The 115,343-nt window shown below is 65.4% G+C and carries 100 protein-coding genes, 1 tRNA gene and 2 pseudogenes (1 of these 103 running past the window's edge); 60 read left to right on the plus strand and 43 right to left on the minus strand.

Translation table 11 applies throughout. The features are described from left to right. Positions 1–164 precede the first annotated feature (164 nt). Positions 165–293 (plus strand): hypothetical protein, encoded by a 129-nt coding sequence (locus ACQ7HM_RS11770; protein WP_434216470.1) that lies wholly within the window; start codon positions 165–167, stop codon positions 291–293. A gap of 10 nt (positions 294–303) precedes the next feature. Here ACQ7HM_RS11770 and ACQ7HM_RS11775 read toward each other — a convergent pair whose 3' ends face one another. From ACQ7HM_RS11775 to ACQ7HM_RS11790, 4 genes are all read right to left on the minus strand, one after another. Next, positions 304–1,203 (minus strand): intradiol ring-cleavage dioxygenase, encoded by a 900-nt coding sequence (locus tag ACQ7HM_RS11775; RefSeq protein ID WP_434216471.1) that lies wholly within the window; start codon positions 1,201–1,203, stop codon positions 304–306. Beyond that, positions 1,200–2,267: a maleylacetate reductase gene (locus ACQ7HM_RS11780; RefSeq protein ID WP_434216472.1), complete on the minus strand. Its 1,068-nt coding sequence runs from the start codon at positions 2,265–2,267 to the stop codon at positions 1,200–1,202. Before ACQ7HM_RS11780 ends, ACQ7HM_RS11775 begins: the two co-directional genes overlap by 4 nt. Then, complete coding sequence (locus ACQ7HM_RS11785) at positions 2,264–4,069, minus strand: FAD-dependent oxidoreductase (protein WP_434216940.1); 1,806 nt, start codon at positions 4,067–4,069, stop codon at positions 2,264–2,266. Before ACQ7HM_RS11785 ends, ACQ7HM_RS11780 begins: the two co-directional genes overlap by 4 nt. 129 nt (positions 4,070–4,198) lie before the next feature. Next, positions 4,199–5,146: an AraC family transcriptional regulator gene (locus ACQ7HM_RS11790; RefSeq protein WP_434216473.1), complete on the minus strand. Its 948-nt coding sequence runs from the start codon at positions 5,144–5,146 to the stop codon at positions 4,199–4,201. A 139-nt stretch (positions 5,147–5,285) separates the two neighbouring features. Between ACQ7HM_RS11790 and ACQ7HM_RS11795 the strand changes: the two genes are divergently transcribed. The 3 genes from ACQ7HM_RS11795 (at position 5,286) to ACQ7HM_RS11805 (ending at position 7,632) form a co-directional block, all read left to right on the plus strand. Further along, complete coding sequence (locus tag ACQ7HM_RS11795; protein WP_434216474.1) at positions 5,286–6,158, plus strand: alpha/beta fold hydrolase; 873 nt, start codon at positions 5,286–5,288, stop codon at positions 6,156–6,158. Between the two features lie 5 nt (positions 6,159–6,163). Next, positions 6,164–6,958, plus strand: a complete 795-nt coding sequence (locus ACQ7HM_RS11800; protein ID WP_434216475.1) for a strictosidine synthase — start codon at positions 6,164–6,166, stop codon at positions 6,956–6,958. Positions 6,959–7,029: 71 nt separating this feature from the next. Beyond that, positions 7,030–7,632 (plus strand): TetR/AcrR family transcriptional regulator, encoded by a 603-nt coding sequence (locus tag ACQ7HM_RS11805; protein ID WP_434216476.1) that lies wholly within the window; start codon positions 7,030–7,032, stop codon positions 7,630–7,632. A gap of 21 nt (positions 7,633–7,653) precedes the next feature. Here the strand turns inward: ACQ7HM_RS11805 and ACQ7HM_RS11810 are convergent, their stop codons facing one another. Beyond that, a complete protein-coding gene (locus ACQ7HM_RS11810) occupies positions 7,654–8,223 on the minus strand; it encodes a TetR/AcrR family transcriptional regulator (RefSeq protein WP_434216477.1) in 570 nt (189 codons plus the stop codon). 108 nt (positions 8,224–8,331) lie between these two features. On the opposite strand from ACQ7HM_RS11810, the gene ACQ7HM_RS11815 reads away from it, so the two are divergent. From ACQ7HM_RS11815 to ACQ7HM_RS11825, 3 genes are read left to right on the plus strand one after another with little or no spacing between them, the layout of a single operon-like run. Beyond that, positions 8,332–9,579, plus strand: a complete 1,248-nt coding sequence (locus ACQ7HM_RS11815) for an NADH:flavin oxidoreductase/NADH oxidase family protein (protein ID WP_434216478.1) — start codon at positions 8,332–8,334, stop codon at positions 9,577–9,579. Then, positions 9,576–10,466, plus strand: a complete 891-nt coding sequence (locus tag ACQ7HM_RS11820; protein WP_434216479.1) for an SDR family NAD(P)-dependent oxidoreductase — start codon at positions 9,576–9,578, stop codon at positions 10,464–10,466. Before ACQ7HM_RS11815 ends, ACQ7HM_RS11820 begins: the two co-directional genes overlap by 4 nt. Then, the gene (locus ACQ7HM_RS11825; protein WP_434216480.1) at positions 10,463–11,314 is read left to right on the plus strand and encodes an alpha/beta fold hydrolase; all 852 of its coding nucleotides are present in this window, start codon (positions 10,463–10,465) and stop codon (positions 11,312–11,314) included. The genes ACQ7HM_RS11820 and ACQ7HM_RS11825 overlap by 4 nt, the downstream gene beginning before the upstream one ends. A 62-nt stretch (positions 11,315–11,376) precedes the next feature. On the opposite strand, the gene ACQ7HM_RS11830 is transcribed toward ACQ7HM_RS11825, so the two are convergent. Both ACQ7HM_RS11830 and ACQ7HM_RS11835 read right to left on the minus strand, forming a co-directional pair. After that, positions 11,377–11,691: a hypothetical protein gene (locus tag ACQ7HM_RS11830; RefSeq protein WP_434216481.1), complete on the minus strand. Its 315-nt coding sequence runs from the start codon at positions 11,689–11,691 to the stop codon at positions 11,377–11,379. Then, on the minus strand, positions 11,688–12,080 hold the full coding sequence (locus tag ACQ7HM_RS11835) for a winged helix-turn-helix transcriptional regulator (RefSeq protein ID WP_434216482.1): 393 nt from the start codon (positions 12,078–12,080) through the stop codon (positions 11,688–11,690). The genes ACQ7HM_RS11830 and ACQ7HM_RS11835 overlap by 4 nt, the downstream gene beginning before the upstream one ends. A 73-nt stretch (positions 12,081–12,153) precedes the next feature. Between ACQ7HM_RS11835 and ACQ7HM_RS11840 the strand changes: the two genes are divergently transcribed. Further along, positions 12,154–12,564 carry a RidA family protein gene (locus tag ACQ7HM_RS11840; RefSeq protein WP_434216483.1) on the plus strand — a complete coding sequence of 137 codons (411 nt, stop codon included), beginning with the start codon at positions 12,154–12,156 and terminating at the stop codon, positions 12,562–12,564. A 38-nt stretch (positions 12,565–12,602) separates the two neighbouring features. Here ACQ7HM_RS11840 and ACQ7HM_RS11845 read toward each other — a convergent pair whose 3' ends face one another. Together ACQ7HM_RS11845 and ACQ7HM_RS11850 are read right to left on the minus strand one after the other, a co-directional pair. Then, complete coding sequence (locus ACQ7HM_RS11845) at positions 12,603–13,592, minus strand: NmrA family NAD(P)-binding protein (RefSeq protein ID WP_434216484.1); 990 nt, start codon at positions 13,590–13,592, stop codon at positions 12,603–12,605. 50 nt (positions 13,593–13,642) lie between these two features. After that, positions 13,643–14,440: an SDR family NAD(P)-dependent oxidoreductase gene (locus tag ACQ7HM_RS11850; RefSeq protein ID WP_434216485.1), complete on the minus strand. Its 798-nt coding sequence runs from the start codon at positions 14,438–14,440 to the stop codon at positions 13,643–13,645. 103 nt (positions 14,441–14,543) lie between these two features. Between ACQ7HM_RS11850 and ACQ7HM_RS11855 the strand changes: the two genes are divergently transcribed. Next, positions 14,544–15,287 (plus strand): TetR family transcriptional regulator, encoded by a 744-nt coding sequence (locus tag ACQ7HM_RS11855; protein ID WP_434216486.1) that lies wholly within the window; start codon positions 14,544–14,546, stop codon positions 15,285–15,287. Between the two features lie 251 nt (positions 15,288–15,538). On the opposite strand, the gene ACQ7HM_RS11860 is transcribed toward ACQ7HM_RS11855, so the two are convergent. Next, the gene (locus tag ACQ7HM_RS11860) at positions 15,539–16,105 is read right to left on the minus strand and encodes a TetR/AcrR family transcriptional regulator (protein WP_434216487.1); all 567 of its coding nucleotides are present in this window, start codon (positions 16,103–16,105) and stop codon (positions 15,539–15,541) included. A gap of 109 nt (positions 16,106–16,214) precedes the next feature. Here ACQ7HM_RS11860 and ACQ7HM_RS11865 point away from each other — a divergent pair, with 109 nt between their 5' ends. The 4 genes from ACQ7HM_RS11865 to ACQ7HM_RS11880 all read left to right on the plus strand — a co-directional run bounded on the left by ACQ7HM_RS11865 (position 16,215) and on the right by ACQ7HM_RS11880 (position 19,766). Beyond that, positions 16,215–17,936 (plus strand): phytoene desaturase family protein, encoded by a 1,722-nt coding sequence (locus ACQ7HM_RS11865; RefSeq protein WP_434216488.1) that lies wholly within the window; start codon positions 16,215–16,217, stop codon positions 17,934–17,936. Beyond that, on the plus strand, positions 17,933–18,904 hold the full coding sequence (locus ACQ7HM_RS11870) for an oxygenase MpaB family protein (RefSeq protein WP_434216489.1): 972 nt from the start codon (positions 17,933–17,935) through the stop codon (positions 18,902–18,904). The genes ACQ7HM_RS11865 and ACQ7HM_RS11870 overlap by 4 nt, the downstream gene beginning before the upstream one ends. Before the next feature lie 9 nt (positions 18,905–18,913). After that, positions 18,914–19,273 (plus strand): DUF2834 domain-containing protein, encoded by a 360-nt coding sequence (locus tag ACQ7HM_RS11875; protein WP_434216490.1) that lies wholly within the window; start codon positions 18,914–18,916, stop codon positions 19,271–19,273. A gap of 64 nt (positions 19,274–19,337) precedes the next feature. Next, complete coding sequence (locus ACQ7HM_RS11880) at positions 19,338–19,766, plus strand: tautomerase family protein (RefSeq protein WP_434216491.1); 429 nt, start codon at positions 19,338–19,340, stop codon at positions 19,764–19,766. 63 nt (positions 19,767–19,829) lie between these two features. Here ACQ7HM_RS11880 and ACQ7HM_RS11885 read toward each other — a convergent pair whose 3' ends face one another. Further along, complete coding sequence (locus ACQ7HM_RS11885; protein WP_434216492.1) at positions 19,830–22,046, minus strand: hypothetical protein; 2,217 nt, start codon at positions 22,044–22,046, stop codon at positions 19,830–19,832. A gap of 310 nt (positions 22,047–22,356) precedes the next feature. Here ACQ7HM_RS11885 and ACQ7HM_RS11890 point away from each other — a divergent pair, with 310 nt between their 5' ends. After that, a complete protein-coding gene (locus ACQ7HM_RS11890) occupies positions 22,357–22,734 on the plus strand; it encodes a hypothetical protein (RefSeq protein ID WP_434216493.1) in 378 nt (125 codons plus the stop codon). Positions 22,735–22,910: 176 nt separating this feature from the next. On the opposite strand, the gene ACQ7HM_RS11895 is transcribed toward ACQ7HM_RS11890, so the two are convergent. Next, the gene (locus ACQ7HM_RS11895) at positions 22,911–25,529 is read right to left on the minus strand and encodes a LuxR C-terminal-related transcriptional regulator (protein ID WP_434216494.1); all 2,619 of its coding nucleotides are present in this window, start codon (positions 25,527–25,529) and stop codon (positions 22,911–22,913) included. Positions 25,530–26,108: 579 nt separating this feature from the next. Here ACQ7HM_RS11895 and ACQ7HM_RS11900 point away from each other — a divergent pair. Further along, the gene (locus tag ACQ7HM_RS11900) at positions 26,109–30,167 is read left to right on the plus strand and encodes an Ig-like domain-containing protein (protein ID WP_434216495.1); all 4,059 of its coding nucleotides are present in this window, start codon (positions 26,109–26,111) and stop codon (positions 30,165–30,167) included. A 56-nt stretch (positions 30,168–30,223) separates the two neighbouring features. On the opposite strand, the gene ACQ7HM_RS11905 is transcribed toward ACQ7HM_RS11900, so the two are convergent. The 4 genes from ACQ7HM_RS11905 to ACQ7HM_RS11920 form a co-directional block, all read right to left on the minus strand. Next, complete coding sequence (locus tag ACQ7HM_RS11905) at positions 30,224–31,243, minus strand: LLM class flavin-dependent oxidoreductase (protein ID WP_434216941.1); 1,020 nt, start codon at positions 31,241–31,243, stop codon at positions 30,224–30,226. Between the two features lie 184 nt (positions 31,244–31,427). Continuing rightward, on the minus strand, positions 31,428–32,375 hold the full coding sequence (locus ACQ7HM_RS11910) for an NAD-dependent epimerase/dehydratase family protein (RefSeq protein ID WP_434216496.1): 948 nt from the start codon (positions 32,373–32,375) through the stop codon (positions 31,428–31,430). 70 nt (positions 32,376–32,445) lie between these two features. Further along, the gene (locus ACQ7HM_RS11915; protein WP_434216497.1) at positions 32,446–33,006 is read right to left on the minus strand and encodes a TetR/AcrR family transcriptional regulator; all 561 of its coding nucleotides are present in this window, start codon (positions 33,004–33,006) and stop codon (positions 32,446–32,448) included. Positions 33,007–33,348: 342 nt separating this feature from the next. Further along, entirely contained in the window at positions 33,349–33,972 is a 624-nt protein-coding gene (locus ACQ7HM_RS11920) for a hypothetical protein (protein WP_434216498.1), read from the minus strand. A gap of 52 nt (positions 33,973–34,024) precedes the next feature. Between ACQ7HM_RS11920 and ACQ7HM_RS11925 the strand changes: the two genes are divergently transcribed. Further along, positions 34,025–38,125, plus strand: coding sequence for a beta strand repeat-containing protein (locus ACQ7HM_RS11925; protein WP_434216499.1), 4,101 nt, complete (start codon positions 34,025–34,027; stop codon positions 38,123–38,125). A 205-nt stretch (positions 38,126–38,330) separates the two neighbouring features. Here ACQ7HM_RS11925 and ACQ7HM_RS11930 read toward each other — a convergent pair whose 3' ends face one another. Continuing rightward, positions 38,331–38,720, minus strand: coding sequence for a VOC family protein (locus ACQ7HM_RS11930; protein WP_434216942.1), 390 nt, complete (start codon positions 38,718–38,720; stop codon positions 38,331–38,333). A 515-nt stretch (positions 38,721–39,235) separates the two neighbouring features. Beyond that, complete coding sequence (locus ACQ7HM_RS11935) at positions 39,236–41,281, minus strand: hypothetical protein (protein ID WP_434216500.1); 2,046 nt, start codon at positions 41,279–41,281, stop codon at positions 39,236–39,238. Positions 41,282–42,024: 743 nt separating this feature from the next. On the opposite strand from ACQ7HM_RS11935, the gene ACQ7HM_RS11940 reads away from it, so the two are divergent. The 5 genes from ACQ7HM_RS11940 (at position 42,025) to ACQ7HM_RS11960 (ending at position 47,060) form a co-directional block, all read left to right on the plus strand. Beyond that, positions 42,025–42,720 carry a ParA family protein gene (locus ACQ7HM_RS11940; protein WP_434216501.1) on the plus strand — a complete coding sequence of 232 codons (696 nt, stop codon included), beginning with the start codon at positions 42,025–42,027 and terminating at the stop codon, positions 42,718–42,720. A 20-nt stretch (positions 42,721–42,740) separates the two neighbouring features. Beyond that, positions 42,741–43,598: a ParB/RepB/Spo0J family partition protein gene (locus ACQ7HM_RS11945; RefSeq protein ID WP_434216502.1), complete on the plus strand. Its 858-nt coding sequence runs from the start codon at positions 42,741–42,743 to the stop codon at positions 43,596–43,598. Positions 43,599–43,828: 230 nt separating this feature from the next. Continuing rightward, the gene (locus tag ACQ7HM_RS11950) at positions 43,829–44,251 is read left to right on the plus strand and encodes a hypothetical protein (protein ID WP_434216503.1); all 423 of its coding nucleotides are present in this window, start codon (positions 43,829–43,831) and stop codon (positions 44,249–44,251) included. Between the two features lie 12 nt (positions 44,252–44,263). Beyond that, entirely contained in the window at positions 44,264–45,310 is a 1,047-nt protein-coding gene (locus ACQ7HM_RS11955) for a hypothetical protein (RefSeq protein ID WP_434216504.1), read from the plus strand. A 484-nt stretch (positions 45,311–45,794) separates the two neighbouring features. Continuing rightward, entirely contained in the window at positions 45,795–47,060 is a 1,266-nt protein-coding gene (locus ACQ7HM_RS11960) for an IS110 family transposase (RefSeq protein WP_434216505.1), read from the plus strand. On the opposite strand, the gene ACQ7HM_RS11965 is transcribed toward ACQ7HM_RS11960, so the two are convergent. Next, positions 47,052–47,771: an SDR family NAD(P)-dependent oxidoreductase gene (locus ACQ7HM_RS11965; RefSeq protein ID WP_434216506.1), complete on the minus strand. Its 720-nt coding sequence runs from the start codon at positions 47,769–47,771 to the stop codon at positions 47,052–47,054. The two genes, ACQ7HM_RS11960 and ACQ7HM_RS11965, sit on opposite strands and share 9 nt — an antisense overlap. A gap of 60 nt (positions 47,772–47,831) precedes the next feature. On the opposite strand from ACQ7HM_RS11965, the gene ACQ7HM_RS11970 reads away from it, so the two are divergent. Together ACQ7HM_RS11970 and ACQ7HM_RS11975 are read left to right on the plus strand one after the other, a co-directional pair. Beyond that, the gene (locus ACQ7HM_RS11970) at positions 47,832–48,446 is read left to right on the plus strand and encodes a MarR family winged helix-turn-helix transcriptional regulator (protein ID WP_434216507.1); all 615 of its coding nucleotides are present in this window, start codon (positions 47,832–47,834) and stop codon (positions 48,444–48,446) included. Between the two features lie 45 nt (positions 48,447–48,491). After that, entirely contained in the window at positions 48,492–49,070 is a 579-nt protein-coding gene (locus ACQ7HM_RS11975) for a universal stress protein (RefSeq protein WP_434216508.1), read from the plus strand. 294 nt (positions 49,071–49,364) lie between these two features. On the opposite strand, the gene ACQ7HM_RS11980 is transcribed toward ACQ7HM_RS11975, so the two are convergent. From ACQ7HM_RS11980 to ACQ7HM_RS12005, 6 genes are all read right to left on the minus strand, one after another. Next, positions 49,365–49,631, minus strand: coding sequence for a metal-sensitive transcriptional regulator (locus ACQ7HM_RS11980; protein ID WP_045821406.1), 267 nt, complete (start codon positions 49,629–49,631; stop codon positions 49,365–49,367). Positions 49,632–49,706: 75 nt separating this feature from the next. Next, the gene (locus tag ACQ7HM_RS11985; protein WP_434216509.1) at positions 49,707–50,117 is read right to left on the minus strand and encodes a DUF302 domain-containing protein; all 411 of its coding nucleotides are present in this window, start codon (positions 50,115–50,117) and stop codon (positions 49,707–49,709) included. A gap of 41 nt (positions 50,118–50,158) precedes the next feature. After that, positions 50,159–52,321 carry an MMPL family transporter gene (locus ACQ7HM_RS11990; RefSeq protein ID WP_434216510.1) on the minus strand — a complete coding sequence of 721 codons (2,163 nt, stop codon included), beginning with the start codon at positions 52,319–52,321 and terminating at the stop codon, positions 50,159–50,161. A gap of 169 nt (positions 52,322–52,490) precedes the next feature. Further along, positions 52,491–53,120 carry a mycothiol-dependent nitroreductase Rv2466c family protein gene (locus ACQ7HM_RS11995; protein WP_434216511.1) on the minus strand — a complete coding sequence of 210 codons (630 nt, stop codon included), beginning with the start codon at positions 53,118–53,120 and terminating at the stop codon, positions 52,491–52,493. A 526-nt stretch (positions 53,121–53,646) separates the two neighbouring features. Further along, positions 53,647–56,706 carry an RND family transporter gene (locus tag ACQ7HM_RS12000; RefSeq protein ID WP_434216512.1) on the minus strand — a complete coding sequence of 1,020 codons (3,060 nt, stop codon included), beginning with the start codon at positions 56,704–56,706 and terminating at the stop codon, positions 53,647–53,649. 125 nt (positions 56,707–56,831) lie between these two features. Further along, positions 56,832–57,173, minus strand: a complete 342-nt coding sequence (locus ACQ7HM_RS12005) for a DUF4873 domain-containing protein (RefSeq protein WP_434216513.1) — start codon at positions 57,171–57,173, stop codon at positions 56,832–56,834. A 128-nt stretch (positions 57,174–57,301) separates the two neighbouring features. Here ACQ7HM_RS12005 and ACQ7HM_RS12010 point away from each other — a divergent pair, with 128 nt between their 5' ends. The 6 genes from ACQ7HM_RS12010 (at position 57,302) to ACQ7HM_RS12035 (ending at position 63,564) form a co-directional block, all read left to right on the plus strand. Next, entirely contained in the window at positions 57,302–58,270 is a 969-nt protein-coding gene (locus tag ACQ7HM_RS12010; protein ID WP_434216514.1) for an AurF N-oxygenase family protein, read from the plus strand. Between the two features lie 97 nt (positions 58,271–58,367). After that, the gene (locus ACQ7HM_RS12015; protein WP_434216515.1) at positions 58,368–59,885 is read left to right on the plus strand and encodes a flavin-containing monooxygenase; all 1,518 of its coding nucleotides are present in this window, start codon (positions 58,368–58,370) and stop codon (positions 59,883–59,885) included. 40 nt (positions 59,886–59,925) lie between these two features. Beyond that, the gene (locus ACQ7HM_RS12020; RefSeq protein WP_434216516.1) at positions 59,926–60,792 is read left to right on the plus strand and encodes an SDR family NAD(P)-dependent oxidoreductase; all 867 of its coding nucleotides are present in this window, start codon (positions 59,926–59,928) and stop codon (positions 60,790–60,792) included. Continuing rightward, positions 60,789–61,859, plus strand: a complete 1,071-nt coding sequence (locus ACQ7HM_RS12025; RefSeq protein ID WP_434216517.1) for a 2Fe-2S iron-sulfur cluster-binding protein — start codon at positions 60,789–60,791, stop codon at positions 61,857–61,859. Before ACQ7HM_RS12020 ends, ACQ7HM_RS12025 begins: the two co-directional genes overlap by 4 nt. After that, positions 61,849–62,763 (plus strand): alpha/beta fold hydrolase, encoded by a 915-nt coding sequence (locus ACQ7HM_RS12030; protein ID WP_434216518.1) that lies wholly within the window; start codon positions 61,849–61,851, stop codon positions 62,761–62,763. Before ACQ7HM_RS12025 ends, ACQ7HM_RS12030 begins: the two co-directional genes overlap by 11 nt. Positions 62,764–62,814: 51 nt before the next feature. Then, complete coding sequence (locus tag ACQ7HM_RS12035; protein ID WP_434216519.1) at positions 62,815–63,564, plus strand: TetR/AcrR family transcriptional regulator; 750 nt, start codon at positions 62,815–62,817, stop codon at positions 63,562–63,564. On the opposite strand, the pseudogene ACQ7HM_RS12040 reads toward ACQ7HM_RS12035, so the two are convergent. Then, positions 63,561–64,517: pseudogene (locus tag ACQ7HM_RS12040) on the minus strand (IS481 family transposase); the annotation flags it as partial. The gene ACQ7HM_RS12035 and the pseudogene ACQ7HM_RS12040 sit on opposite strands and share 4 nt — an antisense overlap. 660 nt (positions 64,518–65,177) lie before the next feature. Here ACQ7HM_RS12040 and ACQ7HM_RS12045 point away from each other — a divergent pair. From ACQ7HM_RS12045 to ACQ7HM_RS12095, 11 genes are all read left to right on the plus strand, one after another. Further along, positions 65,178–65,912, plus strand: coding sequence for an MlaE family ABC transporter permease (locus tag ACQ7HM_RS12045; protein WP_434216943.1), 735 nt, complete (start codon positions 65,178–65,180; stop codon positions 65,910–65,912). Between the two features lie 9 nt (positions 65,913–65,921). Further along, entirely contained in the window at positions 65,922–66,788 is an 867-nt protein-coding gene (locus tag ACQ7HM_RS12050; protein ID WP_434216520.1) for an ABC transporter permease, read from the plus strand. Positions 66,789–66,797: 9 nt separating this feature from the next. After that, positions 66,798–67,832: an MlaD family protein gene (locus ACQ7HM_RS12055; RefSeq protein WP_434216521.1), complete on the plus strand. Its 1,035-nt coding sequence runs from the start codon at positions 66,798–66,800 to the stop codon at positions 67,830–67,832. Next, positions 67,829–68,833: an MlaD family protein gene (locus tag ACQ7HM_RS12060; RefSeq protein WP_434216522.1), complete on the plus strand. Its 1,005-nt coding sequence runs from the start codon at positions 67,829–67,831 to the stop codon at positions 68,831–68,833. The genes ACQ7HM_RS12055 and ACQ7HM_RS12060 overlap by 4 nt, the downstream gene beginning before the upstream one ends. 77 nt (positions 68,834–68,910) lie before the next feature. Further along, positions 68,911–69,828: an MlaD family protein gene (locus tag ACQ7HM_RS12065; RefSeq protein ID WP_434216944.1), complete on the plus strand. Its 918-nt coding sequence runs from the start codon at positions 68,911–68,913 to the stop codon at positions 69,826–69,828. A 32-nt stretch (positions 69,829–69,860) separates the two neighbouring features. After that, positions 69,861–70,886: an MlaD family protein gene (locus ACQ7HM_RS12070; RefSeq protein ID WP_434216523.1), complete on the plus strand. Its 1,026-nt coding sequence runs from the start codon at positions 69,861–69,863 to the stop codon at positions 70,884–70,886. A gap of 32 nt (positions 70,887–70,918) precedes the next feature. Next, positions 70,919–71,923, plus strand: a complete 1,005-nt coding sequence (locus ACQ7HM_RS12075) for an MlaD family protein (protein WP_434216524.1) — start codon at positions 70,919–70,921, stop codon at positions 71,921–71,923. Further along, complete coding sequence (locus ACQ7HM_RS12080) at positions 71,920–72,876, plus strand: MlaD family protein (protein ID WP_434216525.1); 957 nt, start codon at positions 71,920–71,922, stop codon at positions 72,874–72,876. The genes ACQ7HM_RS12075 and ACQ7HM_RS12080 overlap by 4 nt, the downstream gene beginning before the upstream one ends. 46 nt (positions 72,877–72,922) lie before the next feature. Then, positions 72,923–73,612, plus strand: coding sequence for a hypothetical protein (locus ACQ7HM_RS12085; RefSeq protein ID WP_434216526.1), 690 nt, complete (start codon positions 72,923–72,925; stop codon positions 73,610–73,612). 28 nt (positions 73,613–73,640) lie between these two features. Further along, a complete protein-coding gene (locus tag ACQ7HM_RS12090; RefSeq protein ID WP_434216527.1) occupies positions 73,641–75,293 on the plus strand; it encodes a long-chain fatty acid--CoA ligase in 1,653 nt (550 codons plus the stop codon). Positions 75,294–76,119: 826 nt separating this feature from the next. Continuing rightward, positions 76,120–77,211, plus strand: coding sequence for a cytochrome P450 (locus tag ACQ7HM_RS12095; protein WP_434216528.1), 1,092 nt, complete (start codon positions 76,120–76,122; stop codon positions 77,209–77,211). Between the two features lie 354 nt (positions 77,212–77,565). Here the strand turns inward: ACQ7HM_RS12095 and ACQ7HM_RS12100 are convergent, their stop codons facing one another. The 4 genes from ACQ7HM_RS12100 to ACQ7HM_RS12115 all read right to left on the minus strand — a co-directional run bounded on the left by ACQ7HM_RS12100 (position 77,566) and on the right by ACQ7HM_RS12115 (position 83,036). Further along, on the minus strand, positions 77,566–80,559 hold the full coding sequence (locus ACQ7HM_RS12100) for an RND family transporter (protein ID WP_434216529.1): 2,994 nt from the start codon (positions 80,557–80,559) through the stop codon (positions 77,566–77,568). A gap of 125 nt (positions 80,560–80,684) precedes the next feature. Further along, entirely contained in the window at positions 80,685–81,308 is a 624-nt protein-coding gene (locus tag ACQ7HM_RS12105; RefSeq protein ID WP_434216530.1) for a TetR/AcrR family transcriptional regulator, read from the minus strand. A 205-nt stretch (positions 81,309–81,513) separates the two neighbouring features. Next, the gene (locus ACQ7HM_RS12110; protein ID WP_434216531.1) at positions 81,514–82,737 is read right to left on the minus strand and encodes a cytochrome P450; all 1,224 of its coding nucleotides are present in this window, start codon (positions 82,735–82,737) and stop codon (positions 81,514–81,516) included. Continuing rightward, positions 82,734–83,036, minus strand: a complete 303-nt coding sequence (locus ACQ7HM_RS12115) for a PaaI family thioesterase (protein ID WP_434216532.1) — start codon at positions 83,034–83,036, stop codon at positions 82,734–82,736. Before ACQ7HM_RS12115 ends, ACQ7HM_RS12110 begins: the two co-directional genes overlap by 4 nt. A gap of 458 nt (positions 83,037–83,494) precedes the next feature. Here ACQ7HM_RS12115 and ACQ7HM_RS12120 point away from each other — a divergent pair, with 458 nt between their 5' ends. Further along, positions 83,495–84,091, plus strand: coding sequence for a TetR family transcriptional regulator (locus ACQ7HM_RS12120; protein WP_434216945.1), 597 nt, complete (start codon positions 83,495–83,497; stop codon positions 84,089–84,091). 113 nt (positions 84,092–84,204) lie between these two features. On the opposite strand, the gene ACQ7HM_RS12125 is transcribed toward ACQ7HM_RS12120, so the two are convergent. Continuing rightward, positions 84,205–85,212, minus strand: a complete 1,008-nt coding sequence (locus ACQ7HM_RS12125) for a helix-turn-helix domain-containing protein (RefSeq protein WP_434216533.1) — start codon at positions 85,210–85,212, stop codon at positions 84,205–84,207. 121 nt (positions 85,213–85,333) lie between these two features. On the opposite strand from ACQ7HM_RS12125, the gene ACQ7HM_RS12130 reads away from it, so the two are divergent. From ACQ7HM_RS12130 to ACQ7HM_RS12165, 8 genes and pseudogenes are all read left to right on the plus strand, one after another. Continuing rightward, entirely contained in the window at positions 85,334–85,654 is a 321-nt protein-coding gene (locus ACQ7HM_RS12130; protein WP_434216534.1) for a 2Fe-2S iron-sulfur cluster-binding protein, read from the plus strand. Between the two features lie 21 nt (positions 85,655–85,675). Continuing rightward, positions 85,676–87,064, plus strand: coding sequence for a cytochrome P450 (locus tag ACQ7HM_RS12135; RefSeq protein ID WP_434216535.1), 1,389 nt, complete (start codon positions 85,676–85,678; stop codon positions 87,062–87,064). Beyond that, positions 87,061–88,263, plus strand: a complete 1,203-nt coding sequence (locus ACQ7HM_RS12140) for an NAD(P)/FAD-dependent oxidoreductase (protein WP_434216536.1) — start codon at positions 87,061–87,063, stop codon at positions 88,261–88,263. The genes ACQ7HM_RS12135 and ACQ7HM_RS12140 overlap by 4 nt, the downstream gene beginning before the upstream one ends. Positions 88,264–88,332: 69 nt before the next feature. Further along, positions 88,333–89,400 carry a BtrH N-terminal domain-containing protein gene (locus tag ACQ7HM_RS12145; protein WP_434216537.1) on the plus strand — a complete coding sequence of 356 codons (1,068 nt, stop codon included), beginning with the start codon at positions 88,333–88,335 and terminating at the stop codon, positions 89,398–89,400. Between the two features lie 304 nt (positions 89,401–89,704). Next, positions 89,705–91,387, plus strand: a complete 1,683-nt coding sequence (locus ACQ7HM_RS12150; RefSeq protein ID WP_434216538.1) for an MFS transporter — start codon at positions 89,705–89,707, stop codon at positions 91,385–91,387. After that, positions 91,384–92,274: an alpha/beta fold hydrolase gene (locus ACQ7HM_RS12155; RefSeq protein WP_434216539.1), complete on the plus strand. Its 891-nt coding sequence runs from the start codon at positions 91,384–91,386 to the stop codon at positions 92,272–92,274. The genes ACQ7HM_RS12150 and ACQ7HM_RS12155 overlap by 4 nt, the downstream gene beginning before the upstream one ends. 380 nt (positions 92,275–92,654) lie before the next feature. Continuing rightward, positions 92,655–92,828 (plus strand): annotated as a pseudogene (locus ACQ7HM_RS12160) (FAD-binding protein); the annotation flags it as partial. 694 nt (positions 92,829–93,522) lie between these two features. Beyond that, entirely contained in the window at positions 93,523–94,362 is an 840-nt protein-coding gene (locus ACQ7HM_RS12165; RefSeq protein WP_434216540.1) for a class I SAM-dependent methyltransferase, read from the plus strand. A gap of 565 nt (positions 94,363–94,927) precedes the next feature. Here ACQ7HM_RS12165 and ACQ7HM_RS12170 read toward each other — a convergent pair. Then, positions 94,928–95,461, minus strand: coding sequence for a helix-turn-helix domain-containing protein (locus ACQ7HM_RS12170; RefSeq protein WP_434216541.1), 534 nt, complete (start codon positions 95,459–95,461; stop codon positions 94,928–94,930). Between the two features lie 111 nt (positions 95,462–95,572). On the opposite strand from ACQ7HM_RS12170, the gene ACQ7HM_RS12175 reads away from it, so the two are divergent. The 3 genes from ACQ7HM_RS12175 (at position 95,573) to ACQ7HM_RS12185 (ending at position 99,066) form a co-directional block, all read left to right on the plus strand. Next, on the plus strand, positions 95,573–95,776 hold the full coding sequence (locus tag ACQ7HM_RS12175; RefSeq protein ID WP_434216542.1) for a helix-turn-helix transcriptional regulator: 204 nt from the start codon (positions 95,573–95,575) through the stop codon (positions 95,774–95,776). Positions 95,777–96,274: 498 nt separating this feature from the next. Continuing rightward, positions 96,275–97,825: an AAA family ATPase gene (locus ACQ7HM_RS12180; protein ID WP_434216543.1), complete on the plus strand. Its 1,551-nt coding sequence runs from the start codon at positions 96,275–96,277 to the stop codon at positions 97,823–97,825. Continuing rightward, the gene (locus tag ACQ7HM_RS12185; RefSeq protein ID WP_434216544.1) at positions 97,822–99,066 is read left to right on the plus strand and encodes a tyrosine-type recombinase/integrase; all 1,245 of its coding nucleotides are present in this window, start codon (positions 97,822–97,824) and stop codon (positions 99,064–99,066) included. Before ACQ7HM_RS12180 ends, ACQ7HM_RS12185 begins: the two co-directional genes overlap by 4 nt. Positions 99,067–99,149: 83 nt before the next feature. Here the strand turns inward: ACQ7HM_RS12185 and ACQ7HM_RS12190 are convergent. Further along, positions 99,150–99,223: transfer RNA gene (locus ACQ7HM_RS12190), tRNA-Pro, on the minus strand. Between the two features lie 64 nt (positions 99,224–99,287). Continuing rightward, on the minus strand, positions 99,288–100,286 hold the full coding sequence (locus ACQ7HM_RS12195) for a metallophosphoesterase (RefSeq protein WP_434216545.1): 999 nt from the start codon (positions 100,284–100,286) through the stop codon (positions 99,288–99,290). A gap of 82 nt (positions 100,287–100,368) precedes the next feature. On the opposite strand from ACQ7HM_RS12195, the gene ACQ7HM_RS12200 reads away from it, so the two are divergent. After that, entirely contained in the window at positions 100,369–100,842 is a 474-nt protein-coding gene (locus ACQ7HM_RS12200) for a GatB/YqeY domain-containing protein (protein ID WP_434216546.1), read from the plus strand. A 15-nt stretch (positions 100,843–100,857) separates the two neighbouring features. On the opposite strand, the gene ACQ7HM_RS12205 is transcribed toward ACQ7HM_RS12200, so the two are convergent. Then, the gene (locus ACQ7HM_RS12205) at positions 100,858–103,344 is read right to left on the minus strand and encodes a penicillin-binding protein (RefSeq protein ID WP_434216547.1); all 2,487 of its coding nucleotides are present in this window, start codon (positions 103,342–103,344) and stop codon (positions 100,858–100,860) included. 217 nt (positions 103,345–103,561) lie between these two features. Here ACQ7HM_RS12205 and ACQ7HM_RS12210 point away from each other — a divergent pair, with 217 nt between their 5' ends. Continuing rightward, entirely contained in the window at positions 103,562–103,876 is a 315-nt protein-coding gene (locus ACQ7HM_RS12210) for a WhiB family transcriptional regulator (protein ID WP_434216548.1), read from the plus strand. Positions 103,877–103,900: 24 nt separating this feature from the next. On the opposite strand, the gene ACQ7HM_RS12215 is transcribed toward ACQ7HM_RS12210, so the two are convergent. Beyond that, positions 103,901–105,013 carry an ArsA family ATPase gene (locus ACQ7HM_RS12215; protein ID WP_434216549.1) on the minus strand — a complete coding sequence of 371 codons (1,113 nt, stop codon included), beginning with the start codon at positions 105,011–105,013 and terminating at the stop codon, positions 103,901–103,903. Then, on the minus strand, positions 105,013–106,068 hold the full coding sequence (locus tag ACQ7HM_RS12220) for an ArsA family ATPase (RefSeq protein ID WP_434216550.1): 1,056 nt from the start codon (positions 106,066–106,068) through the stop codon (positions 105,013–105,015). Before ACQ7HM_RS12220 ends, ACQ7HM_RS12215 begins: the two co-directional genes overlap by 1 nt. A 44-nt stretch (positions 106,069–106,112) precedes the next feature. Between ACQ7HM_RS12220 and ACQ7HM_RS12225 the strand changes: the two genes are divergently transcribed. Together ACQ7HM_RS12225 and ACQ7HM_RS12230 are read left to right on the plus strand one after the other, a co-directional pair. Continuing rightward, entirely contained in the window at positions 106,113–106,277 is a 165-nt protein-coding gene (locus ACQ7HM_RS12225; protein ID WP_188486393.1) for a hypothetical protein, read from the plus strand. 5 nt (positions 106,278–106,282) lie between these two features. Beyond that, positions 106,283–106,777, plus strand: coding sequence for a RidA family protein (locus ACQ7HM_RS12230; protein WP_434216551.1), 495 nt, complete (start codon positions 106,283–106,285; stop codon positions 106,775–106,777). 78 nt (positions 106,778–106,855) lie between these two features. On the opposite strand, the gene ACQ7HM_RS12235 is transcribed toward ACQ7HM_RS12230, so the two are convergent. Next, positions 106,856–107,710 (minus strand): MBL fold metallo-hydrolase, encoded by an 855-nt coding sequence (locus tag ACQ7HM_RS12235; protein WP_434216552.1) that lies wholly within the window; start codon positions 107,708–107,710, stop codon positions 106,856–106,858. 165 nt (positions 107,711–107,875) lie between these two features. On the opposite strand from ACQ7HM_RS12235, the gene ACQ7HM_RS12240 reads away from it, so the two are divergent. Then, entirely contained in the window at positions 107,876–108,184 is a 309-nt protein-coding gene (locus tag ACQ7HM_RS12240; RefSeq protein ID WP_434216553.1) for a hypothetical protein, read from the plus strand. 195 nt (positions 108,185–108,379) lie between these two features. Further along, positions 108,380–109,318 carry a quinone oxidoreductase family protein gene (locus tag ACQ7HM_RS12245; protein WP_434216554.1) on the plus strand — a complete coding sequence of 313 codons (939 nt, stop codon included), beginning with the start codon at positions 108,380–108,382 and terminating at the stop codon, positions 109,316–109,318. A 9-nt stretch (positions 109,319–109,327) separates the two neighbouring features. On the opposite strand, the gene ACQ7HM_RS12250 is transcribed toward ACQ7HM_RS12245, so the two are convergent. The 3 genes from ACQ7HM_RS12250 to ACQ7HM_RS12260 are packed head-to-tail and all read right to left on the minus strand — an operon-like array spanning position 109,328 to position 112,494. After that, complete coding sequence (locus ACQ7HM_RS12250; protein WP_434216555.1) at positions 109,328–110,188, minus strand: Gfo/Idh/MocA family protein; 861 nt, start codon at positions 110,186–110,188, stop codon at positions 109,328–109,330. A gap of 10 nt (positions 110,189–110,198) precedes the next feature. Further along, entirely contained in the window at positions 110,199–110,990 is a 792-nt protein-coding gene (gene hypB, locus ACQ7HM_RS12255; protein ID WP_434216556.1) for a hydrogenase nickel incorporation protein HypB, read from the minus strand. 13 nt (positions 110,991–111,003) lie between these two features. Continuing rightward, the gene (locus tag ACQ7HM_RS12260) at positions 111,004–112,494 is read right to left on the minus strand and encodes an amidase (protein WP_434216557.1); all 1,491 of its coding nucleotides are present in this window, start codon (positions 112,492–112,494) and stop codon (positions 111,004–111,006) included. 106 nt (positions 112,495–112,600) lie between these two features. On the opposite strand from ACQ7HM_RS12260, the gene ACQ7HM_RS12265 reads away from it, so the two are divergent. Beyond that, positions 112,601–113,218 carry a cold-shock protein gene (locus ACQ7HM_RS12265; RefSeq protein WP_434216558.1) on the plus strand — a complete coding sequence of 206 codons (618 nt, stop codon included), beginning with the start codon at positions 112,601–112,603 and terminating at the stop codon, positions 113,216–113,218. A gap of 66 nt (positions 113,219–113,284) precedes the next feature. Here the strand turns inward: ACQ7HM_RS12265 and ACQ7HM_RS12270 are convergent, their stop codons facing one another. Together ACQ7HM_RS12270 and ACQ7HM_RS12275 are read right to left on the minus strand one after the other, a co-directional pair. Further along, positions 113,285–113,959 (minus strand): Crp/Fnr family transcriptional regulator, encoded by a 675-nt coding sequence (locus ACQ7HM_RS12270; protein ID WP_045821488.1) that lies wholly within the window; start codon positions 113,957–113,959, stop codon positions 113,285–113,287. 187 nt (positions 113,960–114,146) lie between these two features. Continuing rightward, positions 114,147–114,407, minus strand: a complete 261-nt coding sequence (locus tag ACQ7HM_RS12275; RefSeq protein ID WP_434216559.1) for a hypothetical protein — start codon at positions 114,405–114,407, stop codon at positions 114,147–114,149. A 304-nt stretch (positions 114,408–114,711) separates the two neighbouring features. On the opposite strand from ACQ7HM_RS12275, the gene nth reads away from it, so the two are divergent. Then, positions 114,712–115,343 carry the 5' portion of an endonuclease III gene (gene nth, locus ACQ7HM_RS12280; RefSeq protein ID WP_055787605.1) on the plus strand. Its footprint extends 49 nt past the window's final position, so 632 of the gene's 681 nt are visible here — the first part of the coding sequence; its start codon is at positions 114,712–114,714; the stop codon falls past the right edge of the window.

Below are 115,343 nucleotides of genomic sequence, written 5' to 3' on the forward strand. Positions count from 1 at the left end.
CGGCTGACGTCGAGACCGGTCGGATCGGTGCCGCGTTCCCCCAAGTCTCCTGCGTTCAACCGACCCCCATGGGAGCAATTCCGATCAGACAGGGGACGTTGCGCCGGTGGGGAAGTGGCGAGATAATGGGCCGCGGGAATGTGATGTCGTCGATTGGGGTGACCATGTCGGTCTTGGATTCGTTGTCGCGCAGCAAGAGCGTGCAGTTCTCTGTGGTGTTCGTAGCGACCTACATCGTCTTCGCTGTCTTCGGGTACACGCGCGCGATCGCGGAGGAACGGTCGTACTCCTAGCCCGCAGCGCCTACTCCGCGCCCGCCAGGATGATGTCGAATCGGACGCGTGCCCACGCCGAGCCGGCCAGGTCGCGACCGTCGGGTGTCGGTTCTCCGATCGGCTGCTCGACGAAGTCCATGACGAGCGAATCCTTCACGCCGAACACCGAATCGGAATCCAGCAGGTCGTCCCCGCGCACGAAGATGTGGGTGACGAGTCGCCGCATCCCGGGCGCGGTGACCATGAAGTGCAGATGCGACGCCCGCATGGGTGACCGGCCGACGGCAGCGAGCAGGGACCCCACCGGGCCGTCGTGCGGGATGGGATAGGGCGTGGGGGTGAGCGCCCAGAACGCATACCGACCGTCGTCGTCGCTGAACAGGTGGGCGCGGGCGCTGGTCCGCTCCTCGTCGTACTGAACGTCGTACAGCCCGTTGTCATCGGCTTCCCACACCTCGAGTCGGGCGCCCGGGAGCGGTTCGTCGTCCGCGTCGCGCACCGTGCCCTCGACCCAGCAGGGCTGACCGCTCGCACCGCCGGCGATGTCTCCGCCGATCGCGACCTCGGGGGAGTCCTCGACGAAGAACGGCCCGAACACGGTCGCCTCGGTGGCCTGGCCGCGGGCCTCGTTGTTCACCGTCACCGTCTGCATGGACGCCCCGAGCACATCCGACAACAGGATGAATTCCTGACGCCGGTCGTCGGTGATGTGTCCGGTGGCGGTGAGGAATTCGATGCCCGTGTTCCACTCGTCCTCGGTGAGTCGGACGTCGCGGATGAAGGCGTGCAGGTGCCGGGTCAGCGACTGCAACACATCTCGGAGTCGGGGATCGTCGGCGGTGTCGAACGACGCCACCACCCTGTCGACGAGTTCGTCCTCGCGCGCCGCCTGTGTCGGTGAGACGGTCGGTGTGTTCTCGGGTGTCATGTCCGGCTCTCCAACGGGTATGCGGTGGGCACGTCGCCCGTGCAGGCGGCGGTGAGAATGGTGGTGAGGTCGCCCGCGGTGACCGGACGTGGGTTGGACTCGGGCACCACGGGCAGGATCCGTGCAACCGCGTCCGGGATCATGGTCGCGTCGAAACCGTACGGCAGCAGGGATGTCGGGGCGCCCACCCGTCCGCGAAGTCGAGCCAGTCCGTGGTCAGCGGACTCGTTCCCGAACGCGGCGGCGATCATCCGTGCCGCGTCGGGCGCGGCCGGCGCGTTGAACGCGAGAACGTGCGGCAGGATCACGGCGTGGGTCTGCGCGTGTGGGAGGTCGTAGGCGCCGCCGAGCACATGGCAGATCTTGTGGTGCAGACCTGACCCGGCGGAGGCGAAGGCGGCGGCCGACAGGTAGGCGCCGAGCAGCATCTCGTCTCGACCCGCCCGGTCGGCGGCATCGCCGACGACAGTGGGCAACCCGGCGCTCAGCGCCCGGATCCCGGCGGCGGCCGTCGACGCGTTGATCGGATCCGCGCGCGGACCCCACATCGAGTCCACACAGTGCGCGAGGGCGTTGAGGCCGGATGCGACAGTGAGTTCCAGGGGCAATCCGACACTCAGCGCCGAATCGTAGATGACACTCGTCGGCAGCACGCGACGGTCGACCCCGGTGGCCTTGGTGCCCTGCTCGGTCAACCCCCAGACGTCGGTGGCCTCCGATCCCGCATAGGTCGTGGGGATCGCGACGATCGGGATGCCGGCGGTCAGCGCAACCGCTTTCGCCAACCCGGTCGCCGACCCGCCACCGATGCAGACGAGGAGGTCGACAGCGTTCTCGCTCGCGATCGTCCGGGCGTGGTCGGCGACATCGACAGGGACGTGCGGGGCCACATCGGTGTGGTGCACGACAACCGGGATCGGCCCGATGACCTCGGGATGAGGGCGGGTGGCGATCACCATGACCCGCGCCGCGCCGAGCCGGACGACCTCGTCGGCGAGGTGCGTGCCGGCGCGCCCGTGACCGAACAGCACTCGCTGGGCCGGGGTGTCGTGAACGAAGATCACGCGGTCACCGACACCGGCCGGCACAGCACGGTGGCCATGGCCTGCCGCAATGCGGCCTCCGGCTCCGACGGCAGAACCATTGCTCGCCAGGCGATGTGCTTGTCCGGTCGCACCAGGATCGCACCCGATTCGTCGACCTCGCGGACCGCGGCCCAGTCGAAGTAGAGGTCGGTGATCTCGCGCCCGGGTCCTATGACGACGGTCTGGACCGTCACCCCGAGCTGCTGCGACACCGACTCGGCGGCCGCGCCCCACTCGTCGCCCGCGATGCCGGTGAACAGCGTGAACTGGGTGGACGGAGCGAGGTCGTGGGTGGAGTACCGGTGTGTGGTGTCGCCGACCCACACGTGTGGCAGTCGCGCGCCGGGGACCGTGGAGGCCTGGTAGTACAACTCGGCGTCCCGCAGCGGCTCCGCAGCCGGGCCGTCGGAGACGACGGCGTCGGATACATAGAACTGTCCGAGTTCCACACCGTGGGCGTTGAACTCGTAGTTCTTGATGTCCATCGCCGCGGCGATGGCCACGCGCTTGCGTGCCCCGGCGGGGGTGTTCGCCTTGCGTTCGGCCATCTGTTCGATCATCTCCGCCTCGGTGGTCGCGCCGGTGACGCCGAGGGCGTCGAAGAGTTGGACGAACTCCCGACCGGACTTGTTGGCCCGCTTGACGATCTGCTCGGCGACCGGGGCGCGTTCGGCGGTGTAGGTGTCGAGCAACGCCGCTCCGGCGTCGCCGCGCAGCACCGCGGCGATCTTCCAGGCCAGGTTGTAGGAGTCCTGGATGGAGGTGTTCGACCCCAGTCCGTTGCTGGGTGGATGCCGGTGGACGGCGTCGCCGACACAGAAGACGCGGCCGGACTGCAGGCGTGTCGCGTACTGCTCGTTGTTGCCCCACAACGAGGTACCGGTGATCTGCACCTCGAGGTCCGGATCCCCGACGAGATTGCGCACGATCCGGATGGCCTCGGCCTCGTCGACCGACGGCGGCTCGCCCGCGATGTCGTAACCCCAGACGATCAACCACTCGTTCCAGGGGCGCACCATGCGCACGAGGCCGGCCCCGATGCCGCCGACGTTCGACCCGGGCTGGATGACCCAGTACAGAACCGACGGCCGGTGTCCGACGAACGCGGCCATGTCGGCGGTGAACGTGATGTTCATCGACCCGGCGATGTCCATGCGCCCCTCCATCGGCAGATCGATGTCGTCGGCGACACGCGACCGCGCACCGTCGGCGCCGATCAGATACTTTGCGCGGATCGTCGACTCGATGCCGCTGAACCGGTCGAGCACGCGGACGGTGACGCCGGCGTCGTCCTGGGTGTGCGAGAGGTACTCCGTCGAGAACCGGGTCTGCGTCCCCCGCATCGTCGCGTTCTTCACGAGAATCGGTTCGAGGTAGGTCTGCGGGATGTCGCAGTTCAACGACGGTGACGCCAGCACGTAGTCACCGTGCCGCGCCGGGTGGGTTCCCCAGGTGAGGACGCGCCCGAGCTCCTCACCCGCGATCGACGTGCAGAACACCGTGTCCCCCATCAGTTCGTGTGGGGTCGCCTCGGCGAGCACCTGGTCCTCGACGCCGACGTCGCGGAGGATCTCCATGGTCCGCTGGTTGGTGATGTGCGCGCGGGGCGTGTTCGCCGTCCATCGGTACTTGGTGAGCATGACGTTCGCGACACCCAGCGTCGACAGGAACAACGCGGCGGACGCCCCGGCCGGCCCGGATCCCACGATCACCACGTCGGTGTCGATCTGATGCTCGCCGGGCAGGGCGGTGTCGGCCATTCCGTCGTCGAACGCAACCATGGTGTGCCTCTCGAAGCGGATCCGCGCACCGTTGCACCGGATCGTCATCGGCAGTGTCACACGTCACAGCTCAGCATTTCCGAGCTCTCTCAGCGCAGGCGGAATCGGACCAGGAACTGGCCGAAAACGTCAAGCGAGATGGCTGGAGGCGGCGTTGCGAAACCCCGTCGGGGTCACCCCGAAAGCAGCGCGGAACGTCCGGGAGAAATACGCCGGTGAGGAGAACCCACAGTCTGTGGCGACCTGACCGATCGTCGGGCGTCGGTCCGTGACCTGGGACAGCAGTCGGTGTGCCCGGTCGAGTCGGCGTCGAAGGACATACGCCGAGACAGATGTGTCGTGCGCGGCGAACAACCTCGACACCTGGCGGGTGCTGACGCCCACCGCCGCGGCGATGTCGGATGCGGAGAGCAGCGGGTCGTGTGCGGACCGGGCGACGACGACCTCCATCTCAGCCCATACGGCGGTGTCGGCTCGGCGGTTGGTGTCGAGCACCGAGCGGATCAGATCGAGGACCTCGGACTCCCGGGTCGCGTCGTCGTCCACGCCGTGGTCCAGCGAGCGCGTGACCGCTCGGGCCAACGCCGCCGCGCGCAGATCTGCCGACGACCCGGTCCCGAACTCGAGCACCGTGGGTCCGCCGACGACATCGCGGCCGATGAGGTCGCGGGCGACCGTGCGGGGGATCTTCACGACCAGCTCGGTCAACCCACCCGAGAAGCCACGCATGAAGGGCTTGTCGGCATCGCAGATGACCAGGTGCCCGGGATCGACCAGGAACGCACCGCCGGTGTGGTGGAAGAAGCCGCTGCCCGCGAGTGCGAAGTAGATGACGACGGCGTCCGTCGGATTCGCCGACACCGACGTCGAGGTCCGCTCGACGACGTGTGCCGATCCCTGCACGCGACCCAGTTGGACCGACGGCAGCGTGCGGGTGATCTCGCTGGCGTCGAGCCGTGACCCGTCGAGAGTCGTGCACCGCAGGCCGATCAACTGCGCCGCGTTGTGACGCTCCCATTCCGCGACATGATCGCCGACCGGGAGATCGGCGGTGGAGAACGCGGTGAGCTGCGTCATGACCTCACAGTCACCCCGCCCGGCCGTCGCGTCAAGGAGACGACGAGACCTTGACACGAAAACTGAGTACACTCATTATTGAGTGCAGTCGCTTACGGCCCCCTGCCGCGGGCACACATTCCTCCAGGAGGTCGCCGTCATGTCTGCCGAGAACCCATCCGACGAACCCGTGATCACGTCCTATGCGCACGCACCCGCCCGAACCGTCGCCGCAGGGGGAGTCACGTACGCCTATCGCGAGTTCGGGCCACGGGGCGGGATCCCGGTGGTGTTCTTCGTGCATCTGGCCGCCACGCTGGACAACTGGGATCCCCGCATCGTCGACCCGATCGCAGCGAACCGCCACGTGATCACCTTCGACAACCGCGGCGTGGGCGGCTCCACGGGCACGACGCCCAAGACCATCGAGCAGATGGCGGAGGACGCCTACACCTTCGTCCGCGCACTCGGGTTCGACACGATCGACATCTTCGCGTTCTCGCTCGGCGGCATGGTGGCGCAGGATCTGACGGTCGCGCACCCTGAACTGGTGCGCAAGCTGGTCCTCACCGGCACCGGCCCACGCGGCGGCAAGGATATGGACAAGGTCGCGGGTGTCACGTTCTACGACATCTTCCGTGCCACGCTGACGAGGTCCGACCCCAAGGAATTCCTCTTCTTCAACCGCGACGCCACGGGCAAGGCAGCCGGCAAGGCGTTCGTCGAGCGGCTGAAGGAACGCACCGTCGACCGCGACAAGGACATCAAGCCCGCGGCCTTCCTGAGTCAGCTGTCGGCCATCAAGAAGTACGGCCGATCGGCACCGTCGGACCTGGGCATCATCACCCAGCCGACCCTGATCGCCAACGGCGACAACGACAGGATGGTGCCGTCACCCCTGTCGGAGGACATGCACTCCCGCATCGCCGGGAGCACGCTGATCATGTACCCCAACTCCGGTCACGGCGGCATCTTCCAGTACCACGACGACTTCGCGCCTGTCGCGGTCGAATTCCTCGGCGACGGACGCTGATGGTCGTGGGTGGCGGAACTCCCGCCTCGGAGAAGCACTTCTCGTCGTCGATCCTGCTGTGGGTGCGCGAGGACCTGCCGCGCCAGGCGAGCATGGACCGGTGGCGGGGGCCGCACTCGAAGATCATCTCGGCGACACCGGGATTCGGCGAGTACCGGCAGATCCACCTCGCCGAGGAGAACACCGGGATGTGGCCCGAGGTCGAGGGCGTGGAGACCGCGATCCCGCAGCACCGGCGGGTTGACGGCGTCGCCGAGGTGACCCTGTCGTCGGTCCTTGCGCCGCTGCAGGGACGCAAGCAGAACAAGCTCGCCTTCGCCGACGAGGTCAACCTGTTCCGCCGGACGATCCTCTACGGCGGTCTCCCCGGGGCGTCGCGGTGGTACGCGGTCGGTGGTGACGGTGCCCCGGTGGGGTCCCGGGTCCTCCTACTCCTCCGTCGACGCGACGGCGTGCGCGGACGAGCGTTCCGGTCCTTCGTCCGTGAGGATCTGGTCCCGGCGATCGCCGGGACCGGCCTCCCCACGGAGATGCGGCTGCAGATGTTCATGCCGTGGAACGAGAAACTCTGGGACACCCCGAACGTCGCCCACGACAACCCGCCCGAGGGACGATTCCACGCGTCGCTCCTCGTGGGTTTCGCCGACGGCTACACCCGCGACGCGTTCCTCGCCTCTGACCGCGTCGCCTCGCTCGCACCGACCCTGCGTGATCGGACATCGGCGCTGCACGCCTACGACGTCTCTGAGACGCTGACGTTCGTCACCGGTGGCGTGGTCCTGCCCGAGCCGTTCGCGTAACGCCCGTTCACGCATGGGATCGTGGTGACAGCACGCCACCGGCCACGTACGAGTTCGAGGAGGATTCGCCGATGCCTCCGTTTCCGGCCATGAGCCGACGAGAACGCAACAAGCAGGACAAGCTGGAGCGTATCGCCACCGCCGCCCGCGAACTTTTCGCCGAGCGGGGCTTCGCCGAGGTGACGACGCAGCACATCGCCGATCGTGCCGATGTCGGTGCCGGCACGGTGTTCCTGTACGCCAAGAACAAAGGCGAGTTGCTGCTGCTCGTGCAGAACGCGGACTATGCGCAGTCGCTCGAGCGGGGGATCGCCGCGGCCGACGGTGTCACCGACACCGTCGACGCGGTGATGTCACTCATCCGCCCGATCGTCGAGTGCAACCGCAAGCAGATCGAGAACGGGCGTGCCTACCAACGTGAGGTCGTGTTCGGCGATCACGACGAGCCCCATCACGCCCAGGCTCTCGCGCTGGCGGTGGACACCGAAGCCGCGATCACCGCAGTCCTCGCGCGGGAGGGCGACACGTCGGGGGATCCCGGTCGTGCCGCGCAAGCTCACATCGTCACGGCGATCATGTTTCTCGCGATGGCTCTCACCACCAACGTGCACAGGGACATCGAGGACCTGCTGGGCGAGATCCGCGGACAGATCACCGTTCTCCTCCGACGCTGACCCTGGCGCCGGAGAACAGGCTCAGCTCAGGTACCGGAGGCAGTTGACACGCCCCGCGGCGAGGACCTCGTCCGAGGCGGCCGGGTCGGAGATCGCCCGTGCCAGTTGCATCGTCGCGACGAGTGTGGTGATCAGCCCGATCGCGTCCACCCTGGCCCGGTCGGGGTCCGCGGAGTGGATCCGATCGGCCAGCAGCGCGATCATGCTCTCGATCTCCGTCGTGTACGAGTCGCGCACAACGTCTTTCGATCGTCCGATGTCGGTCAGGAGTGCGGCGGAGGGGCATCCGTCCGCGGGGTGGTCCCGGTGGTGTGGTGACAGGTACTCGGTGATGAACTGCGCGACTGCTTCCCGCGCGTCGGGCAACGATGCGATGGCGTCGCGCTGACCGCGGACCTGATCGGCGACGGCCGCGGCGACGAGGTCGACCTTCGAGCCGAAGTGCGCGTAGAACGCACCATTGGTCAGGCCGGCATCCGCCATGAGCGCGCTCATGCCCGATCCGTCGATCCCGTCGGTCTTCAGTCGGCGACCCGCGCTGGAGATCATGCGTGCTCGCGTCTGCTCCTTGCGGGTGTCCTGCCGTGTCATCGATTCCTCTTCTCGGTTCTCGACAAGTGCTTGCGCTTCGTCGATCGTATCGCATAGTCTTACGATCATCATATTACGACCGTAAGACAGAGTTCCGAAAGGACCGAGATGGCCTCGTTGCGAGATCCTCTGCCCCTGCCCTGCGGCGTCGTGCTGCCCAACCGAATCATGAAGGCGTCGATGAGCGAGGCGCTCGGCGGCGCAGACAATGAGCCCGACGAGCGGCTCGAGCGGCTCTACCGCACCTGGTCGACGGGTGGCTACGGACTCCTCGTCACCGGCAACGTCATGGTCGACCGGACCCAGATGGGCGAGGTGGGCAACGTGGCCATCGAGGACGATCGCCATCTCGCGGCACTCACATCGTGGGCCACGTCGACGAAGAACGCGGGTGTCCCCATCTTCGTCCAGCTCAATCACCCCGGGCGACAGGCCAATCCGCTTGCCTTCGGTCACACTCCGGTCGCCCCCAGCGCCGTCGCCCTCAACCTCCCCGGATCCGCGACGCCCCGTGAGCTGACCGGCACCGAGATCCTCGAGCTGATCGAGAAGTTCGCCGAGGCAGCCGTGGTGTGTGAGGCGGCCGGCTTCGACGGCGTCCAGATCCACGCCGCGCACGGCTATCTCGTCACCCAGTTCCTCTCCCCGCTGACCAACCTCCGCACCGACGAGTGGGGCGGCGACCCGGAGCGTCGTCGTCGGTTCCTCCTGGAGATCGTTCGTTCCGTCCGCGCGCGGGTGTCACCCGGGTTCGCCGTCGCGGTGAAGCTGAACTCGGCAGATTTCCAGCGCGGGGGGTTCACCGAGGCCGAGTCGCGGGACGTGGTCGCGAGCCTGGCCGACCTCGACGTCGACCTCATCGAGGTCAGTGGCGGCACCTACGAGTCGCCCGCGATGTCGGGCTCGGTCGCCGAGAGCACACGGATGCGCGAGGCGTACTTCCTGGACTATGCGCGCGAGGTGCGTTCGGCCGCCGGGACGGTGCCGATCGCGGTGACCGGTGGGTTCCGCACCGAGGCAGGCATGTCCGAGGCGATCGAATCCGGCGAGTGCGACGTGGTCGGGATCGCCCGTCCGACCGTGCTCGACGCCGATGCCGCCGAGTCCGTTCTCAGTGGCGCCACGAAGCGACTCGTCACGCGGGACGTGCGGATGCCGATGCGCTCTGCCCTGGCCAAGGTGACCGATCCGGGTGCGATCGAGAGCGTGCTCAGCATCGGATGGCACACCGATCAGTTGCACCGCATGGGCGCAGGCCGTGCACCGGACCCCGATCGCGGACGGTTGCGGACGGCCGTGGCGCTGGTGCGTCGCAACGGACGGATCACCCTCAACCCGCGTCGCGGTACGCGATGAGGCGCAAGAGTCGCGATCTGCGCGGCACCGTGGCGGTCGTTACCGGCGGCACCAGTGGCATCGGCGCCGCGACGACGGCCGAATTGGTGCGGCGCGGAGCGCGAGTCGCGGTGATCGACCTCGATCCCGACACGGCGGGAGTCGTCGCCCGGCGGCACCCCTTCGGTGCGATCGGGGTGACGGCGAACGTCACCGACCGCGCCGGCCTGGCGGCGGCGATGGACGAGGTGGTCGAGCGTTTCGGACGCATCGACATCGTCGTCGCCAATGCCGGCGTCCTCGCCCGCACCGCCACGTTGCGCACCACGCCGCCCGAGGCGATCGACCAGCTCTTCGCGGTCAACATGACCGGAGTGCTGAACACGGTGCAGGCCGCGCTGCCCCAGGTGATCGAGAGCAGGGGCCAGATCGTGCTGCTCAGTTCGGTGTTCGCGTTCCTGAACGGGATGGCGACCATCCCCTACGCGATGAGCAAGGCCGCGATCGAGCAACTCGGCCGCGGTCTCCGCGTCGAGATGGCCGCGCACGACGTGTCGGTGACCACGGTCTACTTCTCGCTCATCGACACACCGATGATCCAGCAGGGCGTCGACAACGACACCACGGCAGGCGATGTGATGAAGGTGTTGCCGCGCCCGCTCCTGAAACGCCTCACGCCCGCGGCCGCCGCCGGAGCCATCGTCGACGGCCTCGAGAAGCGCTCACCGCGCGTGATGAAGCCGGGCCGCTGGATCCCGTTCTCCGTCGCCCGTGGACTGATCGGGCCGACGCTGGACTCGATGCTCCTGCGTGACAACCGGCTCCGAGAAGTCTTGACCACCCTCGACAACCGACAACCACCCGCACAGATCCGACCCGTCACCACCACCAAGGAGATCCACCAGTGAACGCCACCCGACTCGCCACCACCTGGCGCGACGCGCCGACCCAGTTCGCCAACGTCGACGGACTGCCCTTCGCCTACCGCGAACTCGGCCCCGTCGGCGGGGTCCCGGTCGTGTTCCTGCACCACTTCACCGCCGTTCTCGACGACTGGGACCCCCGCGTGATCGACGGTGTCGCCCAGGGCCACCACGTGATCACGTTCGACAACCGCGGAGTCGGCGCCAGCGGCGGCTCGGTGCCGTCCGACATCGCGGCCATGGGTGCCGACGCCGTGTCCTTCATCCGCGCGCTCGGATACGAGAAGGTCGACGTGATCGGGTTCTCGCTCGGCGGCGCCGTCGCGCAGATGGTCGCGCTGCAGGCTCCCGATCTCGTCCGCAAGATCGTCCTTACCGGGACCGGCCCCCGTGGGGGCGGCGGGATCGACAAGATGTCGCGCATCGTCGGGTGGGCCTACCTGAAAGCGTTTCTCGCGCGCAAGGATCCGCGACACTTCCTCTTCTTCCCCCGGACCACCGAGGGCAAGCGCGCCGCGAACGACTACTTCGCGCGGCTGGACGAGCGGACCGCAGATCGTGACCAACCGATCTCGTTGCAGGCGGGGATCGCCCAGCTGCGCGCGATCGTGCGGGGCGGGAAGGCGCAGCCCGACGACCTGTCCGTCATCACCCAGCCCGCGTTCGTCGCCAACGGTGATCACGACCTGATGGTCGCCAGCGAGCACTCCGTCGATCTGGCGCGGCGACTGCCCGACGCGCAGGTCACCATCTACCCCGACTCCGGGCACGGCGGCATCTTCCAGTACCACCGGGAGTTCGTTCCCGCGGTCGTCGAGTTCCTCGACGCCTGACCCGTACGCGCCCTCCGGACCGTCGCAGACCGGCGCCCGAACGGACTTCATCGCGCGGTGCGTCAGAAGCAGAACTCGCCTGCTCGAGAGGCGATGCCGAGCACGACTCCCGTTGCCAGGAGGATTGCGACCACGACGAGCACGATCGTTGCAGTCGACCTCTTGCTGACGGCCAGCACGACGAACGGGATCATCCACACAACGGCCACGACGGTGAGGTAGACCAGGCCGAATGTGGACGCCCTGATTTCTCCGCCGTCGCAGCTCGTGTCGGAGACGGCGAACCTGCCGAAGTTGACGTAGATGCCGGCAAAGGAGGTCCACGCGACCAGTGCGAGGGCAGTGATGAGAACGCGTCTCGTCCGCTGGCTGCTCATGGCCGCGCACCGTCGTCGGCGTCGTCGAAAGTCGCTCGTGCGTGCTCGATGTCGCCGATGTGCGTCGTCGCCCACTCGAGAAGGACGTCGACCGGATGTCGGAGCGTCTTGCCCAGGGGCGTGATCCGGTACTCCACGGCGACGGGTCGGGAGCTGATGACCGCGCGTTCGACGATCCCGTTGCGCTCCAGGCGTCGCAACGTGCCGGTCAGGGACTTCTGCGTGACCTCGGGTATCGCCCGACGAAGCTCGTTGAAGCGATTGGGTCGTTCGCAGAGCTCGTTGAGAACGTGGAGCGACCACTTGTCGAGGACGTGGTCGAGCAGCTCCCGGTGGGGTGCACTGATGGCGATTTCCCCGTGCTCATCGTGAGGGGCGGTATCCGGCATGAAACCTGGTCTCGTTGAAGTGTCCTGCGTCTACTAGGTATCAAGAAGCTACCTACTAGTCGAGGAGATGGCCATGGCTGTGACGTACACGAGTCCTGACGGGATGACGCACCCCGTCCCTTATCACCACGTGGCGATGGCCACCGGCACCCGCCACATCCACGTCGCCGGGCAGATCGCCCGCCTCGCGGACGGGTCGCCGGTGGCGCCCGGTGATCTCGCCGACCAGGTGGCACAGGCGCTTCGGAACACGGGCATCGGGTTGGCCGGTGCCGGGGCGACTTTCGCCGACGTGGTCCGGCTGACGTTCTACGTCACCGACTGGACGCCCGAGAAGATCGGCGCCGTCATGTCCGGCGTCGAGGCGGTCGCAGCCGAGATCGGCTTGCCGTCGCCCATGCCTCCGGCCTCCCTGATCGGCGTCTCGGTCCTCTTCGAACCGGACGTGCTGGTCGAGGTGGAGGCAACGGCGGTGACCGACTGACGCGACAGGCGCACCTGACAGAACCGCCGCGATCGACGTCAGCGGTCGATGCCGTGTACGCGTCGGGCGACCTCGCGACGAGCGAACTCGCGATAGCTGGTCGGGGCGCGGTCGAGCAGTGTCGGGAGGTGCGTCAGGTCGCCCACCGGCAGACCGTGGCTGTCGTAGTAGCTCATCATCTGCACGTAGTTGTCCCGTGCCTGCGGTGACCAGGATCGGATCCCGCGCGCGTTCGGGGCGTCCCTCATCCCTCTGAGGAGGTGCATCGCGCGCTGCGGCGACAGGGAGGGGATAGCGCGTGCCACGCCTCCCAGGACGGCGCCGGCGGCACCGGCCTGATCGACCACGGCGGTCGGGGGCAGGCGCACTGCGGTGACCCGGTGGCCGAGCGCGTCGGCGAACGCCTCCGCCATCGCCTCACGGGTGATCGTCTCGGTCGACAGATCGTAGGTCTTGCCGATGTGCTCCTGGGGCGCGACCAGCGCGGCCGCAGCGGCTTCGGCGACGTCCTCGACGTCGACCACACCCATCGGGCTGGTGGTCGACACCGGATACGGCATCAACCCGCCGCGGATGAACTCCCAGAAGTCGAGATAGTTCTGCATGTAGTGCGACGGCCGCAAGATAGTGGTCGGGATGGACTGCGTGGCCAGCAGCTTCTCGACGGACTCCTTCTGCGTGTGGTGGGGCAGCTCGGTGATCTCCGGGTGGATCACGGAGTGGAAGACGAGGTGTCCCAGGCCACGTCGGGTACCCAGGTCGACGATGTGTTCGGCGATCGGACCCTCGTCGATGATCTGCGTCGGCGCCGCGTGGTACATGCCGTCGGCGCCGCGCATCGCGTCCTCGAGGGTCGCGACGTCGCGCATGTCGCCGACGCGTACCTCGGTCGCACCGTCGCGCCGTGCGAGCAACGCCTGAGCGTCGTTCTTGACGAGGGCGCGAACGGTGACGCCGCGGGCGGTCAGGCTGCGGACGAGTGGGCGGCCGACTCCGCCGGCGGCGCTGGTGACGAGGACGGTGGGCATGGGAACACTCCTGGGTAGAGGGGGGCGAGGGACGTGAGAACAACTGCGGCTCAGGAGAAGTGGCGCATCGATCGCGTCATCATCGGCAGGAGTAGTCGGTTGGGCGTGAGCCGGGCGCCTGCGGCGGCGAGTGTGTTTCGTCGTCCGGAGATGACGTAGAGGGGCGGACGGCGCCGGTCGAGTGCCGACAGCGCCGTGCGGGCCACCTGGTCGGCGGTCTGCATCGACCCGACGATGGCGGCGTCGTCGCCGATCACGTCGAAGAACTCCGTCGCAGTCGGCCCGGGTGCCAGGGCCATCACCCGCACCCCGTGGGTGCGGGCCTCGCACCACAGAGCCTGGGTGAAGCTCAACACGAACGCTTTCGCCGCTGCGTACACCGCGAGGGTCGGCACCGGCTGAAAGGCCGTGGTGCTCGCCACATTGAGGATGGTCCCGGCGCCGCGTGCTGCCATGTCGGGCAGGAACGCATGGCACACGTCGACCAGCGCGGCCATGTCGACCGCGATGACGCGCCCGAGGTCGGCGGCCTCGGCGTCGATGAACGACCCCTGGATGGCGATGCCGGCGTTGTTCACCACCAGATCGACATCGCCCTCGACCCGGGCCCGCAGCATCGCGCCGGGACGATCGCCCGACAGATCGAGTGCGACGACGTCGCAGGTGATCCCGTGGGCGGATTCGAGCTCGGAGGCCAAGTCGCGCAACCGGTCTTCGCGTCGCGCGACGAGCACCAGGTCCGATCCGCGTTCGGCGAGCCGGTGCGCCAGTGCCGTGCCGATCCCGGCGCTCGCGCCGGTGATGAGTGATCGCGACGGCGTGAACATCGTCGATTCCTTTCGTGTCATCGTGCGCGGCATCGGACCTCCATAATGCAAAAACTGCAGCAATTATGCAAGCAGTCGCACATGGGCTGTGGAGATCCCGTCGTGGGTCTCGTAAGTTGTCGTCGTGGCTCGACAGTCGCGGTTCACCGCCGCCCAACGGCACTCGGCGGTTCTCCGTGCGTTCGGGGGCGACGAGGACAGCGCAGCCGTCGCGGCGGAACTGGGCGTCCACAGCGCGACGCTCTACCGCTGGGCCAAGGAGTCTCGGTCGGTCACAGGTGAGTCGACGCGGGAGAAGCTGATCCGCGCCGCGCAGGAGATGTTGCGTGACGCCACCTACGCCTCCATCACCGTCGAGGCGATCGCCGCTCGCGCCGACGTCGCGGAGCGCACCGCGTTCCATTTGTTCGCCGGCAAAGCGGAGCTGTTCCAGGCGGCGATCGACGACGCGGCCACCCAGCTGATCGATGCCATCGGCATTGCGGCGAAACACGTCTCGTGGCCCGCGACCCCGCTCGAGCAGCTCGACGTGTTTCTCACCATCGCCGCCCGGAACATCTACGACACCCCGGCGGCGCACGTGTTGTTCCGCGACGTCGGCGTCCCGCGTGTGGGTGGGCCCGCGGAGAACTGGCACGCCGCTTTCGTCGACGCCGTGGCCGCTATTGTCGCGGCCGGCATCCAGAGCGGACAGATCCCCGATGAGGTCGACGTCCGTGCCTCGGCGGAGATCATCACCGGCGCGATGCGGGGTGTCCACGCCGCGGTGTTCGACGGCGCCGATGCCTCCGCGGCGGTCGCGCTCGTCGGCAAGCTCAGCGCGATGGTCGGAGATCGTCCCCGCCACGAGAACGGGGCGAGCGGATGACGTCGTGCCACGCCGATGACGCAGTGCGGCGATCGTCCCCGATAGGGACCCCTGTGTGCGACGCGGTCCTCGAGGTCCGTAGGGAGACGAGCCGGCGAGCGTTCACCTCGCCGACCCGACGTCCTACGCAGCAGTGACCGAAGGCGGTCGACTCAACCGACAGTCGGCTCGACCGGCCGGTCTGCTGTCGCTCCCACGCCACCAGCGTCGTGCATCACGACTGCGACGGCGGGCGCGTTCGTCGAGTGAGATCAGTTGCGACGCAGCGCATGTTCGAGGAGGACATCGAGTTCGGACTTGACCTCGTGGAGGGGTTCGAGTGTTCGCTGGGCCAGAGACAGGACCACCGCGCCCTCGACGGCCGCGACGGTCATGGTGGCGAGTGAGCGCGCCCGCGTCGCGGTGATCCCGTGTCCGGTAAGGGCATCGGTGAGGATGTCGTGCCATCGCGCGAACGCCTCACCGGCGATGTCGGTCGCCTCGGGCGCCACCGATCGCGCCGTGGCCGCGGCCGCAACCGGGCACCCGGCCTCGAAGTCGGTGCTCCTGAGCAGCTCCGTCCAGTGCTCGACAAATCGGGACAGGGCCTCGTGCGGTGGCCGGTCGGCGCACGCCTCCGTGATCTGGTCGGCGATCCACTGCCCACTCCATCGCGTGGCCTCGGCGATGAGCTCGGGCTTCCCTCCGGCGAAATTGAGGTAGATCGACCGACGCGAGACCCCGCTCTGCTCGAGGATGTCGGCGACGCCCGCCGCGGCCACACCGCGCCGCTGCATCAACCCCACGGTGCCGAGGATGAGTTTGTCGCGTGCTGACACTGCGGTTCCTTCCGGTGAGCGGGCGCCCCTGTGGATGCCCGTTGAAGGATACCAATTGGTGTACTACAGTCGCCCTACTACAACGATCGGTATAGCCGAAGGGGTGCAGATGACGGGTCCAGGGAATCTTCAGCGGTGGGATGCGGTGGTGGTGGGCGCAGGCCTCGGAGGCCTCTCTGCCGCCGCGTACCTCGCGGCGGCCGGGCAGAAGGTGCTGCTGCTCGAGAAGTACACCGCCCTGGGCGGGTCGTCGCACGTCTTCCGACGGAAGAACAAGTGGGAGTTCGACTGTGGCGTGCACTACGTCGGCGAATGCGGACCGGGAGGCATCGTGTCGGACATCTTCGCCGGACTCGGGCTCGACGATCGCATCGAGTGGCTGCCGATGGACCAGGGTGGCTTCGACCGCGTCATCGCCCCCGGATTCGAGCTCGCGACCCCGGTCGGCTGGGATCGCTACCGCGACAACCTCGTCGCGGCCTTCCCCGACGAGCGCAAGGGCGTCCTCCGCTTCCACTCGATCATGCGCAAGATCGCCGAGTCCGGTGGCCGCGAGAACCTCGGTACCTACGGGGGTCTGACCACGTGGGCCGTGCGCGCAGGCTGGGCGGCACCGTTCATGCTGCTTCCGCATGCCGTCACCCTCGCCGCCTGCGGCTTGTCGCCGCGGGCGGTGCTGGCGCTCTCGGTGCAGTGCGGCGCCCTGGCGAGCACCCCCGACGTGATCCCGACGGCGGCGATGGCAACCTTCCTCGCCGACTATGTCGGCACCGGCTCGTTCTACCCGAAGGGCGGCGGCCAGATGCTCGCCGCGGGATTCGCCGAGGTCATTACCGCTCACGGGGGATCGATTCGTACCCACGCGGAGGTGTCGGAGATCGTGATCGAAGGCGGCAGGGCCACAGGGGTTCTGCTCACCGACGGGGAGACCATCCGGTCGTCGGTGGTGGTGTCCGACGCCGACATCATCAAGACCTACACCGATCTCGTCGGGCTCGAGCACCTGCCGCGCGTGCTGCGCGCCCGGATCCGGCGCTGGAAGATGTCGCAGCCGTTGATCAACGGTTTCATGGGCGTGGATCTCGACCTGTCCGATCGACCCAACAGCAACTACTTCGCGATCCCGTCCTGGGACGACGCGACGTCGCTGCGCTCGTTGGCGTCGTTCGGTTCCCACATCGGCGGCGGCAAGGGCTTCACCAGCGGGCCCGAGTGGGCCCGCGCGATGGCGGCACGCCAACCGATGTTCGTGCAGTCGTCGTCACGACGCGATCCCTCGTACACCCGCGCCGCTCCGGAGGGTCACTCGACGATCGAGGTGCAGACCATCACCCCGAGTCACCCTGCGATGTGGGGATATTCGGGATACGACATCCAGACCGGTGAGTACCGCGAGAGTCCGGAGTACTCCGAGATCAAGAAGATCGTCATCGACGGCATGTACGACCGGATGGAACAGGCGTTCCCCGGGTCGTCATCGAAGGTGGTCCTGTCGGAGCTCGGTACGCCGGCAACCCAGACCCGCTTCGTGAACAACACGCGCGGTGCGGCTTTCGGGCTCCAGACCCGCGCGACGCAGATCGGTCCGCTGCGTCCGACGAGCGAGACACCGATCCCCGGCCTCTACACCGTCGGGACCAGTACGGCCTGGGGTCCCGGCACCGTGGGCGCGATGTACTCCGGTGTCATGGCGGCCGGTTCGATCACGGGCCGCGACCTCGTCGCCGAGATCCGATCGGGAGGCGTCCTCGTCGACCCTGCGGTCCTCACCTCGTGGGACGACGACTTCGACGCGCTGGCCGCCACACGCAGCCTCAAAGACGTTTCGTGACACAGCGCTTCGCCTCGACGCGCGCGCCGGAACGTCCCGAGGCGATCGCACCGGGTTCGGCGCTGTACTCGATGCTCAGTGACGCCACGCTGCTCATCTACCCGTTGCCGGCGTTCCTTCTCCCGCTGCTGCATCCGGCGACGTCGGATTCGACGGCGCGATACGACCACGCTCTGAAGGAGGACGCGCACGTCGGGCAACTGCTGAAGCGCGTGAACGACACCTTCGACATGGTCGGGGGAGTCGTCTTTGGCCGCGGTGAGACCGACGACGTCGCGTGCTCGATTCGTGAACTGCACCGCGATCTCGGCGGGGTGATCGACGGCGAGACCTACCATCCGTGGTCGCGGGATCTGTGGACGTGGAACTGGGCCGCCATCACCGCTGCGGTGATGGGCGTCTACGGCGCCATCCGCGGATGGCCCTCCGAACAGTTCCGGTCGGATTGCTATACCGGCCTCGTCGAGGTCGGCCGACGATTCGGTGTCGTCGGGATGCCGCAGACCATGGCCGACTTCGATCGGATCTGGCCGCAGGAGCGTGACCTGATCGCCGACCCGAACAGCTACGCGGTGCGACGTGTCGCCTCGACCGTCTGGGCGGAGAACCTGAACCCGCCGCCGCGGCTCGAGTCGGCTCCACCGTTCGTGTGGGCGATCATGTCGGCGCCGTTGCGGCACTTCTTCCGAGTCTCCATCCGTGCCGCGGTCCCTCGCCATCACCGGTCGGCACTGGGATTGCCCGTGGGGAGGAGAGAGGACAGGTACCTCGCCCTCCACCGTGGGTTCTGGCGTGTGGTCCCGCGGTCGGTCACGCACCGACTCGGCGTGCGCTACTTCGACCGACTCACGGAGCACGGGCGGCCCGTGTGGCGGACCCGGTTCTCGACCGAGGCACTGCAGAGACGCCGGGACCCCCTGTCGGAGTCCGCATCACCGTCGTCGACGTCCACACCAGCTGAGCAGTAAGGACCCACCATGTCTTCTCCCGCTTCCACCAGCTCGCGCGAGCGCACGCTCGCCGCGCTGTTCGTCACCGGACTCGTCGGCCAGAACGCGATCGCCATCCCCTACGTGCGCTCTCGCGGATGGCGATCCGCCGCGGATTTCTTCGTCGGCGACATCCTCAAGACGGTTCCGGGGCGTTTCGCCATGCTCGACCTCGCGCTCGTCGTCCTCTCGTTCCACGTGTGGGCGTTCACCGAGGCCAAGCGGCTGCGCATGACCGGGCTGTGGGCGGTGTCGTTCGTGATGACGTTCAGTGTCGGGATCGCCACCGCCATACCGTTCTTCCTCCTCGCCCGCGAGCGTCGGATCCGGAGCACCGCCGCCGCCTGAGGCCGGCTCGCCGGTCGCGAGATCACCACAGCCACAGTCGCATCCACCCGAGAGAAGGTTTCTCATGCCCGTCTACCAGGTCTACCATTCCGCCGGTTCGCTCGATGACGCGCAGCGCGCCGAGATCGCCGGGCGCATCACCGAGATCCACGTCGCGAACACCGGAGCGCCGTCGATCTTCGTGAACGTGGTGTTCACGGAGATCCCCCGCGGTGCGACGTTCACCGGCGGCAAGCGGTCGAACCTGTCCGTCATCGTCGGTTCGATCCGACGCGGCCGGCCGATCGAGACACGACGACAGATCATCGAGGAACTCGCGCAGATGTGGTCGAGCATCACCGGTCAGGGCGCCGAGGAGGTTCTGCTGTACGTCGACGAGGCAGACCCGCGCTCGGCCATGGAGATGGGTCTGTTCTTCCCCGAGGCGGGAGAAGAAGGGCCTTGGCTGGAAGCAAACGGTGAGCGCCTCCGGGCGCTGGGGGTTCTGCCGTGACTCCGGGGGAGAGGCCGATCGTGGCGGCGGATCGCCTTCATGAACGTCGGGTCCGGATCACTCTCAACCGGGGGTGGTTGCTCGCGTGTCCTGCAGTTTCGCCGTGATCTCTGCGAGCAGCGCCTGGACCTCTGCTGGTGTCAGCTGGGGGAAGTTCAGGACCAGCTCATCTCCTGATCTGTAGTCGCGGAGTATCGCTTCGACTGCTGCGGGCGAGTCGGAACTGGAAATCACAAATCGTGGCTTGAGGGGTTGAATCGGGACCACGACCTGGACTGTGGTCACCCCTCCGTGTGCGTCGTCGAGAGTGACGGTGAACGAGTCGGTCTGCGGGTAGTACCGGACTTGTGGTCCCCCGCCGACCGGTGTGGCTCCGCCTCCGACCTGTGTTCCCGATCCGCCCGGGGCGGATGAACAGATTCCCCCTCCGGGGCACGTGTTGACCGGCGGAGTGGTGGTCACGGGAGTGCTCGCCGAACCGACCAGATAGGAAACGCGAAACGCGTTGTAGCGGGCGGTTGTCGACGGCACGTAGGTGAAGGAACCGTTGCTGCTGACGGCGACCGTGCCGCCTAGAGCGGTCGACGTGGGGCCTGACGCGGTCACGGTGTTGTTGTCCGCGTCGGAGACGACGAGCCGCCCGGTGACGGTACCGGTGGTCGCATTCGGTGTGTCGTGGATGACGGTGGCTGTCGGTGTGGCATTGCCGGGCTTCCCGGTGGCGCCGGAGCCTCCGACAACACCCGTCGTTCCACCGGTGCCGCCGACGCCCGCCGATCCGGCTGCTCCGCCGCTTCCACCCGATCCTCCGGTCAGGGATCCGCTCGCGCCGGTGGCGCCGTCTCCACCGCGGCCGCCGTCACCGCCGTCACCGTTCGCTCCGACCTTCCCCGTGGTCGAGCCGGCGCCGGCCGCCCCTCCGTTTCCTCCGTTGCCGCCTGCACCACCGGTGTGGCCGGCACTGCCGTTCACACCGGTGGTTCCGTCGGCACCTGCCGCGCCGTTGCCGCCCCGACCACCGGCGCCGCCGTCACCGCCGGGTCCTTGTGCTCCGGCTGTACCGGTGATTCCGGAGGTGCTCCCGGCTCCGCCCGATCCCGGTGCCCCGCCCACTCCGCCCGTTCCGCCGGCGCCGCCGGGCTGCCCGTCTGCGCCCCGCCCTCCCGGGGTGACGGCGTTCGCTCCACCGGCGCCCGCGTTGCCATTCGACCCCGCCCCGCCCTGCCCGCCGTTGCCGCCTGATCCGCCGACACCTTGGATGCCTGCGGTGCCGACCGCACCCGTGGTGCCGCCGCGCCCACCGACACCCGCTGCCCCGCCCGCGCCGGCCGCGCCCCCGGTTCCCCCAGCGCCGCCGGCGGCGCCGTCGCCGCCCGTGCCGCCAGTTCCACCGGGTGTGGTTGCCATTGCCCCGGTGGCGCCATCAGCGCCGCGCCCGCCGCCGCCGCCGCTCCCTCCGTTTCCGCCTGCCCCACCCGAACCGTTCACTCCGGCGATGCCCGCTGTCCCGATGAGGCCGCCTCGCCCGCCGATCCCTGCGTCACCGCCCTTGCCGCCTGTTCCGCCCGCGGATCCGCTCCCCCCGGTCACCCCCGTGCTGGTGTCGCCGGAACCGGCTGCACCCGTGGCACCGTCACCACCGCGGCCCCCGGCGCCGCCCGCGCCACCGACGCCACCGGTTCCGAAAAGCAGCCCGGCGTCACCGCCCATGCCGCCGGCGCCGCCCGCGGATCCAGCGAAGCCCGCGGCCCCCGCGGCATAGTCCGCACCCGCGGTGCCGGTGCCCCCGTCACCGCCGCTGCCCCCGTTGCCGGCAAGGGCGCCGCCGTTGCCGCCGCGACCTCCGACGGAACCGGACACACCGGCCCCGCCGTTACCGCCGTTACCGACCAGGACGGCGTGGCCGCCGGCCCCGCCGTTGAATCCGTTGCCGCCGTTGCCGAACAAGCCGCTGCGGCCGCCGTTGCACACCATGTCGAGTAGGCAGGTGGCCGAGGTGTAGCTGAACCCGTTGCCGGCGAACAAGCCTGCGTCGGGGTGTTCTGCGGTGCCGTCACCGATCAGCATTGCCATCAACGCCTGCAACGGGTTGAACGGTGGTGCCGCCGCGACCACCTGCGTCGTCGACGTGGTGGTGGTGGTGGTGGTGGTGACCAGTTCGCGGCGCGCAGCACCGGCAGCTACCCACGACGACGGCCCATCTGTCGTGGTCGTGGGCGTAGAGGTGCCGTTGTGTTGCTGCGAATCGGCGGTGGTGAAAACGCTGAGCAACGCGGCCACGATTGCCGTCGCCGGCGTCGGAGCCGGTGCGGGTTGCTCGACGGCTGCGTGACGGCCACCCGTTTGGGGGGCCCGGCTGATACCCGCCGAAACCGTCGACGGCGACGTCGGTGTCGACGCCCCTGTCTGACCGCCGGTGGTCACGGGCTGCGTTGCCGCGGCCGCGGGAGGGGGCGTGGTGGTGGTCGGCGGTCCTGCCGTTGGCTGGGCGGGCGGTGACGACACTGTCGGCGTGGTCCCGGTCGTCGTGGGGATCGAGTGCGGAAGGCCGGTCCGGGGCGGTTGCGTCGACGTCGTCGGGGATGCCTGCGTGGTCGACGGAACAGGTGCGCTCGCCGTAGCGCCAGCCGGTGTCGTCGCGACCGGAGCGGTCGTCGCGGTCGATCCCGACCCGGCGGTCGCCTCGGTCGGGGCGGGTGTCGACGACGGCGCTGCTGCTGCCGTTGTGGTGCTCTCCGGTGTCGCCGTGCTGTCGGTCGTCGACGCACTCGACGACGAGCTTGCGGTGGGCTCGGCGGAGGCCATGCCTGCGCCGGTGATCAACGCCGCACCCAACCCGACAGTCATCGCCGAGTTCTTCACCCACGTCGGCACCTCATGGGTGGATTGCGCGCGGTGCCTTCCACGGCCGGCTCTGGATGCTTTCGCTGCTCGGGCCTTGGCCTTGGCACGGTTCTTCACCCGATGAACACTCATGACAGCAATCTCGTTCCACTCACGCGCGTACGCCTACCCGCGTGCGTCTCACCAGGGCGGCGTCCGCGGACGCCGGGATCGAGGAGCACATATCGGGGCTTTTCCAGACAATAGGAAACGACTGCATATTTTGTGCAAATCTGAGCTTCGGCAACGAATTGCACAGAGTCAATGCCGGGGTGGGTCCGATCGGTCGATGACGGCGATGCGGAGTCCGGCGCGGCCTTTCACGCCCGCTTTCCTGCTGGCGCGGTAGATGTGGCTCTCCACGGTCCGCACCGACAGCGACATCGCCTGCGCGATCTCGCGATTCGTGGCGCCCCGCGCGACCAGCATGACGATGTCCCGTTCCGTGTTGGTGAAGGGCGGCTCGAAGCGGCCGGTGGCCAGTGCGATCGCGGGACTGGTCGCCCCGCCACAATCCACCGAGAGTCGACGCGTCCGCGCAGCCGCCGTCGTGGCCTCGCTCACCGAAGCCGCACTGCGATGGACCACCGTGCACTGGGCTGCGGCTTCGGTCGCGGCGAGTCGATCACCGATGGACTCGAATCGCTCCGATGCCGCGAGCAGACCGTCGGCGTCATCACCGACGAGCGCGATCGCGTAGCGCGCGGCGGTGATCGATCGCGGCGTCGCCATCTGTGCGGCGAGTTCGCTCAATCGGTCGACCACGGTCCTGTCGCCGAAATGGACGGCGTTCTGCAGAGCCCACACCTCGCGGGCCGGTTGATCGTGGCCCCGCGCGACGTCGGCCGCCGCCCGCGCGGAGTCGCGCGCATCGTCGACGTGCCCCCGGGCGGCAGCGAGCCAGGCCTCGGAGACGCCATACCAGGAGTCGTAGTAGGCGTAACCGGGATGGTGCAGCGTGCGGGCCGTCGCGATGGCTGTCGCCGCTGCGCTTGCGTCTCCGAGACGGGCGAGGACCTGCGCTCGAAGGAGGTGGAAACGGGCGAAGCTGTTGACGGACAGGAATCCTCGCCCCGCCCAATCGCTCGGTTCGAAACGCGCCGGGAGCAGTCGCAGGGCGGCGATGAGGTCCCCGGCCGCCAGGTGCGCCATCCCCAGGATCTGATCGGCGACGGTCCGAATCGCCGCAGGTTGGCTGTGACGGCTTCGGTGGAACTGACCGGCCACATCCATCGCGTCGCGGATCCTGCCGGACGTCGCCAGTCCGTCCGTGAAGACCTCGGTGACCGGGCCGAGCAGGGGAGTGGCGATCTCACTTCTCGAGATCGATTGCACCGCAGCGGTCGCCGAGGAGACGACCTGATCCAGTCGGCCGAGATCGCCGCTGGCCTTGCATTCGGCGAGGCACGTCATCGCCATGCCGTGCGGGTCGAGCAAGGTGGTGTCGATGTCGTCGAGGGTGTCGAGCACGTCCATCGTCCGAGCGGCGAGCGCGTACTGCATCGCCCGAAACACGAGAATCTGCTGTCGACGTGAGCCCACCTCGCCGGCGAGCGCATCGTCGACGATACGGTTCGACTCGTCGGGGGAGCGCAGAGTCCAGAACGCATTCATCGCGCGCATCACGACGTCGTTGACGTAACCGGTGTCACCAGCGGTCGAGGGTGCCTCGGCGAGAACCCGTTCGACCGACTCGCCTTCGCTCATCATGAACAACGTCCAGGCGCGAGACACATGCGCGTCGGCGCCGGTGCCGGCCTGGGCCGCCGCGGCGAGAAGGCGGTCCGCGATGTCGAAGTCCAGCAGCGAGTTGGCGGCCGAGGCCGCGGCCTGCAGTATCCGGCCGTCGGGAGGAAGGTCGGACTCGAGCCACAGCAGGCCCCGTTTGATGAGCTGCGCCGCGCCGACCGCGTCGTCCATCGACGATGCGACCAGTCCACGCAGCCGCCGCAACTTGGCGGACCCGCATTGCGCGCGTCGGACCTCCGCGAACAGAGGGTGCCCGACGAACAACTGACCGTCGGTGATCCGGATCAGTCCCCGCTGCTCTGCCTCCTCGATCGCGGTTTGCGATGCGAGCGAGGCGACGACCCGCCACTCGACCGGCTCCGACACGGCGACCAGATCGACGACGTCGCGAACAGGCTCGCGCAGGTCTCCGATGTGGGCCTCGACCAGTTCGGCGAGCGACCCGCGCACGGCGATGTCGCCCTGCCACCTCAACGCACCATCGGCGACGTTCAAGCGGCCGGCCTGCTCCTCCTGATCGGCCAGCTGTCGGATGTAGAGCATGTTGCCGCGGGTCATGTCCCAGAACCGTTGTGCGCACTGCCGATCAGGAAAGGCTCCGTAGGCACGTTCCAGTACCGCGGTGACATCCGCGGGCGAGAGGGCGTCGATCTCTCGCCGTAGGAGGCGTCGCTCTTTCCACTGGGCCGTGATCGCCACGGGTGCCGGTTCACCCGCTCGGACGGTGAGGAGCAGCGTGGCGCCGGAGTCGACGAGATGGTCGACCACCAGCGCTGACAGGTCGTCGAGGAGGTGTGCGTCGTCGATCACCACGAGAAGGGCCTTGACGGTCGCGTCCTGCACGATCGCATCGCCGACGCGGCGCACGAGAGACGCGGGTGCGCCGCCCCGGTCGTCGGTCCATCGGGCGAATGCCCCGAGCGAGACCGACCGACTGGTGACGGTCGCCGCCACCGAGCGCACTGTCCACTCATTCGACGCGGCGTACCGAGCGATCTCCCTTGCCAGGCGGGACTTCCCGACGCCCGCGGCCCCCACGAGGGCGACCCCGCGAACGGTTGGATCCTCGATGAGCGCGGTGATCTCGGCCAGGTCCCGATCACGTCCGACCACGGCCCATTCCTGCGGCATCGCCGTCCCATCGAGTTCGCCCCGCAGTCGCGGGATGCCGGTTTCCCACGACGATAATCGACCGGCCTCGCCGACGCGGCCAAAAGAATGACGTGTGCCCCCTTCGCCAGACGCGGGGTCGGGAAACTACGGCGAGAGCCGTCCCCTACTACTGCACCTCGCCGGCACTACTGCACTTCCGTTAGCTGCGCTGCGCATCGTAGACATGCCGACATGCGCCGCTCTAGCGTCCCTCTCGGCGCGTGCCCGGTCATCTCCGAGCAACGCATCGTCGGTTTCGACAGTGTTGATCGTGGGTGTAGAACGGCGCCCTTCCAACGTGATGGGTGAGGGATGTCGATGAGGGCAAAGCGGAATTGGGTGCGTGCTGCGAAGCTCGCTGGTGGAGCTGTGGCGATCGCGGGGGCGTGTGCCGCAGGCACGGGAACGGCGTTGGCGGACACTGCGCCACCTGCCTCGGATTCGGGCAGCCAATCGTCGTCGAGTGCACCGGCCATCACCGCTGACACCGGTGTGGCACCAACTGCCCCGACGTCGAGCTCGCCGTCATCGACCGCACCGCCATCGTCGACCGCTCCGATGGCCGGCACACCGGCCGGCAGCGACACCGCGGCCCCTACCGCCGAGTCCCCGAGTGCGTCGGCGCCGACCCCGGCGACGACGACCCCGGCGACACCGACCACCTCGACCCCACCGGCACCTGCCTCGGGTCCGCGCCACGCAGCGCCGCCGGTCCCACCGGAGACCGAGCCGACGTCGGCGCCGACCACACCCGCGGCGCCGGCGACCACTGCGACCGCACCCGCGCCGGAGTTGGCGCCGACGTCGACGACGTCTGACCCCGCACCGGCACTGTCCGAATCATTCTCGACGACACCGGGTCCGGCGCCGTCGAGCGCCTTGGGAGTGTCGTCGGAGACCGGGAGTGGGCGTCACTCCGCGGTAGAGCACTCCGCACCGACACCGGGCCCGAGCCCGGCCACAGCGATCGTCTCCGCGTTGCTCAGCATCTTCACCACCACCGCGGAATCGCACCAGGACAACGGCAACACCGACGGCCCCCCGACGACGGCCGGCCCGGCGTCGTGGGTCGCTGCGGGTGCCGCGCGCCGCGAATTGGTCACCACCACCACGACTCCGGCGGTCCTGTCCACCAGTCAGGTCGCTGCGGCGGCTCCGTTCAATCCGTTGCAGGCGTTGATCGCGATGTTGATCGGTGACGGGACCGCTGAGCACCCCGACGCGGGCCTGCTGTTCGGCAACGGGTTCAGCTACACCTCGGCCACCTGTCTGCTGGACATGGTGTGCAACGGCGGGCGAAGCGGCTTGTTCGGCAACGGCGGCAACGGTTTCAACGGCGGCACTGGTGGTAACGCCGAGCTGTTCGGAAACGGCGGGAACGGTGGCGCGGGACGCGCGGGCGTGGCGGGTACCAGTGCCGTCGTCAGCGGCGCGGCCGGCGGGAACGGGACCGCGGGCGGCGCGGGTGGGCGCGGTGGCAACGGCGGACTGCTGTTCGGTGCCGGCGGATCAGGCGGTGCCGGAGGCGTCGGCGGGGTCGGTGGCAACGGGTCGGCGGGAACTCGGGGCGCCGACGGGATCACGCCCGGCGATAGCGGTACCGACGGCACCCCGGGTGGGGCAGGCGGGGTCGGCGGTCAGGGCGGCAATGCCGGTGCCGGCGGCCGCGGAGGACTCATCGGCACCGCAGGCGCCGCCGGCACCAACGGCATCGGTGGCGCCGGCGGGGCCGGCGCTGTCGGCGGCGATGGTGGCAACGGTGTGCACGGGACCGCAGGTGCCGACGGTGGGAACGGGACCAACGGTGTTGCGCCGGGCGCCTCGGGAAACAATGGCGCTGACGGAACCCCCGGCGGTGCCGGCGGCAACGGCGGCTCCGGTGGCGTGGGCGGGGCAGCAGGCGCTGGGGGTGCGGCCGGAATCGGCGGCACCGGCGGCGCTGCAGGCGTCGCAGGTTCGGCGGGCCTGCAGGGACTGGGTGGTACCGGTGCTGACGGCGGACACGGCGGTGATGGCGGCAACGGCGGCAACGGAATCGCGGGCAGCGATGGAGCGGCCGGTGGTGCCAGCACGTACACCCCCCGGCCGGGCACGAACGGACAAGCCGGTGGCGCCGGCGGGAACGGCGGCAACGGCGGCGCGGGAGGACGCGCGGGTACCGGGGGCGCCGGACGCGTGGACGGCGCGAGCGGCCATACCGGAGCTCAGGGCAACGGCGGCAACGGCGGCACCGGGGCCCGAGGCGGCGACGGTGGCAACGGCGGCAACGCCAGGCCGAGCTACGGCAGTGGCGGCCGCGGCGGTGCGGGCGGGAACGGCGGAACCGGCGGCACCGGCGGGGCAGGCGCAACCGCCGGCTCGACCGGCACGACAGGGGCCGGCGGTAACGGCGGCAACGGTGGGACGAGCGCGCCCGAGTCCGGCCTGTACAACGCCGGCGGCGCCGGGGGTGACGGCGGCAACGGATCCGCCGGCGGCAACGGCGGCAACGGCGGAGTGGCCACCGCGACGTCTACCGCCGACGGCACCGGCGGAGCGGGCGGTGCAGGCGGCTCCGGTACCACCGGCGATGGCGGCAGCGGCGGCGACGGCGGCACCGCCACCGGCCCCTTCGGCGCCACCGGCGGTGCGGGCGGCAACGGCGGGGCCAGTTCATCCGGTCACGGCGGTGACGGCGGTGACGGCGGCAGCGCCTCCAGCGAACGCCCCTATTACGGCGTCTACGGCGGAGCGGGCGGCAAAGGCGGCAACAGCACGACAGGCACCGGCGGCAACGGTGGCGACGGCGGAGCCGCCCCGTCGGGAACCGTCGGTGTGGCGGGAGCAGGCGGCACCGGCGGCAACGGCAACGGAACCGGCGGAACGCGCGTCAACCACCCACCGGTGGCTCCAGATCAGAGTTTCTCCACGTTGGAGAACACCCCTGTCAGTTTCGACCTGCTCACCGGCGCCACGGATGTCGACGGTGACAAGATCTACATCGGAGACTTCCTCACACTTCTTGCTCACGGGTCGCTGAATCACCCCAACCCGTATGCGCCGACCGGCTACACCTACATTCCGAACACCGGTTTCACCGGACAGGACACCCTGCGGTATCAGATCGTCAACTCTGATGGACTCGGTAGCACCGTCACCATCACCTTCACCGTCATCCCCGGCGCGGCCAATCAGGCGCCCGTTGCCGTCAACGACGCAGCGACCGTCGCCGAAGGTGGCAGCACCACGATCGCGGTGACCGGCAACGACACCGACGCCGACGGCACCGTCGACACGACCACGGTCGTTGTCACCCGACAGCCCACCGCGGGAACCGTGACCGTCAACGCCAACGGCTCGATCACCTACGTCAACAACGGTGGTGAGACGAGGTCGGACAGTTTCAGCTACACGGTGAAGGACAACAGCGGCGCCCTGAGCAATGAAGCAACCGTGGCCATCACGGTCACCCCGGTCAACGATGCGCCCATCGCGGCGAACGACACCGCGACCGTCGCCGAAGGTGGCAGCACCACGATCGCCGTGACCGCGAACGACACCGACGTCGACGGCACCATCGACGCCACCACCGTCGTCATCACCCGACAGCCCACCGCAGGAACCGTGACCGTCAACGCCAACGGCTCGATCACGTACGCCAACAACGGCAGCGAGACGAGGTCCGACAGCTTCGGCTACACGGTGAAGGACAACACCGGCGCGTTGAGCAACGAGGCAACCGTGGCCATCACGGTCACCCCGGTCAACGACGCGCCGGTGGGCGTGCCCGACTCTTACACCGTCGCGCAGGGCTCCACGCTGGTCGTCAACGGTCCTGGCCCGCTCAGCAACGACACCGACCCGGACAGCCCGACGTTGCGCATTGTCGACGGAACCGCACCCCCACACGCCAGCGCATTCCAACTCAGTTCGGACGGCTCGTTCACGTATACGCCGGCCGCCAACTTCTCGGGTCAGGACTCGTTCACCTATCTGGTCTCCGACGGGACCAGCACCGCGGCGCCCACGACGGTCACCATCACCGTCACACCCACGAGCAACGCCGCCCCGGTGGCCACACCCGACTCGTACACCATCGCCGAGGACACCGTCCTCACCGTCGGCGCTCCTGGCGTCCTGGCCAACGACACCGACAGCGACAGCCCGAAATTGGTGATCTCGACGGGCTCGGCGCCCACACATGCCAGCGCGTTCGAACTTCTCTCGGACGGCTCGTTCACCTACACACCGAGGGCCAACTACAACGGCACCGACTCGTTCACCTATGTGGCCAGTGATGGGGTGAACACCTCGGCGACGACCACCGTCACGATCACCATCACCTCGGTCAACGACGTGCCGGTCATCGTCGACAGCACCATCCCGGTCAAGCAGAACGTCACCGGCGGCTACTTCCTGGGCAACAAGTCGTCCGACGCCGATGGCGACACGTTGACCGGCACGCTCCTCACCAACGTCGCGCACGGCACCCTCATCTTCAACGGCAAAGACCTGACCGCCGTCTACACACCCGCAACCAACTACATCGGGCAGGACTCCTTCACCTACAAGGTGAACGACGGAAAGGTCGACAGCGCCCCCGGCACGGTCACGTTCACCGTCAGCGCAAACGGCTGATCCGCGCCCGGTGGGGCGAGGTGGACCTGTGTCGGCAGGCGCGCCCTTCGAGTCACTCAGCGCCAGCCGAGCTCCGGTGCGACGTCGGTCAAGATCGATTCGATGACGTGCGCGTTGTACTCGACGCCCAGCTGATTGGGGACCGTGAGCAACAACGTGTCGGCCTCGGCGATGGCCGAGTCCTGCGCGAGCTGCTCGACGAGCTTGTCGGGTTCGTCGGTGTATGACCGCCCGAACCGTGCGATGCCGCCGTCGATGTGGCCGACCTGGTCTCCCTCTTCGCCACCGCGCCCGAAGTATGCGCGGTCGCGGTCGTCGGTGATCGCGAAGATGCTACGGCTCACGGACACTCGCGGGGTGAACGGGTGGCCTGCGTTCTGCCATTCCTTGCGGAAGACGCGGATCTGCTCGGCTTGCAGCTCGTGGAACGGGACACCGGTGTCCTCGGTGAGCAGGGTGGAACTCATCAGGTTCATGCCCTGCTGGGCGGTCCACTCCGCCGTTGCGCGGGTGCCCGCACCCCACCAGATCCGCTCCCGCAGACCGTCCGAGTGCGGCTCCAACCGCAGCAGCCCCGGCGGATTGGGGAACATGGGGCGCGGGTTGGGACGGGCGAAGCCCTCACCTTCGAGGCCCTGCAGGAACACGGCGGTGTGGCGACGGGCCATGTCGGCGTCGGTCTCACCCTCGGCGGGCGCGTAGCCGAAGTACTTGTAGCCCTCGATCACCTGCTCGGGCGACCCCCGGCTGATGCCGAGTTGCAGCCTGCCCCCGGAGATCAGGTCCGCCGCACTCGCATCCTCGACCATGTACAGCGGATTCTCGTACCGCATGTCGATGACACCCGTACCGATCTCGATGCGGGCCGTCCGTGCGCCCACCGCGGCGAGCAACGGGAACGGGGACGCGAGTTGACGCGCGAAGTGGTGCACACGGAAGTAGGCACCATCCGCGCCGAGTTCCTCGGCGGCGACGGCGAGCTCGATGGATTGGGTGAGCACGTCGGCCGCGGACCGCGTCTGCGACTGCGGAGAAGGCGTCCAGTGCCCGAACGACAGGAACCCGATGTTCTTCATGCCCGCCATAACGGACTCCGGTCCGCTTGTATTCCCAGAATGGACCTGGACGTAGACGTACGGGCCGGCGTCGAACCCTGCCGCAGGCCTGGTTCGTGAGATGCGCCGTCGCGAGAGCTGTTCTCGGCCGAAGGTCTGCTCGTCGAGGCGCTCCGGGGGCCGAGCAGTTCGGTCGATTGACTGATCACTCACCGTGTGAGGTGAGTCGAGCGAACCAGTCGAGAGTGGTCTGTAGGGCGTCGCGTAGCGGTGTGGGGTGCTGGTCGAACATCGACTCGAAGGCAGTCGACACCATGTTCTGTGCGATGAGGTGCTGGTAGAACATCTCGGCGTACTCGTCCATGAACTGTGCGTCGAAGGGCCCCACGGGCGTGGGTTCGGCGATGACGTCGGCCGCGAGTGGGCGTCCGAGGATCTCACTCACCGCGTGATGGATCGTCCGAGTGGACACCGCGGGGACTGTCGGGAGGTGCCAGACCCGCCCCCACGCGCGATCGTCGCAGCCCATGGTCACGAGACCTGCCGCGACGTCGGGAACGTACGAGTACGAATGTGGCAGGTCGATGTCCCCGAAGGCGATCACGGGTTCGCCCTGGATCGCGGCGGGAAAGAAGGTCGCGCCCAGTGTCGACCCGAACACCCCCGGCCCGAAGAAGTCGGCGGCCCGTCCCAGCGAGACGCGGACCGTTCCTGCCTCGTGGGCGGCGAGGTATCGGCGATCGAGATCGGCACGCATCATGCCCTTGCGCGAGGTGGCGGCCCACGGGGTGTCCTCGGTGATGTGCTCGCCACCGGCGGTGCCGTAGGGATAGAGCGTGTCGAGGACGACGAGTGTCGAATCGTGGTGTGCAGCAGCGCCGATGACGGCATCGGCGATGTGCGGCATGTCGGCGGTCTGGCGGTGGTACGGCACGTTCACGGCGTGGTAGACGACCGTCGCGCCGTCGATAGCCGCTGTCGTGGCCGCCTGATCGCGCACGTCGGCGACGACGGTCTCGACCGCGGGATCGTCGACGACCACCGGCGAGCGTGACACGAGCCGGGTGGCCAACCCTTGGGCTCGTAATTCGTCGACGATGGTGCGGCCGGCAGGACCTGCGCCCAGAACCACGTGGAGGTCTCGAGTGGACATCTGTGTTCCTTTCATTGACTGGTCACTCACTTGGCGACCAAGCTGTCGGGTGCCCGTCTGTTGCGACGGGTCACGCGTGAGGTGCGGAGTGTTCGATGCCCTCTGTCATGGCGTGCGCCCAGTCGTCGTCGAGTGCGAACGCATCGACGGCCGTCAACAGGTGGCACAGCTGGCCGACTGCCATGAACTCGCGGATCTCGGAGTCCGGGGCACCGGTGATCGCTCGCGCCATGTCCACGATGTTTCCGGTACCGCGACGCACCGCCGCGCGGATCTTCGGTTCAGACGCCGCGGCCAGCGCGTGCACCTGCAGCATCAGCAGCGATCGATCAGCGATCAGAGCTGCGTAGGCGCGACCCATGTCATCGAGCGCGCGAGTGCCCGAGACGTCGTCGCGTACCGCTGCACGCAGCGTCCTGACAATTCGCTCGTAGCAATTGTCGACTGCGGCGATGAACAGGTCGATCTTGGACTCGAACAACTTGAACGCGTACGCCGTGGAGATGCCCGCCTCCGCCGCCACCGCCGCCACCGGTGTCGCATGAAAACCGGTCCGGGCGAAGACCGACACCGCGGCGGCGACCAGGGCGTCTGTGCGCTCGTCGGCGGTACTCAGTGTCCGAGAAGGCATGTGAGTGACTGTACACTCACGCATAGGGATTGCAAGGGGTCGCATAACCAGGGGTGGCCTACGGAACGCGTTGCACATATTTTGCGATGCTCACATTTGCAAAATAATTGCAGTCGGGTTTTACGCTGCGGCCAGTAATGGCGTGTGATCCTTTTTTGCTGGTTGTGACCGTGACATAGGTGCGGGCTCAGTACGGGGTGGGCACACCTTCAGAGTCGTCGCGTAGAAAAACGGGTTCACGGTCATGAGTGCTCATCGGGTGAAGAATCGTGCGAAGGCCAAGGCGCGGGCGGTCCAGGCCGCCAAGCGGGCGTCGGGTCGTCATCGCGCGCCGGGGCAGCATCACGAGGTGCCGGTGTGGATGAAGACGGGCGCGGTGGCGATGGGTGTCGGCGCGGCGTTGTTCGCCGGGCAGAGCGCCGTCGCCGGCGCGGACACCCTCACCGGTTCGACGACGGCATCGTCGTCGGCTGAGTCGGCGTCGTCGAGCACTGCCTCCGGCAACGCTTCGACTGTCGACGCGACAGGTGGCTCTGGCGCCACTGCGAGCACTCCGATGGATTCCTCGACCACCTCAACTCCCGCCCCCACCTCGACTCCCGCACCGACTTCGGGAGCTGCGAGCCCGTCGGTTCCGTCGACCGCGCCGGGTTCCGTCGGTCCGACAGCATCGGCGCCGTCGACGTCGGGATCTGCCTCAGGTGGCGCGTCCACCCCGTCCACCCCGTCCACCGGAGCGGCCGGTACCGGCTCCACACCGGCAACGACCACAACGACCGGTTCGGCGACAACTCCGACCTCGACAGGGCGCGCACCGTCCAACGGTGGTTCCGTGACGCCGACGACCGGCCCGGCTCCGACGTCGCCCTCGACCACGTCATCGTCGACGCCCGCAGCGGGATCGTCGACTCCCTCGACCACAGCGGCCACGCCGCCGGTCAGCGCGCCCGTCTCGACCGACGTCACGTCGGCGCCGGCGGTGTTGCGTTCCGCGGCAGCGCAGTCGAAGCAGTCTGTGGTGGCGCCGGTGTCGGCGTTCGCGGCGGTGGGGTTGACCCTGCTGGGTTTGCCGGTGGCGGTGACGAATCAGACGACGGGCTTGCCGGTGGCGCCGGCGCCGGTGGTCAACCCGCTCGGTGATCTCGTGGCGGCGTTCTTCCGACGGATCCAGTCGGTGTTCGATCCGTATCGCACGAACCAGAACGCGCCGACGACCATCAACCCTTCTACGGGTCAGGTCACCGGGAGCGCGCAGTTCACCAGCCCGTTCTTCCTGCCGCAGGTGTACACGATCACCGCGCCTGCCGGCGGCACGGCGAGTGTCGACAAGAACGGCCAGTTCGTCTACACCCCGACCGTCGCGACACGGCATGCCGCATCGGCACCGGGTGCGACGACCACGGATTCGTTCACGGTGACCGCGAGTAACTGGATCTCGAGGTCCTCGGTGGTGGTGACCGTCCCGGTGCTGCCGCAGAACACGGCCCCCACGGCGGGCGCGACGACGGTCGGCACGCCGGGTGTGAACGGTGTGGTCGCGGGATCGGTGTCGGTGACCGACAGGGACAACGACCCGATCACCTACTCCGCCTCGACTCCCGGTAAGGGCAGTGTCGTGGTCAGCAGCACTGGTGGGTTCGTCTACACCCCGACCGCCACCGCTCGCCACGACGCCGCATCGACCAGCGCGCCGACCTCGGCGTCGTCGGACGGGTTCACCATCACCGCCTCCGACGGCCACGGTGGCGCCACCCCGATCAGCGTCGTGGTGTCGGTCCTGCCTGCGAATCAGGCGCCGGTGGCCGGCACCACCACCTTCGACACGCCGGACGCGAATGGTGTTGTCACGGGCGTGGTCTCGACGACCGACGCCGACAGGGACGCCGTCACCTACACCGCGGGAACCGGTTCACCGAGCCGCGGCACCGTGACGGTCACTGCGACAGGCGGATTCACCTACACCCCGACCAGCACCGCGCAGCACGCCGCGGCCGCAGGCGGCCCGACCTCGGATTCGTTCACCGTCACCGCGAACGACGGGCACGGTGGCGTGATCCCGATCAGCTTGGTTGTGCCGATCGCCTCGACGAACCGGGCGCCGGTCGCCGGCACTACGACCCTCGACCCGGCAGCGCCGAACGGCTTCCTCGGCGGAACGGTCACCGCCACCGATCCCGACGGGGACACCATCAGCTTCGCCGGCCCGTTCACCTCCGCGGGCGGCGGCACGGTGCAGGTGTCGACCACCGGGCAGTTCATCTATCAGCCGACCACAGTGCAGCAACACGCCGCGGCCGCACCGGGTGGGGCCACCACGGACTCGTTCACCGTTACCGCATCCGACGGTCACGGCGGGTCGACCCCGATCAGCGTCGTGGTGCCGATCGCCGCGGCCAACGCAGCACCGGTTGCGGGCACGACGACGGTGGGCGCGCCTGGTGTGAACGGTGTCGTGACGGGTGCGGTCACGGCGACCGACGCCGATCAGGACACCGTCACCTACACGGCCGGAAGCGGTTCGGGCACCATCCCGACGCGGGGGACCGTGGTGGTCTCCTCGAGCGGCGGGTTCACCTACACCCCTGCGGCCGGAGCCGGCGCGAGCGGTCCGACGAGCGACACGTTCACCGTGATCGCCTCCGACGGGCACGGCGGTGCCACCCCGATCACCGTGGTGGTGCCGATCGCAGCAATCGGTCGGCCCCCGGTCGCGGGGATCACCATAGTCAACTCGCCCGGCGCGAACGGCGTTGTCGTGGGCTCGGTCTCGGCGGCCGACCCCGACGGCGACCCTGTCACCTTCAGCGCACCGGCCGGCGGTGTGAGCACCCGAGGCGGCATGGTCGTCGTAGACGGTTCCGGGAACTTCACCTACACCCCGACCGCCGCGGCACGGCACGCCGCATCGTCGGACCAGAGCGCACCGACCACCTGGGACACGTTCACCGTCACCGCCTCCGACGGTCGTGGCGGGTCGACGCCGATCACGGTGACCGTGGCCGTGTCCCCCGCCAATGCGGCGCCGGTGGCCGGAACCTCGTCGGCGACCGTGGTGTCGACGGTGACCGGTCAGGTCACCGGGACGATCACCGCCACCGACGCCGACGGCGACCGCCTGAAGTTCCGTGCGCCGAGCAGTGGTCTCACCGCCGGCGGCGGGTCGATCACGGTGTCGACCGACGGCACCTACTCGTACGTGCCCACTGCGGCAGCACGCCATGCCGCATCCGCGCCGGGTGGAGTCGCCTCCGACTCGTTCGTGGCCACCGTCGACGACGGGCACGGGGAAACGACGAACATCGCTGTCACCGTGCCCATCTCGCCCACGAACCGGGCACCGGTGGTCGGGACGACCACCGTCAACACGGCCGGCACGAACGGCGTCGTCTCGGGCAGGGTGTCGATCACCGACCCCGACGGAGATCCGCTCATCTACACGGCGACCTCGGCCATCAACGGCGGCGTCGTGGTGGTCCACACCGACGGGACGTTCACCTACACCCCCGGCGTCGCAGCACACGCGGCGGCAGCGGGTGGACCGACCACCGACGCGTTCGCGATCACCGCGACCGATGGGCACGGAGGCACCACGCCGCCCGTCACCGTCGTCGTACCGGTCACGCCGGCGAACCAGGCGCCCGTGGTGGCGCCGTTCACGAACGGGTCGACGATCACCGGCGTCACCCAGGCCACCAACGTCGTGACCGGGACGATCACCGTCACCGACGCCGACGGCGATGCCCTCACCTACACCGCGAGCACCCCGGCCAGGGGCGCGGTGACCGTCGCCGTCGACGGCTCCTTCACCTACACACCGACCGCAGCGGCCCGCCACGACGCGGCGGCGACGGGGAACTTCTCCGACACGTTCACCGTGACCGTCACCGACGGCCACGGCGGCTCTGTCCCGGTCACGGTCGTCGTGCCCGTCAGCCCGATCAACACCGACCCCGTCCCGGGGACCACGACGGTCGGCATTCCGAACCCCGCCACCGGCGTGGTCACCGGCACCTTGACCGCCACCGACGCCGATGGTGACACCCTCACCTGGTACCAGAACGGCACCCCCGCCAACGGATCGGTGACGATCAACGCCGACGGCACCTTCACCTACACGCCGACCACCGACGCCCGCACCGCCGCCGGCATTGGCGGGGCGACCACCGACACGATCACCGCCGTCGTCGTCGACGGTCACGGCAGCAACATCTCAGTCACGGCCACGGTGCCCATCGCCGCGTTCCCGGCGAACCGTTCACCTGTCGCCGGAGCGACAACGGTCGGCACACCGGGCTCCGGCGGTGTCGTCACCGGCTCGATCACCGCGACCGACCCCGACGGCGACCCGGTGACGTTCAGCGGACCCACCGGCACGACCACCAACGGCGGCACCGTGACCATTTCCAGCACAGGCGGTTTCGCCTACACCCCGTCCGCAACGGCGCAGCACTCTGCCGCAGGTGGCGGACCGTCCACCGACTCGTTCTCCGTCAACGCCGGCGATGGTCGGGGTGGCTCGGTCGCCATACCGGTCATTGTCGCCATCGCCCCGACGAACACGGCCCCCACCGCGACCGTCCGCGCCGGGTCGGGCCCGATCGGAGACGTGCCCCTCTTCGTCGGCACCTCCGGGACGGTCGGTTTCACGATCGTCGGCAATGACGCCGACGGTGACGCGATCTCCTACGCCGTCCCCCCCGGCGGCAGCACACGCGGCGGGACCGTGACGCCGGTCGTCGGTTATCCCGGGTCTTTCGTGTACACGCCGAGCGTCCTCGCCCGGATGTCGGCCGCGTCCTCGGGGCCGACCACGGACACCGTCACCGTGACGCTGACCGACGGACACGGGGGAAGTACTCCCGTGGAGATCACGGTGCCGGTTGCGCCGGCCGGTGACACGACGACGTTGCCACTGATACTGACGAACATCGGCGGCACACAAGTGTTCGTCCCCGGCCAGTTCGGCACCGGGAGCAGCCCGGTCGTCATCCTGCCGCCCGGGCCGATCCCGCCGCCCATCATCGTCACGACCACGACATCCACCACGACAGTTCCCCCCGGTGTCACAACCTATTGCAGCGGCGACGGTCACGGCGGCATCGAGTGCATGGTCCGGTGACGACAGGATCCCCCGGTGTCAGCGGGCGATCGCCTCGACCCGGCGGAGGGCCGCCGTGGCATCGACATCCTCGGCGGGCGGCGGGCGCGGGTGAGTGACTCCGCGGTTGCTCGCCCGTCGCGGCTCCGCCAGGGCCGTCAGGTAGAGGGTATCGGCGTACCAGCCCTCGAAGCCGTTGTCGCGGTGCGCGTCCGGGTTGGCGTCGTCAGTTGTCGTTCGATGCGATGAGGATGAGGTTGCCGCAGGTGTCGTCGAACACGGCGGTCGTGAACGATGCCTGCGACGTGGGTTCTTGAGTGAAGCGAACGCCGTGACCGCGAAGTCGTTCGTACTCCTCGGACACGCTGTCGACCTCGAATGACGTGAACGGTATGCCGTCGCGGACGAGGGCGGCCCTGAACGGCGCAGCCGCGGGGTGCGCGGCCGGCTCGAGCACCAACTCGACGCCGTCGACTGCGTCGGGGGAGACCACTGTCAGCCACCTGTGCTCACCCATCTCCACATCACTCTTCGTGACGAAACCGAGAACAGTGGTGTAAAACGCGTGCGCCGTCGCCTGGTCATCGACGAGGACGCTGCAGACGGTGATCCTCATGGGACACAGGGTCGCACAGGCCATGTCACTCCGATGGGGATCGCCATGTACGCAGGGTTCCTTCGCTGTGGAACGGTTCACCGTTGATGGTGGTGAAGAACAACGCAGTCGGGGTCCTTCTGGGCGGCGCACGCTCTCGCTGACGGCGTTGTGCTGGCTCGGTCTCACGCTGACCGGCGCCAGCGCCAGTGGCACGTCGCGGCACCTGAGCCGTCGAACTCGGGCAGCACGGCAAGGTTCGAGCCTCGAGTGCCCCGCCGACATGGGTTCGAATGCGCCGACGCCTCGCTGCCGAGAGACCTCACGTTGCAGGAGTGTCAGGCGGCGTAACACGAGTACGCCCGTGGCGTTCGGTGGTGTTCAGGTCGGTCGAAGGTCCGTTTCCGTGCGGGTCGAGAACCGATGTCGTGAACCAATCCTGGATGCGCAACAACGAAACGCCCCGGCCGATCGACCGGGGCGTTTCGGTATCACGCTGTCAGTTGTCAGCGAACGGTGTTCCCGACAACTCGCAGTCAGTTGGCTGTTTTGGTTGCGGTCCCGTTCGTCCCAACGGCTCCGTTGCCGGCCCCTCCGGTGCCGGCCGCGCCACCCGTCCCGGCGGCGGGACTCCCGGTGCCGGCGAGGGTCGCGTTGCCGCCCCTCCCGCCGTTTCCACCGGTGCCGGCAGTGCTGGTGCCGCCGGCACCTCCTGCGCCGCCGGAAGGGAAACCGCCGCCGACCAATGAGGCGTTGCCGCCGTCGCCGCCGTCGCCGCCGTTGCCTGTGTCGCTGGTTCCGCCGGTTCCACCGCCACCGCCCCTGGGGAATCCGCTGCCGCTTCCCGTGGACGCACCGCCGGCGCCTCCGTTGCCGCCGTTTCCGCCTGCGCCCCGGGTGCCGGCCACAGATCCCGTGCCGCCGGTGCCGGCGAGTCCGCCACCACCACCGGCTCCGCCCGCCCCGCCGGCCGGCAAGCCGCCGTTGCTCGAAGCAGCGCCGCCGGTACCGCCGTCACCGCCTCGAGCCCCGCTCCCGCCGTCTCCGCCGATGCCTCGGGTTCCGGTCTGACCGTTCGTCCCGGAAACACGGCCGAAGCCACCGGTACCGGCCTCGCCGCCGGCGCCTCCGTTGCCGCCGTTTCCGCCGTCGCCACCGACCTGTCCCGCTTGGCCCGGCCCGCCTTCATAACCGGGAGTCCCCGCGGCGCCATTGGCACCCGCGACCCCGTCACCACCTGCCCCGCCGTCGCCCCCGCGGCCACCGTCGGCACCGTTTCCGCCTACCCCTTGCAGACCCGACAAGCCTGCAACGCCTGCCGATCCACCCGTGCCACCGATCCCCGCCGCGCCGCCGCTGCCCTGAGCCCCGCCCGCACCCGCGTTCCCGCCGTTGCCTCCCCTGCCCCCGACGGTCCCATCGGTCCCGACGGCTCCGGATGCGCCGCGCGCCGTGCCGTCTGCTCCGTCGATCCCGACTGCACCCGCGGTCCCGTTCACGCCGTTGCCGCCGTTCCCGCCATCGGCTCCGTTGCCGCCCGCACCGCCGCTCCCATTGGTGCCGGCGGCGCCCGTCGTGCCGATCAGCCCGCCGCGCCCTCCGGCGCCGGCGTTGCCACCCTGGCCGCCGTTGCCGCCTCCGCCGCCTGCGGTGCCGTCAGTTCCGTTGGCGCCGGGGGTCGAGCCGTCGAGACCCGAGGCCGCTGCGGCGCCGTAGCCGCCGTTTCCGCCGATGCCTCCGGCGCCGCCTGCTCCACCGGCGCCGAGCACGAGACCACCGTTGCCTCCTCGCCCGCCGGCACCGCCGACGGTTCCGTTTCCGCCGTTCTGGCCCGCGACGTCGCCGTTCGCTCCCTGGGCGCCCGCGCTGCCCGCGCCTCCCTGTCCGCCGTTGCCGATCAGTCCGGCATTGCCGCCGGCGCCGCCGGTCTGCCCGATGCCGCCGGCATCGCCGCCTCGGCCTCCGCTGCCGAACAGTCCCGCGTTGCCCCCGTGGCCGCCGTTGGCGCCGGCCCCGCCGTTGCCGAACAACAGGCCGCCGTCACCGCCGTTGCACCCGTCCCCCTCGCAGTCGGCCGAGGCGTCGGTTCCGTTGCCGATGAATACCCGGATCAGCATCGACAACGAGTCGGTACCCGCAGCGTTGCCGGTGGGCAGAAACGCATATCCGGCGGCGCCGGGGCCCAAACCATTCAGCGTCCGGGTCGCGAGCGGGGTGAAGGACAGTCGCATCGGTATCTGGGTGAACGACGTCGTCACCAACGGGCTCAACGCATTCGAGATCACCACCTGTCCCTCGGTCAGGGGGCCGGCAGGCTGTGGCGTCGATGTCGACCCGGTTCCGCCGGTACCGGCTGACGTGCGCGCGCCGATCGACCCGTCGGGAGCGGTACCGGAGGTGAGCGACGTCGTGCCGGTCGAATCCCCGGGTGTGGTGTTCCCGGTGAGGATCGCGACAGCGTGGGCGGAGAGTACGAGGCCCGCGGGCGGCGATTCGACCGGACGCTCGATGGCGACCGCAGACGGGGCCACCGCTCCCGTCACTGCCGCGACAGCTGCTGCCGCGGCAGAGGCTGCCACCATCGACCGAACCGGCCGTACGAATGTTGTCTGGGTGCGCACTGTCGTCGACCTTTCCTCGCCCGCTGCAGGGCTGTTCATCAGCTGTAACCGACGCTATGGCAGGAGGACTCGTCGCGTCGATGATGCGCAGCGCTGCTAACCGAAGTGCAGTAGTCCTTCGACGGGGCAGTAGTCCGGCCACGCTGTTGCCGTAGTCGTGCAGCACCGACGGCCGTCGCGGCCGCTCTGGACCGGGCTCGTGACGTGACTTTGCGGACGCCGGCTGAATCTCCTGCGGACGCTCTGCGGACAGAAAGTTCCAGGCCGTGGCGACAGGACCGAGAAACGAGGAAGCCCTGACCGGGTTTCCCTGGTCAGGGCCTCATCTGTGTCTCAACCAACACGTCGGGGTGGCGGGATTCGAACCCACGACCTCTTCGTCCCGAACGAGCGCACCTGGGAGTTTGGTGTTGTTGACGCAGTTGAGGATTCACTGTTTCTGCTGGTGAGCGGCGTTGTGGGTGTTTGTCAGTGAGGGCCCCTTTCGGTGCTGCTGCGGACTGCCTGCGGACTGGCCGGTTTCTCCCAGGTCGCGCTGACAGGTCGTTCAAACGCTCCTCCCATCAACCGTATTCGATCGATGTCTTGTCGTGCGCGATGTTCGCGCGAGGCCCGCCAAGCGGCCTGGTTTACCGCGGTAAACACCAGCGGCGCGAAGCGTCGGATGACATGTGGTTTACGAGCAGAGCTAGGAGGTGGAGACCATGGGTGTGCATGTGGTGATGAATCAGAAGGGTGGGGTCGGTAAATCGACGCTGGCGATGAACCTCGCAGCGGTAAAGGCAGACGTCCTCACCGATCCGGCAAGGGAGGGGGAGGTGTCGCCGGTTTTGGCGGTGTCGATCGACCCGCAGGGCTCGGCGGTGTGGTGGGCCGACCGGGTTGCTGATCTACCGTTCCGGATCGCCCAAGCCCACGACGACGTCGGGATGCTGGGTCGTCTGCGCCATCTGCCGGGTGTCGACCACGTCATCGTCGATACTCCCGGTTGGATCGGCGATACCCCGGGGGCGACGGACAACGGTGGCACCGGCTACGCGTTGGACGCCGTCCTTGCATCGGCGGATCTAGTGATCGTGCCCATTGTTCCCGAGCCGTTGGCGTTCGACCCGACTGCACGAACAATCACCAAGGTCATCGAACCATTGGGGATCCCGTACGTGGTGGTGGTCAACGACTGGGACCCCCGCGACGGACGCTCCGACCTCGAACAGACTCAGGCGTTCGTTCGGTCGCGCGGGTGGCCCCTGGCGCGCACCGTGGTCCGGCACTACAAGGTCCATTCGCGTGCCGCCGCCGAGGGACGCGTCGTCACCGAGTACGGATCATCCCGCGTGGCCTTGCAGGCCCGCGAGGACGTACAGCGGCTGTGCCTCGAACTCGAAGTCGGGGCCAAGTAGTGGCCGGCAAGGGAGGGCGCGTGGACCTCGCAGACCTAGCCGGCTCGGTCGGCGACAGCTCCGCCGTCGACGCACCAGGGAACTCTGATGGCGTGTTCCGCGCGAACGTGCCCCTCGGACAGTTGGTGGCGAACCCGCGCAACCCGCGCAACGAGGTGGGCAACCTCGAGGACCTCGCCACCATCGCCGACCGGCAACTTCAACCAGGCACCGTCGTGACGCGTGCGGCGTGGCTAGCTCTGTGGCCCGAGGATGCGGCGCAGTTGGGTGCCGCACGGTGGGTGGTCGTCAACGGCTGCCGACGCCTCGCAGCGTGCCACCACTACCAACGGGCTGGAATGGATGTCGTCATCCGCGACTCCCTCGCACACGACAGGCAGTCAATTCTGTGGGCGGCGATCGTGGAGAACATCGACCGCCAAGACTTCGACGTCCTGGAGGAAGCTCACGCCGTCGAACTCCTTGTCGCTGAGACCGGCAGCGCCACGGCGGCGGCTGAACGACTCGGGCGCAGTCCAGGTTGGATCTCCCAACGACGTGCGCTGCTCAAGCTCGCGCCCGAGCTGCAGCGCGCGTTGCGCAATGGCGAGCTCGCCGTACGCCTCGCCCGCTCACTCGCTCAGGTGCCACTGGCCCAGCAGGTTGACGCATGGCGTAAGGCGCAAGACCGCCGAGGAGCGGACCGAGAATTCCCTGGGGCCGCTGACGTCGCGGCGGAGCCGGTGACACCCGCGACGGTGATGTCCCGGGCATTTCGCAGAGTGAAGGCCCAACCAACGGATGTAGTGGTTGCCGTCTGTGAGATCTATGACGAGACCCAGATCAACGAGCTGATCGTCCTGCTGTCCCGAAACCGGCGTCTGTCGCCAAAGACGTAGCCAACCGGGTGAGCCCGCCCGTTAGGGGATGTCTAGCGATCGAACGGCGCCTTGACCGAATGCGCGTCCGCGTTGAAGGTGGGTGAGAATCAAATCAAAAGACGTGGTTCTCCGACACCGGTCCGTGTGTTCAGCTGGAGGTCAACATCGCTAGTCAGACGAGTTTCCCTGCATGGGTTTGGTTTCTTCCGCTCGAGGACCCACTAGATCTGCCCCAAGGGTCGATTCAGATGTTCACTGATCCGCGGCCCGCGCGTGACGAGGGTTGGACGCGTGAGGACTTTCCGGACCAAGCGCGGCCGGCCAGTTCGGTCATTTCCCTCAAGTTTTGGCAGATCAACGGGTCGGCTCAGCCTCAAGAAGAGCGAACCGGCCTTGGATTTACTGCGGCCCGGCTGGCATTCCCTGACTATTTTGACGAACCGTCGTCGGAGCAAAACTGGGCGACAGAACCAATGGCTCTCCCGGTGACCGTCGTTGAAGCCAGTTGCGTCCGATACGAGGTAGACGCACCGGAGACGCTGGATATCCCGCGACTCATGTTGGAGCAGGCGATAGAACGCGTGCAGCAGGTGCAACGAGCGTGTAGCTATGTCAGCGGCAGAACCGTGCGTCCGTTGACGCTGCAAACTCTGCCCCTTTCCATCCCCTAGGCGACGGCCACCGTGACCGCCCATGGGTTCGTCCCCGATGGTGGTGTGAACCTCTACCTTCTACCCGCGAACATGCGGGCGATCGCTGTGCGCTCCGATTTCACAGAAGACGACATGGACAGGGTCAACGCGTTTGTTGCTCGGGCCGAGGGCTTCCTTGGCGGAGCTCTCGCGTCGCAGTCCGAAGCCCGTTTGGCATTGACATTCCGAGGCGATACCCGTGCCAGTGTGCTGGCGAGCGCGACGGGATGCGAGATTCTGCTCGACGATTTACTCCGACACCTCCTCTGGGAGGACGGCCGCCGCCCGGAAGACTGCGTCCACATCTTCTACGACCGTGGGCAAGTGACGACAACGTTGAAGCGGGCGCTGAAGTACACGCAGGTCTTTCTCAAGGGGGACTGGAACACTGCTCAGCAGCCCGACCTCAACGCGTGGCAGCACGAAACCGCGCGTGTCCGCAATACCGTCGTACACGCTGGCTACCGCCCAACCCTGGAGCAGGCCTACGCCGCTCTCGACGCGGCTGACGGCCTGCAGAGCTATCTTGGCGACCTCGTTTTGAAGCTCACGTACAGGTTTCCCCGTACAGCGCTCATGCTGTACGGGAGAGACGAGCTGGTTAGTCGAAACCAGTTCACCGCGAGGGTCAGAGCGGTTCTTGACGACGATCAGACCAGTGGATGGACGACGAAGTTTGTGCGGTGGCGTTCCTGTGTTGAGCGGCTCATCGACGACGAGCTGTTCCCGGGCCAGATTGATTCCCCCTCGGAGGACATCGGGCTTGCCGCAGTAGTAGATCCGCCCGGACAGGTCACCTGGGTTCTTCATGACATGAACCGTCGCCGCGCCTGCAGGGCGCTAGTGAACGAGCAACTGATTCCTGAGCCCACACGGGCATCGCTGCGAACAGCGGCCGATGCCATTCCCGCGGACTCCTGCCCGCTTTCGATCGCGGTTGGTGACCTGTACTCGGCTGAACCAACGGAAGAGTGGGTATCAGAGCATCGAAGACTTCCCCTCCACGAAGTCATGGTCGATGGGAATGACTGGTACTGAAACTACCGTCCACACATGCTGGGCACGGATCGCGCGGCGCAGCAGCGACGTGGCACGAGACAGCGCCACAGCGCTGCCCCCGCGGCCACGATCTCACCGCCTGAGATCCATGCTGGTCGGATGGGTTCCTAATTGGTTCGTAACCCCAGCCGGGTTGCACCTGCCGCCCGGGGCGTCGAGCTGTCTTGAGTGGATGTCTCTGGGTTCCTGACGCGCGACGTCTCTACACAGACCGGCGCGCTCAACACGTGTCGGCGTTCCGGTGTGGTGGGTTTGTTGGTGTGGGCCGGGTGCACGGGATCCAGAGCTCTTATCTATGTTCGCGAACCGTCGAGTTCTTCGCATTGAGCGAGTCCGTGTACCGGGGCATCAATGACCACTGAGATGACGGACCCGTTGAGTCCTGCAATTAGGGCGTCGTACTGCCTCGTTGGCCCACAACCGCGTGACCGACCAAATGTGAATTGAGCAGGGAAGAGGTTATGTGAGCATCTACTGTGGGATCGACTGGGCCAGTGACCATCACGACGTGGCCGTGGTCGATGAGCACGGCACACCGATCGTGACTCGCCGTATCGCCAACGACGCAGCCGGGGTTAGCCAACTGTTGGAGACGCTTCACGACGCTGGCCGCGGCGAGGCGGATGTTCCGGTCGCGATCGAAACCGATCACGGCCTGCTGGTGGCCAGTATGGTCGCTGCCGGGTTGCCGGTGTACGCCATTAACCCGCTGGCGGCAGCCCGGTATCGGACGCGGCACGCGGTGTCGGGGGCGAAAGCTGACGTGACTGACGCAATTGTGTTGGCCAACATTGTGCGCACCGACCTGCATGCGCACCGCCCGCTGCCCGCTGATAGCGAGTTGGCCAAAGCGATCCGGGTCCTTGCTCGAGCGCATCAGGACGCGGTGTGGTCTCGGATCGCAATGGGCAACAAGATCACCGCGTTATTGGGTGAGTACTTCCCGGCCGCGGTAGCGATGGTGGCGATGCTCTCAGGCGGGTTGACCCGCTGCGATGTACGCACCATTCTACGGCGCGCACCCACGCCGACAATCGCTGCAACGCTCACCCCGGCGCGGCTGCGTGGGTTGCTGGTCAAAGCGGGCCGCGAACGCTACATCGCCACCCACGCCGCCTCGCTGCGCACAATCTTATCGACCAAGCATCTGCGGCAACCTGTCATGGTCGAAGAGGCGATGGCAGTGCACCTACTTGCGCTGCTCGATCAGTACGACGCCGCGGTAATCGCTGAACAACGCCTCGCTGCCGCGGCCGCCGAACGGTTCAACGAGCATCCCGATGCGCCAATAATCACCAGCTTTCCCGGCCTGTCGACAACCTCCGGTGCCCGACTGCTCGGTGAGATCGGCGACGACCGCGCACGGTTCGCTGATGCCCGCGGACTGAAGGCCTACGCCGGCGCTGCACCAGTGACCAGGGCAAGCGGCAAGAAAACCGTGATCACCCACCGCCGGATCAAAAACAACCGGCTGGAATCGGTCGGCACGTTCTGGACCCTGGCCAGCCTCACCGCCTCACCCGGAGCACGCGCGCACTACGACCGGCGCCGCGCCACCGGCGACTGGAACCGCGCCGCCCAACGCAACCTTTACAACAAATTCCTCGGCCAACTCCACACCTGCCTACAGTCCAGAACCCTCTACGACGAGGCCCGGGCCTTTGGTCATCAGCAACGCTCGATTGAGCACCGATCGGACCAGCTCATTGTCGAAATGGCTTCAGCGTGAGGGGTGCTCGCCGCCGTTGACGGCGAACGTTTGGGCGGTGATCTGGCGGGCGTGGGGTGAGGCAAGGAACGCGACAGTCTGCGCGATGTCTGTGGGCGTGCCGGCGCGTTTGGTGATGATTGCCTCGACCATGGATTCGACGCTGGTGTCGTCGAGTGCGTCGCGGAAGAACTCGGTCTCGCCGATGTAGCCGGGTGAGACGATGTTGGCGGTGATACCAGCGTCACCTACGCGGCGAGCGAGGTCGATGTTCCACGACGCTAAACCTGCTTTGGCTGCACCGTAGGAGCCTGCGCCTTTGTCGGCTGCGATAGAACCAATCGAAATAATTGCCGCGCCGGTTGTCATCGCTGGTAGCAACGCTTCAGTCATCAGAACTGCGCTGATCAGGTTGCTGTCGAGATTTCTACGCCATGCGCGGGCAACCTCGTCGAGCCCGACGGGGGCGGGGTGGTCGAAGTCGGTGTTGCCGCCGGCGTTGTTGACCAGGACATCAACGCGGCCGATCTGCGCAGCGAACGTGCGCACCGCCGACGGGTCGGTCGCATCGAGCTCGACGGCCCGTACCGCCCCGCCGAGCGCTGCGGCGGTGTCGTCGAGCACGTCACGCCGTCGACCAGTGACCACGACGTCGGTACCGTCATGGGCCAGTTGCTGCGCGATGGCCTTGCCGATTCCAGTCCCGCCTCCGGTAACCACGATTGTTGGCACTCGTTCTCCTCACTATGTATGTTTAGGTCTAAACGTGACGCTAGCGGAAAGGGACTGGTGATGCCAACAGGTGATGAGGTCGTAGACCCGGTCGATGCGATCGCTCTAGCGTGGCGGCGGGAGCGTCCGGATCTGCCCGTGGAATCGATCGGAGTCGTTACACGGGTGTGGCAGGCCGCGAAACTCCTTGGTGACGAGCGGACCAGGTTGCTGCGTGAACTCAACGCTGACGTGGCGACCATGGACCTGCTGTCGACCCTTCGCCGGTCCGGAAGGCCCTACCAGCTAACGACTCGTGAGCTCGCCGACGCCGCCTTGGTCACCGCTGGAGCTATTTCGCAGCGTCTCGCTCGCGCCGAGAAGGCGGGGCTAGTTCGCCGCCGGCCACGAGTGGACTCCCGCGTCGTCGACGTTGAACTCACCGCCGCGGGCCACCAGCTCGTCGACGACCTCGTAGCGAGGGTCCTGATCAACGAAGAAACCCTGCTGGCCGGTATGGAACCAGGACAGCGCCAACAGCTCGCCGATCTACTACAGCAGCTCCTTTCCCATCTCCAAGCGCACCTCGGGCCAGCGGAAATCAGCCACGTCGGAGACATCCCACCAACAACGAATTCGTCCCACACCGGGCCACCTGGCACCAGGCAGACCGACCAAACGCGGCCCACAATTTGACCTCTTAGCGGCCTGAGATGTCTGTGTGTTCGTCAAGTGGCCCCGGTGTTCGAACGGGATCTACGGACGTGGTCGTTTCTGGTCGGGGCCGCCGCGACGGGCCTGTCGTCATGTCGCTATGAAAGGCATAAAATGACCAACCCGCACACCGCACACCACATCGATGGGCCTGGCGATCTCGGTCAGATCACACAGGTCTTGATCGTCGGAGTCAACGCCAGTGACGCCGGTACCTGCGCCGTGCAGACCGCTGTGCACCTGGCCCGCCAACTCAACGCCCACTTGCGCGCCGTGCACGTACGCGATGCGGACGACACCCCGGTCGACCCCGACAACTCCGAATGGGAAGCCGACACCGAAGACGCAGTCGCCCGCATCCGTGCCCGCACCCTCGGCTCACTACAGCAAGCAGGATGGGATCACTGGTCCTACCGCGAGTACTACGGAGCCGCTGCTCGCCGGATCCGCGAGGACGCCGATACCCTCGACGCAGCGTTCATCGTGATCGGTGTTCCGCGCCGAGACCTCCTGGCCCGAATTGGTGAAGCCCTCGGCGACACCGTCGCCGCGCAACTCATCCATCAAGCCGATCGGCCGGTCCTCAGTGTCCCGGCCACGTCGTGAAAAAACTCCCAAATCGAACCTCCCCGGACTGACTTGCCGGCGGCGCTACCACAGTGGAGTGCATCGCCGAACTACAACGCGGCCGCGACCGCGGTCCGGAACGCACACATCGCCTGTGACCGAGGACACCGAAAGCAGGCAACAGCAAACGGCACCGAACAAGAACCCACCAGCCGCCACCTTCGCATCTGAGGCCCAATGGACCAATGCGGTCCCTGCACTCGAATCGGCCGTTGCGCGGGCGCGGTGCCCGCGGCGAGCGCCGCAATTGAGAGTGGGGATTGGCGGAGGCCTTCAGGCGAGGGCGAGGAAGAGTTTTTCGAGTTCTTCCTCGGTCATGGGTTCTTTGGCGTCGGGGTCTCCGGTGATGCATTCCCGGAGGCCCGTGGCGACGATCTTGAAGCCGGCTTTGTCGAGGGCTCGGGAGACGGCGGCGAGTTGGGTGACGACGTCTTTGCAATTTCGGCCGTTTTCGATCATCGAGATCACCCCACCGAGTTGGCCGTGTGCGCGGCGTAGCCGGTTGAGTACCACCGCGATGGTTTCGTCGTCTCCGGTCATGGGTTCCTCCCTTTTCGTGTCCGGCGAGTCTACCCCCGGGGGCATACCAACCTCTGGGCTCGGACCGACGTGACGTCAGTGGTTGTCGAGTGCGGCGATGGCGTTGCCGAGGAGCTCCGAGGCCCGGGCCGCGACTGGTGCGAGGCCGGCCTCGCCGGTGACCGACACCATCAGGTCGGGGTTCATCGCCTCGACGATCATGGAACGGCCACTGGTGTCGGAGGTGTCAGCACGGACGACGACGTTGCACGGCAACAGCATTCCGATCTGTGGTTGCACGCCGAGCGCCTGGTGGGCGAGGGTGGGGTTGCAGGCGCCGAGGATGGTGTAGGGCTCCATGTCCTCGTCGAGCTTCTTCTTCATGGTGGCCTGGACATCGATCTCGGTGAGGATGCCGAACCCCTGATCGGCGAGTGCGGCGGTCACTTTCTGCTTGGCGTCGTCGAAGTCGGTGTCGGTCAGTGTGGTGGTCAGTCCGAGGTTCATGGGGTCTCCTTTGTTGGTGGTGCTGAGAGGTGTGGGGTGATTCAGTTGTGGGAAAAACGAATTGCGGGTAGCGCCTTACGGAGCCAGGCGGGTGACCACCATCCGGCGTGTCCGGTGATGCGCAGCAACACCGGCAGCAGGATCAGTCGGATGAGCACTGCGTCGAGCAGGACTGCGACTCCCAGGATGATCCCCATCTCCTTCGGGGGGAGTGGATCGGCGAGTGCGAAGCTGAAGAAGACCGCGACCATCACCGCCGCGGCGGCGAAGATGACCCGTCCGGAATGGGCCATCCCGTCGATCTGCGCGGTGTGGGGGTCGCCGGTCTTCTCGTAGTGTTCCTTCGCGGTCGCCAGCAGGAACACGGTGTAGTCCATTGCGATCGCGAAGATCATGGCGAAGAAGAACACCGGCCCCCACCCGTCGAGGAATCCCTGCGGGGTGAAGCCGAGCAGCGATGCGCCGTGACCGTCTTGGAAGATCAGCTTGGCAACTCCGAACGCGGCCCCGGTGGAGAGCAGGCTGACGATTGTGCCCAGCAGGGCGATGATCGGCGCCTGCAACGCGATGAGCAGCAGCAGGAATCCCAGGGCGAGGATGACCCCGACGATGATCGGCAGGTAGTCGTTCAACGCCTTCTGTAGGTCGAGGTTCTCCGCCGGCGCCCCGCCGACCAGTGCGTCGGCGGGAACCCGATCACGCAGGGTGTCGAGGATCGACCCCATCTGCGGATCAGACGGGTCGACCGACGGAATTGCCTGTAGCAGTGCGTAGTCGGATCCGTCACGGGCCGGCTGCGGTGGGGTCACCATCGCGATGCCTGGACTCGATGCAGCGGTGGATGCGGTCGCGGCAGCGTCGGCCTGAGGAACGACGACCTGCAGCGCTCCGGGAGCGCCGGGACCGAACTGCTCCTGGACGAGGGCGTAGCCCTGCCGAACAGCCGAGTCCTGCGGCACCACCGAGATCGATGGCATCGCGATCTTGAGTCCGAACACCGGTAGCGCGAGCAGCACCAGGATGCCGAGTGACACGACGGCGAACGGCCATGGGTGCTTGTGCAGCAGCGTGCCCCACCGGTGAAACACCGGTGAGCGATGTTCCTGCCGTTTCGCATAGGGCAGTGCGACGGCGTTGACCTTGGGGCCGAGCGCGCCGAGGACGGTGGGCAACAGTGTGAGGGTCGCCGCCAGGACGAAGACGACGGCCAGCATGATCCCGACCGCCATGGTGCGCACCGCCGGAGCCGGGACCAACAGGACTGCTGACAGGCTCACCAGAACCGTCAGTCCGGACAGGAACACAGCTTTTCCCGCGGTGTCCATCGTCTCGATGACCGCACGGCGGCGGTCGCCGCTCTTGCTCAACGCATCCCGGAATCGGGACACGATGAACAGGGCGTAGTCGATACCGAGTGCGAGGGCGAACATCATGGCGAAGTTCATGGCCCACACCGAGATCGGGGTGATCTGGTTCAGCAGGACCAGGCCGCCTGCCGATGCCACCAAACCGGCAACGGTCAGCAGAAGCGGTAAGCCGGCGGCGACCAGTGATCCGAAGGCGAGGACCATGATCGCAAGGGTGACCGGCCAGGAGAACAGTTCGGCTTTGATCATCGCGTCGTGGTTGGCCTTGTTGAAGTCGGCCCACAACGCTGACGCCCCGGTGGGATAGACCTCGATGCCGTCGCGCGACAGGGCCGTCAACTCCGATTTGTGGTCGTCGACTGCGGCGACCATCTCGTCGGTTGATGCGTTCGCGCCGGCGATGAGGATGCCGGTGTGTCCGTCGCGGCTGATCGTCATGCCCGGCTGCGGTGCGACGATCTCACCGAATCGCGGGTCGGCGGACAGATCGCGGCCGATCTGGTCGAACACCGCCCGCATCGACGGGTCGGTGACGGTCGCCGTGTCGGAGTGGACGACAACCTGCACCGCCGAGGAGGCGTTGCCGCCGAAGTGCTGTTGGGCGAGGTCGCGGACCTGGACTGATTCCGACCCGTTGGCCTGCCATCCCGCGCCGGCCAGCGACGAGAACACCGAGGGCGCGAACGCTCCGAGGACGATGATCGCGGCGAGCCACGTCCCGAACAGGATCCGGCGATGGTCGGTGCCCCATCCGCCGATGCGGCCCAGCAGGCCCGGACGGGAGTCCCGTTCGGACGTCGAGTCGGACGCGTCGCGGGCTGTGTCGGTTCTGGTCATCGGTTGCGTCCTGTCAGTCGAGAGAAGATCGAGCGGGCGGGTTGGTCAGGGTGTCCGGCGCACCAGTTCGTTTCCGGCACTCGACGTTTGACATCGGCGACGTGGCGGCCGCACCCGGCCCAGGTGGTCTTGCCGCAGATGCGGCAGGTCACTGCGTGACACATCCGGCTCAGCCTTTCGTCAGGGTCGGAGGCCCTGACCGGGGGCGCTGCATCTGCGCGAACGCCGACGAGTGGGCGAGGACGACGACCGCGTCGAACAGTTCGGTGGCGGCGGTACCGGTGGGGATCTCGGTGATCACCGGGCCGAAGAACGCACGGCCATCGATCGCGACGATCGGCGTCCCCGAGGACTCGCAGTAGATGCGCACAGCGTGGGCGTGGGCAGCCTCGACGCGCTCGTCGAGCGTCGGGTCGTCAATGGCAGCAGCCTGGCCGGGGTCGAGACCACATTCGGTGAGCGCATCCCGTGCGACATCGGCAGTGATGTCCAGGTGCTCGAGGTGGACGCGACGACCCAACGCGGCATACATCTCGGCGAAGTGCGATGGGTCGACCGAGGCCAGCAGGCGCCCACCTGTCCGCGACGTGTCCATGTGATGCGCCATCGACGGGTCCATCTCGCCGCGCGCAATCACGTCCGCGTTCAGCGTTGCCAAGCTCATCTGCCGAAGTGTCAACGTCACGTCCTCGCGCTGTTCAGCGACGTCGGTGAGCCACCGCGACGTCGCCCATGCGAACGGGCAGGCCGGATCCACGTAGCAATCGACGCGTAATTCCATAGGCCCAATATACCCCATGGGGTATGTCTCTCACCAACCATTCGCCAGGTGGAACAATCTCACGATTCGAGGTGCGATCTGCCGCGTCCCGCGGGGTAAGTACTTAGTCAGCATCGAGTGGCCGTCATCGGGTTGCCCGCCCGCCGGGGCTGCATCTACCCGCATACACGGTGTGGCGGATCAGGAAATTGGTTCCTGCTGCATGTCTCGTGTAGCGCGGCCCATCGTCGCAGTGACAAGGGCCGCCGCTGAGATGGTTCTGCCTGGACGCGTCGTTGTGACCGCGGTGGTGACTATCGGAGTCGAGCGCTTCACGATTTGGCGTCCTTCAACCCACCTACGATCACTTTGAGATTGCTCCGAGCCGAGACCGAGGGGTGTATCCACGCTGAAGGTGGAGCCATCGCCGCCGCGGACGGTGTGGGTTCTTCACCAGTGCCGTGGCTAATCTTTACGAACAAAACCGGGAGGGTGGTCGTCCTACTTTCGATCGAATCGTACCCGCCGACCCCCGTAACAGCAGCGACTGGCGAAGCGCCCGAACTCAGCGGTTCTTAGCTAGGTTCGGCATGTGCTCGGGCGCGACGGATGCAGAGTAGATAGTTCCCGGCCACCAGCTGGCCGCCCCTAGAAGAACTGCCAGTGCTGGCACGACCAGCGTTCGAACCACGAACGTATCGAGCAGAAGACCAGCAGCGACGACGAAACCGATCTGGACCATGACATCAATTGAGCCGAAAGCCAACCCGAACATACTCGCCGCGAAGATCAATCCCGCCGAAGTTATGACCGATCCGGTACGAGCAACGGTTCTCAAGACGCCCAGTCTTCCAGTAACGGTGGTCTCCTCTCTCAGCCGCGACACCAGCAACATGTTGTAGTCCGCGCCCACGGCTACGAGAACGATGAACGACACCAGGGGTACTGGCCACGAAATGCCGTTGCCCAGGAGGTGTTGTAGGACAAAGACACCCATACCCAGCGCGGCGAGGTAGTTGAGGACCACAGTTGCCAGCAGATATATCGGTGCGACGATCGCCCTCAGTAGGAGTACCAGGATTAGTAGGACGATTAGCAGAGTGGCGATACCCAACAACTTGAAGTCATAAGACAGCAGGTCCTGCACGTCTGCGTTAATGGCTGGAAACCCGGCCACGGAAGCGCGATCGCCTTGAAGAGTAGTGTTCGGCATGGCGCTTTCGGCGACGTCATCGAGCTTGTTGGCCAAATCAATTGCATCAGCCGAATACGGGTCGTATGCAGTCTGCACTGCGAAGCGGACCATCTTGCCGTCCGGTGAGATAAACTGCTTGGCCAACTGACGAAAAGTCTGATCCTTGAGAGCGTCGGCCGGAAGATAGAATCCGGTGGCGGAATCGGAGCTGCCGACTGCCTTCTCAGGTGCCCGGAGTTGGGCGGCCACCTGCGACAGTCCTGCGAGCAGCTGTACATTGCTGTCCACCAATGCGGTCACACCGCCAGACAACTGACGAGCTCCGTCGGCGAGTGCGCCGACCCCCGTCTGCAGTTGGGACAGTCGGCTACTGAGGTCTTGTCCGTTGATTATCTGCAAGGCGGAGTCGAGAACATTCAACGAGTCCTGCAACTGCGCGACATCCGCCGCCCCCGGCGCGCGGATCCCACCAAGGCTCGTAGCGAAGTCCGCGAAGCGAGTGAGCGACTGGTTCTCGGCGAGCGAGCGGATGTCAGCGGTCTGTGTGCGGAGGTCGGAGCATTGTGGGATCTGCTTGCACCACGGGGCGTCGAGCGCGTTTAGCGCGGGAGCAACGGTATCCGCCGCCGACTGAGCCTGCCGAGCCAGTCTCGCCAGCTGTGGCGCCTGTTGCGAGAACTGATCGAGAGCCGGCGCCGCGCTTGCGAGTTCGTCCACCAACGGCCGGTACTGACTGAGTTGACCGCCTGCGGCCGAAGCCTGCCCGAGCAGACCTCCGAGTGGTGCGAGGTTGGTGGTGATCTGATCCCGCAGAAGTGCGAGGCCACCTGCGAGTTGCGAGGACCCGGTCTGGAGGAGGTTCAGGTCGCCCTTGCGTGCTTGCGCGTCTCCCGTTTGCTCGGTGATCTTGCTGCCGATCTGATCGTTCTGCCACGACAACTGTGCCTGTCGGAGTCTCTCACCGGTCGGACGTGTAACGCCGACCACGCGAGTGACACCCGGTGTCTGCGCGACCCGCGATGCCATCTGGTCGAGATCCGCGAGGCCTTGCGCCGTCCGCATGTCCTTCTTGGACTCCACGACCAAGAACTCCGAGATGATCGTGTCTTCGGGAAAGTGTCGGTTAAGAAGGGCGTATCCTTCGTTGCTCTCGGTGGAGGAGGGTTGTCCCTCGCGATCGTCGTACGTAATCCTCATCGTCGCGGCGATGAGACTGAGGCCGATCAGAACGACGATGCTGACAGCGAGAAGTTGCACCGGTCGCCGGACCACGAAAGCCCCGACGCGATGCCAGTATCGCCGCGTCAAGTCCCTGCGCGGAAGCCCCGCACCGTGTTTCGCAGCAAACGAAAGCACCGCCGGCAACAGCGTGACCGTTGCCAGGAAACCGATGGCGATGGCGATGGCGCACGCCGGTCCCAGCGTTCGAAACACGCTGAGCTTTGCGAATGCCATCGACAGGAAGGCGAGGGCGACAGTCGCCGCCGACGCCAACACCACGCGTCCGATTGTCCCGTTGGCGTGCGCAATCGCGACATCTGGCGTACTTCCGGAGCGGATGGCCTCGTGATACCTGCTTATTAGGAAAACGGAGTAGTCCACGCCGGCGCCGAAGATGATCACGGTCATGAACATCGAGGTGAACTGCGATACGGGCATGCCGATCTCACCCAGTCCGGACAGGACTCCACGACCAACCGCCAGGCTCATGCCCACCACCAGTAGCGGCATCAGGGCAGTGAACAGCGATCGATACACGATGAACAGGATCGCCGCGATCATGAGAACGGTCGCGAGGGTGATCACGAGCAGATCCGACTCGCCCACCTCGAGCTGATCGCTGAACGTGGCGGGCGGGCCGGTGATCCGCACAGTTGTTCCCGAGCCCTGGAATATTCGGTCCGCGATCTCGCGAACCGAATCGACGGCGGCGGCGGCCTCCGGACCACCGAGGGTGCCCTCCAGCGAAACCGGCAAATACCACGCCTTCTTGTCACTGCTCAGCGCCTGACTCTCGGTGAGCTGGTCACCGAGAAGGTCACGCACCGCGATGACGTGCTGACTATCAGCGCTCAGCGCGGCGACCAGTTCGCCGTACTTGGCACGGGTCTCGGCGTTCAGTCCACCCTTGTTCTCCATGGCCACGAAGACGGTGGTCTTCGCACCGCGCTCGTTGAACGCGGTTCCCATTCGGTCGAGCGTCTGAAACGATGGGACACTGGCTGGGATCGGGTCCACGGACTGGTCTCTGATCACCGACTCGAGCTGTGGAAACAACAGCGCAAGCCCGCCGGCGATGATGATCCACACCAATGCCACGAAACCCTTGCGGCGCAAGACGAGCCAGGCCAACTTCTCCAGCAGGGCGCTGTACTCGCCGTTCGCCGCAGCCTTCTTCGACGGTGGTTTCGGGGACGGACCGCTGTCCACGGTCGACGCGCTACGCACGTGTCTTACTTCCTCTCGAACGATTGGTCATGCATCGGTGCGGTGAAATGCGACGGGCCAATTGAGGAGAGCGTGAAGTCACCCCGAAACAACCGTCTGCTGGCAGATCAGCTGTGGTGTTCGCTCTCGGCGATCGCTTCCACTTCTTCTAGAGTGCTCGGTACGTGGTACGGCGGGCGGCTCTTGCCGCTCACTCGGTAGCGGCCCCAGAAGTCGACGTCTCCCACGACGCATTCGGCGCGTCCCTCGGGCGTCGACACCACCGCCACTGTCCGCTTGCCCTCCAGTACCGCATCGAGCGCGTCGTTCTTCTCGATCCGGCCGTACCAGGTGTACAGGCCGTTGAGCGGCTGGAAATAGCCCTTGATTTTGAGAGCGACAGGAATCTCTTTTCCTCGGCAGATCAGCACGGCTTCGCCGGTGTAGTCGAGATCGTGGTCGTCTGACATTGGGTCTCACTTTCGTACATCGCCGTTGACAAATTCGGTCGTAGGTGAGAATACTATCAGTACCGGGTACCTGGAGTAACAGGTACCTAACGGGACCACACCCCACCCGATCAACAAGGAGGCGTCAGATGACCATTCAAGATGTCGAGACCAAGACCACTGTTTCCACCGAAGGCCTAGCGCGTGTCAACGGACGGAAGCCGGTCGACATGCAGCGCTCGGCCGGCCGTCTACTCCGCTCGTCTGCCGAGAAGTTCTACGACGCCGAGATCGACATCGACTGGGAATCGCCGTGGGAAGAGGGCAAGCGCTTCCTGCCTGAGCATCGGGTGTCGCTCTACGGATCCAAGCTGTGGAGCAAGATGACAGACGAGCAGAAGTTCGAACTCGGCCGACACGAGATCGCGAGCATCCTCAGCTTTGGGATCTACGCCGAGAACTTGCTGAGTTCCGCGCTGTTGCGAACCACTGCCAAGGGGGCGATTACTGACGAGCGATCGCTCTACTCGTTGACCGAGATCGGCGACGAGTCGCGACATTCGATCATGTTTGCGCGTCTGATCAACAAGATGGGCATCGAGCCCTACCGTCTACCCAAGGGCTTCTTGAGCGTCGCCAAGATGCTGCACTTCGTGCCCCTCGGTCCATCGGTCTCGGGCGCGACGCTGCTGATCGAGGAGATCCTCGATCGCGCACAACGCGAGGCCATGAGCGACCCCGAGATGCAGCCGCAGTTGCGCCAGCTCATGAAAATCCACGTCCTCGAAGAAGCTCGACACATCACCTTTGCGCGCCTGGATATGGTCGAGGGAATGCAGCGTCGCGGTAAAATCTCGCGCGCGTGGCACCGCGGAGTGCTGGCGGTGATTGCCAACCTCGCATACCCGCTGCTGATCAACCCCAACGTTTATCCGGCCGTTGGAATCGGCCGTCTGCGCGGCTTGTTCGCACAGCAGACCAGCCCGCACTACCGAGTCAACATTCAGTTCATGTCGGAGCCGATGATCCGGTTCTTCCACGAAGCCGGGATGATGGAGGGCAAGTTCACCATGGCGATGTGGCGTCTGACGCGAAGCCTTCCCGACGATCTTCGGTGACCGACCGTTCTCAATCAATGTGAGCGGCGGCTTCGACGCCCCCAACTCGCTCGACCCAACTGCATCGCCAACACTCTTTCATTTAGGAGCATCATCCATGACGTCATCCACCACGAAGCGGTCACCACGCTCCGCTAAGACGCCCAAGTCCAACGAGCCGATCACAACCAAAGTATTGATCATCGGCAGCGGATTCTCAGGACTCGGGATGGCGGTGCAGTTGCGCCGTAAAGGGATCAACGACTTCCTCGTTCTGGAAAAAGCTGAATCCGTGGGCGGTACCTGGCGAGACAACACCTATCCGGGATGCGCATGCGATGTCCCATCTCTGATGTACTCGTACTCTTTCGAGAGCCGGGGTAGCTGGTCGAAGGTGTGGTCGTCACAGCCCGAGATCGAGAGATATCTACAGGAGGTCTCCGACAAGCGCGGGGTTACGCAGAAGATCCACTTCGGTCAGAAGCTGGTGTCGGGGTACTGGAGCGAACCCGAGTCGCGGTGGCATGTGCGAACCGAGGCCGGCCGCGAATACATCGCTCAGTATGTGGTGTCAGGCGTCGGCGCATTGCACATCCCGAACTATCCCGACCTTCCTGGAATCGAGAAGTTCACGGGTCAGGCGTTTCATTCCGCTCAGTGGGATCACTCAGTGGAGCTCGCAGGTAAGCGGGTGGCTGTGCTGGGTACCGGAGCAAGCGCAATTCAGTTTCTTCCATTCGTGCAGAAAGAGGCGGGCGAACTCACGGTGTTCCAGCGTTCACCAGCGTGGGTGCTTCCGCGGAAGAACTTCGCGGTTCCCGCCGGAATCCGCACAGTTCTCAGCAAGGTTCCGCTTACGCGTCGGCTCGCTCGCTGGTCGGTCTATTGGGGTGCCGAGAGCCTGGCATTCGGACTCAACGGCCATTCCAACATGATGCGTCCCATCGAGAAGGTCGCCAAGTGGAACATCAAGCGTTCCATCAGTGATCCGGTTCTCCGCGAGAAGCTGACCCCCTCGTACCGCATCGGCTGCAAGAGAATCCTCGGATCGAACGACTACTACCCGGCTCTTGCAGCGCCGAACACGACGGTCGTCACCGACCGGATCGCAGAGGTGACAGAGGACTCCATCGTCACGTCTGATGGCAAGTCTTACCCGGTCGATGTGATCATCTACGCGACGGGTTTCCACGTCACCGATGGCTTCGATTCGTTGGCGCTCAAGGGTGCCCGCGGTGAGGATCTTCCATCGCACTGGCGCGAGACGGGCATCAACACCCATCTCGGTATCACCACCGAGGGCTTTCCCAATCTGTTCTTTCTCCTCGGGCCGAACACCGGATTGGGACACAACTCCGTCGTTTTCATGATCGAACAGCAGATCAAGTACATCTTGAAAGTGATCGACGCGGTCGACAGCAAAGACGCACAGCGTATCGACGTACGGTCGGCCGTTCAGGGGAAGTTCAACGACGACATCCAAAGCAAGTTGGCCAACGGGGTCTGGACCAACGGTGGATGCACGAGCTGGTACCTGGACTCGCTGGGTGTGAATCGAACAGTCTGGCCCGGTTTCACTTGGCAGTACTGGCGCGCCACGAAGGATTTTAACGCCGCCGAGTACGAAATTGCCTAGACAGTGAACATTTTCAATCATCGCAGAGTGGGTTTGTAAAGTGACTATTTCGACGTCAGGTGACTACGCTTCGAGGGTCGCCGTGATCACCGGTGCCGCTTCGGGAATCGGTAGATCGTTGGCGATGCAGTTGGCCGAACGAGGGGCGTCGCTAGCCCTATCCGATATCGACGAGATGCATCTCAAAGAAACCGCCGACATCTGCCGGACCAAGTACGGCGCCACAGTCGAGGCCTCAGTTCTCGATGTTGCGGACCGCGATGCGTTCGGCGATTACGCCGACGCGGTGCAGTCATCGTTCGGTCAGGTCAACTTGGTGTTCAACAATGCCGGAGTCGCCCTCGGTGCGGATGTTGTCGACATGTCGTGGGCTGATTTCGACTGGCTCATGGGGATTAACTTCGGCGGCGTCGTTAATGGAACAAAGTCGTTCCTGCCACATCTGATCGCCTCGGGTGACGGGCATCTGATCAACACCTCGAGTGTCTTCGGTTTGATCGGGATTCCGAGCCAGAGCGCGTATAACGCCGCTAAGTTCGGTGTTCGAGGATTCACCGAAGCTTTGCGTCAAGAGATGAAGATAAGTCGCCATCCCGTGGTTGTTACCTGCGTTCACCCGGGCGGCGTCAAGACCAACATCGTGAACAACGCTCGTGGCGTTTCCGAGATGGGCGACACCACAACCATCGCGTCGATGTTCCAAAAGATTGCTCGGAGCACGCCGGAGAAGGCTGCGTCGACCATCCTCAAGGGTGTGGACAAGAAGCGAGCCCGTGTTCTGATCGGCGCCGACGCCCGTGGATTCGATTTCGTCGCACGCGTTGTCGGACCTCGTTACCAAGATATCGCAGCGCCCCTGACGCGTGCGGGATACGCCGTTGCCCGTAGGCGGGGACTCATCAAATGACGCTGGAACAGGACGCGCCTATGGTGGCACGATCGCGAGCTCGGGAACTCACCGTGGTCGACGTCGTTCAGGAAACTAGCGACTCGGTGACCATCTCGTTCGACGTCCCAGACGAGATTGTCGATGACTTCAAATACGCGCCGGGTCAGTTCGTAACCTTGAAGATCCCCTCAGACCGGAGCGATCAAGTCGCTCGGTGTTACTCGTTGAGCAGCTCGCCGTATGTCGATGATTTCCGTCTCGAGATCGGCGTCAAGCGTACCCGCGACGGCTACGCGTCGAATTGGTTGTGTGACAACGCGACGGTGGGTATGCGGATGACAGTCCTAGCGCCGTCTGGACAATTCACTGCGAAGAATCTGGACGTGGATATGGCGTTCTTCGCAGGTGGCAGCGGAATCACGCCGGTTCTCTCGTTGGTGAAATCGGCGCTGATTGCCGGCGCTGGTGAAGTGGTACTGTTTTACGCGAATCGCGACCTCGAGTCGGTAATGTACGGAAGCCAACTTGAGCAGATCGCGGTGGAGTTTCCTGAACGGTTTTCTATGGTCAGCTGGCTCGAGTCGGAGCGCGGTATCCCGACCGCGCAAGCTGTTGCGGAAATCCTGCGGGATCACAGGGGCGCCGAGATTTTCATGTGCGGCCCCGCGCCGTTCATGGACCTCGTAGAGCGGGCCACGGTCGAGTGCGGTGTGGACCATTCGAACGTCCATCGTGAGGTATTCCAGTCTTTGTCGGGTGATCCATTCGACACGGCGACGCTGCGGCGACTTAGCGACGATGACGGTGTCGCTACCGCAACCGTGTACCTGAACGGAGACTGCATATCCGTAGAGTGGCCGCGAAACACACCTCTACTCGATGTGCTCCTGTCGCAGGGGCACAACGCGCCTTATTCGTGCCGTGAAGGTGCGTGCAGTGCGTGCGTGTGCAGATTGGTCGACGGTGAGATCGATATGGTCCAGAACAACATCCTCGTCGACGAGGATGTGCAGGACGGTGAGCGTCTTGCGTGTCAAGCACTTCCGTTGACCGACGCGGTTACGGTGAGTTTTGATGGCCTCTGACATCCAGTTGGCCGCGTCCAAAACCCGGCGGATCAGAGAGGTCCTGTCGAAGGATGGGACGCGGTTATCCGTCGAAGAGTTCGGACTCGGACCAGACGCCCCGCTCTTGGTTTTCAGTCACGGGTGGGCTTGTCAGGGTCGGTTCTGGCGTCCGCAGATCGAGCACTTTGCCGAGTCGAACCGCGTAGTCGTCTACGACCAGCGCGGACATGGCGCGAGCGATCGCGGGCGCACTGCGTTCGCCCCCGCGGCGCTCGGTGATGACCTGGAGGCCGTCCTGCGAGCGGTGGTGACGGTGCCACGCAAAGCCCTCGTGGTGGGGCACAGCATGGGTGGGATGTCGGTGATGGCGTGGGCCGACGGCCATCCCGACTCGGTTAAGGAGCTCGTGCGTGGCGCTGTGCTGGCGAGCACCGGTCCGTCGGAACTTGTCAGCAAGTCGACGCTGATCGGATCGCGCCCGCCGGTGCGCGCACGTCTCGAACGCGTCTTCGGTGCCAGTCTGGCGGTGGCCGGCCCGGAGATGCCCAACACCGCACTCACCCGCCGGTTCGTAAAGTACGGAACCATGGGTAGACATGCCCAACCCGACGTAGTTGCCGAGTGTTGCGAGATCCTTCTGCAGTGCCCTCCGTCAGTACGAGCCGGCTGGGGCGGCGTTCTCGCCACCATAGACGTCGGTGCTGGTCTGAATGCCTTGTCGGTGCCGACAACGGTCGCCGTCGGCGATGCGGACAAGCTCACCCCACAGGCCCATTCCGCCGAAATCGTAAAACGGCTGGAACAGCATGGCTGGTTGCATGAGGCGGTGACCATTCCGCACGTCGGTCACATGATCAACTTCGAGGCCCCGCAGGCGTTCAACGGGGCAGTGAGTCGGTTGAACTCCGCCGTCAGCGACTAGGCGCGCGGCGGCGATCTCTCGCGTGTTGTCTCGCTGGTAGAGTCTTGCCAAATGTCAGTCGTTCGTCGGATCTCATCCACGCCTCAGCAGGTACAGCGCCGCGTGTTCGATGCACGGAGCACCCGCTGGGACGACCACAGAGTGGTCGTGAGAGCGGAACTGGCCGACGCTGCTGTGCGTGCAATCGAGCGGTGCGGCGAAGGTGTGAGCATGGACGACATCGCTGCCGAGGCAGGGGTGTCGAAACCGAAGCTGTACCGGCATTTCGGCGATAAGGCGGGCCTTTACCGCTCGGTCGGATCCAAGTTCGGCGCGATGATATGGGAATCGGCCGAAGTTACCATTCGGGACGGTGGCAGCGACTTGACCGTCGACGACATGATCGGGTCGTTGATTCGTTCCTACGTTGGACTAGTTGGTAAAAACCCTTCGGTGGTCCGCTTTCTCATCAGCCATCGGATGTTCCAGTATTCAGTTGCCGGGGACGGTAGTGCCGCGGATGAGATCAGGTCGGTCATGGAGGTCGTCGCAGACCAGTTTGCGGAGAACCTTCGAGGAATCGACGCCGACCTGACCGCTATTCCGCTGGCCGTCGCGTCGATACTCGGGTCAGGTCTCTCCGCGACGGAGTGGTGGATTGACGGGGGGCGCGAGAACGGTGTCGATGACGTGACGTTTGCCACCCATCTGCAGGCCACGACCTGGGGGATCATCGACGCCACCGCGCAGCAAATGGGCGTGGTCTTCGAGCGGCATCTGTCGATCGGCGATCCTGAATTTATGACGATCATCCAGTTGTGATGTCCAGGGAGGTTGGTCAGTGGGGTGACTGGTGGCTGGCCTCCGGTTGCGGAGTGGGCTCGATGGTGATTGTAGAAGTGGATCCAGCCGGGCAGGGCCTGCCGGCGTTCTGCTTCTGATGTGTAGTGGGTGTGGTTGGCCCAGCCCTCTGCCAGTGTCCGGTGGAACCGTTCGATCTTGCCGTTGGTTTGCGGCCGGTAGGGGCGGGTCTTTTTCACCGTGATTCCCAGTTCCGTGCAGGTGTTGGTCCAGGTGTGGGATTTGTAGGCCGCCCCGTTGTCGGAGAGCACTCGCTCGACGGTGACACCGCGTTCGGCAAACCAGTCGACAGCTCGCCGCAGCACACCGGGAGCGCTCACCGCCGTTTCGTCGTCACAGATCTCGGCGTAAGCGACCCGCGAGTGATCGTCGATCACGTGTACGAACGCTGTTCCGATCAGCGGGCCGGGGTGTTTGCTGCGCGGTGCGACGGTCGCTGACCGGTTGCGGTCGCCTTGTGCTTACCGACGAAACGCTATCCGCCACCGTCGGGGATGTTGCCGAATTTGGTGACATCAACGTGGATCATAGAGACGGGATGGTCGTGTTCGTACCGTCGGATCGGTTCGCCGGTCACACGGTCGACGTGGGTGAGCCGATTGATCCTGCATCGCACCAACGCGGCGTGGACCGTTGATGCCGGCACACCGAGCTGCCCGCCGATCTGCACTGGCCCGTACCGATGCCGCCACCGCAGCGCAACAATCGCCCGCATCGTCGGTGGCGGGGTCTTGTCGGGCTGTGGTGCGGTCGCGAGGACCGATCAGCCAATCCCGCGGGCCCCCCGCTGTGATATCGCTGCGCCCATCTCGCTGCGTTTCGCGCGGAGACCATGAACTTCGCCGCCGCAGCGGCGTAGGTCCACCGACATCGACTACTAGGCGGGCAAGACGAAGCCGAGCGCGTGGCGTCATTGCGGCCCTCACGTGGGACGCGAAGGCCTTCGGTGTTGTGTGAAGCGGTTCCTAGACAGCTCCACTTCACAACCAGGGCCCTCGCCTGTCTCAAAACAGGTCGAATTCACCTCACCCCAAGGCAACGTCCCTGGACATCACATCTAGACGCACTCAGCCATCGGGCGTCGGTCGGACTGTCTCTGTCGGCTGTCGTCGGCCCTAGCCGCGTCCCGCTTCCGGGGTTCCGGCTTCAGAACCAACCGCGGCGGGGGAGCATGCCAGATCCTAGGTCACCCCGCCGGTGTCGACCGAGGTATCGCGACTGCCTGGATGGTCGCCTCGTGTGGGTCGATCCATCGCCCGTCTCAGTCGAGGTTCGTGGCGATTGCTCACTCGCTGCTAAAGCCCGAGCCCAACAGTGATGGTGGCAAGCATAGATGCCGAACGTGGTGAACAGGCGTGGTCCGGTGGCGGCGTAGGCGGTTCCCACATCTCAGCGAATCGACGAGCCTAGTTCCGTGATCAGACGACGAAAAGCCTTATGCGTACTGGAAGTACCTGATACTGTCAGGAACGCATTCGAAGAGTCGTGGTTCTGGGTGGTAGGAGAAGTGAATTTCCAATCGATACGTGGGACGCGCGGTCGGCAGCTTGTCGACCCTGGGCGCGACTACGGCAATGGCCGGACAGGCACTGACGTGGTCAGTGCGGGACATCGCCACAGGACGATTCCCAATTCGCGAGGTCATCACGCAAACCTGGTTCGTGATAACCGTGACCACCTTGCCGGCAATCCTCGTGGCCATACCGTTCGGTGTCATCGTGTCGGTACAGGTCGGCAGCCTTACGCAGCAGGTGGGGGCGACCTCGATCGCTGGAGCAGCCGGTGGCCTCGGAATAATTCAGCAGGGCGCGCCCATCGTGACGGCGCTTCTGCTCGGAGGTGCTGCGGGGTCAGCCATAGCGGCCGACCTCGGCGCGCGGACGATCCGGGAAGAGATCGACGCCATGGAGACCCTCGGCTTGAACCCGACGCGAAGAGTCGTCGCGCCTCGCGTTGTCTCCGTGCTTCTCACCGCCCCGATGCTCTGTATGTTGATCGTGTTCACGGGGCTCTTGGCCGGATACATAATCAGCGTAAATGTTCAGGGAATAACCCCAGGTAGTTACACCGCATCGTTCGCATCATTTGCGTCGGTGACAGACATCGTTGTTGCCCTTATCAAGTCACTCGTGTTCGGGCTCGTGGTCGTCGCAATTGCCTGTCAGCGTGGACTTTCCACAAAAGGTGGACCAGCAGGAGTCGCCCAGTCGGTCAACGCGACGGTGGTTCTCGGAGTTGTGTCGTGCTTCATCATCAATGTGGTCATCACCCAGCTCACGACCATGTTCGTACCGCAGAGCATCGGATAGAACACCATCATGACCTTAGCTGCACCGTCTCGGCGCTTTGAACCTGTTCTCAGAACGGTGTCCCGAGCGGCGAACTCGGTAACAGGGATCGCCGAGCAGGTGGGCCATGTCTTCACCTTCGTCATTGAAACGATCGTAGGTCTGCGACATGTGGCGACTACCTACCGGCGCCAGACATTGCTTTACATACAAGAGTTCGCCTGGGGACGCGGAGCGGTCCTAGTCGGTGGTGGCACGGCAGTCGTTCTGGCCATTCTCGGTATCGCAGTCGGCGCCTCCATTGGCATTCAGGGCTACGCATCGCTCGACCTGGTCGGAATGAGTTCGCTGACCGGGTTCCTGTCGTCGTACGCGAACACACGGGAACTCGCCCCCATAATTGCGGCGATCGGGTTTGCAGCTCAAGCCGGTTGCCGCCTGACCGCAGAGATCGGGTCGATGCGTATTGCTGAGGAGATCGACGCCCTGGAATCAATGGCCGTTCGTCCGATTCCTTTCGTGGTGAGCACGCGAGTGGTTGCGGCGGTGACCACCGTTATCCCGCTCTACATAGTCACCCTCATACTCGGCTATCTTGCCGCCAAACTGGTCGTCACCATAGGACACGGACAGTCGGGCGGCACCTACGATTTCTATTTCAATGAATTCCTGGTACCACGCGATTTGCTGTTCTCTGTCATCAAAGTTTTGGTGTTCGTCGTTTCCGTGGTGATTGTCCACAGCTACCAGGGCTATTACGCCACTGGTGGAGCAGAAGGAGTCGGTCGTGCCTCAGGTCGAGCAATTCGGAGCAGCCTCATCATCATCGTCGTAGAGGACATGGTGCTGACCCTGCTGATGTGGGGCTTTGATTCAGGCGTCCGGATCTCAGGGTAGGGGGCGTAGATGGCAATCTTCAAAGACCTGTCCGGGCGTGCTCCGTCGCGTGGGAGCCAGATCGTGCGCGGCGTCGCTGTGCTGGTTGTGGTGATCGTCGGGGGCTACTTCCTCGTCGGCACCACGACGAAAGTCAACGCGGACAGGACCTTCACCCTGAAAGCCGACGTGATCGGCGACGGGCTGAAGGGCGGCTCAGAGGTCAAGTATCGAGGCCTGACCGTCGGGAGGGTTGCCGATGTGAAGGTCCGAGATCGTGGCACGACAGTAAAGATCGAGTTCACAGGTGGCAACGGCGCAATCAATCCAAAGCAGGGGTTGTCGGTCAATTATACGTCCGCGAACGCCCTGGGGCCGACTGCTCTGGAGATCGTCGACCTGGGCGACGGAGCTCCGGTCCGGAACGGGGGAGTGGTCAGCGTGTCGCGGGCGCGCACCGCGCAGACCTCGGTATCGACCCTGATCCGAAAAATCTCGAACTTGGTCGAGGTTCTCGATCAACCGTCGTTCAACGCGGTCACAAAGTTCATCGTCGACGATTCTCAGACCTTTGCCGACACCGGCAAGTTGGCGTTCCAAATCGCACAACTAGCTCGTGATGTACAGAGACGACCTGTCGGTAGAGACCTCACGATCGCTGCAGATCTGTCTCAGGGCGTGGCGGACTTCATGAAACCCTTTGTTCCCGGTATTTTTCTCAACGTAGACATAGCCGAATTCTTCGGCAATCAGCGGGGAATCGACCTCACGAAGAGTAATTTAAAAGATACCGGCGAAGTCTTATTTGGCGGACTAGGTGGCCTGTTGTCGACAAACTACGCCGCCCTGAGTTCACTGCTGGACGTCGGGCTCGACCTGATACGCCCGGTGGCACGTTCCGCGTCGGGTCTGGTTCGGACCGTGGACTCGATCCCACGAATCCTGGACGGAATCGACAAGGCGACGCCTCGTGTCGACAACAAAGTGCAGCTACAGGTCGCGTTGATCATTCGTACCTCGCCTGCGCTGCAGAGCGCGCTGGCAGCGGAGAGGACAACAAAGTGACTCTCAGGTCGTTGATACCCACGATCATCAAAATTCTGAGCTTCGTCGTGGTGATCGGGTTGCTGACGTACGTGATCGTCGCCATCCTGGAGCCGGCGTCGGAGGATGGGAGTTCGGAGAATTCTGCAGTCTTCAACGATGCGTCGGGCCTCAAGGCGCGCGACGGGGTCCGCTTGGCGGGCGTCAAGGTCGGCTACGTGACGGCGGTCGATCTCAAGGGCACCACCGCCGTTGTTCGATTCCAGCTGAATAAAGACATCACCATCACCGGCAAGACCAGTGCTGCGGTGCGCTACCAGAACCTCCTGGGCCAGCGATATGTCGAGCTGATCGGTGCGCAGCAGAACAACAAGCAGGGGTTGATCACCCAGGTGGCGCTCAACAAGACCATTCCCTCATTCGATGTGTCGACACTGTTCAACGGATTTCAACCCGTGTTCGACACGCTCAACGCCAACGAGATCAACCAGTTGCAGGCCAACCTGCTCCGAGTTGCACAGGGCGACGGTAGCGGGATCTCTCCGGTACTCGAACAGCTCGCGAACATCACCGCGTACGGCAATCAGCGCTCGCAGATCATCACCAATATCGTCACCAGCCTTGGCCGAGTATCCGATCAGCTGCGGGGAAGATCAGCGCAGTTGGTGGAACTCATCGACAAATTGGGATCGATCGTCGACGCCTTCAGCCGTGTCAGTGATCGCCTCCGGGCATCGCTCCGCGAGGTCAATCGGTCACTTGCCAACACCGTGAAGATCGGAGAGCAACTCGAGTCGACGTATGACGACAGCTTCGCGGTGATCTACCAACGATTGCTGCGTGAGCCAGGTGATTCGGAACGTCTGCTCAACGGTGCAACTCTGTTGAAGCCGGTCCTCGACGCGTTGGCCGCTGCAAGCCGCGCGACCCCGTCCGCCGCGAAGTGCTCCGGAAAAGCGCTCACCCTGCCCAGAACTGCCCAGATCGCGTTGATGGGCCAACGATTGGTTGTGTGCCAGTGAGATCCGTTTTCAATTTCAACCGACCACACAATCGGCCCGAACGCAGACGGAATCTGATCGTGGCAGGCGCGCTGTCGATGCTCCTGGTGATCGGTCTGGTGATCGCCGGTGTGACCTACATCAACCCTCCCGGGCAACGAACCATGTCGGCGCAGCTGATCAACACCGGCGGACTGAAGTCCGGTGATCAAGTCCGTATCGCCGGCATCCGTAAAGGCAAGGTGTCGGCGGTGGATCTGACCGGGACGTACATCACGGTCATGTTCCGGCTCGACGACGCGATCTCGGTTCACTCCGACGCGACGGCAAACGTCCGCCTGGTAACGCCGATCGGTGGGCGAGTACTGGACCTGAACCCAGGATCGGGAACGCAGAAGTTGTCGGGGCCGATACCTCTCGTGCAGACGTCCAGTACCTACGACATCTCCGACACGCTCGAAACCACCACGCCGATTTTTCGCGACGTCAGGGCCGTAGATCTGCGGAAGACAGCCGACCTATTGCAAAAGACATTCTCGGACGGCAACACGAACCTCCCGGATGCCCTGCGCAACACCAGCAGCCTGGTCGATTTGCTCGAGCGTCAGTACGGTCAGCTCGACAGTGCCGTCTCGCTCTCGGACGAGTACGTCGAGGCCCTCGCCGACCGTAAGCAGGTGCTCGTCAACTTTCTGCGTCAGCTGAGCTTCCTCGCTAGCACGCTCGGCCCAGACATACAGAACGTGCGGGACGGATTCGATTATCTACGACGCCTGTTCAAGTTGCTCACGAGGCCACTGGTTGCTTATCAGGACGGGATCGAACCGTCGGTTCAGCAGTTCAAGAAGCTTCTCGACAACGTGGTGACGGCACTGCCCGGGTACGCGAAGGCGCTGACCCAGGTAGATCAGATCTCGCGGCAGCTCGGTGGTCTGCTCGGTGCGCCCGTGAGTGCACCGGCACCGGAGAAGCCCCAATTACGCATGTGTATCCCGACGGGTGACGACAAATGTTGAGACCTCGATTCAGATCGTGGCTGGTTCCCACCGTGGTGGTGGTGGTGGTGGTCGCGGTTGTGGGCGGGGTGGTCGGCCGCTCCGATTCCGACGGGGACTCGCGCTCTCTGTGCGCGGTGTTCACCGACGCCTCCGGTCTGTTCAAGGGCAACGCCGTGGCGATGCTCGGGAAAAAGGTCGGCAGCGTCACGAAAATCGAGCAGAACAGCGAGGGCGGACGTGGGGTTCGCGTCGACATGAAGGTCGACAAGAGCGTTCCACTTCCCGCCGACGTCGGTGTCACGTTGGTGTCCACCTCGATCGTCACCGAACGGCAGATCGAGTTCACCAAGCCCTATGCAGGCGGGGCCAAGTACGAGCGAAACCAATGTGTGCAGCTGTCGAATACGAGGACACCGCTCGGAATCAGTCAGACGCTCCAGTCGTTGAGCAACCTGTCCGATGATCTCGTCAAGGACAACGGTCGCAACACCGACGCCGTTCTGCAGTCACTCGATCTCGTCGCCAACAATCTGAAGGGATCCGACGGCGACCTCTCGGCAATCATCAAGAACTCCGCTGCGTTGATCAACGATCCGGCCAAGCGGGACGGCCAGATCAGGCGGATCGTCGGAAATCTCGCGACGCTGACCGGTGTGGCGACCGAGAATTCGGCGCAGGTGACGGCGCTCTTCGACAACTTCGTGGGAGCCATTCAGGTCATCGTTGCCTTCGGTCAGACCTTTGGCGGAGCGGTCGAATACGCACGGACGTTCGTGCCCATCCTGTCCCGGTTGGCAAGTGATTTCGGCCCGCCCATCTTCGCGATCGGCGACGCTGCGGTTCCGCTGATCGCCAAGGCCGGCGACCAGTTGAACCTCGTAGCCGCCTCGGCTGCCCGCACGGCGGACCTCATCGTCAAATACCCTGACTCGCAATCCATCCTGAAGGCGTTCTCGGTGTCGTTGCCGCTGCGTGAGGTTGTGGGCGCGTGCAACAGTCAGGCGGCCGCAAACGTGTGCGGCGCCGGTGGAACCGCCGCCGCGGTGTCGTCGTTGATGGGAGGCGGATCGCGATGATCGGAAACATTCGGATACGGCGCGCAGGACCGATGGCCGTCGCAGGCGTCGCTATCGCCGTGGTCGTGTCATCCTGCGGCATCAACGCCGACAACCCGCCGTCGTTCAATACTTCGAATAGCGGCGGTTACACCATCGGAATGGAGTTCACCAGCGCGCTGAATCTTCCGGCGCAGGCGAAGGTTCTCTCAAACGGTGCGGATATCGGGACGATCAAGGACGTCACCTACGAGAATGGCCACGCGTTAGTCAAGGCCCAGGTGAAGTCCGATTCGCGACTTCCCGCCGACTCCCGCGCAGAGCTTCGGCAGGACACCCTGTTGGGTGAGATATACGTCTCGATCCTGCCGCCGAGTGAACCGACGACCGCGGAAGTGATGAAACCCGGCACCGTCATCCCCCTGTCGCGAACCGAGCCGGCGGCCAATGTCGAAGACGTGATGCGCGGCATGGCCAACGTGTTGGGCGGGGGAGAGTTGTCCAAGATCCACACGGCAATCTCCACTCTCAACACCGCGTTCCCCAAGGATCCCAAGCAGTTCGATGCGCTGTATCGGACCACGCTCACCACGCTGTCCGAGGTCTCGAAGAACACGGACAAACTCGACATCGTCCTGACCTCAGCCGACCGAACCCTGAAGGTCGTTCTGGCGGATCCCGCCGCGCTGGACCGTGTGCTGATCAAGGGCGGACGCAACTTTTACGGACTGGGGTACTCGCTAATCGACGTCGCGCTGCTCATCGCAAATCTGCGGGACTTCGCGGTTGCCGCCGGTGCAATCGTCGATCCCGAGAACTCACGGATCGTACCGTCAGTTGCGGCGATCTCCCCTGTGGTCCGCTCGCTGGCGAACTCGGACATGTACTCCGCTGCGGTCACCGACCAGGCGACCCGGGTCATCCGCGACAAGCTGATCCCGTTCATGGGCTCACCCAATGTCAACGTGTCGGGGATCTCGGTGGACGACCGTGACCTAGGTCGCCGTGATGCCAGCTCGTTCATCACAGTCTTGAAATCGATCGGAATGCTGCCATGACCCGAGGTGCGAGACTCTCCGCGCTGGCCCTGTTCGTCGTCCTCGTCGTGGGCCTTACCTACCTCGTTGTCGTCGTCGCTCGCATCAACCCAACACGGTCGGAATATTCATTGACGGCGTACATCGACACCTCCGGCGGCCTGCTCGACACCTCACCGGTGATGCTGCAAGGACTGCCAGTGGGGAAGGTCACCGCGATCCACGCCTCGGACAGCGGCCTCAAGGTGGACATGAGCGTCGATTCCGAGGAGAAGATCGCCCGGAACAGCGTGATGACGATCGAGAACCTGTCGGTGGCGGGTGAACAGTATGTCAATTTCATTCCCACCGGTGCCGCCGCGGACAGGTTTTACGGAGGCGGCGACGTGGTGCCGCGAAGCTCTGTCCAGGTGTATCCCTCAGTGCCTCAGGTTCTTCCGAAGATGTCGGCTGTGGCGGATGCGTTGGATCCCTCCTCGATCGAGTCCATCAACAAGAGCGTGTCGAAAGCGGTGACCGGGCGGCAAGCGGATTTAGACACGATCGGCGAAATGATGCGTCGCCTTGTCGATTTCGTAGGAGAGGACGGGGTCGTTCGGGTGACCGCGGACAATGCTGAGTTCTTGCTCGGATTGCTCGCTGATGCGGGTGGTGTACTCACTTCCGCATCGGTGGAGACGCCGGCAGCAGTCAATGGATTGGCGCGGATCCAGAGGGCCTTCATTGCGTTCACGTCCAGTTCGTACGACAAATGGTCGCCGATTCTCAAGCTTGTGACCAAGCTGAGCGGATACCTGCAGATTTTACAGCCCGATCTGGTAGCGATCACCCGAGCTGTGAAGCCGGCAACCGCGAAGGTCGCCGATACATATGTCGACTTCGGGTCGATCGGCGACCTACTTTCGCGTACGTTCCCGGCGTCGAAAGCGGGGAGCGCGCAGATCCCGATCAACACATCATTGTCACCGCGGTGACGACGCTGAACACGGCGACCCCGCCGCAGAGCATGAAGGGCTTTACATGACAACAAACTCCGAACAATCGAGTGGCGCAACAACGCTCGCAGACGACGCCGAGCTGGAGGGCGTTCCGGCCGCGGATGTGTTGGTGAGCGAGTCGGTCGAGACCGCCGAGGATTCAGCGGGTGACACCGCAGAAGGTAGCTCTGCCGACGAGGCCGGTTCGGCGAACAGAGTGCGTCAATTGTTCACGGCGCGTGTTCGCGGCGCGATCGCCGCAATTCTTATCGTGGTCTTGGCGGTACTGGTGGGTGTGTTCGCGTACTTGTACGTCGACGCAGACGACGCGAAGTCCGCCACCGACGCCGAGGCCTCCCAGCGCGCGCAGGCGGCCGCCGCTGCAGCCGACTACACCACGAAATCGCTCACCTACAGCTATCAGACCACTGATGCATTCTTCGCTGCAGTGAAGACGAATGCCGGCGAAGCCCTCGTCAAGCGGTACGACGAGGTCCGCCCGACACTCACGCAGATCATGCAACAAGCCCAGGTTCAGGCCACGGGCCGCGTTCTTGCCACGAGTATCACCGGAAAAAAGGACGGGAACTACACGGTGATGGTCTTCGCGAACCAGAAGACCCAGAATGTCCAGAACACGCAACCGAGCGAACTGCCAACGCTCCTCAAGGTGGTGGTGACCAAGGCCGGCAAAGGCTGGCAAATCCTGGATTACGGTCCGCCCGCCCAATGATTCGGATGATTCCGCTGAAAGGCAAACAATGAAGAGCACCATGCAAGAGATGCCGCTGACCGTGTCGTCCATCCTCCGACACGTCGCGACGAACCACTTTAACAGAAGTGTGATCACCTACCGCGGCGATCAGCTCGCCGCAACTATCTCCTACGGCTCGTTCGAGGAGCGTTGCGGACAGCTGGCAAATGTGTTGCGCCGCGTCGGCGTTGCTCCCGACGACAGGGTCGCCACCCTGTTGTGGAACAACCACGAGCACCTCGAGGCCTATGCGGCGGTACCCGCCATGGGTTCGATCTTGCACACCCTCAACCTGCGTTTGTCGCCGGCACAACTGCAGTTTGTCGCCAATCACGCCGAGGATCGCGTAGTTATCACCGACAGCTCGCTTGCACCGTTGCTCGCGACAGTGCTGCCGGGCTTGACAACAGTGCGCACCGTACTTGTCATCGGCGACAGGCCCGACGTGTCGGCCCTGGAAGGCCTCGGGGTCGAAGTCATCGGTTACGAAGACGCGCTTGAATCGGAGTCGACGCTGTTCTCGTGGACCGATCCGGTGGAGACGTCGGCAGCGGGGATGTGTTACACCAGCGGGACCACCGGCGATCCGAAGGGCGTTGTCTACAGCCACCGCTCTATTTTCCTACACTCGATGGCGGCGTGTACTGGCAACGCTTTGGCTCTGGAAGAAGCCGACCGCGTTCTGCCGGTGGTGCCGATGTTTCACGCCAGCGCTTGGGGTCTCCCGTACGCGTCGCTGATGGCGGGCGCAGACCTGCTGATGCCGGACCGATTCCTTCAGCCCGCCCCATTGGCGGATATGATCGGCCGGCACCGACCCACGAAGGCGGGTGCGGTACCCACGATCTGGAACGATTTGCTGCAGTACGGGCAGGCTCACCCCGAGGTTGATCTGTCGTCAATGAGCCTGGTTGCCTGCGGCGGGGCGCCGGTGTCGCAGTCACTGATCGAAGGATTTGGCGACCAGTTCGGTGTGCAGATCATCCAGGCCTGGGGCATGACGGAGACCTCTCCGCTCGCGGCGGTGTCCCGTCCACCGGCTGGTGTCGATTCTTCAGCGCAGATGTCTTACCGCAAGCGACAGGGACGCGCCATCTGCGGAGTCGAGATGCGCCTGACGGATGAGGCCGGACTCTCGGTGCCCCGAGACAACAAATCAGTTGGAGAACTGGAGGTTCGGGGGCCATGGGTCGCCAATTCGTATTACAACCTCGATGACGCCGACAAGTTTCGCGACGGCTGGCTACGTACGGGCGACGTCGGTCACATCAGCCCGGACGGCTACCTCACGCTCACCGACCGCACAAAGGACGTGATCAAGTCGGGCGGTGAGTGGATCTCGTCGGTTGAGCTCGAGAACACCATCATGGGGCACCCCCAGGTAGTTGAGGCCGCGGTGATTGCCATTCCAGATGATCGCTGGCAGGAGACTGCCCTTGCGCTCGTCGTCCGGTCGAGCGGCAGCGATGTGACCGCCGACGAGCTCCGCGCATGGTTTTTGGAGAACTGCCCGGAGGAGCTCCCCCGATGGTGGGTCCCGAAAAACTGGGCGTTCGTCGATCAGGTGCCGCGAACCAGCGTGGGGAAATTCGACAAGAAGGTCCTGCGTGCCAATAACGCAGACGGGCTCATCACAGTAGTGACGAACTCGATTACCTGACACGGTGAACCCACTGTTGCAAGCCGATTGCAGTTCGCACTCAGTACTGATTGCATCGAGCGTGAAGCCTCCCCCGTTGGTGGTCAACTTGGGAGAGTTCGGATCGGCAGCCGGGATGCCGGGCGGTGGAGTCGCCGAGCGCCGGTTCGTTGCCGCGAGATGAACCGCGACATCGGTATCGGCCGCGTCGGGCGGGTTCGAAAACGCACGTACGTGAGGGTGGCGGCCGACCTCGATTTTCAAGCGGTAAAACGGATGTCAGCCGCGATCGACCATCGTACCGAACAACGATCACCGAACACGTGCGTCGCGACTCGCGGCGCTTCCGGCCTCGTGGCGGTAAGACCTTCGTCGGGAAATGTGGAACAAGTGCGGCAAGCTCCATGATCGAGGATGCATCGAAACCGAGAATTATCGCGTGTCGCACGTCGCCCCTACCGCGAGCCTTTTCAGCTTTTCAGATCATGAAACCCACGCTCCATTACGGAGCCGTTATTACAAAAAATTGTTGGCATAGGATTGACTTTCTGCAAGCGCGCGGCCAGCATTGAGCATGACAAATGAGCGTAGACGGGGCACGCACGAGTTGACCGGTCCATTAATGCGTCACGCCCCAATGAGGGCGTCGCGCCTGTTGAAAATTGCTCAACAGATCGGTACCCCGGTGGTGACTGCGGCCGGCATGAACATCGGGGCGGCCGTTAGGGAGCGTCGCCGCGGGTGTGCAGGGTGGGTCGGCGCGATTAATAGCGACTACGACCCCCTCAATCCAGAGACGGCGGCGTATCCGTTTGACGCTTATCGTGCGTTGCACAGGGGAGGGCGAGTGCACTACAACCCCAAACGAGCGACGTGGATCTTGAACCGGCACGAGGACATCCGGAACGCCCTTCGCGACACGGCGGCGATCACGAGCACCAAAGGCGTGACAAGGATGAGAATTTCTGCTCCGATTCTCGTTCTCACCGACGGCGACGACCACGCCCGACTGCGTCGATATGTTCAGCCTGCCTTCACCACGGGCGCCATGAGCGATTGGAAGGCGATGGTGGACCAGCTGGCCAAAGAGCTCGTAGCTGAGGTCGTCGCCAATCCGGGTTGCGATGTGATGGAAAAAATAGCAGTTCCGATGCCCATCCGGCTAATAGCACACATATTGGGAATTCCGGCCGATGACGTCGGCAAGTTTCGGTCGTGGTCTACAGACGGCGTGGGTGTGATCAATGCGGCGCTGACGCCGGCAGGGCTACGGCAGGGCTTCGGAGGTATTCGAGCGATCGGAGCGTTGCACAAGTACTTCAAAGAGCAGATGAGCAACGGCACGCTAACGCGGGAAGGCTCTGTGTTGGGTCGACTTGTCCGTGAAAACGAGCACGGCAAGCTGTCCGATGACGAGATGTTCTTCGTTGTAATGCTGCTGCTTTTCGCCGGGAATGAAACCACTACTAATCTCATCGGCGGTATCTTCGACACCCTCGCCCGAAACCCAGACCAGTTCGCAATGATTCGAAACCGTCCCGATCTGATTCCTGGCGCGATCGAGGAGCAACTTAGATACTCAACGCCCATTCAGAACCTGTACCGTTACACACGGACCGATTACAGAGTCGGAGAGGTGACCATCCCCAGCGGGTCGAGGGTTCTGCTGGCGTTCGGCGCTGCGAACCGCGACCCTGACGTATTCGATGATCCTGATACCTTCCGCGTTGACCGAAACCCGCACAATCACGTCGCATTCGGATACGGCGCTCACATGTGCATTGGAGCGGCCCTTACTCGTTTGGAAGGCCAGGCCGTTCTGCGGGAGCTGATCGCGCAAGCCTCGGCCATTACCGAGGCAGGTCCAGCGACCTGGTCTACGAACAGCTCGCTCCGCGGGCCCGTCTACCTTCCGATTCGACTGTCGGCTGCTCGGTAAAAGTATTGCAGTGTCAGCTTGTAGCGGTCGACGCGGCGACAGGTCGGCCACGGCGGGGCCAGTCAATGAACACCGGTTCCCTTGCGTGCGGCGGTGAACCGGATCGAGAGTCTCGGTGGGACTCGAACTTGAATGACTGCGAACGAGAGTGAACCGCCGATGTCTCTGCGACGTCGTCGTCGCGCGCACGGATTCACCTGTCTTCGGGAAGGGTGGAGGGCCTTTGCTGAGCGGTAAATTATGCTGTGGAAAATAGCTAACTTCTTCGGAAGGTCCTTCAGGTCGGGCCGGGCGTGGCGCATTGCTCCCAATCGTGGGCGCGTCTAAGACCGGTGCCGACGGTAGGTCCGGGTGTCACCGAGCCTTCTGGGGCCACCAACTGGCGTTGCCTAGGAGCGTGGCGATGGCCGGGACGACGATTGTCCGGACGATGAAGGTGTCGATGAGCAGGCCGACACCGATGATGAGTCCGACTTGGGTCATTATTCCGATGGATCCGAAGATGAGGCCGAACATGCTGGCGGCGAAGATGAGGCCTGCGGATGTGATGACTGATCCGGTGTTGGTGACGGTGCGCAACACGCCGATGCGGATGTTGTGCTGCGATTCTTCGCGTAGTCGTGAAACCAGCAGCATGTTGTAGTCGGCGCCGACGGCGACTAGAACGATGAAGGCCAGTAGTGGTACGGGCCAGGCGATGTCGGTGTGTAGCAGGTGCTGGAAGATGAGTACGCCGACGCCCAGTGCTGCGGTGTAGTTGAGTATGACGGTTCCCAGTAGGTAGATGGGTGCGACGAGTGAGCGGAGCAGGAGCATCAAGACCAGGCCGACTATGGCGAGGGTGGCTATGGCGAGTAGACGGAAGTCGCTGGTGAGAAGTCGTTGGAGGTCTGCGTTGATGGCGGGGAACCCGGCGACTGAGACGGTGGAGTCGGTGAGGGTGGTGTTAGGCCGCGCATCGTTGGCGACGGTAGCGATGGTGCTGGCCAGCCGCATTGCGTCGGAGCTGTAGGGGTCGAAGCGTGTCTGTACGGCGTAGCGCACGGTGTGTCCGTCTGCGGAGACGAACTGTCGTGCGACGTCGGAGAATTGTTGGTCATTGAAGGCGTCTTTGGGTAGGTAGAAGCCGGTCGCTGAGTCTGACCCCTCGGTCTCGCGGGCGGTGGTCTGGAGTTGAGCTGCGAGGGTAGCCATTCCGGCCAGTTGTTGCATGTTGCTGTCGACGAGTGTTGAAACGCCTCCCGCGAGGGTTCGTGCGCCGGCCGCGAGCTGGGCGACTCCGGTTTGCAGTTGTGCGATTTTCGAGGGAATGTCCTGGGATTGAATGGTTCCCAGGGTTGTCTCGAGGGTGTCGATTGTGGTGTTGAGCTGGTTGGTCACTGTTGTGATCGGTGTTTTCATTTGGGTGAGCTGCGTCGATAGTGTGGTGATTTGGGTGAAGAAGCCGTTGTCACGGAGCGCGGCGAGGTCGCGTGCTTGTTGGCGCAGTGTGTTGCATTGAGGTACCTGGGTGCATAGGGGGGAGTTATCGAGCAGGGGGAGTACCGATGTGATCGTGGCGATAGCGGCGGACGACCGTTGAGCCAGGGCGGACAACTGGGGTGCGCTTCTCGCCGCCTGGTCCAGTTGCGGAGCGGCGTCGGTAAGCGACTGTAGGAGTGGTCGGTATTGACTGATGTTGTCGTCGACCGTGGATACTTGATCGAGAATCCCGGACAGTGGTGTGAGGTTGGTGCGGATTTGCTCGTCGAGTTGCCCTAGGCCGTCGGCGAGTTGATCGGCGCCAGAACGCAGCTGCTCGAGGTCGCCTTTACGTGCTTGTCCTTCGCGGACCGCGCCCGAGACGCGGTTGCCGATCTGGCCGTTCTGGAATGACAGCTTGGCCTGGTCGAGTTTGGCGCCAGTGGGCCGAGTAACCCCGACGACGCGGGTTACGCCTGGAACTTGTGCGATCCGCGATGCCATCTGCTCGAGGTCGGCGAGTCCTTTCGCAGTTCTCAGATCGGTGGGGGCACTGATGACGATGAATTCGGCAATGGTGATGTCCCGAGGGAAATGTCTGTTGAGCAACGCGTAGCCCTGGTTGCTGTCGGTTGTCGAGGGTTGTCCGTCACGGTCGTCGTAAGTGATTTGTATCCCGATGGCGATGACGCTCAACAGCGACAAGCCGACGAGGCCGGCAGCTAGCAGTGGTACCGGTCGGCGTACGACCAGGACTGCAATGCGGTTCCAGTAGCGGCGGGTGAGGTCTTTGCGCGGGGCACCCCAGCCGTAACGCGCGGCCCACAACAAAACCGGCGGTAGCAGTGTGACGGTGGCGATGAAGCCGACCGCGATTGCCACCGCGCATGCGGGGCCGAGTGTGGCGAAGACGCTGAGTTGGCCGAAAACCATCGCCATGAACGCGAGAGCCACGGTGGTCGCTGAGGCGAGGATTACTCGACCGATCGTCGCTGTCGCGTCTACGAGAGCGCCAGAGGGGTCCGCGCCGTGGCGTAGCCGTTCGTGGTATCGGCTGATCAGAAAGACTGAATAATCCACACCTGCACCGAGCAGGATGACGGTCATGAACGCGACGGTGAACTGCGATACGGGCATGCCTAGTTCACCGAGAGCGGAGAGGACACCTCGGCCGACGGCGAGGCTGATCCCGATCACCAGTAGGGGCAGCAACGCGGTGAAGATCGACCGGTACACGACCAACAGGATCATCGCTATCAGGAGAACTGTGGCCAGTGTGATCAGGACGAGGTCTTTTTCGGCGGCGGCGATCTGATCAGTAAAGGTGGCCGTGGGACCCGTGACGTGCACCGTCGTGTCCGTTCCCGCGAAGACCTGTGCCGCCGTTCGACGTAGTGCCTCCACAGCATCTGCGGCCTCAGGCCCGCCGAGGGTACCGCTCACCCCGACGGGCAGATACCACGCCTTCTTGTCCTCGCTGAGAGCCTGCCGGGCGGTGATCGGGTCTGCGAGCAGATCGCGGACGGACTGCACGTTGTCGCGGTCCTTCTGCAGTCGCGCAACAAGGTTGTCATAGCGTCGCCGCGTGGGCTCGGTTAGGCCGGCGGAACTCTCCATGGTCACGAAAACGGTTGTCTTCGCTCCTTTTTCGCCGAAAGCATCGCCCATACGGTCCAGCGCCTGGAACGACGGCACCCCGGCGGGGATCGGGTCGACCGACTGCGCGCGCACCACCGTCTCCAGCTGCGGGAACAACACAGCCAGCACCACCGCAGTAGCGACCCACACCGTGACCACGAGCGCCTTATGCGCCAAGACGTAGCGCGCCAACCGCCCCAGCGACTGGCTGTATTCACCGCGCCGGAGGGAGCGTCCTGACGTCGTCACCCGTCACACACAGCTTGCAGCAGAGTTGACATCGCGCACCCTTCACAACAGTGAAACAACTAGTTTCGCTACGCTACAACATGTAGCGGAAAATGGTGGGTTAATGCGTGCAGAGTCGTCTGGATTCAGTTCCGGCGGTGCGCGGACAGGAAGTCGTCGACGAGTTGCCCGCAGTCCGCGGTGCTCATCGAGCGAAGCCCCGAAAGTCGCGCGAATACCAACGGGCCAACAAGTTGGGCAATGGCCAGCTCGGTATCGAGCTCGTCGAGCTCACTTCGGGCTGCCTCGCTGTTGAGCACTCGATCGAACGGCTCACGGTACTGCGCAATGACGCGGGCGCGTAACGGGGCGAGGGTGTTTGGTCGTTCGCCGGGTTCTTCTGGCACCATCGCCAGCCACGCGAGGGTGGTCAGTTGCAGAGGTGCCTGTTCGATCAGTGCGGCTTGCCCGCGCAGCAACCGCACGAGGCTTTCGCGGATAGGCCCACTGGTGTCGGCGACCTGTGCGTGGGGGAGTAGGCGTTCAAATGCTGCGGCCAGCAAGTCGGTGGTGCCGTCGAAATGTCGATACAACGTGGTTCGCGCAACTCGAGACATCCGTGCGACTGCGCCTACTGTGACCGCATCGACGCCGCCCGATGACAAGAGCGCAGACGCCGCATCCACCAGCCGGTTTCGGGAACGGGCCAGGCGGGGGTCCAGGTCATCGACTGGTTGTGCCTGTTCTTCTCGTTCACGTCGGCCCGCCATCGCCTACCCACTCCAAACCCTGAGAGTTCCCCGGTATCGGTCGATTCGCCGCAACGGAATGTAGTTGATGGTAGCCAGTCTCGGGACTCAATCGTTGCTGTCGGTTGTTCGACCTCGATCCTTAGATCGGTGCGCAACGGGTGATTCACCAGGCTGACTTCGTCCACCACTGGGCTCGACTCGCGCCAGAGAGCAACTGGGCTATTCACCCTCGTTGGGTGTTCACCGGCAGAGACGTCAGACCGCGGAATGACAATCCCGGCCGCCACGACGGCTCCGCTGCTATCGCCAGCTCGGGAAATCGGATTAGGAGGCGGGGGAACAATTCGGCGCCCTCCATGCGTGCAAGCGCTGCGCCAAGACAGAAGTGGATGCCTGCACCGAAGGAGAGCGGCCGCGAGCCCGTACGCGTTATGTCAAGGCTGTCGGGGTGGGTGAATTGATCCGGATCCCGGTTCGCCGCGCCGAGCAGCGTCAGGACGACCTGGCCGGGCTCGAGGTAGACGTCGGCTATCCGTGTCGGCTCAAGGACGGTGCGGCCGTTGGTTTGGACGGGAGCGTCGTAACGCAACAGCTCCTCGACCGCGCCGGCGGCCAACTTCGGCTGTTGGCGTAGCAGCTCGGCTTGGGTGGGGTTGGCGAGCAGTGCTGCTAGCCCGTTGCCGATCAGGTTTGTCGTTGTCTCGAAGCCGGCGGCGAACAACAGGATCGCGGTGCCCACGCATTCGTCATCGTCGAGTCCGTCGTCGTCGTGCGCCGCGACGAGCCTGCTCAGCAGGTCGTCTGCGGGGTGAACTCGCTTGTTCACGAGAAGCTTTCCGAGGTATTCGGCCAACTGATCCTCGGCGTCGGCGGCGCGCTGTAAGGCGGCAGCGTCGGCCATCGGCTCTAACGGTGCGACCAGGTCACGAACGACTGAGGCCGCCAGTTCTCGACCTTCTGGGGGCAGGCCCAGCAGGTCGCCGATGACTTTCACTGGAAGCGGCAGTGCGAGGTCGGTCATGACGTCGACGTCATGTTTGCCCTCGATGTCGCTGAGTAATTGCTCGATGGTGTCGACGATGCCGGCGCGCAGGTGCTCGACGTGACGTGTCGTGAAGACGTCGGTGATCAGGCGACGGAGCCGGGTGTGATCTGGAGGGTTGCGAAACAGCATCGTCCGTCGGAATCGGTGCATCGCACGATGCTTGAGATCGTCGGGCACCTCGGTGAGCCGGAACCCCAGCGACTCGTCGACTTTCCCGAGATTGCGATCCCGTAGTGCGCTGTCGCAATCGCGGTGACGGCTCAGTACCAACACCCCTGAATTCGTCTGCAGTACCGGATGGGAGTCGCGTAGCCGCCTGTAGGACTCGTAGGGGCCGGCGCTGCCGTGATCGGTGAGCAGGGCCGCCATCAGCAATTGCGCACCGGTCGCATCGCTGTTCATGGCTGCTCCAGCGCTCGCGCGAAGTGCTCAATCGTCACAGTCATGAACAATGCTGTCGCCGTCGCGATTTCGTACCCGTCGGAACGACGCAGGTGTGCGCTGACGTACAGCCGACGACCTTCACGCCGATCGAGACTCGCAGTCACGGTGTACGGCGTCCCCAATCGAACGGGCGCGACGTAGTCGACGTTCAAGGATCGGGTGACAGCAAGCTCGCCGATGATGAAGAGTAGAAATCCGAAAAGATCGTCGAAGACGGTGGCGACCGCGCCTCCGTGGGCGATCCCGGGTGCTCCCACGTGGCGGTCGTCGAAAGTCTGTGTGGCAGCTACTCCTTCCCCGTCGCGATGTACCTCCAAATGATGCCCGTGGGGATTGGCGGGCCCGCAACCAAGGCACCGCTCTGAGTGTGGTGGCAGCTGGGTGCCGTCGGGCAACCGGGCAACCATCCCCGAAGCCCAACTCGCCAGCACTGGGTCGATATGGCCCGCTGGCCGGTCTGACAGTTCCGCTGTCCCATTTGAATCGTCTTTCACGCCGCTCCTACCGGGACGATGAACATCCGACACTGCAAGCGGACTACATAAACGTCCACTCTGTCAATACGCGTGTCAAAAGTACGACGACTGTCAACGAACGGGGTGGCCTCGCAGCGGTCGAGCTGCACAGCATTGTGACCAGAAATGAACAAAACCGGCTTGCTGTCTAGAGTGTCGCCATGGCGAGCGAGTCGATGCGCATGTCGTTCCGGCGGCATATGCGCGAACAGGTATTGGCGACAGCTCATGTGCTGACAGTGGAGAAGGGCTGGGACCGCGTGCGCGTGGCCGAGATCGCTGCGCTCGTTGGAGTCTCCCGGCCCACGTTGTACAAGGAGTTCGGCGACAAGCAAGGACTCGGCGACGCCCTCGTTGTCCGGGAGGGCGAGCGGTTCCTGACGGGGATTCGTCACGTTCTGGACGAGCACAGCGGCCATGCAAGCGAGGCCGTCACCAGTGCCGTTCGTTTCACACTGGACGAGGCCGCAGCCAGCCCGCTACTCAAAGCGGTGCTGACGTCCAGTACCGCGGACGACACTGCAGAGACCGACCGCAGTACGGGAATGTTGCCATTGCTCACGACATCGACCACTCTGCTGCAGATCGCGTCGAACGAGCTGGTGTGCTGGTTCACCGATCGCTTCCCGCAGCTCGATAATGAAGACGTCGCCGACGGTATCGACGCGCTCGTTAGGCTGACGGTGAGTCATCTTGTCCTGCCGGCCGGCGACAGTGACACCACGGGTCGGCAGATCTCCCGAGTCGCATTGCGCTACCTGGGACTTGACGAACCACTCACGTCCGTTGACGTCTGAGACCATGCCGTCCCATCGCGGCGGTGGCTGTTCCCGGTGGACTGTCCCAGGTATGACGGCGGGCCCGCGGTCCGCTCGATCGCAGGCGTTGGGGACGCAGAGGCCGGGATCGATCAGTGGCGCGCGTGACGGAAATCGCTTGGAGAGCGGCCGGTCCACCGCTTGAAAGCATGCGAGAAGTTCGTCAGATCGCTGTAACCGAGCTCGAGTGCGATCTGGCTGGCAGACATGGACCGAGTCAGAAGGAGCAGCATCGCGCTGTCCCGTAAACAGGATTGCTGCAGTTCGCGAAAAGTCGTCCCGTCTGCGGAAAGTCTCCGCTTGAGTGTGCTCGTCGATACCGACAACTCGTCCGCCACCCACTGGCTGCTGCGCTGCCCGGGGTCGGTTTCGAGGAGGCGTCTCACCCGTTCGGAAAATGATGCTGCGCCCCTCTTCTGCTCGAGTGTGCGCTTCAATTCGGTGATCGCGAGCCGGTAGGCAAGGGGATCGGAAAAGCGGCACACGTCGTCGAGCGTGTCCGCGGGAACGTGAAGATAGGACACCGCAGCGTCATAGAACAAGCGCTCAGCAAGCGCTGGATTGTCATCGGAACGCGCGACGGGCGCGGGCCAACTCATGTGGAGGGTCACGGTCGGTGCGCCACCGACGAGCATGTCCAGCATTCGCAACAACGCCGACCCGCTGTAGGCGACAGCCAAGCAGTCGAGTGCCCGATCGCCGGTACGTCCGGTGAGCCAGATTGTCAGGCCTTGCTCATCCGTCTGAAACTGTGGGCGCAGGGCCGTCGAAATCAACGGCAGGTAGGCGAGCAGTTCGACGACCTCGGATATCGAGCCGGCACTGACCAACGGCACACTCAATGCCCCGAACGAGGTCAGCCGGGCCTGTTCGGCAAAAGCCAACCCCAACCGGGTTGCCTGGTCGATGTCGAGTTCTGGATAGACCTGCCGGAACCACCGCAACGGCGCGGGGGTGTCGTGCTGGAGCAACGTTGCCTCATCGATCCCCTCCGACGACATGACGTTGCGCAGCCGCGTGACCGCGTCGGCGTCGAGGGCTCGACTCTCCAGCATCTGCACGAATACGAATGGGGGCACTCCCTCGTCATTGAGGTTCACCACGGTCCTTTGAGCTGAATCCACAAGTATCTGACTTCAGTGAACATAGCCGTCGAGCTCGGTCTCCACGAGACTTTTACCAAGGTCCCTACACCGGAAGTTCGCATAACAGGAGTTGACTATGGCAGTGGTCACGTTCGTAACGCACGACGGCGAGCAGCACGAAGCGCCTCTCGAGGAGGGCCAGTCGTTGATGCAGGTCGCGACCAACAATGCGGTGCCCGGCATCGACGGCGACTGCGGCGGGGAGGCCGCATGCGGCACCTGTCACGTGATTGTCGACCCGCAGTGGTCCGGTCAGGTGGGCCTGTCGGGTGCTGTGGAGGAAGAAATGCTCTCGATGAACCCGGAGCGAGAGCCGACCTCGCGGCTCGCCTGCCAGATGCCCGCTTCCGAGGCGTGGGACGGCTTGGTCGTCCGTATGCCCGAGTTCCAACTGTAAGACGAGAGACAGGTTTACGCGATGAACATCACCGAGACAATCACCGACAAGGTTCAGTCAGCCATCCCGGTCGAGCGACAAATCCAGGGCGCACACCTCTACGACAAGACCCGTCGGTGGGTGACCAGAACGAACGGTCAAAAAATCTTCACCGAGCGCCCCATCCCGCCTGTCGAGGACGTAAAACTCGCCGACATCGATCTCAGTAACCCGTTTCTCTACCGGCAAGGCCGCTGGCAGTCCTACTTCGAGCGCGTACGCAACGAAGCCCCGGTTCACTACCAACCCAACAGCCCTTTTGGTCCATTCTGGTCGGTCACGCGCCACGCCGACATCGTGGCCGTGGACAAGAACCACGAGGTGTTCTCCGCCGAGCCATTGATCGTCATCGGGGTTCCGCCACGCTTCCTCGACCTCGAGATGTTCATCGCGATGGACCCGCCCCGCCACGACAAGCAGCGGGCCGCAGTCCAGGGCGTCGTCGCACCCAAGAATCTCCGTGAGATGGAGGGGCTGATTCGATCACGCGTCCAGGAGGTGTTGGACGACCTACCGCTCAACGAACCGTTCGACTGGGTGCAGAACGTGTCGGTCGAACTGACCGCCCGGATGCTCGCCACCCTTCTGGACTTCCCGTACGAGCAGCGCCGCAAGCTCGTGTACTGGTCAGACCTCGCCACCTCGATGGAGCAGGCCAACGGTGGGCCATCGGACAACGACGAGGTGTTTCGTGGGATGCGCGACATGGCGCGAGGCCTCAGCGAGCTCTGGCGGGACAAAGCGGCACGCACGGCCGACGGCGAAGAACCCGGCTTCGACCTGATCACCATGCTGCAAGCCAACGAAGACACCAAAGACCTCATCGACCGCCCGATGGAATTCCTGGGGAATCTGGTGCTGCTGATCGTCGGAGGCAACGACACAACCCGGAACTCGATGAGCGGCGGCGTTCTCGCGTTGAACCAGTTCCCCGACCAGTTCGAGAAGCTGAAGGCAAACCCCGACCTGATCGCAAAAATGAACTCGGAGATCATCCGGTGGCAGACCCCCTTGGCCTACATGCGCCGCATCGCCAAGGCCGACACCGTGCTCAACGGCCAGTTCATCCGCAAGGGCGACAAGGTGGTGATGTGGTACGCCTCAGGCAACCGAGACGAACGCGTCTTCGATCGGCCCGACGATTTCGTCATCGATCGCGCCAACGCTCGTAACCACATCTCGTTCGGATTCGGCGTGCACCGCTGCATGGGTAACCGACTGGCCGAGATGCAGCTGCGGATCCTCTGGGAGGAACTGCTTCCCCGCTTCGAGAACATCGAGGTCGTCGGCGAACCCGAGTACGTGCAGTCCAACTTCGTGCGGGGGATAAGCAAAATGATGGTCCGCCTCACCCCCAAGTCCGACACGTGACATCGCCGCGGGCCGTCATAGTCGGCGCCAGCCATGCCGGGGCCCAACTCGCCGCCGGCGTACGCCAGGAGGGGTGGACCGGAGAGATCGTCCTCATCGGCGATGAGTCGCTGTTGCCCTACCAACGCCCGCCGCTGTCGAAGGCCTACCTGGCCGACAAGTGCGGCGTCGACGAACTCGCGATTCGAAGCGCCGACTTCTATGCCAAACAACGAATTCAGCTCGTGGACGCGACGGTCCAGTCGATTGACCGAGCTGCGAACCACGTCGTCATGAGCACCGGGGACACACTGAGCTACGACAAGCTCGCGCTGTGCACCGGAGCCCGACCTAGGCGGCTTTCGATTCCGGGGGCTGACCTGGCCGGGGTCCACTATTTGCGGACGGCCACCGACGTGAACATGATCCGTGGCGACGCCAGTCCCGGGGTACGAGTGGTGATCGTGGGCGGTGGCTACATCGGACTGGAAACAGCGGCGTCGTTGCGCGCGCTGGGTCTCGAGGTCACCGTCCTCGAAGCCGCCGCTCGCGTCCTCGAACGAGTCACCGCTCCCGAAGTGTCGGCGTTCTTCGACCGGATTCATCGCGCGGAAGGTGTCACCATCCGCACAGGCGCTGCAGTCGAGGCGCTGGTTGGCGACGAACGAATCCGTGAAGTGGTTCTGGCCAACGGCGAATCAATCCCGGCTGACGTCGTCATCGTGGGCATCGGCGTCGAGCCGAACACCGACCTCGCTTCAGCCGCTGGCCTGCACATCGACAACGGTGTCGTGATCGACGATCAGGCCCGCACCAGCGACCCGGACATCCTCGCCGCCGGGGATTGTGCAAGTCACGACATGGCCCGCTACGGCCGCCGCATACGTTTGGAGTCGGTACCGAGCGCGGGCGAGCAGGCCAAGGTAGCCGCGGCAACCATCTGCGAGAAACCCAAACAGATAACAGCGCTTCCGTGGTTTTGGTCGGATCAATACGATCTCAAGTTGCAGATCGCCGGTCTCAACACCGGGTACGACGAGGTTGTTCTCAGCGGCGATCCGACGCGGGACCGCGACTTCAGCTGCTTCTACCTCCGGGCTGGAGAGCTCATCGCAGCCGACTGCATCAAGCGACCGCGTGACTTCATGTTCAGTAAGCGGACCATCACCCAGCACCTCGCCGTGGACCGGACTGAACTTCAGCTCGCCAGATCTGCCTGAGGATGGTGGCGTCGGCCGCAGTCCCAGACGAATCCACCGCCCGCCCCGTTAAGCCGAGAAGGACCGCGCATGACCCGCGAAACGCTGATCCAGGACTACCCCCACCGGATGGGAGGTCATTGCGGGTCGGGCGCGATGCGGGATCTGATGCATTGGCATGGTCTGGGGTGGGACGGGCCGCCTGATGAGGGTTTGGTGTTCTCGCTTGGTGGTGCGCTGGGACTGTCTTACGTCCGATCGAAGAACTTGACTCCGCCGCTGTATCTGGTGGGACGGAACTCTGACTTCGAAATTGATCTTCCTCGCCGTCTCGGTGGCCAGGTCGAGGTTCTGACTACAGACAGTCCCGCCGAGGGATGGTCGTGGGTAGTTGACGAGATCGACGCCGGCCGCCCCAGTCTTGTGTGGGGTGACATTGCCGAATTGCCATACCTACGAGTCCAGTTGCAGATGAGCCGCCACGACATCGTGGTAATCGGATACGACGACGCCCAGGGAGTAGCTTTCGTCGTAGACAACGACCGGGCGGAGGTGCAGGAGGTACCGCTCGACGCACTGGCACGTGCTCGGTCATCGACGGCGTTCCCGGAGCCGACTCGACACTGCACCTATCGCATTACGTGGCCGGATGAGCTGCCGGACCTGGCGCGCATTGCGGCGGACGCGTTTCGGCAATCCGCCGGCAGTATGCGTCGGCCATCCCAACCTGGAATCGTCGGTGTGATGGCAACGGCGGCAGGAACCGAAGGCCTGGCTGCGGCTTCGCAACTCGCGGCCGATGTTCGGACCTGGGTCGATCTCCCCGTCGACGAGCTCGAGGTCTTTCTGTTTAGTTTGCGTGCATTCATCGAGAAGGCAGGCACAGGCGGTGGACTGTTTCGCCGTCTGCTCGCTGAAGGCTGCGGCGATATAGCGCGGCTGACCGGTGACGCTGCAACTGCAGAGCTGGCCATTGCCGCCGAGGATTGTGCGCAGGCGTGGACCGACGCTGCTCGTGCGGGAACCCAACGTGAGACCGATGCGCGAGCCCGCGCGGAGAACGTAGCTGTTGCGGCCAGCCGCCTACCGCAACTGGAGCTGAACTTGGTCGAGGCCCTCGAGACGGCTGCATACTCGCTGACGGCTATAAGTCGCTGATGGCTCACCGTCTGCACGCAAGACGTCCGTGATCCCCGCGGACCGTCTGCAAACTCTCGGATAGGAGAAATCGATTGCAAAGCAAAAGCATTCGACCGGCCGTCGGAACTGGACGAGGTGACGCGAACACCGTCGGCTTCTGGGTATTGCCGTTGACAAGCGGCGGCACACACAGCATCGCGCGACCGCGAGGTAGCTGGTGACGCAGTCGGGGGGTGACCGGGAGGTTTCGGTTCATCCGAGACCGCCGACGGCCACACCGGCCGATTCTCTGCGTTCTTCGGATTCCACATCCCCGGGGAGGATGGTGTTGTCGCGAGCACAGAAATGGACGTTGGTGGTGTCATGTCTTGCGGTGGCGCTAGTCATCGGGTCAATGGCAGCGTTGTACACCTCGCTTCCCGACATCGCGGCAGCGACGGGGGCGACGCAAAGTCAGCTGACCTGGGTGGCAGACGGCTACACGCTGGCGCTTGCGTGCCTAGTCCTTCCTGCTGGCGCACTGGGTGATCGATACGGCCGCCGGGCGGTTCTGATGGGAGGGCTGTCCGTCTTTTCTGCAGCCTCGGTGATTCCGTTGTTTGCGCAGGATCCGTTCTGGCTGATCGTGGCGCGGACACTCGCCGGAGTAGGCGCGGCGTTCGTGATGCCCTCCACACTGTCCATGCTCACAACGAGTTTCCCGGAACGTCTCCGCGGCCGCGCCGTAGGAATTTGGGCCGGCATCGCGGGATCAGGTGCAGTGATGGGCATTTTGGGTTCCGGGCTACTGCTGCAGCAGTGGTCATGGCTGTCGATCTTCGTTGGACTGACCGTAGCTGGGGTGCTACTCCTCCTCGCTGCGTGCACCCTTTCAGAGTCCCGCGATGAATCGCATCCGCCTATGGACGTGGTGGGATCGGTACTCATCGTGGCGGCGATCGGCCCGATCGTCGTCGCGCTCAACGAGGCCCCGGGTCATGGATGGACGGACCCGTCGGTGCTCGGATTGGCGGGGACGGGGCTGGCTGCGCTACTGATCTTCGTGATCGTGGAGCTACGGCGACGGCATCCGCTACTTCAGCTGCGTTTGTTTGCACACCGGGGTTTTGGCAGCGGAACCTTATCGATCGCAGTCCAGTTCTTGGTGATGTTTGGGGTGTTCCTGCTACTGGTGCAGTACCTGCAGCTGGTATTGAATTATCAACCGCTGCAGTCGGCATTGGCCTTGGCGCCGATCGCCATTCCGCTGGTCTCGATCTCGGTTTTCGCACCATGGCTGTCGGACAGGGCAGGGCTGCGTCTGGTCATGGCGAGTGGTTTGGTCGTTATCGCCGCCGGGCTCTACCTCACCAGCAGGCTGCAGGTGGGAGCAACCTACACGGACTTCCTGTGGCCGCTTCTACTCATGGGTACAGGACTCGGAATGTGCACAGCCCCGGCCACGACGGCAATAACCAGCGCGGTTTCCTCTGACAACCAGGGCATCGCAGCCGCGGTCAACGACGCAGCCCGCGAAGTCGGTGCCGCGGTTGGCATTGCGGTCGCCGGCAGTGTGCTGGCCGCGAGTTACACCGACCACCTGCAACCCGTGTTGCCCATGGTTCCGCCCCCCGTGCGCGAGCCGGTGGCTGATTCATTGGCCGCCGCACTGCAAGCTGTCGACAGATCCGGCCCGTCTGGGCAGCCGATCGCCGAAATTGCCCGCGAGGCATTCGTACACGGCACGAGCCAAGCTGCGCTGGCGCTGACGGTCATCACGGCAATCAGCGCACTCGCGATCGCACTATGGGCGCCCGGAAGGCGACGACCACAGCGAGTGTGGCGAATAGGTCTGCACACCAATGATATTGGGGACGAAAGTGTCGCCCTCATTGGCCTCGACGATGCGGGACCCAATAAGCGCATCAATGTATCTCCCCGGTCGCAGCGTTCACGCAATAGGTGTCGACGGCGGCACCCGAGGTTGACATGGGTGCCCTCCCGCCTCGATAGGAGCGCCTCATGAGCCGCGTTGCACATCAACGGGTTCAGACCGAGGACAACATCACGCTGGCCGCGGACTGCTACCACCATGACGACTCCAGTCCCGTGGTGCTCCTTCTGCACGGCGGTGGCCAGAATCGCCACGCGTGGAGCGCCTCGGCGCAGCGCCTGAATGGTCGCGGGTACACGGTGGTTGCCTACGACGCCCGCGGACACGGTGACAGTGACTGGGATCCAGACGGAAAGTATGACGTTGAACGACTTGCTGGCGACCTCAATGCGATCCGCAAACATTTCGCCGCTGACACGCCTCCCGCAGTCGTGGGAGCATCGCTTGGGGGAATGACGATCCTTGGTGCACATCTGAGCGCCCCCGCGAGCTCATGGGGAGCAGTTGTCCTGGTCGACGTCACTCCGCGGTTGGAAATAGACGGCGCGCGCCGAGTCGTCTCTTTTATGGCCGCCTATCCAGACGGGTTCGGCACTCTAGGAGACGCCGCCGATGTGATTGCCGCCTACAACCCGTCACGCGAGCGAGCAAGCAGCCACAACGGTCTACGCAAAGTGCTTCGTCAGCGTCACGACGGCCGGTGGGTGTGGCGATGGGACCCGGCGTTCGTGCACTCCAACTTCGAGTTCCTCCGCGGCGAACCGACTACCGGGCGCGAGCAGTTCGACGCGATCAGTCAGCTGCTCATCGACGGCGCCCGACGGGTAACCGCACCAACACTTCTCGTGCGCGGCCTGCTATCAGACGTGGTCTCGGCCGCGACCGTCGAGGAGTTCAAGCAGCTGGTGCCCCACGCCGAGACAGTCGACGTCTCCGGCGCCGGCCACATGATCGCAGGGGACAACAACGACGCGTTCACCGCCGCAGTAACCGATTTCCTCAGCCGCAGCGAGCTCTGAGCAAGCACCGAACCAGTATCGCAATTCGTGGCTCAACGCCACCCACCCGGCCCACACAGGACTCCCGGGCACCCCAACTCGGCCGGCCTTTGTCGTCGGTCCGATGGCGCACGCCTCCGCACCAAAGATGCTGGTAATTTGGTGGTGCGGTCTCGGCGTGGCTCGCAGATGGTTAGCAGGCGCGTTCCTATGTCCGCTAGACCCCTCTTAACGGAAGCCGATAGCACAAGTATGTCAGTCAGCATCGAAACCGACTGTTAACGGCAATGTTTGGCGCAATATCAGAACACGACAATCGTGGCTAGAGTGCGGCGATCTCGCCGAACATGGCAAGGCCCGCGCGGTCGACAGTTTGGCCTGCGATGCCTGATCGTCACGCCAACGGTGATCGTTTCGTCGCCGAGGACTCCTATCACTCGCGGACGTCGGGCTTCTTTCTCGGCCAGCCCGGTGCGGTGGCCTACCTCGTGGTCGACGAGGAACACATGGAGCGACCGGACTTCCCGCTCATCAAGTTCGTCGACGGGTGGGAGACCATCGTTGAGATCGAGTCACACTGAGTCCACGTCTCGTCCCTAAGGCGATGAAGGGTATTGCGGCGCTATCCGTCATAGACGCCCATAGATGCCGGCTGACGTGCGCGGGCATCTATGAGGCACCTATGACCGGCCGAGGAAGGGCGCTCGACGGTAAACCGAGGGACCGCGGGGCAGTCAGTCTCCGTCAAACGGAGGCCCACTTGCGCTGCCCCTGTTAACCGTCGCGTAAGGGGCGCCCCTGGAACGCCCTGTCATGGTCGATCGCCACCAATATGGCAGCAACCAGTATGGCGAGGTCGCAACCCTGGACGACCCCGTCTGATCGCCGGCTAACGGTCACGAGTGTTCGGGCCTGACGGCGTACTAGCGCGGGGGTCTGCTTCAGCACCGTCGGCGCAATGCGCCACTGCGATCCGGTGCACGCAGGCGTCCAGCTACTGCAGGCCCGACGACACTGCGTAGCGGCCAGCATGTGATTTCCCACGCGTTGGTCTGCGGCCCCCGCTATCCAGCCGCGCGCGCCCGGCGTTGCTCTAACACGTCTGGGTACTAGCCAACCCATAGGGCTGGTATGACCGGACCGCAAACTCCGAGAGCTGGACCTACCGGGGCGAGTTGACCACTGTCGGTGTACGGGCCTAGTTATTTACCGCGCGGTAAATCCATCAGGCCACGGCCGCGGCTTCTTACTCGACGTAAGATGTTTGCCATGACGGTCGATATCGCCAGTGTCGGGACTACCGCAGTTGTCACGGCTCAGATGAGAGCGCTCGAGTCCACTAGGTCTGACAGGCTCTTCGAGGACGAGCTCGCCGCCGACCTGGTACGTGCTGCAGGACTTGGGATCGAAAATATCTCGCTCGACCAGGTCGACGGCCAACGTGTGTATGTGTCCCTCGCCGTGCGGACTCACTTCTTAGACTGCCGCTGTCGCGAACTACTTGCCGACGGTTCCGTCAGACAAGTGGTCCTGCTCGGGGCTGGTCTCGACACCAGAGCAGTACGCCTCAGCTGGCTTGACGCCGGGATTGCTGTTTACGAGATCGACCGCTCGGATGTTGTCGCGCTGAAGGTGCAGGAACTGGGCCTGGGCCCCCACTCTCCATGGCGTGGAGTTGCAACTGATCTGACAGGGCCGTCGTGGGTTGAAGACCTGGTCTCCACAGGATTCGATGTGAACGCTCCTACAGTCTTCATCGCCGAAGGGCTCTTCATGTACCTGAAGGATGACGAGAGCCTGAGGATCGTCGACGCAATCACGAGTTTGGCGGTGTCCGGAAGCCATTTGCTGGCAGTTCATTTCGGACGCGGAGCATTGCTGGACGCCGAGACACAGGCAATGTCAGCCGCGACCGGCAACAACGGGTACGCATTCGAATCGGTAATCGAGACGACTCCGGCTGACTGGTTGGGTGATCGATGGAGCGTGCGCGACGCGCTCTCCATCGCTGAGTACGCTCCGACCGTTGGGAGACAGATTCCCTACGATGAGGAGTCCATTGGAGACCGCGTCACCTGGATGTTCGCGGCGGGGATAGTCGCTCAGTAATCTCGAACATCATCCGATGCGTTACCACGGGTGTAGCGGACGCGGCCCAGCATTGTGTGCGCGTAATGGGCACGGCTATGTCGCCGAATACGTTGCGATGCATCACCTGCCTAGTCCTTGTCCAGTCCTCGCTTCGCGTGACCAACAGCCGGTATCGGTGCAGCCGATCTCGAATCTTTACAGATTGCGGGACCAGCAGCGCGGCGACCAGAAGAACAGTGACCACTGTCGTCATGCTGACCGCTATGAATGAGCTGCCGCATATAGGTACGCAACTTTCGACTGTGTCTCCGATCTTCGACGTGGCCGGTGCAGTCGTAGTCCGACGCGGCTTAGTTAGATGAGCCATCCGCGCGCCGCGCGCCACGCGCCACGCGGGACGCGGGGACGAGAGTGTTGCGGCTCAGACTCTATCGGGCGACATCGCACCACGCCGCCGTCGAAGGCTCGTGCAGCAAGAAGCGGTCGAACCATTAGGCCCAAGGGTCCGCCCGCCGACGAAACCGGGGCTTAGGTGCTCCGTTGGTGCCATAGATGCCCCGCTATACGTCGGCACCTATGGCACCTATGCGGGATTCTTCGGCGCGAGTCCCGCCAGCAGGGCGCGAATATAGGGCTCACACCAGTCCCAATCGAGCCCCTTCCAGTCCACGGCCTCAGCGTTGTGGACCTGCTCGGTGCCTGGCAACGACAGGGCGTGTTCCAGGAAGTCGCCGTCTTCGGCGGAAGCGGGCTCCCGCAACTCCCACAACTTGTACTGGCGAGCGGCGTCCGCCGCCGAGCGCAAGTAGGCATCGATGGCTGCGCGAGCCGCAAAATACTTCTGCGTGCCGTTCTGAAGCGCACCGTGGTAGCTGACATTCGGAAGATCGAAAGCGATCTGTAGGAGATCGAACTGTAGGTATTCCGCAATCGCCACGGCTTCGGACAGGCGCGGTTCGCGTTGTCCGCTCTCCATGCGAGCGATCGTGGCCTGGTCGATCGAGACACCGAGCTGAATCAGGTTCTGCGACAGAGTCCTCTGGGTCAGGCCGGCCGCCAAACGCTGAGTCCGCATCGTGTCGGCAAAGGTCTGGCCGCCTGAACTGTCCTGATTCATATTTGTGACGCTAATGCTTGACAGCATCAGCTACAACTGACAGTCTCAACTTGATTCAACCTGGACTCAGCGAATCATTTCAGCATCAATCCACTCATGAGGGAGGCCGCCGTGAACGACGAGTTCCTAACCACCAAGCAGGTCAGCGAGCGTTGGCCGTTCTTGCCGGCCGCGACGCTCAGGTACTGGCGGCACGTCAACGATGGGCCGGCGTCGTTTCGGGCCGGGTCGCGGGTGCTCTACCGACGGAGTGAGATCGAGCGCTGGCTGACGGCGCAGGAGGCGTCAACGACGCGCGGTGGCGGCGCGGCGTAGGCGATCAGCGCAGATGAGTGCCCCTGGTTCGGCGGCAACCGAAGCCAGGGGCTGAAGTCCCCATCCACATCCCTAAGGAATCGAGACCATGTTCGACGATAGCGCGTTGCAGCCTTTCCATGCATGGATCCCACTAGCAGGACCAGACCCCGACGAGACTGAACTGCACCTCAGCACTGACGGCGAAACGCTAGAGCTGGTCTTCGTCGCCAGCACAGGGTTGGGAACCGTTCATCGTCTCTTGCCCGTCGACTTCTTTGAACTCATGGCTGTTGCTACGAAGAACCTTCGTCCACGGTCCGGCTCACGGGAGGTGCGTTGACGGCCAGTCCGCAGCCGTCTCCAGCCGATCACGCCATCGACCGATGCCGTGCCGCATTCGAGCTGAACGGACTGCGCTGGGTGGAAGGCCCAGATCAAACTGCATCGGCGCAGGCACCAGGGCATAGTTCGGCCGATCGGTCAGTCACCTTTCGGCAGATCGAGGGTGCTGTGTTGATGAACAGCCATGCGGACGACAAGGACCTCGTCTTGCAGGGCGTCGGACTCACCCTCGCCGACCTGTACGACGATCCTGCCGGTGCCCGATACGACTATCCCGATGGGCGCATCGTCTTTCGCTCGCCGACAAAGCGATTCCGGCAGTCCGGGAACGTGCTCGGTCGCGCGTTGTTTCATGCTGACCGGCTTCCGGACGATATATCCATGACGGTCTACGTTGTCGAAGGAGAAAAGGACGTGCTGACGGCAGAGTCATGCGGTCTCTTCGCCGTCAGCGGTGCGATGGGCGCCGGCAAAGCCCGCCACTTCGACTGGGGTGTGCTGGCTCATCGGCCGGTGGTGGTCGTTGCCGACAACGATGAGCCAGGGCTGAAGCACGCGCGGAACGTCGCCGAACTGCTCGAGGTGGTTGCAGAGTCCGTCCAGCTCGTCCAGCCGGCTGAAGGCAAAGACCTCACGGACCACCTCATGGGGGGTCTGAAAGTCGATGATCTCGTCGAACTGCGTCGTCCCGGGCGTCAACTTCGCGTCATCCGCGGCAGCGACGTGACGATGCAGCGATTGGAGTGGTGGGAGCCCGACCTCATTCCCCAGTCGTCGCTGACGCTACTTGCTGGTCGTGAAGGAAAAGGCAAGAGCACCATCGCTTGTGACTGGGCCGCACGAGAGACTCAAGCAGGCAACGCTGTGCTCTATCTGCACTCGGAGGATTCACGCGAGCACACAGTGACCCCGCGGCTGGTCGCGGCGGGCGCGGATTTGTCGAAAGTCTTGTTCGTCGACGTGGAGACGGAAACTACCGACTCGGGCAGTCTCATCCTCCCTGTCGACGTTCCGGCGTTGGACCGGGTGGTGAGTGCTAACGCCGTCACATTCATCGTGCTTGATGCAGCAACATCGAGCATGTCCGCAGAACTGTCAGGGAACGACGATCGGCAGGTTCGTCGGTTCTTGGAGCCGCTCGCGAGACTGGCCAGCGCCAGGGGAGTCGTCGTTCTCGGCCTGGTCCACTTCGGCAAACGCGAAGGGGCGGACAGCGGGAAACTGATCTTGGGGTCCATCGCGTGGAGTCAGGTAGCGCGATCCGTCCTGTCCCTCGCGGACGACCCGGAGACAGGCAACTTGATCATCACCAACACGAAGGGAAACCTGGCGCCTCGAACGCGGTCGCTCGAGTGTCGGCTGGAGTCACGAACTGTCGAGACGGCCGGTGGCCCAACGGACATCGGTGGGGTCGAATGGCTTGGCGAGACGCACCAGGACGCACGCGATTTTCTCAGAAACGACGGCGACGATCACGAGGAACGTAACGAAGTCCAGGCCGTGATCGTCGAGTACCTCCGGGATGTCGGCGGTAGTGCCCCCGCCGCCGAGGTCCTCAGGATCACGCGCGCGGCCGGCTTAATCGACAACGTCGTGAAGAAGGCTCGCCGTAAGGCCGGTGTACGAACGAAAAGAGTTGGCTTCGGCAAAGACTCGTCCTGGATCTGGTCATTGGACGAATCCGCTGCCGCGGAGTCGGCGACAGCAGATGAGACGGAACGATGATGGCAACGCGACGGGGTAGACGTGCCGGTGTCGAGGACCGTTGGCGGAAGGCCGATGGCACACCCACGTCTCGAGACGGGGCGGGTCGGCGGTGGCTTGCTCGCTACGTCGACGAGTCCGGGGAGGAACGAACCCAATCCTTCACACGGAAAGTCGATGCGCAGTCGTGGCTCGACGACATCGCCGCAGCGATTCGGGCCGGCACCTATGTTTCCCCGCAGACCGGCAAGATCTCGATCGCCGAGCTTTACGACCAGTGGTCGAAGGCTCAGGGGCACATCAAGCAGACAACGGCTGCGACTCGGGCGGTGACATGGTCGGCCTACGTCCGCCCGCATTGGGAAGACGTCGCCGTGAAAGACGTCCAACCGAGTCACGTTCGCGCCTGGGTTCACGGGCTGAAGGAGGGCGGCGCCGGCCCGGAGACGATCGAGAATGCTCTCGGCGTGTTCCGAATGATCTGTCGGATGGCGCTCGATGACCGGCGGATACCTCGGAACCCCTGTGATGGCGTCAAAGCTCCTCGGCGGGAGCACCGAGCACGCGGGTACCTCAACCATCCGCAGGTCGAGCTGCTCGCCGAAGCGATGCCCACCGATCTCGACGCTAGCGTCGTTCGTTTCTTGGCGTACACCGGATTGCGATGGGGCGAGATGGCGGCGCTCCGTGTCGAGAATTTCGATCTCGCGCGCCGCAGGCTGAACATTCGCCAGGCTGTTGCCGAGGTGAGGGGCCAGCTCGTGTGGTCTACGGCCAAGAACCACGAGCGTCGGTCAGTGCCGTACCCCGCCTTCCTTGCCGACGAGCTCGTGGCGATGATCCGACACAAGGGTCGTGACGAACAAGTCTTCTCCCGAGGTGGGTCGGTAGTCCTCCGGGTCTCGACATGGCGGCCCCGGGTCTTCAAGCCGGCCGTCGATCGCGCCATCGCCCAAGCAAACGAGTTGCGCAGCGCCCAGATGCTGCAGGGTCTCGCCGAGTTGACGGCCGAGTTTCCCATCGTCACGCCCCACGACCTTCGACACACGGCAGCGTCGCTCGCGATCTCCGCTGGGGCGAACGTTAAGGCAGTCCAGACCATGCTCGGACACAAGTCCGCCGCACTCACACTCGACACTTATGCAGACCTGTTCCCCGATGATCTAGAGGCGGTCGCCGCGGCGCTCGACAGGGCGCGGGATTCCGCTTTGCAAGCCCTGAGAATTTCTCCTGCGGACTGTGTGCGGACTGGAGGAAAATAGACCATGACGACAAGTCCGAGAAACGAGGAAGCCCCGACCGGGTTTCCCCTGGTCAGGGCCTCTTCTGTGTCTCAACCAACACGTCGGGGTGGCGGGATTCGAACCCACGACCTCTTCGTCCCGAACGAAGCACGCTACCAAGCTGCGCCACACCCCGTGGCGTCCTCGCGGACAACCTCCCACAGCCTACCGTCTGCCGGGAAGCGAGTTAAATCGCCTGGTCAGCCCTGGCGCATCCCCGCGGTCAGGGGCGGCAACGACTGCTCCTCGTCGTACTCGGCGTCGCCGTGCGAGACCGGGGTGAGGGTGAGCAGCGTGGCCTCGGGGCGGCAGCAGAAGCGGTACGGCGCGTACGGGGAGGTGCCCAGTCCGGCGCTGACGTGCAGCTTCATCGACGCACCCCAACTCGACGGGCCCTTCACGCGCGAGCGGTCGAGTTCGCAGTTGGTGACCAGCGCACCGAAGAACGGCACGCAGAGTTGCCCGCCGTGGGTGTGCCCGGCCATCACCAGGTCGTAGCCGTCGTCGGCGAACTTGTCGAGCACGCGAGGCTCGGGGGAGTGGGTCAGCCCGAGCCGCAGGTGCGCCAGCGGGTTGGGGCGGCCGGCGACGGTCTCGTACCGGTCGCGGTTCAGGTGTGGGTCGTCGACGCCGGCTGCGGCCACACGGACACCGGCGACCTCGAGTTCGCGGACCGTGTGGGTCGCGTCGAGCCAGCCGCGCTCGGTGAACGCCGCACGGAGGTCCTGCCAGGGCAGCGGCTCGCCGAACGACTTCGTGTGGTTCTTGTTGAAGTATTTCAACGGGTTCTTCGGGGTGGGTCCGAAGTAGTCGTTGGAGCCGAACACGAACAGACCCGGGCGCGACAACAGCCCACCGAGCGACTGGATCACCGACGGCACGGCCTGCGGATGGGCCAGGTTGTCGCCGGTGTTGATCACGAGGTCGGGTTCGAGCGACTCCAACTCCGAGACCCACGCCTGCTTCAGGCGCTGGCCGGGCAGCATGTGCAGGTCGCTGATGTGCAGCACGCGCAGAGTGCCCGAACCGGGCTCCAGCACGTTGAGGGTGCGATGTCGCAGCGCGAAGGCGTTGCGCTCGATGAGCGTCGCGTACGCCAGGCCTGCGGTGGCGGCACCCGCCGCCAGCGCTGCGCCCTGCTGCAGTGACGTGAGCCGTGCCGCACCGGACCCGAACCGCGAGATGTCGACCTCTACCATCCGGCCAGGATACCGATCGTGTCGCGCCGGTGGCCAGATAAATCCCTGAGGTCGGGCATCGAACGCGATTACCGTGGCCCCCATGACCGATTCCCCGCTCAAGCAGAAGCTCCGCACCGACCTCACCGCCTCGATGAAGGCCCGCGACACCGACACCACGGCGACATTGCGGATGATCATCGCCGCGATCGGCGCCGAGGAGGTCTCGGGCACCGAGGCGCATTCGCTGACCGATGAGCAGGTCATCGGTGTGCTGCTGCGTGAGAACAAGAAGCGGGCCGAGTCGGCGTCGATCTACGACGAGAACGGCCGTGGCGAGCTCGCCGCGAAGGAACGGGCCGAGGCCGAGATCATCTCCCGCTACCTGCCGACCCAGCTCGACGACGCCGGCATCGACGCGCTCGTCGCCGACGCCGTCGCTGCGGTGGCCGCCGAGACCGGCGAGGCGCCCACCATGCGTCAGATGGGTCAGGTCATGAAGAAGGTGCAGTCTGCCGCCGCGGGCGGGGCCGACGGCAAGCGCCTGTCGACCGCGGTCCGCGCCGCGCTCGGCTGACCGGACGACCGCCGGTCAGCCTCCCGGGATCACGATCGGCCCGATACCCGGGATCTCGATCGTGGTCGGTGGCAGACGCGGGCCCCGATCGGGCGCCGGTGTGGCCGCGCGTCCCTGACCGTCGCTGACGTAGATCGTCACCGTGCTGCCGGGGATGGCCGTGCCCGTGGGTGCGGTGCCGGTCACCGTGCCTGCCGATTCGGGGCTCGTGGTGGTCTGCTGGTCGACCTTGAAGCCGTTCTCCTGCAGACGCTCGGTGGCCGAGCTCGCGGTGAGACCGATGACGTTGGGCACGCGTCCACGCTCGCTGCCGTTCACGAACTGCGGGTCGGTGGGCGGCAGCTCGGTCGGCCCGAACTTGTTCGCCACCGGCAGGATCGCGTTGTACCAGGTGCGCGCAGGCTCGAAACCGCCGTACAGGTCGCCTCCGAAGCACTGGCGCAGCGGCGAGGAGCAGATGTCCTCGGGGCTGGTGGTGTCGCCGTAGATGTAGCTGGCGCCGGCGAAGTTGTTGGTGAACCCGAGGAACGCCGAGCTGCGGTGCGCCTCGGTGGTGCCGGTCTTGCCCGAGACGGGCAGTGTCCAGCCGGCCGAGCGCGCCGCGCCGGCCGAGGTGCCGCCCCCACGGTCGTCGGCCGACAGTGCGTTGGCCAGGGTGTCGGCGAGGCCACGGTCGACGACCTGCTCACACGCCGGCGGGGTGAACGCGACCGCCGTCATCTCCGGCTGTCCGTTTGCGCCGATGATCGTGTTGCCGTTGCGATCACGCTTCTTCTGGGTGATCGACTTGATCGGGTTGGGCGGGCACCACATGCCGTGCGACGCCAGCGTGGCCGCGACGTTGGAGAGCTCCAACGGGTTGACGGCGTTGGGCCCCAACGTGAACGAGCCGAAGTTGCCCTGCTTGGTGTAGTCGGCGAGGCTCAGGTCTCCCTGTCCCGACGTGCCGGGCTGGGCGTAGGAGCGCATGCCGAGCTTGACGGCCATGTCGACCGCCGACGGCACGCCGACCTCGTTGAGCAGCTTCACGAACGCGGTGTTCGGGGACTGGGCGAGCGCGTTCGTGATCGACATGGTCCGCGGGTAGCGACCGTCGTTCTTCACGCAGTAGGTGTTCACCGGGCAGCCGTTGACGCCGCCGGAGGAACCCATCCCCTTGGCCTGGTAGGTGCTGGGCACGTCGAGCGACGCCGACGATCCGAGTCCCTTCTCCATCGCCGCGGCGACGGTGAAGATCTTGAACACCGAGCCCGCGCCGTCACCGACCATCGAGAACGGTTGCGGCTGCACGGTCTGGTCGCGGCGCTGATCGAGGCCGTAGTTGCGGCTCGAGGTCATGGCCAGCAGGTCGTGCGAGGTGGTGCCCGGGCGGATCACGTTCATCACGTTGGCGATACCGGTCAGGTCAGGGGAGGCGACCGCCTGCACCGACGCCTTCGTCGCGGCCTGCACCTGGGGGTCGAGCGTGGTGGTGATCGTGTACCCACCGCGCAGTGCGGCGTCGCGGGTGATGCCGTTCTCGGCGAGGAACTGCAGTGCGTAGTCGCAGAAGAACCCGTTGTCGCCCGAGGAGATACAGCCCTGCGGCAGCGACCGCGGCTGTGCCAGCACGCCGAGCGGCTTGGCCTTGTCGGCCTCGAATTCCGCTGCGCGCTCGGGGAAGTTCTCCTTCATCGTGTCGAGCACGGTGTTGCGACGGTCGGTCACCCCGGACTCGTTGGTGTAGGGGTTGAGCGCCGAACTCGACTGCACCATGCCCGCGAGCATCGCCGACTCGGTGACGTCGAGCTGCTTGGCCGACTTGCCGAAGTACGTCTGCGCCGCCGCCTCGATCCCGTAGGCACCGTTGCCGAACGGCACAATGTTCAGGTAGCGGGTGACGATCTCCTTCTTCGCCTCCTGCTTGGCGGCGGCCTCGTCGATGTTCTTGTCGCGCATGGCCTGGTCGGTCAGCGTCTGCTCGAGGGTCAACGCCATGCGGACCTCGCGGAGCTTGCGCGCGGGGGTGGTCGCGATCGCGGCCTGGCGATCGGCCTCGGTGCGCGCGAGCACGAGCAGTTGGTAGTTCTTGATGTACTGCTGATCGAGCGTCGACGCGCCCTGCTGCACCTCACCCGACGACGAGTTCTTGAGGAAGGCGCGGATGGTGCCCTTCCAGTCGACACCGTCGTGTTCGAGGAAGCGGCGGTCCTCGATGGAGATGATCGCGCGGATCATGTCGGGCGAGATGTCGTCGTAGCCGACCTGCACGCGGCGCTGATCGTAGAGATATGCAATCGGACGACCGGTCGAATCGGTCATCGTGGTCACTTCGGGGACCGTGCCGTCGAGCAATTCCGACGAGGAGTTCTCGACCGTGGTCGCGGCCTTGTTGGTCAGCAGACCGAAGCCGCCGGCGAACGGGAAGAGCAGGGCGGCGACGAGCACTCCGGCGAGCAGGCAGCACCCCAGGAGCACCCAGAGGGCCTTCGACCGCTCGGGGCGACGGGTTGTTTCGGACACGACCACAGGATACGGGGTGCACAGGCCTGCTCCCGTGAGTCGGCGTCACAACACCCCTGCTTGGACGCGCGTCCCACTGTGTCGGTTCCCCCCGACTTGACTGTCTGTCTCGCTAATACCTAGATTGATGTACCGAATGTGACTCACGTAACATTCGAGTCCTAAAGTGGCGGGGCTTGCCTCGCGAACGATTTCTAGAAGCGGACAGGGGTTCCCCATGGCGAACGCGGCAGTGACCACCGGAGAGACCGAAGCTCGACTCGCATGGGTATCGCAGGCCAGGTGTCGGGGTGGGAACCCCGACGAGCTCTTCGTCCGCGGGGCGGCGCAGCGCAAGGCCGCCACCATCTGTCGTCACTGCCCGGTGCAGCTCGAATGCGGTGCCGACGCCCTCGACAACCGTGTCGAGTTCGGTGTGTGGGGCGGCATGACCGAGCGTCAGCGCCGCGCGCTGCTGCGCCAGCACCCCGAGGTCACCTCGTGGGGCGAGTTCTTCGAGAACCAGCGCCGCCGTCACGCCGACGCGGTCTGACCTGAAGCTTTCTTCTCTACGGCGTCACTTCGATGCCGCGCGGCCCGGTCCGCCGAGGATCTGCTCGGCGACCGCCCGCAACGCCTGCCGATCGGCAACCTCGAACGGCAACGACGGCACCCCGACGATCGGCACGCCCGGGTGCGACGTCGTGAAACGGCGCAGCAGGTTCAACTCCCGACGCCCGGTGGTGGTGCGCTCGGCGTGGATCGCCAGCACCGCCCGCGTCAGTCCTGAACCCATCTGATCGAGCGCGGCGCGCGCGGCGTCGGCCGAGATCGACGTCAGGTTCGGATGCGTGCGGTTGAGGATGAGGCCCGCGAGCGGCATCTTCTCCTCCGACAACCGATCGACGAAGAACGCCGCCTCACGCAACGCGTCGGGTTCGGCCGAGGCGACGACCACGAATTGGGTGCCCGGCCGCTTGAGCAGGTTGTAGGTGGTGGTGGCGCGCTCCTGGAACCCGCCGAACATCGCGTCGAGCGACTGCACGAACGCCGACACGTCGCGCAGCGTGTCGCCGCCGACGATGGTCGACACACCGCGCATCGCGAGGCCCACGACACCGGTGACGACACGACCCACGCCGCGTCCGCCGCCCATGAGGATCTTCATCAACCGGCCGCTCATGAACGAGCCCAGGCGGGCCGGGGCGTCGAGGAAGTCGAGCGCGTTCCGCGACGGCGGCGTGTCGACGACGACGAGATCCCACTTGTCGAGGGCGAGCAACTGCCCGAGCTTCTCCATCGCCATGTACTCCTGCGTCCCGGAGAACGAGGTCGCGACGGTTTGGTAGAAGGAGTTGTTCATGATCGCCTCGGCGCGATCGGGCGTGGAGTACTGCGTCACCATCTCGTCGAAGGTGCGGCGCATGTCGAGCATCATCGCGTCGAGCGACCCCGGCCCGTCGATGTCGACCGGCTGGGGTTCGTTGGTCAGCTCCGACATCCCCAGCGACTGTGCGAGGCGGCGCGCCGGATCGATGGTCAGCACGACCACGCGGCGTCCCTGTTCGGCGGCGTGCACCGCCATCGCTGCGGCCGTGGTGGTCTTGCCGACACCGCCGGCGCCACAGCAGATGACGACCTTCGTCTCGGCCGAGCCGAGCACTGTTCCCATGTCGAGTTCGGCGACCATCAGGCACCCGTCCGTTCCAGCAGGGCGGAGATCTCGTAGATCCCGCCGAGGTCGACACCGTCGTCGTACGAGGGGATCTCGACCGTCGAGATGTCCACCTCGTCGAGTTCGGCCTTGGCCACCTGCTGGGCCTGCACCCGGCTGGCATGTTCGATCGTCTCGGTCAGCAGCCCCTGGAGGTCGGCCTCGGTGACGGTGAGGCCCGCCGCGGTGAGCTCGGTGGCGATGGTCTCGGCGTCGACGACGCCCTCGGCGACCGGGTCGATCTGGTCGTCGGCCAGATGCGGCGGTGCGACGCGGTTGATGATGAGCGCGCCGACGGGCAGGTTCTTGCCGCGCAATTCCTTGACCGCCTCGATCGTCTCCTGGATCGGCATCGCCTCGAGCAGGGTCACGAGGTGGACCGCGGTGAGCTCGGAGTGCAGCAGGTTCGCGACACCGTCGCTCTGGTTGCGGATGGGCCCGGTCTTGGTGAGATCGGCCATCGCGGTGGTGACGTCGAGGAAGTTGCCGATGCGACCGGTGGGCGGGGCGTCGACGACGACGGCGTCGAAGACCTGCGCGCCGGACTTGTCGGTGCGCACCACGCACTCCTTGATCTTGCCGGTGAGCAGTACGTCCCGCAGACCCGGCGCGACGGTGGTCACGAAGTCGATCGCGCCGATACGACGCATCGCGCGGCCGGCGAAACCGAGGTTGTAGAACATGTCGAGGTACTCGAGCAGGGCGTGCTCGATGTCGATGGCCAGCGCGGTGACCGTGCCCCCGCCCTCGGCGGTGGCGACGCGCGTCTCGGTCGGCGGCAGCGGCGGGATGTCGAAGAGCTGCGCGATGCCCTGACGGCCTTCGCATTCGACGAGCAACACCTTCTTGCCGCCGGCGGCGAGCGCGAGGGCGAGGGACGCGGCGACCGTGGTCTTGCCGGTGCCGCCCTTGCCGGAGACGAAGTGCAACCGGGCCGAGCGAGCCGACGCGGGCCACGTGGAGCCGGCCGCGGGGCCGGGGGAGGCGTCGGGACCCTCGTGGGGTGCACCCTGGGCGGATTCAACTGACACATGGCAACCATATCCACCCCGTGAGGGCCGATAGGGTGAGTGTCATGAGTGAACTGACCGCCTGGGAATACGCCACCGTGCCGCTACTGACCCACGCCACCAAGCAGATCCTCGACACCTGGGGTGTCGACGGCTGGGAGCTGGTCAGCGTGCTGCCCGGGCCGACCGGCGAGCAGCACGTCGCCTACCTCAAGCGCCCGAAGGGCTGAGCGCGATGTCGGACGCACAGCGGTCGTGGAGCGCGCGCCTGGCCGAGCTCGGCATCGAGCTGCCGAAGGTGGTCGCGCCGCTCGGTGTCTACTACCCGGCGGTGCGTTCGGGGAACATGGTCTACACCTCCGGACAGCTGCCCATGGCCGACGGTGAGCTGACCGTGCACGGCAAGGTGTCCGAGGGTGCCGAGGGCGTGGTGAAGCCGGAGCAGGCCCGTGACGCCGCGCGTCTGTGCGCGCTCAACGCGCTCGCCGCGGTCGACGGACTCGTCGGCATCGACTCGGTGGTGCGCGTGGTCAAGGTGACCGGTTTCGTCGCCTCGGCGCCGGGGTTCACCGGTCAGCCCGGTGTGCTCAACGGTGCCTCGGATCTCCTCGGCGGGGTGTTCGGCACCGCAGGCCACCACGCCCGCTCGGCGGTCGGTGTCGCCGAACTGCCGCTCGGTGCGCCGGTCGAGGTCGAGATCATCGTCGAGGTCGGAGACCTCAAGTCCTGAGCCGAGGTCGGAGACCTCAAGTCCTGAGCCGAGGTCGGAGACCTCAAGTCCTGAGCAGAGGTCGCAGACAGCTGACGGTCAGGCCTCGCGCAGATAGGTCAGTTGCGCTTTGACCGACATGCGCGCGGCCGGCCACAGCTTCTTGTCGACGTCGCGGTAGACCTTGCGCACGACCTTCATCGGCTTCGCCTGTGCCGGAGTCAGATCCAGGTCGACGAGTGCCGCACGGATCTGGTCGAGGCGTTCCTCGCGGTGGGTCTTGTAGAACCGCGCGACCGGTATCAGATCGGGGTGGTCCGGGCCGTGTCCCGGCAGCAGTGCGCATCCCTCGCCCTCGACGATGAGTCGGTTGAGCGAGTTGAGGTAGTCGCGCAGGGTGCCGTCGCTGGGGTCGAGGACGGTGGTGCCCGAACCGAGGATCGTGTCGCCGGTGACCATGGCGCGGCCGATGATCCGTGTGGGCTCGGTGGCGGCGGTGTTCGCGGGATCGCCCTTGGCGAGGTGCTCGACGAGGAAGCTCGTGGAATCCGCGGTGTGCCCGGGGGTCAGCAACACCGTGATGCGCAGTCCGGCGACCTCGATCACCTCACGGTCGGTGAGGATCGCGCCATCGCGGCAGTGCGCCTCGGTGCGTGCGCGGACCGGGGCGCCGGTCATCCTGTGGAAGCGCTTGATCGCGTCGGTGTGATCGGCGTGGCGGTGGGTGATGAGCACCAGCGCGACATCGCCGCTCTCGGCGACCCGCTTCAGGTGCTTGCGATGTGCGCGGGGACCGGGGTCGACGACGACGCAGTCGGTGTGTCCGGGCGCCTGCAGGATCCACGTGTTGGTGCCCTCGAGTTCCATCATCCCGGGGTTGTCGCACAGCACCACCGAGGCGAACGCGGTGACGTGTCGGCGGGTCTCGTAGGCGGGATGCGCGGGCGCGGTCATGGGAGAACGCTACCGCGTCGACCGATGGGTGCCGGTGCGCGTTGACAGCCCACTGACAGTGTCGCGCAATGTTCCTGCCAGCCGGCGACCCTAGTTTTCGTGGTGTGCGTCAGAAGGGGCCGTGCAGCAGGTGCCGGGCCCGGCGCGGGACAACAGGAGTGACGAGTGAACATCAAGAAAGCAGCCACATCCACCATCGCCGCGGGGTTCGTCGGGGCCGCCGTGCTCGGCCTCGGCGTGTCCGCCGGAACCGCGAACGCCGCACCGGTCGGGCCGAACACCCACACCCAGCAGCAGGCGCAGCCCCAGCGACAGCAGCCCCAGCAGCAGCGCGCGATCACCATCACGCGACCGAACTACCGCCCCTTCACCTACCGCGGCGCGCACGTGACCCCGCGCTACGACGTCGCCCGCGGACAGTGGGGCTTCACGTTCGACCGCACCTTCGTGCATGTGGTGCTCGCGCGCCGCTGATTCGTCGCCCGCACCGGGCGACACCAGAACTCGGCGACGTCGGGTGCGCACCCCCCGCAGACGCACCCGACTGCGCCGATCACCGGACAACCCGGCAGACCCCGTCCGTCTGCCGGGTTGTTCGCGTCGACGACCTCGTGTGCCCGGTGGCCGGCGACCACGGAATAGCACGGCATCGGGGCGGTTGTAGAGGCCATGACACGCACGGTGGTGGCCCGCGGATACGGCGGCCCGGAGAACCTCGCACTGATCGACGAACCCGACCGTGCGCCCGGCCCCGACGAGGTGGTGGTCCGGGTCGCGGCGATCGGCGTGAACCCCATCGACCGCAAGCTCTACAGCGGATCGTTCGGCAGTGATCCCGACGGGCTGCCGGTTCGACTCGGCAACGAGGCCGCCGGAACGGTTGTCGAGGTCGCCGAGGGGGTGTCGGGTCCGACGGGCGCGATCGCGGTGGGCGACGAGGTGGTGGTCTACCCGGTCGACGGCGCCTACACCGATCGACTCGTCGCGCCGGCCACCTCGATCCTGCACATCCCGACCGGTGTCTCGGTCGAGCAGGCCGCGGGCCTGTCGGCCGTGGGCGTCACCGCCTACGACCTCATCCGCACGGCCGGGGTCACCGGCGACGACACCGTCGTGGTGCACGGCGGGACCGGGGCGGTCGGATCGCTGGCGGTGCAGATCGCCGTCGCGGCCGGCGCCCGGGTGATCGCGACCGGTCGACTCGACAACCACGCGGCGATCGAGGCGCTCGGTGCGACCGCGGTGGCCTACGGCGACGGTCTCCTCGAGCGTCTGCGCGCCGCGTCTCCCGACGGGTACACCGTCGCCCTCGACACCGCAGGCACCGACGAGGCGATCGATTCCTCCCTCGAGCTCGTCGCCGAGAGGTCCCGCATCGTGAGCATCGTCGCGTTCGGCCGCGTCGGCGACGGGATCGTGGTCATCGACGGCAGCTCCGAGAGCAGCCGGCGCATCCGGTCGGAGACGCGCACGACCCTGCTCGATCAGCTCGCAGCCGGCGACATCACCGTCACCACCGCGAAGACGTTCCCCCTCGTCGACGCCGCCGACGCGCATCGCGAACTCGTGCGTGCACACCCGCGCGGGAAGTTCCTGCTGATCCCCTGATCGGCGAGTTCAGCTGACGGCGTGGGAGATCCGGTCGAGGATGCCCTGGATGTGCAGGCCGCGCCGTGCGTCGCACGGGTGGTCGGCGCCGGTCGCCACGGCGTCGAGGAACTCGTCGATCAACACCGCGAAGCAGTCCGGTGGCGGTGTGCTGCGTTCGGTCAGCTCCACGACACCGTGGGGACCGTGGACGCGGAACTGACTGATGGTGGGTCGGGCCGGCACCCGCAGCGACAGCTGCATCGCGGTGCGGGCGCCGGAGTCGTGGACGAGCGACACCGACCAGACGTCGGAGTCGCGGTCGACCGATGCCGCCTCGACATCGATCACCGCACCGAGTGCGCGGTCCATGAGATCGACGACGTGAGGGCCGACGTCCAGCAGTGCGCCGCCGTCGACCCGCCACTGCGACGCGGAGTAGGGGCCGCCGAGCAACGCACCCGACAGCCACACACCCAGGCCGCCGGTGAAGGTCCCGGCGTCGACGGCGTCGAGGAACGCCCGGGTCTCCGGGGCGAAGCGTCGGGTGAACGTCATGATCGAGCGCACCCCGGCCTCGGCGACGGCGTCGACGACCGCGCTCGCGTCGGCGAGGGTGCCGGCGATGGGCTTGTCGAGGATGACGTGCTTCCCGGCGCGGGCGGCCTCGATCGCCAAGGGCGCCTGCGCCTGCGGGGGGACCGCGAAGGAGACCGCGTCGTTCGCCTCCACCAGGTCGGCGAAGGAGTCGAACCGTTGCGCGGGGAGGTCGGCCGCGGCCTCGGGGCGTCGGGTCCACACGCCGGTCAACGTCACACCGGGATGGGCGGCGAGGGCGGGGATGTGGGTGTCGCGAGCCCAGGGCCCGGCTCCGACGACAGCGATGCGCATGTCGACGACCCTATGCGGCCGGGCCAAACCGTTGCCGGAGCCAGTCGAGCCACGCTCCCATGCCGTCGCCGGTCTTCGCGCTGAGCGGCAGGACGGCCGCGGTGGGGTTGGCCTCGCGGACGGCGTGGACGTAGTCGTCGAGCTCGATGTCGAGGTGGGGGATCAGGTCGATCTTGTTGATGACCACCACGTCGACGCTGCGGAACATCACCGGGTACTTCTGCGGCTTGTCGCTGCCCTCGGTCACCGACCACACCATCGCGCGCCGGTGCTCGCCGACGTCGAACTCGGCCGGGCACACCAGGTTCCCCACGTTCTCGATGACCACGAGGTCCAACTCGTCGAGGTCGAGACCCTGCAGCGCGCGGTTGACCATCGGTGCGTCGAGGTGGCATTCGCCGCCGAAACCCTCAGAGGTGTTCAGCAGCGACACCTGCGCCCCGCGCCCCGCCAACCGTTCCGCGTCGAGATCGGTCGCGATGTCACCCTCGATGATCCCGACGCGCACCTCGTCGGCGATGGCGTCGAGCGTCGCCTCGAGCAGGGTCGTCTTGCCCGAACCCGGTGAGCTCATGAGGTTCACCGCCGACACGCCCGCCGCGGCGAACGCGGCGCGGTTGATGTCGGCGCGGTGGTCGTTCTCCCCGAAGATCGCGTCGAGGACGTCGACCCGCTCGCGCCCGGTGTCGTACCCCGACATGTCACCGTGGTCGTGGTCGTGGTCGTGGTCGTGGTCGTGGTCGTGGTCGTGGTCGTGGTGGGTCTGCCCGACGCCGTCGTCGTGCCGATGGAATCTGCCCATGCGCGTGTCCGTCCTACGTCGCCTGCTCGACCGATCGCGAGGAGACCGCGTTCGGCGGAACCCATCCGCCGAACGCCTTCTCGAGTTCGAGCGCGACGGCGATGGTGACGTTGTCGTTGCCGGGCTGCGAGGCGACCTGCACCCCGACGGGCAGGTTGCGGGGACTGAAGCCGAGTGGCACCTCGGTGACCGCCATGCCCAGCATGTTGAATATCGCGGCCCCACCGAACAACCACGGTCGGGCGAGGGTGCCATGGTGGAACGGTGCCGGCTGCGGCAGCGGCGGATGCAGCATCACGCCGTCTCCGATGGCTTCGGCGACCTCGTCGGCCAGGTCGCGGGCGAACTTGTCGAGCAGCTTGCGCGCCGGGGGCGGCAGCAATTCGGGCAGTCGGTCGCCGATCATCGCGAGCTGCAGCTGAAGACTGTTGGCGCGCAACACAGCCGGGGTGAGGTGCCGGGTCGGGGTCTCGCCGAAGGAGTCGAAGAGATTCATCACGGATGTGCCCGCGTGACGTCGCAGTTCCATCAGGTAGCTCGCGATGACGCGCCGCATCGCAGGCATCGGCTGCCACACGACGTCGGCGCCGCGATCGGCGAGTGCCTGTCCTGCGGCGTCGCGGGCGTCGCGCACCGACCGGTCCATCGGACGGAGATAACTCGACTTGGTGGGGATCACCACCCGTAGCCCGTCGAGATCGACCGAATCGACCGAGCCGCAGCGGGTTCCGTCGGGATCGTCGGCGAGGATGCGCAGCAGTGGCATCAGGTCCGATGCGCGGCGCGACATCGGTCCGAGGGTCTCGAGGAGGTCGACCTCCTCCTCGCCCGACAGCGACGGGATCGATTCGTTCGCGGGCACGAGCCCGGGGGAGGGTTTGTGGCCGAAGACGCCGCAGTAGAACGACGGGATGCGGATGGATCCGCCGGTGTCGCCGCCGACCCCGAACGGGATCCCGCCGCCACCGATGGCCGAGCCCTCGCCGCCGGACGATCCGCCCGACACCCGCCGAACGTCGTAGGGGTTGGAGGTGCGTCCGTAGACGCTGTTGGTGCTCTCGATGCCCAGGCACAGTTCGGCGGTGTTGGTGACACCGACGACGATCGCACCGGCCCGGCGAAGGCGTTGCACCGCAATCGCATCGGTGTCGGCGATGATGCCCGCCCGGCTCGACAGGCCCGCGGTGTGCGGCATCCCGGTGACCGGGATCGACTCCTTGATGGTGCAGGGCACGCCGAGCAGCGGTCGCGCGGGATCGGCCTTCGTGGAGGCGGCGTCGATGGCGTCGGCCTCGGCGAGCGCGGCGTCGAACCGGTCACGCGCGATCGCCCCGAACTCCGAGCGGGCACGCAGCGTGTCGACGTGGAACTGCACCACGCGTCGTGAGGTGGTGCGACCGTCGGCGATGGCCTCGGCCAGGTTGAAGGCCGACGCACTGCCGATCCAGGCGTCATCGACGCTGGACGGGGCGGACGAACGTCTTCTGGCACGTGGGTGTGTCACACCCTGACGATGACACACCGGCGGCGCGCGGGGCGACCGTGACAATCAACGTCGACGACGTCGAAATCGGGGTGCGCAGAGGGTGATGTGCCCCTATCGTCGCCGAATGACCAGTTCAGGGGTGATCCGTGTGTGGCACCACGACGAGGGGTGGGGAGTCATCGACTCCGCCGACACCCCGGGTGGATGCCGCGCCGACAGCGGTGCCGTCCTGGTCGAGGGTGTACGCGCCGAGGGGGAGATGCCGTTCATGGGGCTGCTCGAGGGTGAACCAGTGTCGTTCGTGTGGGGCCCGATCGGCTGGGACCACGACGAGTTCTCGGCCGCGGCGACGGCGGTGTGGCCGTCGCGGTGCGAGCCACCCGCCACCCTCCCGTCGGGCGCGTTCCGGAGCAGCCTGTGGATGTCGGCCGGCCGCCGCGGCGAGTTCACCGTGTTCCGCCAGCATGATCCGGCCGACCTCCCTGCGGTTCCGCCTCGCGCACCGCTCCCGCGAACCGTCGGAACGGTGCGCACCTGGAACGCCGACGAGGGCTGGGGCGTGCTCGATGCGGCCGAGACACCGGGCGGCGCGTGGGCGCACTACTCCGAGATCCGCGGGATGAGCGGGTTCCGAACGGTCGAGGTGGGTGCGCGAGTCGAGTTCGCCTGGGAGGCAGCCGAGCAGGACGGCCACCACTTCCGCGGCAACGACATCGACGTCATCGAGACACCCGCGACATGAGACGACTCCCGCGACAGTGGTCACTGTCGCGGGAGTCGATGTCGGTCGCGGGAACCGCGGAGAAGGTCAGCGGGCGCGGCGGGCGAGCCGCTCGGAGTCGGCGATGAGGACGCTCTTGCCCTCGAGCCGCAGCCACCCGCGCTGAGCGAAATCGGCGAGTGCCTTGTTGACCGTCTCGCGGGAGGCGCCCACGAGCTGGGCGATCTCCTCCTGCGTGAGATCGTGCGTCACGCGGAGCGCACCGGCCTCCTGGGTGCCGAAACGCTGGGCGAGCTGCAGCAGCTGCTTGGCGACACGACCCGGGACGTCGGTGAAGATGAGGTCGGCGAGGTTGTTGTTGGTGCGACGCAGCCGGCGGGCCAGCACGCGCAGCAACTGCTCGGCGATCTCGGGGCGGTCGGCGATCCACGCCTTGAGCGCGTCACGGTCCATCGACACCGCGCGGACCTCGGTGACCGTGGTCGCCGAGGAGGTGCGGGGGCCGGGATCGAAGATCGACAGCTCGCCGAACATGTCCGACGGACCCATGATGGTGAGCAGGTTCTCGCGTCCGTCGCCCGAGCGGCGACCGACCTTCACCTTGCCGCTGAGGATGATGTAGAGCCGATCGCCCGGCTCGCCCTCGTTGAAGATGACATGTCCGCGCGGGAAATCGACGGGCTGGAGTTGCTTGGTCAGTGCGGCGACCGCGCTCGGCTCGACTCCTTGAAAGATGCCGGCCCTCGCCAGTACTTCCTCCACGTACGCCCCTTCCTAGGGTGCTGCGGCGGGTCGTGCCCGCGACAAGTTGCTCGGCAGTGTTGAATTTGTCACCACGCCACGGCTGAGTCTACGGCCAAGAGTGTGGGCGGGTCCGGAGAACGTCGACAACGCCGTCACCTGCGTCGTTCGCATGGCCGACAGGACCGGTACCCGGATTCGGGTGGTGTCAGCTCGCCCGAACCGTCGGGACCACCGCGACGGGGATCTCGTCCTCGACGTCGTCGCGGCGGGCGCGGAACTCGTCGAGCGCCGCCGGGAAACCGTCGGCGGCCAGTGTCCCCACCTGCTCCGGGGCCGCGCCGGCGAGGAATTCCTCGACGTCGTCGCGGGTCACGCTGTCGTCGGAGATCTGGTGTTCCATCTTCTCCATGGCCAGCGCGAAGAGCATGAGCACTGCGGGGAAGAGCAGTACCGCGAGTCCGTGCATGTGCAGTAGTGAACACGACCCAGGTCTCGGTGGGGCAACGAAACCGCGGGTGGAACACAAGTGTTACCTCGCCGCGTGCCGGAGCCGACTCCGACCGGCTCGCGCCGGAGCTGATCGCCCGCTGAAGATGTGAGCGGCGACCAGGGTGGATGCCGTCGGCCGCCCCTCGACGCTCAGTAGTCTGTTGCAGGTGAGCAGTGATCAATCCCCGACGCCGGCGGCCGGCGTACCCGGTCGTCGCCGTCCGACCGCCGCGGCACGGGGCACCGAGACGCGTACCGGGCTGGTGCGTCGGGCGCGACGGATGGATCGCACCCTGCAGACGGCCTTCCCGCACGTGTACTGCGAACTCGACTTCACCACCCCGCTGGAGTTGTCGGTCGCGACGATCCTCTCCGCGCAGTGCACCGATGTGCGCGTCAACCTCACGACGCCGGCGCTGTTCGCCCGCTACCCCGACGCCGCGGCCTACGCGGGCGCCGATCGCACCGAACTCGAGGAGATGATCCGGTCGACCGGGTTCTATCGGAACAAGGCGACGTCGATCATCGGTCTCGGGCAGGCGCTGCTCGAGCGGTTCGACGGAGAGGTGCCCGGACGTCTCGAGGACCTCGTGACCCTGCCGGGTTTCGGTCGCAAGACCGCGAACGTGGTGCTCGGCAACGCGTTCGGGATCCCCGGGATCACCGTCGACACCCACTTCGGGCGGCTGGTGCGGCGCTGGAACTGGACCACCGAGACCGATCCGGTGAAGGTCGAGCATGCCGTGGGCGAACTGATCGAGCGCAAGAACTGGACCGACCTGTCCCATCGCGTGATCTTCCACGGCCGGCGCGTGTGCCACGCCAAGAAGCCTGCCTGCGGTGTGTGCGTGCTGGCGAAGGACTGCCCGTCGTTCGGTGAGGGCCCGACCGAGACCGAGAAGGCCGCGGCGCT

Source organism: Williamsia sp. MIQD14 (genome assembly GCF_051025635.1).
Lineage (GTDB): Bacteria > Actinomycetota > Actinomycetes > Mycobacteriales > Mycobacteriaceae > Williamsia_A.

Coding starts and splice junctions, on each gene's coding strand:
- ACQ7HM_RS11770 (WP_434216470.1), top strand. CDS start 165: ATGTCGGTCTTGGATTCGTTGTCGCGCAGCAAGAGCGTGCAGTTCTCT.
- ACQ7HM_RS11775 (WP_434216471.1), bottom strand. CDS start 1,203: ATGACACCCGAGAACACACCGACCGTCTCACCGACACAGGCGGCGCGC.
- ACQ7HM_RS11785 (WP_434216940.1), bottom strand. CDS start 4,069: ATGGTTGCGTTCGACGACGGAATGGCCGACACCGCCCTGCCCGGCGAG.
- ACQ7HM_RS11790 (WP_434216473.1), bottom strand. CDS start 5,146: ATGACGCAGCTCACCGCGTTCTCCACCGCCGATCTCCCGGTCGGCGAT.
- ACQ7HM_RS11795 (WP_434216474.1), top strand. CDS start 5,286: ATGTCTGCCGAGAACCCATCCGACGAACCCGTGATCACGTCCTATGCG.
- ACQ7HM_RS11805 (WP_434216476.1), top strand. CDS start 7,030: ATGCCTCCGTTTCCGGCCATGAGCCGACGAGAACGCAACAAGCAGGAC.
- ACQ7HM_RS11810 (WP_434216477.1), bottom strand. CDS start 8,223: ATGACACGGCAGGACACCCGCAAGGAGCAGACGCGAGCACGCATGATC.
- ACQ7HM_RS11815 (WP_434216478.1), top strand. CDS start 8,332: ATGGCCTCGTTGCGAGATCCTCTGCCCCTGCCCTGCGGCGTCGTGCTG.
- ACQ7HM_RS11820 (WP_434216479.1), top strand. CDS start 9,576: ATGAGGCGCAAGAGTCGCGATCTGCGCGGCACCGTGGCGGTCGTTACC.
- ACQ7HM_RS11830 (WP_434216481.1), bottom strand. CDS start 11,691: ATGAGCAGCCAGCGGACGAGACGCGTTCTCATCACTGCCCTCGCACTG.
- ACQ7HM_RS11835 (WP_434216482.1), bottom strand. CDS start 12,080: ATGCCGGATACCGCCCCTCACGATGAGCACGGGGAAATCGCCATCAGT.
- ACQ7HM_RS11840 (WP_434216483.1), top strand. CDS start 12,154: ATGGCTGTGACGTACACGAGTCCTGACGGGATGACGCACCCCGTCCCT.
- ACQ7HM_RS11845 (WP_434216484.1), bottom strand. CDS start 13,592: ATGCCCACCGTCCTCGTCACCAGCGCCGCCGGCGGAGTCGGCCGCCCA.
- ACQ7HM_RS11850 (WP_434216485.1), bottom strand. CDS start 14,440: ATGACACGAAAGGAATCGACGATGTTCACGCCGTCGCGATCACTCATC.
- ACQ7HM_RS11865 (WP_434216488.1), top strand. CDS start 16,215: ATGACGGGTCCAGGGAATCTTCAGCGGTGGGATGCGGTGGTGGTGGGC.
- ACQ7HM_RS11875 (WP_434216490.1), top strand. CDS start 18,914: ATGTCTTCTCCCGCTTCCACCAGCTCGCGCGAGCGCACGCTCGCCGCG.
- ACQ7HM_RS11880 (WP_434216491.1), top strand. CDS start 19,338: ATGCCCGTCTACCAGGTCTACCATTCCGCCGGTTCGCTCGATGACGCG.
- ACQ7HM_RS11895 (WP_434216494.1), bottom strand. CDS start 25,529: ATGCCGCAGGAATGGGCCGTGGTCGGACGTGATCGGGACCTGGCCGAG.
- ACQ7HM_RS11900 (WP_434216495.1), top strand. CDS start 26,109: ATGGCCGGCACACCGGCCGGCAGCGACACCGCGGCCCCTACCGCCGAG.
- ACQ7HM_RS11905 (WP_434216941.1), bottom strand. CDS start 31,243: ATGAAGAACATCGGGTTCCTGTCGTTCGGGCACTGGACGCCTTCTCCG.
- ACQ7HM_RS11910 (WP_434216496.1), bottom strand. CDS start 32,375: ATGTCCACTCGAGACCTCCACGTGGTTCTGGGCGCAGGTCCTGCCGGC.
- ACQ7HM_RS11915 (WP_434216497.1), bottom strand. CDS start 33,006: ATGCCTTCTCGGACACTGAGTACCGCCGACGAGCGCACAGACGCCCTG.
- ACQ7HM_RS11930 (WP_434216942.1), bottom strand. CDS start 38,720: ATGAGGATCACCGTCTGCAGCGTCCTCGTCGATGACCAGGCGACGGCG.
- ACQ7HM_RS11935 (WP_434216500.1), bottom strand. CDS start 41,281: ATGGTGGCAGCCTCTGCCGCGGCAGCAGCTGTCGCGGCAGTGACGGGA.
- ACQ7HM_RS11940 (WP_434216501.1), top strand. CDS start 42,025: ATGGGTGTGCATGTGGTGATGAATCAGAAGGGTGGGGTCGGTAAATCG.
- ACQ7HM_RS11950 (WP_434216503.1), top strand. CDS start 43,829: ATGTTCACTGATCCGCGGCCCGCGCGTGACGAGGGTTGGACGCGTGAG.
- ACQ7HM_RS11970 (WP_434216507.1), top strand. CDS start 47,832: ATGCCAACAGGTGATGAGGTCGTAGACCCGGTCGATGCGATCGCTCTA.
- ACQ7HM_RS11980 (WP_045821406.1), bottom strand. CDS start 49,631: ATGACCGGAGACGACGAAACCATCGCGGTGGTACTCAACCGGCTACGC.
- ACQ7HM_RS11985 (WP_434216509.1), bottom strand. CDS start 50,117: ATGAACCTCGGACTGACCACCACACTGACCGACACCGACTTCGACGAC.
- ACQ7HM_RS11990 (WP_434216510.1), bottom strand. CDS start 52,321: ATGACCAGAACCGACACAGCCCGCGACGCGTCCGACTCGACGTCCGAA.
- ACQ7HM_RS11995 (WP_434216511.1), bottom strand. CDS start 53,120: ATGGGGTATATTGGGCCTATGGAATTACGCGTCGATTGCTACGTGGAT.
- ACQ7HM_RS12005 (WP_434216513.1), bottom strand. CDS start 57,173: ATGTCAGACGACCACGATCTCGACTACACCGGCGAAGCCGTGCTGATC.
- ACQ7HM_RS12010 (WP_434216514.1), top strand. CDS start 57,302: ATGACCATTCAAGATGTCGAGACCAAGACCACTGTTTCCACCGAAGGC.
- ACQ7HM_RS12015 (WP_434216515.1), top strand. CDS start 58,368: ATGACGTCATCCACCACGAAGCGGTCACCACGCTCCGCTAAGACGCCC.
- ACQ7HM_RS12025 (WP_434216517.1), top strand. CDS start 60,789: ATGACGCTGGAACAGGACGCGCCTATGGTGGCACGATCGCGAGCTCGG.
- ACQ7HM_RS12030 (WP_434216518.1), top strand. CDS start 61,849: ATGGCCTCTGACATCCAGTTGGCCGCGTCCAAAACCCGGCGGATCAGA.
- ACQ7HM_RS12035 (WP_434216519.1), top strand. CDS start 62,815: ATGTCAGTCGTTCGTCGGATCTCATCCACGCCTCAGCAGGTACAGCGC.
- ACQ7HM_RS12045 (WP_434216943.1), top strand. CDS start 65,178: ATGGCCGGACAGGCACTGACGTGGTCAGTGCGGGACATCGCCACAGGA.
- ACQ7HM_RS12050 (WP_434216520.1), top strand. CDS start 65,922: ATGACCTTAGCTGCACCGTCTCGGCGCTTTGAACCTGTTCTCAGAACG.
- ACQ7HM_RS12055 (WP_434216521.1), top strand. CDS start 66,798: ATGGCAATCTTCAAAGACCTGTCCGGGCGTGCTCCGTCGCGTGGGAGC.
- ACQ7HM_RS12065 (WP_434216944.1), top strand. CDS start 68,911: ATGCTCCTGGTGATCGGTCTGGTGATCGCCGGTGTGACCTACATCAAC.
- ACQ7HM_RS12075 (WP_434216524.1), top strand. CDS start 70,919: ATGGCCGTCGCAGGCGTCGCTATCGCCGTGGTCGTGTCATCCTGCGGC.
- ACQ7HM_RS12080 (WP_434216525.1), top strand. CDS start 71,920: ATGACCCGAGGTGCGAGACTCTCCGCGCTGGCCCTGTTCGTCGTCCTC.
- ACQ7HM_RS12085 (WP_434216526.1), top strand. CDS start 72,923: ATGACAACAAACTCCGAACAATCGAGTGGCGCAACAACGCTCGCAGAC.
- ACQ7HM_RS12090 (WP_434216527.1), top strand. CDS start 73,641: ATGAAGAGCACCATGCAAGAGATGCCGCTGACCGTGTCGTCCATCCTC.
- ACQ7HM_RS12105 (WP_434216530.1), bottom strand. CDS start 81,308: ATGGCGGGCCGACGTGAACGAGAAGAACAGGCACAACCAGTCGATGAC.
- ACQ7HM_RS12110 (WP_434216531.1), bottom strand. CDS start 82,737: ATGAACAGCGATGCGACCGGTGCGCAATTGCTGATGGCGGCCCTGCTC.
- ACQ7HM_RS12120 (WP_434216945.1), top strand. CDS start 83,495: ATGCGCGAACAGGTATTGGCGACAGCTCATGTGCTGACAGTGGAGAAG.
- ACQ7HM_RS12130 (WP_434216534.1), top strand. CDS start 85,334: ATGGCAGTGGTCACGTTCGTAACGCACGACGGCGAGCAGCACGAAGCG.
- ACQ7HM_RS12135 (WP_434216535.1), top strand. CDS start 85,676: ATGAACATCACCGAGACAATCACCGACAAGGTTCAGTCAGCCATCCCG.
- ACQ7HM_RS12145 (WP_434216537.1), top strand. CDS start 88,333: ATGACCCGCGAAACGCTGATCCAGGACTACCCCCACCGGATGGGAGGT.
- ACQ7HM_RS12150 (WP_434216538.1), top strand. CDS start 89,705: ATGGTGTTGTCGCGAGCACAGAAATGGACGTTGGTGGTGTCATGTCTT.
- ACQ7HM_RS12155 (WP_434216539.1), top strand. CDS start 91,384: ATGAGCCGCGTTGCACATCAACGGGTTCAGACCGAGGACAACATCACG.
- ACQ7HM_RS12165 (WP_434216540.1), top strand. CDS start 93,523: ATGACGGTCGATATCGCCAGTGTCGGGACTACCGCAGTTGTCACGGCT.
- ACQ7HM_RS12170 (WP_434216541.1), bottom strand. CDS start 95,461: ATGAATCAGGACAGTTCAGGCGGCCAGACCTTTGCCGACACGATGCGG.
- ACQ7HM_RS12180 (WP_434216543.1), top strand. CDS start 96,275: ATGAACAGCCATGCGGACGACAAGGACCTCGTCTTGCAGGGCGTCGGA.
- ACQ7HM_RS12185 (WP_434216544.1), top strand. CDS start 97,822: ATGATGGCAACGCGACGGGGTAGACGTGCCGGTGTCGAGGACCGTTGG.
- ACQ7HM_RS12195 (WP_434216545.1), bottom strand. CDS start 100,286: ATGGTAGAGGTCGACATCTCGCGGTTCGGGTCCGGTGCGGCACGGCTC.
- ACQ7HM_RS12200 (WP_434216546.1), top strand. CDS start 100,369: ATGACCGATTCCCCGCTCAAGCAGAAGCTCCGCACCGACCTCACCGCC.
- ACQ7HM_RS12210 (WP_434216548.1), top strand. CDS start 103,562: ATGGCGAACGCGGCAGTGACCACCGGAGAGACCGAAGCTCGACTCGCA.
- ACQ7HM_RS12215 (WP_434216549.1), bottom strand. CDS start 105,013: ATGGTCGCCGAACTCGACATGGGAACAGTGCTCGGCTCGGCCGAGACG.
- ACQ7HM_RS12225 (WP_188486393.1), top strand. CDS start 106,113: ATGAGTGAACTGACCGCCTGGGAATACGCCACCGTGCCGCTACTGACC.
- ACQ7HM_RS12230 (WP_434216551.1), top strand. CDS start 106,283: ATGTCGGACGCACAGCGGTCGTGGAGCGCGCGCCTGGCCGAGCTCGGC.
- ACQ7HM_RS12235 (WP_434216552.1), bottom strand. CDS start 107,710: ATGACCGCGCCCGCGCATCCCGCCTACGAGACCCGCCGACACGTCACC.
- ACQ7HM_RS12245 (WP_434216554.1), top strand. CDS start 108,380: ATGACACGCACGGTGGTGGCCCGCGGATACGGCGGCCCGGAGAACCTC.
- ACQ7HM_RS12250 (WP_434216555.1), bottom strand. CDS start 110,188: ATGCGCATCGCTGTCGTCGGAGCCGGGCCCTGGGCTCGCGACACCCAC.
- hypB (WP_434216556.1), bottom strand. CDS start 110,990: ATGGGCAGATTCCATCGGCACGACGACGGCGTCGGGCAGACCCACCAC.
- ACQ7HM_RS12265 (WP_434216558.1), top strand. CDS start 112,601: ATGACCAGTTCAGGGGTGATCCGTGTGTGGCACCACGACGAGGGGTGG.
- ACQ7HM_RS12275 (WP_434216559.1), bottom strand. CDS start 114,407: ATGCACGGACTCGCGGTACTGCTCTTCCCCGCAGTGCTCATGCTCTTC.